Origin of the sequence: Oceanobacillus sp. J11TS1, from assembly GCF_018333215.1 — a bacterium.
Taxonomy (GTDB): Bacteria; Bacillota; Bacilli; order Bacillales; family Amphibacillaceae; genus Oceanobacillus.
Genome location: NZ_BORO01000001.1, coordinates 230,685 through 346,027, shown reverse-complemented (window position 1 = coordinate 346,027; position 115,343 = coordinate 230,685). Strand labels below are relative to the sequence as shown.

Here is a 115,343-nt window from a genome sequence, read left to right as displayed (position 1 = left end):
ATCTTAAATGCTAAATCTTTGCCTATAGAGGTTTCTGCTTGATCACGAACCATTTCAGCAAGCCGATTAAATTCAAGCGTTTTTAATACACGTTCGTTCATTTTAAAACCCTCTTTTATTTAAAATAATTTCTGTAATTAAGATAAACTTCATAGTGACTTTTTCAGAAAAACACTCTGCTTTCTCTCCGTTATCTCGTATTTTTCTTTCGCCACCTAACATCATTATCTTATTCATTCAATGCATCAACCAATGGCTATGAGGTTGACACGAAATAGAGCATATAATATTACTTATAATGTATCTTGTATCTATCTTGCCTGGCTAAAGAATTTGATTAGTTCTTCTTTTGGCCAAGTATTAATTACGGTAGATGGTTTGATCCATCCTTTGCGTGCAGTTGCTACGCCGTATTGCATATGTTTAAGCATTTGATAATTATGAGAGTCTGTATCAATAACGAGCTTTACTCCCGCTTCTTGTGCTTTTTTAGCCCATTCATGCGATAAATCCAATCGATTCGGATTGGCGTTAATCTCTAACACTGTATTAGTTTCTTTTGCTTTTTCAATTAACTGCTCTAAATTAACTTTATATCCATCTCTTCTACCAATAAGTCTCCCTGTCGGATGAGCAATGATAGAAACATATGGATTTTCTAATGCATTCATGAGCCTCTGCATAATCTTTTCTTCAGATTGCTGAAAGCTGGAATGAATAGCACCGATAACAAAATCCATTTCTTTTAGAAAATCATCATCAAAATCTAAACTGCCATCAGGAAGAATATCCATTTCTACTCCAGAAAAAATATGAAAATCTGGATACTTCTTATTTAAAGTATTAATTTCTTCCCTCTGTTTGCGAAGACGTTCTTCATTCAATCCATTTGCTACTCGTAAATATTTGGAGTGATCGGTAATTGCCATATAGGAATAGCCCATATCTTTCACTTTACTGACCATTTCATCCAATGACTGTGCACCATCGCTCCAGGTGGTATGCATATGCAGGTCCCCACGAATATCAGCAAGCTGGATTAATTCCTGTTCCTTTTTAAAGGCTTCTACTTCACCAGTATTTTCCCGAACTTCTGGAGGAATAAAATGCAAGCCAAAATGCTCAAAAAAGGACGTTTCTGTATCAAACTGTATTGTTTCCCCTGTTTCTTCCACCTCTACGCCATATTCACTAATTTTTTCACCACGTGACTTAGCTAACTGGCGCATTGCCACGTTATGATCTTTAGAGCCGGTAAAATGGTGTAAAGTCGAAGCAAATTCCTGATCAGAAACTAAGCGAAAGTCTACATTAATATCATAGACCTCTTCTAGCGTGATAGATACTTTTGTATCTCCTTTGGCAATAATGTTTTTAATAGAAGGGAATTTTATCAATGCTTCTGTTACTTGTCTTGCTTGATTAGTCGCAATGATAAAATCAAGGTCTTTTACCGTTTCACGCATACGTCTAATGCTGCCCGCCTGAGAATATCGGATAATACCTGGTACTTCATCTAAATAGGCTTCCACCTTTTCAACAATCGGAAGCATAATCGCTACCGGTATACGTTCTGGACGCTTTCCCGCTTCCTCTATTGCGGCAACAATTTTCTCTGCAGATTTCTTGCCAAACCCAGGTAGAGCTTCTACAGTTCCGGCTAGACAGGCCTCTTTCAATGTGTCAGCATCCACTACGTCCAATTCTTGATAAAGCTTTGATAACTTTTTTCCCCCAAGACCAGGCAAGTCCAATAATGGCACAAGTCCAGCGGGCACCTCTTTTTCCAATCCTTCTAAAGTTTCTGAGCGGCCCGCTTCCATAAACTCCGTAATAACTGCTGCAGTTCCTTTTCCAATACCTTTTATTTTTGTAAAATCGTCTATTTCACTTAAACTGCGGTCATCTGTTTCCATTGCTTGCGCAGCTTTTCGATAAGCACTTATTTTAAAAGGATTCTCCCCTTTCAATTCCATATAAACAGCTATCTTTTCTAATAGACGAATAATATCTTTTTTATTCATACTTACACCCTATTCTGTTACTATTTACGTAAAACGAAACTTCCTTCCATGGAGATTTTTCCTTTTCCATGAAAGGATAGTTATGTTAATCAGGAGATGTAGAGCCCGTTTTTCCCCATACGCAAAAAAAAATGATTATCTGTAGGAAATGGGGGAATTACGGGCACTCATGCTGTGATACAGTGAAACTAGATTTAGCGGGTGCTTTTTCCCGATAAATTATAGTTGAACCAATCAGGAGATGTAGAGCCCGTTTTTCCCCATACGCAAAAAAAATGATTATCTGTAGGAAATGGGGGGGAATTACGGGCACTCATGCTGTGACAAAACGGACTCAAGCTATTTCAGTCTGCGTCAGTAACACATTAGTTGTTAAGAGATTCTGTTAAGTTAAACCATAATTCAAAAATAAGTTCTGAAAAATATGGTGTGTGTTCCACCATCCGCATTGCAATGGATGAGCCCTGAATAGCTTCCTGCACACTCGCAATTGGTGCCAAAGCAAGAATGTATAATATAATAAAGCTAATCAGATATACTTCGACAAAACCGAGAACAGCTCCTAAAATTTTATTTATAAAACTAATAACCGGAATTGCTGCTACAAAATCCAACATCGAAGCGATAATCTGCAGAATAACCTTTACTGCAAAAAAGATAACCGCAAAAGAAATGGCATTATAAAACGCTGCTTCTACAGGCAGGTTTTGTAAAAACTCTGACCATGCTCCGTCACCAGTTAAATCCGGGTAAGGAATATACAAAGAAAGCTTCTCGGCAAAAGGTCTGTAGTACATTACTGCAACAAGAAAAGCAATAATAAATCCTGTTAAATGGAAAAGTTGAAGAATAAATCCTCTTTTTAACCCCATCATCACTCCAAATAACAGAAGGATAATTAAAATTAAGTTAATCATGGTTGTTAATCCTCTTTCTTTCTTAATGAACCTAAAAGTGTGGCATAGTCTTCTTTTAGTTTTAAGTAATCATTCATTGTATTAACGGCTGTCAACACTGCTAAACTTGCCGTATCTAATTGTTTATTTACATCATGGATTTCATTCATTTTTTGATCGACTAAATTTGCTACTAATTGAACATGACGTTCTTTTTCTGTTCCAATAATATGATAAGTTCGATTGTATATTTCAACAGTAACTCGTCGTTTTTCATTGTCTGTCATTTTTATGCTGCCTCCTGTGCAACGATGATTCTACTATATATTAACACGAAGTTTGTGTAAAAAGAAGCATTTAAAAAACCTGCTAATTTTGCTATAGTCTTAGGTATCTAACAGTTGGAGAAGGAAGGTTTGGTTCAGGTAGTTTTAACAATCGTATTATCTAACCGAATAAGCTTCCAGTCAAGGGAATGAAGCAGCTGTAAATGAGATATAAGTGCATGGAAAGAATCATCTTCTGATATGGTGCTTATACGAAAAAAACAAAGAAATATTTTCATAATGAGGTGAAACGATGAATATCCCTTTAAAGAACGACTGGGGACAAGTATTAGAGCAAGAGTTCCAAAAAGATTATTATAAACAATTAAGGCAATTCTTAAAAGCAGAATACGCTTCTCATACCATTTATCCCGATATGAACGATATTTTTAACGCTTTACATTTTACACCTTTTCAACATGTAAAAGTTGTTATCCTAGGACAGGACCCATATCATGGTCCAAATCAGGCACACGGACTAAGTTTTTCTGTGCAACCGGGTGTTCCGGTCCCACCATCTTTAAAAAATATCTACAAAGAACTGGCATCGGATGTCGGATTTGAGATTCCATCACATGGTTATCTTAAGAAGTGGGCAGAACAAGGCGTCCTTCTGCTTAATAATGTGCTTACTGTTCGAGCCCATCAAGCACATTCTCACAAAAACAAAGGTTGGGAACGATTCACAAATCAAGTTATTCAATCCTTAAACCAGAAGGAACATCCTGTTGTTTTTTTATTATGGGGAGCAGCAGCCCAAAAAAAAGTAGCGCTCATAGATACGAACAAACATTATGTTTTAAAAGCCCCTCATCCGAGCCCACTTTCAGCACATCGTGGATTTTTTGGGTCCCAGAATTTTTCAAAGACAAATGAAATCTTAGAAAAGGAAAATCTGTCACCAATTGATTGGCAGTTGCCTCTAACTGTTGACAAAAATAATTAAATAAAAGCCGCTGCAACAGTTAATATAAACTGTAACAGCGGCTTTCTATTTAACACGTTTAGGAACGGACATAGGATCCAAATTGGCTATTCACTTTTTCAATAATCTCGTGATAAGACGCATCTACTTCATCATCTTTTAGAGTATGGCTTGGATCTTGATAAAGAAGACGATAAGCAACCGATTTTTTACCATCTTCCATGTGTTCACCTTGATAGACATCGAATATGGAAACGTCTTTCACTAAAGGAGCACCTATTTCCTTAATAACGGTTTGAACATTGCCGGCAGGGACATCATTATCTAATATAAACGCAATATCTCTTGTAACAGATGGATAACGCGGAATATCTGTAAATGATGGTATCTGCTGATGTGCAGAGAATATTGCTTCTAAGTTTATTTCAAATACATATGTCTCTTTCACATCAAAATCTTTGGCCGCTAATGGGTGAACTTGTCCAACATAGCCAATTCCATTACCATTTAACTTGATTTCTGCACACCGGCCTGGGTGCATATCCTCCATTCTCGTTTGAACAAAGGTAACATCTAATTCTAGATGCGCAAACAACCCTTCAACAATTCCTTTAGCAACATAAAAATCAACTGACTTTTTCTCTTGCTGCCAAGGATGATTATGCCATAAACCTGTTAATGCACCGGCAACATGCAGATTTTCAATTGGCTGCTTCGTAACAGATTCTTCTCTAGATACAAATACTTTTCCAATTTCATAATAAGCTAAATCAGTTTGTGTTCTTGCTATATTGTGCTGCAAGACACGAAGCATTTCAGGAATAAGGCTTAAACGCAGATGGCTGTGCTCTTCGCTCATTGGCATTGCTAAACCAACCGAATAAGCAGGTTCTTTTTCTATATCAGGTGTTAAGAAACGCTTTGCATCCTTCTGGTTTGTCAAAGAGTATGTTAATGTTTCCATTAAACCAGCACTTGATAAATAATTTTTAATTTCTCGCTGCAATCGTTGAATATCTGTTAATCCCCCAGCTTGTACCCAGCCTTGTGGAATCGTATATGGTAAATGCTCATAGCCGTGAATACGGATCACTTCTTCTAAGATATCTTCAAAGATAGAAATATCCCGGCGGCGTGTCGGCACTTCCACTATCATTTCTTCTCCATTTTGAGTGAATTCAAATTGCAGACGAGTCAAGACAGAAATAATGTCTTTTTCATCTAATTCCATACCTAGTCGTTGATTTACTTTTGCTTTTGTAATGACGACAGACTTCTCTGATTTATCCAATTCATCTACTTCAACCACACCGCTTGCTACTTTCGCATTTGCATATTTTTGAAGTAACATGCACGCTCTTACTCCAGCACGTTTCACGCGGTTTGGATCAACGCCTTTTTCAAAACGAGTGCTTGATTCACTGCGTAGACCTGTTTGCTTTACAGTATGACGCACAGAAGCAGATTCGAAATATGCCGCCTCTAACAGGATATTCGTTGTTTCATCTGTTACCTCTGAATTAGCGCCTCCCATTACTCCAGCTAATGCAACGGGCACCTCGCCATTCGTAATAACAAGATTCTTTTCATTAAGTTGACGCTCTTGGTCATCTAAAGTTACTAGTGTCTCATTTTCATTTGCTTGACGAATAAGTACTTGTTTTGATCCAAACTGATCATAATCGAACGCATGCAGCGGCTGCCCGTATTCTAACAATACGAAATTAGTAATATCTACCACGTTATTAATCGGACGGATACCTGATGCCATTAAATAATTTCGCATCCATAACGGGGCAGGCTTAATTTCAACATCTCTTACAATAAAAGCGCCATAATATGGATTGTTTTCTATGGAATCAATTTTTACTTCAATATAGTCTTTTGCTTCGATGGACTGATCTACAGTCAAGCTTTCATCTGGTAGATGGATTGGCTGATCTAAGAGGGCTGCTACTTCATAAGCTACCCCCAGCATACTTAATGCATCCGGACGGTTCGCCAAAACATCTAAATCTAAAATAGCGTCATCTAAGTTTAATAACTCTTGTACTGGAGTACCAACCTCTGCATCTTCAGGGAAAACAAAAATACCTTCAGCCACATCTGCCGGAATATATTTTTCATCTAATCCAAGCTCTTGTAAAGAACAAATCATCCCATTAGATTCGATTCCACGCAGTTTTACTTTTTTTATTTTCATCCCGTTCGGCAATTTTGCTCCAGGCTTTGCAACTGCAACTTTTTGGCCCTGCCCAACGTTTGGCGCACCACAAATAATTTGGAGCGCTTCTTCGCCAACATCCACTTGGCAAAGATTTAATTTATCTGCATCTGGATGTTTTTCACAGGATTTCACATATCCAACAACAATATTTTCAGTCTTAGGAGCCAGGTATTCTATTCCTTCAACTTCAATACCAGATCGTGTTATTTTTTCTGCTAATTCTTCTGGTGTTATTTTATCTAAATTGACATAGTTTCGTAACCAATTATAGGAAACAAGCATGTACTCTCCTCCTTCTTCTCTTACGCCTGATGATATTGTGACAAGAAACGTACATCATTGGTATAGAAATGACGAATATCATTCACGCCATATTTCAACATAGCAATACGTTCTTGCCCCATTCCGAATGCAAATCCGCTGTAAATAGATGGATCATACCCACTCATTTCAAGCACGCGCGGGTGAACCATACCGCCGCCCAGAATTTCAATCCAGCCAGTTTGTTTACAAACAGAACACCCTTCTCCATCACATACTTTGCAAGATACATCCATCTCAACAGATGGTTCTGTAAACGGAAAGAATGATGGACGCAAGCGAATTTCACGGTCTTTCCCAAACATTTTTTTCGCAAAAACATCTAATGTACCTTTTAGGTCACTTAATGTAATATTTTTATCTACAACTAAACCTTCAATTTGTCTGAATTGATGAGAATGGGTAGCATCATCTGTATCCCGGCGGTAAACTTTTCCTGGACAAATCATTTTTATTGGACGTTCCCCTTGATAGGATTGCATCGTACGAGCTTGAACGGGTGACGTTTGCGTACGTAACAGCAATTCATTGGTGATAAAGAATGTATCCTGCATATCACGAGCTGGGTGGTTTTTAGGTAAATTTAATGCTTCAAAATTGTAGTAATCTGTTTCTACCTCTGGTCCTTCTTTTACTTCATAGCCCATGCCAATAAATAAATCCTCAATCTCTTCCATAATGTTCGTCAATAAATGTCTGCCGCCAACATGCACAGGATTTCCAGGCAGTGTCACATCAATCGTTTCATTCTCTAACTGTTCATTTAGTGCTTCTCTTTCTAATTTTTCTGTCTTAGTTTCTAATGCTTCCGTAATGGATTCACGAACATTATTTGCAAGTTCTCCAATAACCGGGCGTTCTTCCTTCGATAATTTCCCCATGCCTCGAAGAACGGATGTTAATGAACCTTTTTTTCCTAAGTATTTCACTTTCATCTCTTGTAATTCTTGACTGCTCTCTGCCTTTTGAATCGAAGCTAACGCCTCTGATTCAATTGCTTGCAATGCTTCTTTCATTGTCTTAAATACCTCCTTTTATTACTTCCTTATTGTTTAATGGACTTCCTAGAAACATAAAAAAACTCCGTCTCCAAAAAAGGGACGAAGCTATATGGTCGCGGTACCACCCTTGTTGACTGGACATAAAAATCCAACCCAACTCTTGCCTTATAACGGATGGCATCCGAATCACCTTTACATTACTATATGGTCCAAGTGTCCGCTCCAGAGTGAAATGTAATTAACATAAATGATAGAAATGCTTTCAGTCAAGGCATTCCCTCCCTATATCACTTTATCCTGTTAATTACTGGCTCCTTCATTGCATTTCTTATTTGTTCTCATTTAAATGTTATTGTAACACCAGGTCAATTCGCTAATATAACGGATCAACCGCTCACTTTGAAATAAATAATTATTTCATTGAATAAAGACATTATAGAAAAATTATCGCTTACTTGCAAGGTTAATTCTTTAAATAATATAATAAGACGCCTGCCGCAATGCTGACATTTAATGATTCTGCCTTTCCAAATATCGGAATTGTTACCCTTGTATCTGCCTTTTCTAACAATGATTCCTGGACACCTGCCCCTTCATTTCCAAAGATAATGGCTGTCTTTTGAGGGATTGGCAGCATCTTATAGTTGTCTGCAGCTTCTAACGCTGTCGCCCAAATGCTATATCCTGCATCCTTTAAATGGACAATTTTTTCTTCCAAATTCTCTTGGAGAATAGGTATATGAAAGATAGATCCTTGTGTTGCACGGATAACTTTATCATTAAATAAATCAACGCAGCCGCGACCAAGTATAATGCCATTTACTCCCGCCGCATCAGCTGTTCGGATAATCGTTCCTAAATTTCCCGGGTCTTGAATAGCATCTAACAGCACAAGCACTTGCCCGTCCGCAACATGTTCCGTTTTCATTTCTACCACAGCCATAATACCTTGAGGTGAAGCGGTAAAGGATAGTTCTTTAAACACCTGCTTTGTTACCTCTGTGATAGGCAGATCACTGGCTATTTCAGGAGTACGAACCTCTTCCGAAACAATGATTTCTTTTGTTTCCCAGCCGCTTAACAGCGCTTCTTCAATTAGGTGCTCTCCTTCAATTAAAAACGTATTTGTTTGTGCCCGGTATTTTCTTTGGTGTAATTTCTTTAATGCTTTTATTTTTTCATTTTTAACAGATGTAATCATTATGTTCATCCTATCCAATTTTTAAATTCTAAATACATCATACATAAATTAATAAGTTGTGGTCAAACTACGATTAATATCACAAAGAAGGAGTGAGTGGTGATGGATTTAAATATCCGCAAAGCGATTTATGCTAACATTTCAAATAATAACCAAGAGCAACTTGAAGCAACTATTGTTGATGCAATTAATAACGGAGAAGAAAAAATGCTCCCTGGTCTCGGTGTATTATTTGAGCTGATTTGGAAACACTCAAACGAAGAAGAAAAACAAGAAATGATTTCTTCTTTAGCATCAGGGGTTCAAAACGACCTATAATTTTTAGAGCATGAACTAAAATAAGGTATCTAATCACTCAAATAGAAATACACAGAGCTTCCCGTGGGTTATTAATCTCCCCTCAGAAATCTCTGTGTATTTTATGCGTTGGTTGTGCGTATAAATGATATGAGATTGTCGGTGAAGTTAAAAAACGCGGCAAATCTAGCAATCTTTGAAACCTTTTCTGACCCTCTTCCGTATTGGATAAGAGAATAAAAGAAAGCCATTCTTGTCCTAAAATCTGTTTTTGCTCCATCACAACTCGAGAAATAATATTCGGAGCAAAAGCACATTCTAAAAAAGGGTTTGACTACAAATACCCTTTAATGATATAACGGATTGAGGCAGTTTTTCATATTATAAATTTATGATTCTAATTCTCAGCTGACGAATATAATTTATAATATGGGAAAAAGGAATAGCAGCCTGGCAAGACTACATACGCTAATCTTTTATTCCTATTTAAAAATGTGCAAATTGCACGAATTTAAAAACAAGAAAGGAGCATGTAATTTGGTAGAAAATAATAATGATACGGAGCAACAGCCAAAGAAGAAAGGGTTATCAAAAGGGATTATTGCTATTATAGTCGCTGTAATCGTACTGGGTGTCGGGGGTGCAGCTGCATTCTTCCTGACAGCATCTACACCGAAAGCTACTTATTTCCAAGCTGAGAAAAACTCAATAGAACAAATGCAAAACTTTTTTGAAACAAAATATGAGGATGAAGTGAATTGGTATGAAAAATCAATGGAGAACCCTGTTTCTCAAACCGTGAATCTTGGTTTAAACCTTGAAGGGCTTGAAAATTCATATTATGCAGATCCTCAAATCATTGCTATGCTTTCTAACGCACAGCTTACAATGGATTCTGAAACAGATATGAAGAACAAACAGGCATACAGTGAGTTATCCGTAAATGTTGGAGGCATAGACTTCAGCGGTATAGCCGGCTATATTGAAGGTTCTGATGTGTACGCACAACTTCCATTTTTGGAAGAAATTCTTAAGATTTCTGATGAAGATCTCGGCAGTGTATTAGCTGAAATCGACCCTTATACTTTTACAGGTAATGAGCAATTAGGTATTGAAGAACTTGTATTTGAAAATGATGGTGCCCTATTAACGGATGAAGAAAAAAAATACATCCAAGATGAATACCTCATGTTCATCTATGAGGAGCTTCCAGACGAGGCGTTTGAAAGTGAAAAAGAAGATGTAAAAGTAAACGGTGATTCTATCAGTGCTGAAAAAATCACTATGAATCTTTCAGAAAAGGAACTTAAATCTGTCATCACTTCTGTATTAGAAAAGATGAAAGGTGACAATAAATTTAAAGAAATTCTTAAGGGACAGTTTGAACAAACTGCTTCTATGCCACTAGAAGACCCGGCAGTAATGGAAGAACAAATTGATCAAGTATTAAAAGAATTTGACAATGCCATCGACCAAGGCATTGAAGAAATTAAAAACTTCCAATTCCCTGATGGACTCCAGTCTACACTTTGGGTATCTGATAACAAAGTTGTGCAGCGTGACACTTCTATCAGTCTAGCTCCTGAGGGTGAAAAACTATTGAATATCAGTTTATCAGGCGGACAATTATTTGATGATAAGCAACTATATTTTGACCAAACATTAACAATGAACGGTGAGCACGAAGAAGTATCTATTGGGTTTGATGGTGACTTCCAAGGTGACGGAGACGCTGTCACAGATAGCGCAAACCTTACTTTTGCGGTTGACGATGGTTATGCTCCAGTTCAGTTCGCCGCATCTTACACTGGAGATGAATCCGTAGATGGTTCTACTCGCAATTTCGATCGCCAGCTGCAGTTCACAGTAGATAATGAAACACTTAACCTCAGCTGGACTGGTGATTCTACCTATGATGGAGACCAAATGAATTCAAACAATAATATTGCATTAGATTTCCCTGGATATATCGAAAATGTATCGATGGACTTAGATGTGGAAGGTTCTGTAATTGACGCTGTAGAAGGTGTCGATACGTCGAACGTCGTTGATCTTGGCGCGATGTCCGCTGCAGAACTTCAAGAATACTTTGAAGGTGACTTTAGTCGTCAACTTGAGCAATGGTTAGCACAATTTGGCCTCTAAGTACTCCATAAATGATTGAATTAGAAAGAAAAGAGTGTGCATAATCATGATTTTTATGAAGCAGACTGGGCTTTTTATCAAAAATCATATACGGCAACTTAAGAGGAAGTGGTACTCACTTCCTCTTCTTTTCATCTTTCCGTTTCTTTTAGCAGGACTTATGATGATTATTGTTGTCAGTTTTTTTACCCAGGATGAAAATGAACCCATTCAATTAGGTTTAGTTGATTTAGATAAATCAGCTGAAACGGAAATGATGGTTCAATTATTAGAACAATCCTCTGGTTTTATTGATTTTTTAGAAGTCAATGAATTATCCGAGGAAGAAGCTATCCAGCAGATTGAATTAAATAATCTAAGTACATATATCGCTTTTCCAAAAGGGTTTATCCAAGACCTATATCAAGGGCATTCTGTCGAAGTTCCTATTGTTGGAAACCGTAAGCAGCGGGTAGAAAGTTTTATGATTAACGAAACCCTCCAAAGTGTCGTTCGTCATATCCGTTCCTCACAAGCTAATATTCTAGCAATTAATTATTATGCGAAACAATTTCAAATGGATGATGAGGCAAGAAATGACTTTGTTTTTGAGCAATTCCAAGATTTTCTTCTTTATACAGTTGGCAGAGATCAGGTAATAAGGGAACAAACTTTAGCAAATGAAGCCAGCTCCTCCCCTGCCGCTTATTTTAGCTTAGGAGCTTGGTTTATTATTAGCAGTTTATGGCTGTTTTCGCTTTATTACTTTTTCACAAAAGAAAATCCACCATTGATTCGTCAACGTATGCAATTGTACGGAGCTACGCAATTTAGACAAATACTTGCTAAAATACTCGTCACAGGTGTGGTATCTTTGATTTTAGCTTGTCTTTCTTTCTTTTCATTGCTTTATTTCTTAGATATTCAGTTTGACCAGGAGAATATCATGCGTGCAACTTTGCTCATTTCCATTTATCAAATTGGATTGATCCTCTCATTGGCTATTTTGGAAGTGCTTATTTCGTCGTTAAAGTTCCGGTTATTCATACAAATACTTTTTGTGTTTATCTTAATCCTGTTTAGCGGCGCAATTATTCCGACGCTTTACTTACCAGTGGGGATCCAGGATTACCTCTCCTATTCTTACGCCTATAATAGTCTTTATTGGCTGCAGGAAATGGTGCTAAATCAAAGACATTATGCAGAATACACCGCTAGTCTTCTAGTCATTGGTGTTTTAGTCTTTGTTTTACTAGGATTATCAAGCTGGAGGGAGCGAAAAATATGATGGATATCATAACGACTCGCTGGTTACATTTGAAAAAGCATCTGCTTTCTATATTATTTTGGTTTGTTTTACCTATATTATTAACATGGATTTTTCTAACTGGCTCTGAGGCTATGCAAAATCAGAGTCAAATACCAGTCGGAATTATTCTGAAGGAAGATTCTGAAATAGCAATCCAGTTGAAAGAAAAATTAGATAAATCCGATTTAATTCGAGTAATCGAAATGGAAAATGAAACAGAAGCAAAACAAATGGTAACTAGACACGAGTTAGATAGTGCTTTTATCATTAAAGAGGGCTATGCGGATGCCATTCAATCCGGACAGCGCAATCGCTTAATAACAAGCTACCGAACTGATTTATCGATGGGATATACACCAGTTGTTGAAATGATTGCCTCGTTTGTTCAGGAAGATAGCGGAAAATCAAAAACAGCCTATACGATTATGGATTTAGGAGAGTCCCTTAAAAGTTCTTCTGTCCCAACTTATCAAGAAGTAATTGACAAGATTTATTCCATTGAAGAAAGCGAAAACTTACTCTTTACAAACTTTACTTTACTCGGTGAAGAGGCAAAAACAAGCGCAGATACGGGGTTTTCTCTCTTCCAAAATCCTTGGGGACTATGGTCTGTATTTACTCTTTTATCTACTTTCTTTCTATTTGACTGGCTGATAAAAGAAAGAAACGCAAGCACCCGTATTCGATTTATCTTTCATCGTTTTTCATTACGTCAATATTTGATATATAACTTTATCCTTTACAGCTTTGGATTATTTATTTTAGACATGTTTGCATGGATAGCTTTCTATTTTCTATATGATGAAAAATGGAGTTTACCACAATTTGGATATATACTTAGTTTTCGTTTGACGATTTGTATGCTTGTCTTTTTAGTAGGATTATCTTTTAAAAAGCTCCTCTCCTACTATATTACCGCTATTCTTATCGTTTTGGTAACAATCATCATAAGTGGAATTATTATACCAATGGATGGCGTCTACGCAAGTTACCCGTGGATTGCTTATCTCAATCCATTACGGCAGGTTGTTTATGAACAAGCATGGAGCGGATGGACAATTCTAGGTCCCATTTGTTTGATTGTTTGGTGTATGAAAGGAGTTTACAATAATGCAGCTAGAAATTGATAATATATCTAAATCCTTTGGAAAAAAGAAAGTCCTTGAAAATCTTTCTTTTCAAGTTAATTCAGGAGAAATTATCGGCTTAGTTGGTGAAAATGGTGCAGGAAAATCCTCCCTGCTGCGTATTTTAGCAACTATTTCAAAAGCAAATACCGGCAGTATTCGCTTAGGAGAATGGACGTATGAGAAAAATCGTAAACAGCTTCGTAAGCTGGTCGGATTTGTCCCGCAGGATATTGCTTTATGGGAAGACATGACAGTGGAAGAAAACATGATTTTTTTTGAAAAGCTCTCATGGGTAAATCGATCAAAAGACGAATTAAAACAGCTTTGTGAGGATATGGAATTATTAAAATGGAAAGAGCCAGTTCACATGCTCTCCGGCGGGATGAAGCGAAAATTAAATATGGCGATTAGCTTAATCCATAATCCTGAACTTTTATTATTAGATGAGCCGACTGTCGGCATTGATTTGCGATCAAAAAAAGAAATTGCCCAATATCTAAAACAGAAAGCACAAGATGACCATAAAATGATTATGTATACTTCACATGATATGGATGAGATTAAAAGTATTTGCCATGCCGTGATATGCATAGGGAACGATCCATTTTATGAAAATCTATTACGTGAAGCAAACATGAAAATTATCTCTATATAATATTGCCTTAACGTTTTAAAACAGATAGAATAATAGTGATATAGTTCGTTCAAAGAGCTGAGTAAAAATCATATCAAAGAAAAACGTTTCTGAGATAATCCCCTATCCATACAGGTTTGTTCCGTTACGAAGAAAGTTATACTGCTTTCGCTAACCTGTTGTTTTATTAGCTCTTTCAATATGAATGAGTAAACACAAAGAATTAATCTTTTAGTTAATTTGGACGGTGAAAATTAATGGAAATTAATACAAATCAACAAACGAATCCTTTGCAGATTTTATCTTCGATTCCAGCTGCTTCGCATAGTACAGAGAACACTGGTTTCGGCGCAAAATCTTTTCAACAACTGCTATTAGAGCGAATTCAAGAAGCAGAACAGCGTACAGCACAGGATTTTGGTTCTAATATCTCTAAGTCTACTTTTATAGCATCGCCGCTGGCTCAAACGGCTGCATTGGGGAACTCCCCCGTAAACCAAGCAACAAACGAGGGATCTAAATTTCAGGCAATCATTCAAAAAATGGCAAACAAGTATCATATAAGTGAAAATTTAATTCATGCTGTTATTAAGCAGGAATCAAATTACGACCCGAACGCAACAAGTTCCGTTGGCGCTCAAGGGCTCATGCAATTAATGCCAAAAACAGCGGCAGGATTAGGCGTTACGAATTCCTATGATCCTCAGCAAAATATTGAAGGCGGAGCAAAATATCTAAGTCAAATGTTAAAAAGATATGATGGTAATGTAGAATTAGCTTTAGCAGCTTATAATGCCGGTCCAGGAAATGTAGATAAACATCGTGGCGTACCACCGTTTAAAGAAACAACCGCTTATGTATCGAACGTAATGAATACATACCGTTCATTTGCATAGATTTTTGTTGATTATAATAGCGTATAGAATAAATGCTGCCCCTCCGCCTTAATAAATATTTATTTCAAACAGTAAGGAATCTATTTTACAGTTGATTCCTTACTGTTTATTCATATCTAAACGTTCAAGAAACGAACCAATAAGATTGCAAAATGTACTAACTCCCCTCTTCCCTCTTTTTCGTTTTAGGAAATTCAGATTTCGCTTAAGCAGCACTTCTGCAACCAAATTATTATAAACATTAGCGCTGTATTTATAAATGCTAGCTTAGTGACTAATTAATCGATTGGAGTTGACTTACATGCATAAGAAAAAAATCGTTATCGCACCCGATTCATTTAAAGAAAGTATGACAGCTAAACAAGCCGCAGAATCAATAGCTAGAGGATTCAGTACTGTTTTCCGAGATGAAGCTGCGTTTGAAATCATCCCAATGGCTGATGGCGGTGAGGGCACAACACAATCATTGGCTGATGCACTCGAGGGAAGGATTTATTATAAAACGGTTACCAATCCGATGGGTGATCCTGTTCGTGCAGCATATGCAATATCTGGAGACAAGTCGACAGCTATTCTGGAAGCAGCAGAAGCTTCAGGGCTGGAACTAGTCCCAATTGAAAAGAGAAATCCTTTGCTCGCAACCACCTATGGAACCGGCGAATTAATTATGGCTGCGCTGGACCACGGCGTTTCTAAAATTATTCTCGGAATTGGTGGAAGCGCTACAAATGATGGTGGTGCTGGTATGCTGGAAGCTTTAGGAGCTCATTTTTATCAACGTAATGGCGAGAAACTAGATTGTGGCGGCGGAAATTTAATTGATCTTGATCACATTGATATTTCTAAACTGGATGCCAGATTAAAAAATACAGAAATAGTTGTAGCCTGTGATGTTGATAATGTGCTTTTAGGGGCTGACGGTGCGAGCGCAGTTTATGGACCGCAAAAAGGTGCAAGTAAGGAAATGGTCCATCTGCTCGACCAAGCGTTAAGTCATTATCATGACGTGCAGGAACGTTTTACAGGAAAATCTGTAAAGGATATTCCTGGATCTGGAGCGGCTGGCGGTCTAGGTGCTGGTTTAATTGCATTTTTAGAAGCAACACTTAAACCAGGTGTAGAGATTGTTTTAAAAGAAACTGATTTTTATAATCGTATTGCCCAGTCCAGTCTTGTTATTACTGGAGAAGGTAAAATTGATGGGCAGACAATCTATGGAAAAACACCTATTGGAGTGGCAAAAGCAGCAAAACAAAACAACATCCCGGTGATTGCATTATGTGGGACGCTCGGACCAAACTATGAGAAAGTATATGAATACGGAATCGACGCTGCTTTTAGCATTATCCAATCTCCCTGTGAACAGAAGCATGCGTTAGAAAATGGCCCGGAATTTTTAGAGGGATTGGCTAGGAATATTGCCCGGATTCTTAAAGTAAAGAGCGCACTCTAAATCTTCATATTAAGTAAAAGGATTCGTGTATTACTAATTGATAACGAATCCTTTTTTATATGATAGCTTCTTAAAACCTATTCATATTCCTTTTCTATTTTTTTATTGCTGCGAACGGTATCCATTTCTCTTACCTGGCTTTCTATCTGTTCCCGTTGCGGTTCAAGAAAAGGAGGTAAAGACAATTTCTCTCCTAACGTTTCATAAGGTTCATCTTCCATAAATCCAGGCCCCGCCGTAGCTAACTCAAATAAAATCTGCGGTGCGACCGGAATATATAATGAACCAAAATAAAATCTTTCTACAAATCCAGAAGTCCGAAAACCAAATTGTTCCATTCTTTGTTTCCAGTTTTCTATATCTTCTCGTTCATCCACACATAATGCTGCATGGTGCACAGTTCCGTAACCTTGAATAGCAGGAGGTAATTCTTCGTTGTGCTCTACAATGATTCGCGCACCATTTCCTCCTTTTCCAATTTCAAAAAGATGAAGGGATTCTTCACTAGAAATCTCTTTATACAAAAATACTTGCTCTAATACTTGTTTAAAGAAATTAAAATCTGCAATGCGTATCACAACAGGGCCGAGTCCAGTAATTGCATATTCTAGTGGGATTGGTCCTTCTTTCCATGGTTTCCCTGATTCTCTTCCTGCATTATTCTCGTCTGAAACGAATTGATACTGTTGATCATCAAAATCAGAAAAGGACAACGTCTTCACATCAAACTGCTGTTTAATTCCAGTATGCCCAATCCCTAGGCGATCGAATCGTTTTACCCAGTATTCCAATGCTGCATCGTTTGGTACACGGAAGGATGTTTTATAGATTTCATTCGTTCCATGCGAACCTTTTGGGATTCCCGGAAAATCAAAAAATGTCATATCTGTTCCAGCGCTTCCCTCATCATCCGCGAAGAATAAATGGTAGGTTTGTATATCATCTTGGTTGACTGTTTTCTTTACCAAGCGCATGCCTAACACATACGTAAAAAATTCATAGTTTTTCTCTGCACTGCTTGTAATTGCTGTAACGTGGTGCATCCCACGGATTGGATTCATCAGAAAATCTCCTTTTATATTTAATTAAAAATGATTGAATTAAATGTAATTTACCATAACTGCTTCCTGCTGTCAAGAATTGCTTCTTTTACAAGCAGATTCTATCTCTGCTTTCCATAAATACTTTTTTGTCCATTAAAAAGCCGTACATTTTTAAGAAACTCTAAAAACATACGGCAAAGGATTATTATTAAGCTTTAATTAACGCGTCTACTGTCTGACGATCTAGTTTCTTAATAACCGCCACCAGTAATTTCACTGCATTCTCATAATCATCACGATGCAGAATTCCTGCATGTGAATGGATATAGCGTGTTGCTATTGTAACAGAAAGAGACGGAACACCATTGCCGGTCAAGTGGATGGAGCCTGAATCAGTCCCTCCGCCAGCCATAGAAGTGAATTGGTAAGGAATATTATTTTCATCAGCTGTCTCGACAACGAAGTCACGAAGTCCTTTATGAGAAATCATCGAAGCATCGTAAAGTACTATTTGAGGACCTTCTCCAAGTTTACTATCCGCATCTTGCTTGGCTATACCTGGTGTATCTCCTGCAATACCCACATCAACTCCAAAACCAATATCCGGCTGAATCGCATGCGTTGACGTTTTTGCACCACGCAGCCCCACTTCTTCTTGAATCGTACCTACACCGTAAACTGTATTAGGATGCTGCTCATTTTTTAATTCCTTTAATACGTCAATAGCAATGGCCAAGCCAATACGATTGTCCCAAGCTTTTGCCATGAGTAATTTTTCATTTTTTAATGGAGTAAATTCAAAATAAGGAACTACGGAATCTCCTGGTTTTACACCGAAGGATTCTGCTTCTTCTTTACTCGTTGCCCCGATATCAATAAACATATCTTTGATTTCATATGGTTTTTTTCTAGCTTCAGCAGTTAATACATGCGGCGGTTTAGAACCAATAACACCAGTTAAATCCCCTTTTGACCCCATGATTGTTACACGTTGGGCCAACATTACTTGGTTCCACCAGCCTCCAACTGTCTGAAAATATAAAAAGCCATTTTCATCAATGCGTGTTACCATCATGCCAATTTCGTCCAGATGTCCCGCAATCATAATCTTTGGCCCATTCTCGTCCCCAACCTTTTTAGCGATGGAGCTGCCTAAATTATCGATTGTTACGTCATCTGCATAAGGTTTAATATAGCGTTCAAATACTTCCCTTACTTCTTTTTCATTTCCTGATACCCCTTTTGCATCTGTTAAATCTTTAAGCATAGTTAAGGTGTTATCTAACTTTTCCATATTCAAATCTCTCCTTTATAAAGTGAAACTTCATCCCAACTAAGGTTGCATAACTTTCAACCAGATGGAATGTTAGTTGTACCAATCAGATTATACTTGCAGTTTACTGCGAAAATGATTTAATAGCCTTCATCTTGACGCTGATAATTGATTTGATTTTTCTCTAAATATGCTTGTTGAATATCCTTATCCGTAAACCCAAGCTGATTCCCCAATTGTAAGGTCCAGCTAAATAATTGCTGGTAATTTTCATTTGTAGGTATTTCCCGGTAAGCGATGGCCTTCGCATATACTTGATAAAAACATTCCGATTCTGTTATGTCATCCTCCAGGTCTAGCTTTCCCCCAGATTGATAATAAAAATCCTTTTCTATACCAATGGACATTAAAAAATGTAACACATCTACATACTCTGCTAAAATAACTTGCTGGTCATTCCTCGGCTTTGTACTCCAGAATTTAAAGCATCTTGTTTCATTTGCAAGTTCACCAAGCTCTACCAGCAAGGCTAGATGCTTTTCATGAAATAAATTCACTTCTGACAGATCATGATTGTTTTCAATATATGTATCTAATTCCTGCTGCATTTCAAATAGTTGATTCCAATCCAAAGTAACGCCTCCTCGTCCATGTTCTCTTCCATTTTATCACAGACTTTTTAGAAAAGCTTTTTATAGAAACAGTATCATTTCCTAATTATTAACCAAGTCCATGAAACGATTCTTTTATCAGAGCCATAAATTTCTACATTTTTATAATAAAATATATTTCTCTTGAAACTTTTTGTTGTCCCATTCGTATGAAGGGATAATAGGATGTGCTAAGGGAGTAGATAATTATGGTCATCATTATCTTTCGAGTATTATTAGTGATAGCAATTGCACTGTTAATTTATACATGGATTCAATATTTAAAAAATCCAGAGCGCAAACTGCGTCTTTCTCAAGAAAACAAAGAGTTCTATTTGTTTGATGAGCAAAATAACAATAAGAAAAATTTTCAACTAACTTATAAAGGTTGTCTCTTTATTGGTGAGAAATATTTAGGGACCACAGAAGATGCTTTTGAAGTAGTTGATATTCATGTAACGGTTAAAAACCCATTAGAGCTTCGCGGGTTAACCAGAGAAGATTTATATTTTTTAGAGCAGGAAATACTGATCCATTATCCCCATGCTTCCGTCACTTGGAAACATCCGATTAATGAACTTATTATAACGGAGATTACAAAAGAATAACCAGCTACGACAGGAATTGGTTATTCTTTACAATTCCAACAATGAAAAAGTTTCATCTTTATCCCTCCTGTTCAGTAGAATTTCATCTTACTGTTAACGTAAAACAACCAGCTCTTATAATCAAGAACTGGTTGTTTTTACGTGACACGATGTTTTTGTTAAGCCTCTGCGCTCGGGTTCGGTTGGTGAAGTTGCAAAAAATTCTTGCCACTGAATAATAATTTCTTTTCTCCTTAAAAAATATAAGGAAGGAAGCAATGCAATAATAAAAATACCGATATAGAGTGGAGAAAGTTGTGAAATCCAACCGCCAATACTTGTATAGATAATTGCTAGAGGGATATTGGATATAAGAGAAGATTTTACGTATCCTTTAAAAGATTGATTGGATTCAATGAGGCATAATGATAACAAGTGAAAATGAATAAATGGAACGAGACGTAATAACGTAATTTGCGCTGTGGTCATTTCTGTATTTTTACCAAGCAGCCGCTGTTTAATAATAATTAGCTTCTCAATCGATTTTGGCATCCAACCCGCCATAACATAAAAAATTAAGCTAGCCATTGTTATTCCAATAATAGAATAAACACTTCCTGCAATTGGACCAAATAAAATGCCGCCAGAAATACAGATAAAGACAACTGGTAAGAATAACATTGGCCGAACGAGATGGAGAATAATAAATAGCAGCGGGGAAAGCACACCGCCCATCTCAATAATCACCAGCAAATAATTCCCAACGTATTCCATGGCCACCCCTCCTTCTGAAGGAAGCTGGTTTTACTTCTATTTATTATATGTTTCAAGACGAGCAGTCTATGATAAAAGAGTTCTCCACCCCCCTCTTACTCATAAATTGAAGAAATAAAATGCAAAATCTCTTCTGAAAAGAAAGTAAAGCCTATAAAACTGATAAAATTAACGACTATAAAAATTGGAATCCCAATTGTAAAGCTTTTATGCTTTGTTTTATGACGAAATAATTGCATGCCAATATAAATCCCTATACTCGCTCCTAAAATAGCTAATAACCAAAAAGTTCGTTCAGGGATACGGTAAGCATGCTGCTTTGCTTTCTGTTTATCTTTAAACATGAAATAACATCCTATTACATTTGCAATAAACAAATAAATAAGTAATGATGATAAGTTCTCCATTTCTTCCTCCTGATTTAATTCTATGATTAAACGATTCCTCTTTATCATAAAGAAAAAGAGCACTTCCCGCAATATCGAACATTCTTTCTTTAAAGAGAATAAAAGCGCAGAGCGCCCGTTTAAAAACGTAGAGACTGGAGCGGCGTAACTGAGATAAAGGAATCACGGTGAGGTGACGAACCGATGATGACCGCCGCGAAGTCTCCTAGTTTTTGACGCTTGGAGCTGGACGGGGCTATTTTTCTATAAATACTTATCCACACGCAAACAATATTATAATTTCCTGGACAACAAAAAAAGATCGCTCCAAATTAGAAGCGATCTTTTTATCTATCTTATTTTAACGCATCTTTTGCTTGTGATACTAATTGACTAAATGCTTTTTCATCATTAATTGCTAAATCAGAAAGCATTTTACGATTAATATCAATACCAGCAAGTTTCAAACCGTGCATTAATTTGCTGTAAGAAATATCGTTTAAACGAGCAGCAGCGTTTATACGAGAAATCCAAAGTTTACGGAAATCACGTTTTTTCTGTCTGCGGTCACGATAAGCGTATTGACCTGATTTAATAACTTGTTGTTTTGCTGTTTTAAATAGAGTTCGTTTTGAACCGTAATAACCTTTTGCTAATTTTAAGACGCGTTTACGACGACGACGCGTAACTGTTCCACCTTTAACACGTGGCATAAGAAATCCCTCCTGATTCAATTACATATCTAAATTTATTATTTTGGCAACATTGATTTGATGCGTTTGTAGTCCCCAGAAGAAACAATAGCACTTTTACGTAGTTTACGTTTTTGCTTCTGAGATTTGTGTGCAAACATATGGCTAGTGAATGCATGAGATCTTTTTACTTTTCCAGATCCAGTTTTTTTGAAACGTTTTGCTGAACCGCTATGAGTTTTCATTTTAGGCATAATTTTTTCCTCCTAGTCATTGCAATAAAAGCTTATTTTTTTTCGTTTAATGGAACAACCATCATAAACATATTACGGCCTTCCATTTTTGGTTTTGTTTCTACTGTACCAATATCTTTCACTTCTTCAGCGAAACGATCAAGTACTTCCTTGCCTAGTTCTTTATGGGTAATCGCACGCCCACGGAAGCGAACCGCAGCTTTTACTTTATCCCCTTTTTCCAAGAACTTACGTGCATTTTTAAGCTTCGTTTCAAAGTCATGATCCCCAATACCAGGAGTAAAACGTACTTCTTTCACATTGATTATCTTTTGCTTTTTACGAGCTTCTTTCTCTTTCTTCTGCTGCTCAAAACGATACTTCCCATAGTCCATAATACGACATACTGGTGGTTTTGCGTTTGGAGCAACTAATACTAGATCAAGGTTTCGTTTCTGAGCAATATCTAATGCTTCATTACGTGATTTTACTCCAAGCTGATCTCCATTTGAATCAATGAGACGAACTTCTCTTGCACGAATTTTTTCGTTAACATTCATATCCTTGCTAATAGCCAGCCACCTCCGAAATTTTGTTACTGATCTATCTGGACAAGTCATTTCATTACATAAAAAAAGTGTCGGTACATACTTGCACCCACACATCTCCTCATTCGTATACATGAATCGTGATGAACCAGTTAACTACCTAAAAGGCGTCAATCAGGTGAGAAGCGGGTGCTTCTACTTGTCTTTAGATCATATCATTAACTTTTATAATATAGCATTTTATCGTTTTTTTGTCAAGGACTGTATCCTTTTGTTTTAAACAACTATTGAATCATAGCACGGTTTTTCGGGGATGTCAATGGTTTCATCAAAAAATACTTTCATAAAGAGCGTTCTTTCCTAAGCGGTTCTTTATTGGAAGTAGCTTTCCACAGGTCTAAACTTCTCCTTTTGGAGGAAAACGTTAAAATATAATATAGAACGCTTCACTTTAAAAGGCTATTTTCATATAAAACATGAAAATAGCCTTTTCCCGTTCTTATTTCTTCTGATCAATTTCTTTCTTGATAAAGTCCACAAATTGATCAAATGTTAGTGTTTCTGTATTTTGCTCCCCATAGCGACGGTAGTTGACGCTACCAGATTCCATTTCTTTATCCCCTAAAACGAGGGCGAATGGAATTTTTTGTGTTTGGGCTTCACGTATTTTATAGCCTAATTTTTCGTCGCGGCTGTCTAATTCTATACGGATACCTTCCCGACGTAATTTATCTTCCACTTCTTTTGCGTAATCAAGATGTGCCTGTAAGGATACAGGAATGATTTTCGCTTGTACGGGAGCGAGCCATGTTGGGAAAGCTCCTTTATATTCTTCAATAAGAAATGCAACAAAACGCTCCATGGTAGATACTACACCGCGGTGAATCACAACAGGACGATGTTCTTTCCCGTCTTCACCAATATAAGTTAAGTCAAAACGCTCTGGTAAATGGAAGTCTAATTGAACAGTTGATAGAGTTTCATCTTTTCCTAATGCTGTTTTCACTTGAACATCCAGTTTTGGACCATAGAAAGCAGCTTCTCCTTCTGCTTCTACGTATTCTAACTTCATGTCTTCCATGGTTTCTTTCAGCATAGCTTGTGCTTTATCCCACATTGCATCATTATCCACATATTTTTCTTTATCTTCAGGATCACGATAAGAAAGACGGAAATAGTAATCTTCAATTCCAAAGTCTTTATAAACGCGTTGGACAAGTTCCACAACACGAATAAATTCTTCTTTTAACTGATCTGGACGAGCAAAGATATGCGCATCGTTTAAAGTCATCGCCCGTACACGCTGCAGGCCGGCAAGTGCTCCGCTCATTTCATGACGATGCATCGTACCCAGCTCAGCAATACGGACAGGCAAGTTACGGTAGCTCCATAATTGATTTTTGAAAACCATCATATGATGCGGACAGTTCATTGGACGTAAAACAAGCTGCTCATTATCCATTTCCATCGGCGGGAACATATCCTCTTGATAGTGATCCCAATGGCCGCTAGTTTTGTATAGCTCCACATTACCGAGCACCGGCGTATACACATGGTCATAGCCTAAGCGTTCCTCTAAATCAACAATATAACGTTCGATATTGCGACGGATAGTTGCTCCTTTTGGCAGCCATAGCGGTAATCCTTGACCTACTTTTTGGGATACCGTAAAGATACCCAGCTCTTTACCTAGCTTACGGTGATCTCTTTCTTTACGCTCTTCCAAAATTTGCAGATACGCATCTAATTGTGATTTTTTCTCAAACTCTGTACCGTAAATACGTTGCAGCTGTTTGTTATTACTGTCACCGCGCCAATAAGCACCGGAAATACTTAATAATTTAAATGCCTTAATTTTACTCGTAGAAGGAACATGTACTCCCCGGCATAAATCAAAGAATTCTCCCTGCTCATAAATTGTCACTGTTTCATTTGCAGGAATAGCATCGAGCAGCTCTAATTTTAGTTCATCACCAATTTCTTCAAAACGGGCTTTTGCTTCATCCCGGGATACTTCCACACGTTTTATTTCTAAATTTTCGTCGATAATTCGTTTCATTTCCTTCTCAATTTTTGGAAGATCTTCAGGGGTTAATGAATCTTCCATATCTATATCATAATAGAATCCCTCTTCAATAACAGGACCTACTCCTAATTGCACCTTTGGGTACAAGCGTTTTATAGCTTGAGCTAATAAATGCGCAGTCGAGTGACGCGCAATTTCCACGCCTTCTTGATCACGGTAGGTAATAATTTCAATTTTTCCGCCTTTCGGAAGAGGTCTTCTTAAATCAACAGCTTCTCCATCTAATTTAATAGCAAGTGCCTGTTTTTTTAAGCCTGGAGAGATTGAAGCTGCAATATCTTCCCCTGTAGTTCCTTCAGGGAATTGCTTTTCCGCTCCATCTGGAAAAATAATTGTTAAATCAGCCATTCTTATCGAACTCCTTTATAAAATAATACTTTATCAGTGGGGTTTCTTATTCCCCACTGAAGGGACTGGGACTCCGATTACTCGTCCCATCAAAATCACTGTTAGTGGAATGAATCATGAGCCTAGCGTCCGTTAACTTCCCGCCTTAACAGAACATTCTTCTCCATGTTTTAAGGCAGAAGCTTACAAACGATTAGACCTGGTAAAAAATAAAAAACGCTCCATCTCTTTGCATTATGCAAAGGGACGAGCGTTTAATGTCGTGGTTCCACCCTAATTTCTAAAGATAAAATAATCCTTTCATCTTTAGCTTCATTCATCTTTAACGCAGATAAGACGTTACTGCTTACTTTATATCATTTCAGCAGCAATACTCCGAGGTGGTAATTATTTCATTACGAAAGGAAGCTTGCAGCCTTAGGACTTCCCTCTCTAAGTACGTAAACAAAAAATAATCTTGTCCTCATCCTAGCAATTTCATTTTCAAACTCTATCCGTATTATATTCCTTCTACGTTTGAAAAGCAAGTCCAATAAATTATTCTCCCCGAGATGGAATAAAGTTGCGCTTCATTTCAAATTCTACTCTTTCTTGAAAAATATTTGTTACCGTCATTGTTTTAGGATCATCCGGATCATCTCCGTATATTTTTATTCTTGCTGGCAACATAGCAATGAGGGGACTTAGATTAAATTCATTTTCATGTAAGCCTAACGCATACAAAGGAGCTTGGTACATCCACATTCGTAGCCTGTCCTTTGAAATTACTTCACCCTTTTCATTATAAAATATAAAATTATCTCCTTGTTCTATGTGCACCAAGTCAATACAAGGATCTTTTTTCTCAATATAATTACGTAACATATCAATAAAAGCTTGATGATCCTCTTCTCTCTTAAATTCTTCAATTGCTTTTCCGACACATTCATTTACAAACTCTACAAAGGAGGCTAATCGAAAATGTAATATTGCACTAAAATGAATACTCGTATGTTCCCTTAAATGCAGAAAAAAGACCTGTTCCAAAAGCTTTTTTGTATTCACATGCTGTCGTAAATGCTGATTATCAGAATCTGTTTCAAATAAAATCCACATGGAAAAATCATAAATACGATTTATTTCTTCAGGATCCGTAAAATAATAATTATCTGTAATCGTACGAATGATGATGTCAGAAAGATGTTCCTCTAAAAAGACACTTGCCATCACGGAGCTGATCACATCTATTAGTTCAATCCTTGTTAAGTCCCCATCTAACATTATTTTGTTTCCCCACATGGCAGTTCCTTGTTGATGTACTCTGATTTGCTCTCTGTATGGATTTATCTGATTATGAAAAGCTGCTACTTCCTTGTCTGATTCAAAATACACTTCCAACAATACATATCACCCTCATCCACTTACAAACTGTTACATTATATGGACAAGACCATATGAAAATGCTTAAACTAGTTAGACTAGCAATTTCAATTTAAGTAATAGAAAGAATAATATTTACTTATTAATTTTAATCATCTGATAGTTTTGTGCAAAGTCTCGTTTCTTGTGCAATGAAGTGAGCGTAAACAGTACCATATGTATTTAAAAAGTTGAGACAACGGATTAAAACATCAAAAAAAGGATTTTCGTAATAAAGGGTACGAAAATCCTTTTTTCTTGGAGGATCTAGGGAGCAAATACATATAATATTCTATCACTACGCATCTCTCCGATTTTCACCGGACATTTTCACTACTTTACTTACTTGCTTAATTCGTTCAATAATCCGCCCAGCTTTGACCTCCTCAACTCCATTCCTTGTACTTGCCAATTCCTTCTCTAATTGACTTAAATCAAAATTTGAGGAGAAAAAGACAGGTAATCCTTCCATCATGCGATACTGCAGAACCGAACCTAATACCTCGTCCCGGAACCAGGCTGATTGCAGCTCGGCTCCAATATCATCTAACATTAAAACATCTGCTTTCTTAAAGAAATCTATTTTGTCATTAAAAGAATCATCTTTAAAGGAACCTTTTATTTCCCTGACAAACTCCGGCATATAAATAAGTGTAGTTGAGTAATTTCTTTTTTTCAGCTCATTTGCTACAGCACCTAATAAATACGTTTTGCCAATTCCAAAGGAACCATGAAGGTACAATCCTTTTTTTGGCAGGCTTGTTTTAGCTTCTTCTAAAAAGTTGATGATTTCGCCAATGGCAGAGATTCTTGATTTATCACGAATCACCTCTGACATTTTCGCTTCCACAATCTCTTTAGGCATATAAAGACTTTGAAAAAGCTTTTGCTGTGCTTCTTGTTCTTCCATTTGTATACGGGAATGACATTTTTCATAACTGAGCCTAATTTCGTTTTTATCTATACTTAATAATGGAGAATAGCCTTTCATCAAATTCTGGCATCCCCCTAAAGAAGTACAGCGTTCGCATTGCTTTGATTGTGACTTATATTCATATAGCCGCATTAAATTCTTTTCAATATCCTGGTCGGTTAGCTCAGGATGTTCATGTAAGAATGCTTGAATAGAGGGATCACTTAGTATTTCTTTTTTTATTTTTGTGTAATTGGATTTGAAATTCTCATTCTTATCCATCCATGCTTTTAACTCTGACTGTATGGGTTTCATAAATCATCCCTCCTAGAAACAACTTCCCCTTAACTTTCACTCAAATATTTTTGTAGCTTGGCTTCGATTTCCTGTTGCTCTGTTTCACTTATATTCACGTCATTTGCATTTGCTGGTTGTTTGCTATTCCGAGCTTTAAACCAATCCGGAACAACCTCTTTTTTATACTTATTATTCGTGTAGTTCGTATTTTTCTTTTGTTTGTTCTTAGCAGCTTTATATCTTTCCTGCTCTTTTTTAGCAAAGGTCATTGCTTCTTTTGCAGTTTTAAGTCCAACTCTTGACCAATGGCTAGCAATTGTTTCCATATACGCTTTAGATAGTTTCATATTTGATTGGAGCAGCACATAGTGGATTAAAACATTCATGACAGGTGCTGGCAATCCTTGATTTGTCATGACTTCGCGAACAACTTTAATATCCTGTTCAGAAGCATGATTCCCATCTGAAAGATCCTCCAATAATTGCTTCGGCGAAATGCTTTCCAGCTCATTAATCAGCTGTTCTTCTTTGGTTGCAGGTTTATTTGCTGCTACTTTTGTTTCAGTGACTACTTTTTCTTTCAAACGAATAGACTGACCATTATTTCGGGAAACAAACATATCATGGCATGCTGATTTAAACTCTTCCTGAATCAATTGATTATCTTCATTAAGAGCCCATAATAATGCTTTTTCTAAATCGATACTATCTAAATCATACAATACCTTCATTTGATAAATAAGTTTTTTATTTACAGGATTTAAGATTCTTTCAGCAGGGATAAATCGCTGACGAAGCGATTGTTCTATCCAAGAAAAATCCATTAACTTTGATTCCGCGTCCTGCTTTTCGCTTGCTATATTTTTCACAGGTGTCAAAGTCGGTGTTATCGTATCAAAAACCTCATTAAAATCTGCAGTTACTTCTTCTCCATAGGGATAACTATCTTTTAAGTAGCGTGCATAAAGCTCATTATATTTCTGCTCTCCTATATGATGTAATAATAATTGAGACAACATCGCTTCCCTAAAAAATTGATTAGGAGAATAAGGACTTTGCACACTATACGTATAGTAGTCTCTGTCTTCCTCGGTTCGTTTATAAGTTTTTAATAAACCAATGGCTTCCAATTTTATACGTGCACGATATATATCATCTAATGTCAGATTTAAATACGTCATTAACGTGTGATGTGTTTGGGTTTTTTGTTCATAACCTGCTTCATAAAATAAAGTATAATACAAAGAAATTGCCTGGATTCCAATTAACGGCTGATAAAAATGCGTTAAAGAAGCATTAAAATCAATGGGCGGCTGCTCGTTCCTAACAACATTATACCCATCTATAGGAAGGATTTTTCCGATAGCATTCATTATAACCCGTCCTTTTTTTGTTATTCTTTCTGTGATCGTTTATCTGTATCTATGATTTCTTTTAGCTCGTCCAAGAAAACGGAGATATCTTTGAACTGGCGATATACAGAAGCAAATCTGACATAGGATACTTCATCGACCTCAGCCAGTCTTTCCATAACCATCTCACCAATTGAATGACTAGATACCTCTGAATTTCCAGTGTTTCGTAGAATTTTTTCTACTTCTAAAGCAATATTTTCAATAGTTTCTATAGCTACTGGACGCTTTTCACATGCCCTAATGATTCCTCTTGTAAGCTTTTCTCGTGAAAATTCCTGACGCATGCCATCTTTCTTAACGACAATGAGCGGTACTTCTTCAATCCGTTCAAAAGTGGTAAAACGAAATCCGCATTTCTCACATTCTCGACGTCTACGTATTGCTCCTCCATCTTCAATCGGGCGAGAGTCTAATACTTTAGTATTTTTGTTATTACAGTTGGAACAACGCATTTCGTTCACTCCTTCTTCATTTACCCTTCTATGTTAGGTAACTTTTCGTTTACATGCTGATATATTCTCTTTATTATTTTATTACTGTAACCAAAATCAATTTGAATCGGTGTTTCTGTTGTAACGGAAAAATCAAGTGCTGTATGATATGGTCGAACCATGATTACGGTAGCTATAATTAAAACTTTTTTACCGCGTATACTCTTTGCTCCAATTTCTCCATGCTGTTCCGAAATGGCATGAATTGAAAAATCTGGATTGGCATTAAAATACGCCTCGACTTCTTTAAGTACTGCGTTTTTACTTGCTTTATAGTATCTAGTTTTTAACGTTTGGTCTATATGATTATCACTAGTTTCCGCATGATTGTTAAATAACCGTTTTACTTTATATCCAATTGACATATACATACACATCCTAGTATTTTTCACCATATTTTTTATGTGTATATTATTTTAACATGATTTATACATTTAAACTACTTTCCTATGATAGAAGGAAATACTTAATTTGCATTAGAAAAATGACCCATTCACTTGTCTTTGTAGAATATCAGTTGCTTCTAATAGTGGATACGGTAAAATTAACCACTGGTTTTGATATTGCCCTTTCTTCTTATATAAAAGTTACTCCCGCATCCGGCAAAAACGTTCATTTAAACGCTGCTCCATGTGCATAAGAAAATCCACATGAAATTAATTTCCATGCGGATTTTCTCTCTTTAACATATAACTTCACTCGCAGGAAGTTATATGTTACGCCATACACGATAATAAATTTTTTAAGACGTTAAGCGTACCTTCTGTTCTAGTTTATAACCTACGTAAGTTGCTAAATCTAAAACTCGTTTAGAGTAGCCCCATTCATTATCATACCAAGCAATGATTTTTAATTTATTATTATCCATTACCATCGTTGACAATCCATCAATCGTGGCAGAGTAAGAACATGTTGTATAATCAATAGAAACTAACGGTTCATCAGAAAATTGAATGATGCCGCGCATATATCCTTGTGCTGCTTGCTTAAATAAAATATTTATATCCTCTGCAGTTACATCTTCTTCAATATCTATAACAAGATCCACTAATGAAACATTCGGTGTCGGTACACGTAAAGCCATCCCATGTAATTTCCCTTTAAGTTGTGGCATTACCTCTGCTAAAGCCTTAGCAGCGCCAGTTGTGGTTGGAATGATTGACTGCGTACAGCTTCTCGCACGACGCAAGTCTTTATGCGGATTATCAATATTTTTTTGGTCATTGGTAAATGCATGAACTGTTGTCATCAAACCATTCTTTATCGTAAAGTGATCATCGATAACTTTTACCACAGGAGCTAAACAATTGGTTGTACAAGACGCATTAGAGATCACATCATCTTGTTCCGGATCATAATCATCTTCATTAACCCCAATTACAATCGTTTTATCCACTTGTTTTCCTGGTGCAGTTATAATAACTTTCTTTGCGCCAGCTAATAAATGAAGCCCAGCTGCTTCCTTTGTTTTAAATTTACCCGTTGCTTCAATTACAATATCAATATTAAGATCTTTCCAAGGTAGTTTTTCAGGTTCTCTGGAATTAACTAAATGAATTTCTTTTCGATTAACAATTAGTTTGTTAGGCAGCGCTTTCACATCACCGTTAAAAGGACCATGAACGCTATCGTATTTAATTAGGTGAGCAAGCGTTTCTGATGGATAGCTTGCATTAATGGCAACAACTTCTAATTGTTCCTCTTCCATTGCCTGACGAAAAACCATTCGACCAATTCGACCAAAACCTGTAATTGCAATACGTGTTTTCTCCATAAGCACCTTATTCCTCCTGATTGTGTTATACTTTTTATCTTTTGTTATAATTAGTATAACACATATAGAAGAAAGTGTGTCATTAAATATAAAAAAATAAGCCAAATGATGGCTTATTTTTTTTGGTACAGCATATTAAAATGTTAGTGCCACTTCAATTTTTATCTTTTTTAATCAGCTACTCCCCACTTTTTCAACAGATCCAATAACTGTTCTTTACTTTCTTCGATAGAATGGTTATTATCAATTAATTCATCAGCGAGCTTAACCTTCTCTTCTAATGGCATTTGAGACTGAATTCGGTCCCACGCCTCTTGCTCACTGAGCTGATTTCTTTCCATGAGACGCTTTAATTGTGTTTCTTTAACCACAAACACAACTAATGTTTTCTCTACTAAGGAAGTTAACTTGCTTTCAAACAACAATGGAACGTCTAAGACAATACATTTTTCACCTTGTCGTATATAGTATTCTTTTTTTTCCAACACTCGCTTACGAACAGCTGGATGAACGATTTGATTCAATCGCTCTCTTTTTTCTGAATCTGAAAAAATAATGGAACCTAACTTAGGACGATTGATCGAACCATCTTCCTTTAAAATTTCTTCTCCAAAAACCTCCACTACCTTTTGATAAGACTCTTCACCAGGCTCCACGACTTCTCTTGCTATAATATCAGCATCGATAACTGGAATATCTAGAGCAGCAAACATTTTTGCTACAGTACTTTTGCCACTTGCTATCCCACCAGTTAATCCAATAACTAAACTCATAGAACACTCACCTATTTCAACGGCTGGCATCCAGGACATACGTGGGTTCCCCGTCCGCCAACTTTTATTTTTATAATTTCTTCCCCACAATTTCTGCAGGGCTTTTTATCTTGTCCGTAAACATAGAGATCTTGCTGAAACATCCCCATATTGCCTTGGCTATTTACATAGCTGCGAATCGTCGTTCCGCCAGCTTGTACTGCTTCTTTGAGCGTTTCAATCGCAGCGTAACGAATGGCTTCAACTTGTTTCTTTGTTAGTTCATTACACTTTGTTAAAGGATGGATTCCAGCCCGGAACAGTGTTTCATCCACATATATATTGCCAAGACCAGTAACAATACTTTGATCCAGGAGTGCTGTTTTTATAAATCTCGATGATTTTTTTAACCTTTGATAAAAATAATTTGTTGTAAATGCTTCATCAAATGGCTCTGGTCCTAATGCCATCAAAGGTGCTTGCAGGAATTCACTTCCTTTGGTCAGTAAGTGCATGGTCCCAAACTTGCGAACATCCTTATAGCGCAACTCCTCTCCACCCTGTAGATGAAATATAACATGTGTATGCTTTTCCATCTCATCCTCTTGATCATGCAAACGATATTTTCCTTCCATTCTTAAATGAGAGACGAGTACATAATCATCTAAATAAAAGAGTAAAAACTTTCCTTTTCTCTTTAGCTCTTGAAACGTTTGACCTTCTAAGAGATCCTTAAAAACCTCTACATCATCTGGTTGTTTTATAATATTTGGCCAAAGAACCTCTACTTTTTCAATGGTTTTTCCTTGGACAAGTAATTTTAATGTCTCTTTAACTGTTTCTACTTCTGGTAATTCCGGCATTAATATCCCCTACTTCGCGTCAAACCAGCTTTCACCATAAGAATAATCCACTTTTAATGGTACAGAGATTTCTACTGTATTTTCCATCATTTCTGGGACAATCTCTTTTAAGATTTCAATCTCTTCCTCTGGCGCTTCTAAAATTAATTCATCGTGCACTTGTAATAAAAGCTTGGCTTGCAGATTTTCTTGTTTAATACGATGGTCTAAATCAATCATTGCTTTTTTAATAATATCCGCAGCACTTCCTTGTATTGGCGTATTCATTGCTGTTCTTTCTGCAAAACTCCGCACGTTAAAGTTTCGGCTTGTAATGTCCGGCAAGTACCTGCGGCGATTCATTAAGGTAGACACATAGCCTTTATGCTTTGCTTCTGTAACAATGTCATCCATATATGCTTTTACGCTTGGATAACTATTAAAATATCTTTCAATAAATTGTTTTGCTTCTTTTCGTGTAATCCCTAAATTCTGAGACAGTCCATAATCGCTGATTCCATAAACAATACCAAAGTTAACTGCTTTTGCCTGACGGCGCATATTTGCTGTGACTTCATCCTTCTCTACATGGAATACATCCATTGCCGTCTGCGTATGGATATCTAAATTATCTTTAAAAGCAGCAATCAACTTTTCATCATTGGCAATGTGTGCGAGCACCCGTAATTCGATTTGCGAGTAGTCCGCGGCAAACATTTTCCATCCCTTTTGCGAAGGAACGAATGCTTGTCTTATTTTTCTTCCTTCTTCTAAACGGATAGGAATATTTTGCAGGTTAGGATCGACGGAGCTTAATCGGCCAGTTTGTGTTAAAGCTTGGTTAAAACGCGTATGAATTTTTTTCGTATCCTTACGAACAACCTTTTGCAATCCTTCAATATATGTCGATTGAAGCTTGCCTAACTGTCGATATAAAAGTAACTTAGGAATGATTTCATGCTGATCCGCAAGCTGCTCTAACACATCCGCTGCAGTAGAATAGCCTGTTTTCGTCTTCTTAACAACAGGAAGCCCTAAATCCTCAAATAAAACAGGACCGAGCTGCTTCGGCGAATTAAGATTAAATTCCTTGCCAGCTAATTCATATACTTCTTTTTCTAAATTGGCTAATCTTTCTTTTAAGCTATCGCCCATTTCTTTAAGACGGTCCACATCTACTAATACGCCTTGATGCTCCATTTCAGCAAGGATTAAAGCAAGCGGCATCTCCAATTCCTTTAATAATTTTTCTTGTTCATTTTCCTCTAACTCTTTTTCCATCCCTGGGTGCAGTTCGAACAAAGCATTTGCTTTGCGGACAACATGCTCACTAAGTACCGCTTCTTCCGGAACTTTTTGTTTTGCTCCTTTACCGTAAATTTCTTCATCAAAAGAAACATCATATTTTCCTTTTCTGCTTGCAATAGCTGGAATATCATGATTATTTTCAGCTGGATTTATTAAGTAAGATGCAAGCAAGCCGTCAAAAACGATTCCTTCTATATGAATATGATTACGTAATAAAGCAACTTTTGTCCGTTTTGCATCAAAAACAATTTTCTTTTGCTTTGGATTCTCTGCCCATTCTTTGAAAACAGGAGATTCGATTGCAGTGGCTGTTGGAATAAAACTCTTGTTATTTTGGTTTACAATTCCAATTCCTTCAATAGGTGCTGTATGATAATTTTCACCTAACATTTCAACAACCATCACGGTTTCATCTGTAAATAAACTTTCCGTTATCTCTTGAACCATATCGTATTTAATCTCTTGGTGTTCAACAACCTCTTCCACTGCTTCTTCTGCACCGGAAAGACGAGTTAACAACGATTGGAAACCTAAATCCATAAACATGTTCCGTACAGAAGACGTGGAATAACCTTCATAGGTCGTATCTTCTAAAGCCACTGTAATAGGAGAATTCCGATTAATCGTCGCTAGATCTTTACTCATTATTGCATCATCACGATAGTTCGTTAAATTTTCCTTTAACTTCTTGCCACTCACTTCATCTAAATGCTCATATACCTGCTCTAGGGTGGCAAATTGTTTTAATAGCTTTGTTGCTGTTTTTTCCCCTACGCCAGGCACGCCAGGAATATTATCTGAACTATCTCCCATCAATCCTTTTAAATCCGTTATCTGTTGAGGGGTTAGCTGCATTTTCTCAAGGAGATATGCTGGAGTATATTTTTCGATATCGCTAATGCCTTTTTTTGTTACACTCACTGTTACATGGTCAGAGACAAGTTGTAATAAATCTTTATCTCCAGAAATAACAGTTACTTCCCACCCTTTGTCATCGGCTAACTTGGATAAAGTTCCAATAATATCATCCGCTTCATACTGATCAAGCTGATAATGCTTAATATCAAAAGCATCAAGCAGTTCCTTTAGGACAGGAAATTGTTCGGAAAGCTCTGGAGGGGTCTTTTGACGACCTCCCTTATACTCCTTATAGGTTTGATGGCGAAATGTTGTTTTTCCTGCGTCAAAGGCAACAAGCATATGAGTAGGCTTCTCCTCTTCTAAGATTCGAAGCAGCATCGTTGTAAAACCGTAAACAGCATTGGTATATACGCCTTTTTCATTATTTAATAATGGTAATGCAAAGAACGCACGGTAAATAACGCTATTACCATCAATTAAAACAAGCTTTTTAGTCATAATCCCGTCTCCTTTATCATCTAAGTAGTTTTATTTTATCATGTTTATTCAGAACTGCCTAATACACACTTTCACCTATTTATAAGATTATCCCTTAAGTGGATGTTCCATAAACTTATAACCGGCTTTCCACTTTTTAGAATGTATTCTAAAGTAAAAAGCCATCGCTGTGATAGCAATGACTTAATCTTTTGGAATATACACGTGAACCGTTGTCCCTTTATTTATATCACTCTCTAGCGTAATTTCACCCTGATGGACTTCTACAATATGCTTGACAATAGCTAATCCTAAACCTGTTCCGCCGGTATTCCGGCTTCTATCCTTATCTACACGGTAAAATCGTTCAAATACTCTTGGTATTGCTTTCTTCTCCATGCCAATACCGGTATCCTTAACAGTAAAATGAACTCGATTACCATCCTCTATCATGGTTAGATTCACGCTCCCGCCTGATGGTGTATAGTTAATAGCATTGTCCACTAAATTTATAATAACCTGCTGCAGTTTTCCGGCATCTGCATATACGGTAACATCCGAAGGAATAGAGACAGTTAGATTTAAGTCTTTTTTCTCTGCTTTTTTCCTTAATGAGGGCACCACCGCGTCTACCATCTGTTTCACATCGAAATTTTGTCGTTCTAACTGAAACCCTTCCCTTTCTAAGCGGGATAGTTCTAACAAATCTTCAATTAGCAACTGTAATCGATGACTTTCCTTGTAAATAATTTCAATGAACTCTTCGGCGGCCTTTTCATCATGTTGTTTCTCTTTTAATGTTTCTGCAAATCCCCTTATTGATGTAATTGGTGTGCGTAATTCATGGGAGACATTCGCGACAAAGTCCTTTCGCATCTTTTCCAGTCGCTTCAATTCTGTAATATCATAAATAACGAGCACAGCACCTTTAACAAAATTTCTTTCATTAAAAATCGGTGCCGCAATAACTTCCATATAATTTTTGGCCAATCCACGTTTATTTTTGAACTGATTCTTGACAGGTTTTTCATATAAAAATGTGTTTTGAACAACTTCGTGCATTGCCTCATTTTCAAACACATCATAATATAAATGTCCGCGATATTGCTTTTCATTTCCGTGAAACATCTCAACGAATCCGCGATTCACTAAATGCACATACCCTTTTTCATCAATAAGAGCAAGCCCGTTCTTCATATTATCGATAATAGAAGTTAATTGTTCTGCATGCATCTGTTCTTGAATCGTAATTTCACTCATATTACGGGCAAGTTTATTAATGTTTTTGCTTAATTCTTCCATTTCTTCGCTATTTCCGTTGTAAAAACGCGCAGCATAGTTCCCCTTAATCATTTCATTTACTGCTTTAGAAGCTTTTCTTAGAGGCCTTGTGTATTTGTTATAGAACTGCATAAAAATAATAGAGATAACTAGAAATTCAACTAAAATAATGGCAAGAATAAATATCCAGTTTCCGTCTGCTTTCGTCATCAGCCAACCAGATAATAATAGGACAACGGTGATACCGAGTATATTTGGAAACAATGTTTTTGAAAATAATATATTCATTTAAACTGGCTCCTCTATTTTATAACCTAAACCACGAACTGTTTTGATGTAAACAGGCTTTTTGGAATTCGGCTCAATTTTATCGCGTAGATGACTAACATGGACATCAACAATCCTAGTGTCGCCTACAAAGTCATAATCCCATACACTGCTGAGTAATTGATCTCTGGAAATGACCTTCCCTTTATGTTTTGCCAAGTAAAACAGTAACTCAAACTCTTTTCGGGTAAAAGTAATTAATTCCCCATTCATTTCTGCTTCATATCGCTCTGGATAAATGGTCAAATCCTTAATCCGAAGAGCTTGGTAATGATCCTCTTGAGAACGCTGTGTTCTTCTGATAATTGCTTTAACTCGTGCGATTACTTCTTTAGGACTAAATGGTTTTGTTAAATAATCGTCAGCACCCAGCTCCAGCCCAAGAATTTTATCTACTTCCTCATCTTTTGCCGTCAACATTAATATAGGTGTATGAATATCGTTCTTTCTTAATTTCCTGCATACTTCCATGCCATCTAATTTTGGGAGCATTAAATCTAAGATGATTAAATCATACGTATTCGTAAAGGCTTTCTGATAAGCTTCTTCTCCATCGTAAGCTACATCCGTAGTGAATCCTGCATTATCAATATTGTATTTTAATAAAGTAACAATCGATTTTTCATCATCAACAATTAAAATTTGTTTTCCCACTCGAAAAATCCCCCTCTTTGCTATGCACGCGTTTCCCAAACATGCGTGAAAATAACATTCTTTAATATACTTTTTCATTATTGCTCAGTATTAATAGCTACTGTTCTATCGCTAATAACTGCCCCTGCGACTACTCGCCTCCCTGGAAAAAGTGTCACTGTGCGATAGACTTTTTGTTATTCTTTATTTTACCATTTTTCTTGTAGATAGCCTATTACATATGTAAATGTTAATAAAACTTAACACAATTATCGCCCTCTTTATCGTTGCTCTCATCATTCGGTTCATACCACAGCTTGTACCCAAACTGCTCCATAGTAAATCCATTTACTTTCACATTTTAATTGGTATTATTATTGCCGTAGTTGTGTTTCTTTCATTTTCATTCAAACCAAATAAAGAAGGGGAAAGAACAAAATTACAGATAACTAACTATGCAATAAAAATCTTCATTTTGAGAAAATGCTTTATTATATTGTACTGAAAATGAATTAATCATTGTGTAGAGCGTTCATAAATTGAATTTCTTTCCAAAGTTACCATCAATGAGGAAGGGGATTTTCATTTATAATTGCTATAAAAATCTTATTAAGTAATATTGGAATTATTTTTAAGTAACGAATAGATATTCGTATCGTAGGCTACACCATTTTGATACATATAATCCTTTAAGATTCCTTCTTTCTGGAAACCAACTTTTGTTAGAAGGTTATTAGACGCCTCATTTTCAAGAAATACAACAGCCCCTATACGCGTTAAATCCATATCATTAAAACCATATGAAATAACTTTCAATAGCGCTTCAGAAACGTATCCTTTTCTCCAGTGTCCAGGATGTATCTCGTATCCTATTTCAGCTCTTTTATGTTTAGGCGTCCAGGCATTAAAACCAATTGTTCCAATTAGCCCTTGAGTATCTTTTCTTTCAATTCCCCAACGTATGCCTCTTTTTTCCTTGTAGTTTTTTGCAAAGAATTCAACGACTCTCTCAGCTTGTTCAATATTACTTAGTGTTTCTTGTCCATAAAAGCGAGTTACATCGTCATTTGAAAAACAAGCGTAAATACCTTTCGCATCTTCTTTTACAATTTCTCTTAATATTAGCCTTTCAGTATCCAACACTGGAAACATTTAACGCGCTCCTTTTATAATCTCGTTAGAATTAAAAGAACTATCATCCTACCACAATTGGAAATTTTATCTAATTTCCAGAAAGTCATTTTTGAAAATAAAAATTTTCGTGAATATTAAATATTTTATCAGTAATGCCTAACCTTCGGGTCAATTGCTTTCTATCCCTTTTTAATCAGGCCGCAAAAGTTGTATTAGGTTACAGAAGGGTTAATGCATCTGGAACCTAAATTTGGTTAAAATGCGCATAAACATAACGCTTATTACCAACTACAGCAGTCAAACAGCCTTTCCAAAACTTATTTATCAAAGTTTGCTCCTCAAATCTGTATTTAGAATCTACCATAGTTGAAAAATAATTACAAATAATTTATAATATTACTTATATTTTAAGTTATAAAAATATATACGATTCATGTTGACGGTCCCAATGCTGCACTGTTATTCTAGGCGCCCCTTATGGGTTCTTATTTATCTTGTGTAAAGATTAAAATCTTTACAAGTTGTTCCTGCGTATTCGATCTTCCCTCCAACGTATAGCTATCTCCTTCTATTTTTAAATATAAGATGTTTTCGTTTCCTCCCGTACGGCCATATATTATGTAGTTTAACGAATTTGTTACACCATTTTATCAACAGCCGTTTGATAGGTGAAAGAGAGGGCGAAAAATGAATTTATACTATCGAATTTTATTAAAATTTCTTTTGACGTTTATCGGTATTATCTTAATTTCAGCTCTTCCAGCACTATTTGACGGAATGAAGTTAGATATCTCTTCTTACCTCTCCGAAGTAGGGTCTATTGGTTCGAGCTTGGTTCACCCAGAATCAATAACATACGGACACTTCCAAACAACATATTTCCTATTTCCAGGGATTTGGGCACGATGGAGATATTCTATGATTCTCCTTTTTGTCTCTTTTATAATCACATTTCTTTTAGCTCTAGGTTTAACCCTAATTACTATAATGGTTACAAAGAAAATACGTAAAACAATCAGAATAATACTTTTTATCGGAGCATCCATTCCGGATATATTTGTGATTGGCCTTTCGATTATAACTGCAATTTTCATCCACAAACACACAAATATTCCTTTTTTTAGTATTGCGTCTTTTGGCGACAATCAAATATTTATGTTGCCAATTATTGTCCTTACCATTTTACCGACAATATTTTTCTATCGTACTATGATTTATGATTTTGAAGAAGAAATATCTCGTCAGTATGTAGATGTTGCAAAATCCAAAGGATTATCAACCTATTCTATTTTGTTTTCTCATGTATTGCGTAATGCTGTTATCCATATTTTTCTGCATTCTAAATCGATTATCTGGTTTATGCTATCTAATCTACTTATGATTGAATATGCATTCAATATAGATGGTTTAATGCGGTTTATGCTTACGAATGATTCGTCGCAAATATTGGCAATAGGATTGTTAAGTTTGTTTATTCCTATTTATATTATGCAAGCATCCGTACAAATTGTTATTGAAAAGATAACTGGTAAACAAGTGGAGGTTTAAATTATGAACACGAAAGCTATGATAAACAATCTCTTCAAGCATCCGCTCTTTTTATCAGGTTTTATATTTATATTTTTATTACTAGCAGCGAGTTTTGTTCACACAGTATTTTTTCAAGGAAAGATACCTGTTACTGAATTTTTAAGAAATAATGAAGGGAACATAACATCATTTGCTCCTTTTAACCCTCTCGAAGTGCCTCCGCTTGGTACAGACGAGGTAGGAAGACATATTATTGTTTTATTAATACAAGGTGCAAAATATACAATTGGTATTTCTATACTTGTAGCGGGTTTGCGGGTAATAATTTCAACGATCATTGGTCTGTTTTTTGAAAATTACTTCTCAAAATTCAACCAGTACCTTAGCGGTTTAGTGAATGGATTTTATTATATTCCAGCTGCACTTATTTGCTATATTCTTTTATATGACGTGATTTTCACTCCACATGGCGAGGTAGACGGTTATAGTATTTTCCAAAAAATGATTTTCCAGTTTTTTGTATTAACCATCGTAGCGATCCCTACAATGTCCTTATTAATTGGAAACCAACTCAATCAGATTTATAAATCAGAATTTATTACATCAGCAAAAACACTCGGAGGAAGCCGTTTACATATACTTCATAAGCATGTGCTACCATTTATGGTTCCCCTCTTACTCATTCAGTTTATACAGGAAATAATCAAAGTATTAATTTTATTGATTCACCTTGGATTTTTTCACTTATTGTTCGGCGGGACAATGGAGCAACAACTTGACGATACTCAAAATGCATATATTTCTGTATCTAGCGAGTGGTCTGGTATGGTTGGTAATGGATTTAACCACTTAGGCGGTTGGTCTTGGATGTTTTTAAGCGTGGTTATTGCATTTACACTTGTCATTCTTGCATTAAACTTAGTGACCAAAGGAATAGAAGATGTTTTTCTCGAGGATAGATATACGACTGGAAAAAACATTAAAAAACACAAAAGAAAAAATTAAATGGGTCTTGTAAAACAGACATCTATAAAAGCCACCTAAAAATCCTGCAGCTATTATGGCTGCAGGATTTGGGGTGAGGGAATCTGAATTATTCTATAATTTTCCTACTAACGTTCTCGGCTGTTTATAAAACAAGAAAAATACGACAATGAGACTTAAAATAAAAGATGGAATCATATAAGATAAATTATAAATCAATGAATAAAGCCAAGTTGGTTGTCCATCTACAGCAGATTCAAAGAAAACAATTCCAGCGATAAAATGACATCCAAAGCGTGCAGCTGAACCAAGGAATACGCCAGCTAACATATAGAGAAAAGCTCTTTTGACTTGTTTATTTTTAATACTTTCAATCACTTGTTTGGCGAATAACCCTGCTAGACCAACAACAGTAAAAGCTAATCCATATTCAATAATCCCTTGAAGTGGGTGTAAGATGAAAGCACCTGTTGCCACCTGCAATACACCCCAAAGAAATCCTGATAACAGACCTCCTTTAAGTCCCCAACGAAAAGCAACAATAAAGATAGGAATCATCGCAAAAGAAACAGATCCGCCTTGTGGCCAAAGCTTAAATCCGATTGGCAGTATGTCCAGTAAGAAAGCAAGTGCAGTAAAGATTGCCACCTCTACTAAAAAAAGTGTTTTATTTTTCATTTTTTCTCCCCCGATTACACTAAAAATTATGTTTTTAAACAACAAAAAAGCAATGCCAAGGGAGTCTTCTTGATGGGTGCATTCTTAAAAAGCTTACCTCTCCAAAGAATGCCTTAAACTCCACTCACACATTACTTTTATATCCATCAAAAAGTCTACAATCCCTACGCCAGCGTTAACTAACAGGTTCAAAGGGTCAGAACAAAATAGCGTTCACTCTCAGCCTATGGCTCCCCTTGCAGGCTTTTTTATTCACTTTTTTGTTTAAATTCAGTATAGACCACCTTACCGCAAATCGCAATAGCTTCCATTAACTTGGGATTTTTTTGGCTATATCTAAAAATGCATGAACATCTTGTTTGCAAATATCAATGGCACTTTCCCAAAAATCAGCTTTTGTTAAATCAACTTGTAAATGTTTCATAGCAAGTTCTTCTACTGTCAAACGACCTGTGTCTCGTAACAATGCAATATATTTCGCTTCAAAATCCCCTTTATAATCTTGGGCATAAGCATATATTCCCTGACTGAACAAGTAACCAAATGTGTAAGGGAAGTTATAAAAAGGGACACCTGTAATATGAAAATGGAGTTTAGATGCCCAAAAGTAAGGGTCATACTCAGATAGACTGTTACAATAAGCTTCTTTTTGCGCTTCCACCATAAGCTCATTTAATCGATCTGTCCCTACCATACCTTGCTTGCGTTCTTCATAGAATTGCTTTTCAAATAAGAAGCGTGCATGAATGTTCATGAAGAAGGTAATACTGCGGGATATTTTATCTTCTAGCAAGGTTAGTTTTTCCTCGTCTGTTTTAGCAGCTTTTACTGATGCATCTGCTACAATCATTTCTGCAAAGGTAGAAGCTGTCTCTGCAACGTTCATCGCATAACCTTGATTCAATCCATTGACATCATTCATCACATATTGATGGTATCCATGTCCGAGTTCATGAGCTAACGTAGCCACATTAGAAGGTGTTCCTGAATACGTCATAAAAATACGCGTTTGTTCACTTACAGGAAAACTTGTACAAAAACCCCCTGGACGTTTACCAGCTCGATCTTCCGCTTCAATCCATCGCTTTTCAAACGCCATTTGAGCAAATTCTGCCATTTGCGGACTAAAACTGCGGAATTGCTCCATAATAAATGCCGCTCCTTCATCATAACTCTTTGTTTCGACTTTTGATTGGATAGGAGCATTTACATCAAAAATACTTAGTTTTTCTAAATTTAATAAAGATGCTTTTTGATTTAAGTATTCAATAAATAGAGGTTTATGTTTCTCAATTGCTCCCCACATTGCATTCAACGTTTCTTCTTTCATCCGATTTTTTTCTAGCGGCTCTTTTAAAACGTTGTCCCATCCATAATGTTTATAGGTTTGCAATCGAAAACCTGCTAAATGATTTAAAGTTTGTCCAAATAAACTCTCATTTTCTTTCCAGGCTTTGCTTATTTGCCTAAATACATATTCTCTTTGTTCCCGATCCGGTGTCGATAATTTATTAGAAGCTTGCCCAACAGAATAAGTTCGAACTTCGCCGTCTTCTACTATATCAATTTTCATATTTCCAACAACGGCTCCATACATTTGATTCCAAGCATGATATCCATCTACTGCTAAATTACTGATTAAAATTTCTTCCTTTTTAGAAAGTTGTTCTCGTGCCCGTTCTCTTCGTTCATTTAAGATAAATTGAAGAGGTTTGATCGCTTCTTGCGCTAGTAAGTTGTTCCAATTTTCTTCTGTTACTTCTCCAAGTTTTTGATCAACTATTTTTGACAAAGCAGTATTTGATGCTGAAATTTGAGCTGCTTTGGCAACGTATAAACTAGCTTGTTTATCTGTGACATCTTGAGCGCTTAGACAACTAATGTAAGCTCCCATTTCACGCGATTTCTTTATAACATTCTCTAAATTTACGAAAACTTCCTCCCATGCTTTGACTTCCCCATTTGCATCCAAATCATTTACTACTTCCATTATTGCTTCTATTTCATTTGTAACCTCATCCACAAATCGGCGAAATTCAGTTGAACTACTCTGTCCAGGGAAAATAACGTCTAAATCCCATGTCGGCTGTAATTTTTGCTTCATCAGCTTCTCTCCTTTATTTTTATTCTATTAGTTAATATTTAGTATACCGAATTGTTTGAATGAAGGCATAAAAAAAGCCTGTAAAAAAAGAATTTTTTATTTACAGGCTTAACTACTATAGAATTACGTTAGTTCTTATTATTTTTATTTTTTTTCGGGTTATCCGCCATTTTTTTCTTCCTTTTGAACCAAGCCACAATAATAGTGATGATAGTGAATATCGCGGATACAATCTGCTCTATAAGGGTACTATCGATAAGTATCGGTGACTTACCTAATAGCACAAGAACTTGGTTTGTTGTAGCGATAAGCACAGCAATTATACTAATCAAAGTACCTTTGTCCACTTTCCTCCCCTCCTCGTACAACCCTATATATTATTATTGCTAAATCAACGTTTTAGGAACGGCATGCATCTTTGGAACAAGTTATTTCCATATAAATATGGGGTATCATATATGCATTTAAGAAATTTTTAATTAAAGATACTTGACTTTTTCTATTTATCATTTTACACTAGGTAACATAAAGTAAGTAACTAATATTTAGGAGGAGTAATAATGGCAAAATTAAATTGGACAGTAGACAAAGCGCATAGTGAAGTGGGATTTTCTGTAAAGCATATGATGATTTCAAGAGCAAAGGGTACATTCGATAACTTTGATGCGAGGATTAAAGCAGATGTGGAAGATTTAACGGATGCGGAAATTGAAGTAACAATAGATGTAGCTAGTATCAATACACGTAATAGTGACCGCGATAATCATCTTCGTTCTGAGGATTTCTTTGATGCAGAAAGCCACCCAAATATTACATTTATCGCAACAGATATCAAAAAATCTGGCGGCAATAACTACAAGGTGAATGGCGATTTAACATTGAAAGGAACTACCAAACCAGCTACTTTAGACGTAACCTTCGAAGGCGAAAGTAAAGATCCAATGAGTGGAGACCTTGTTGCAGGATTTAGCGGTTCTACAAGCATCAATCGTAAAGAATTCGGTTTAACTTGGAATGCTTCTCTGGAAACTGGCGGCGTCCTTGTTGGTGAAGATGTAAAAATTCAGTTTGAATTAGAATTGCACAAAGCAGAATAATGTAAATGCGTGTTCAAAGCAGCTAACAGTTTTGGGTGGGTCGAGTAATCCCAATCCCGGCCCCATTTCTGATCCAAACCACAGGGTCACAGTGATGTGCTTTTATGAACAGGGCAAACGCTTCATGCGATATAGAAATTTGAAGCTTGATATTTGAGGACTTTTGAACATCTCAATTTAATATAGACATCTATGTAAAAAACCTGATCTTGCTCGCAGAAGCAAAATCAGGTTTTTATATTTTAATTATAAGCTTATCAATGTGGGTCTTTTATGTTTCTTTAAAAAGAGCTGCATCTTTACTAGAATAAATCGTAACCGTCATTTCTCCGTATTTTGAAGTAGCTTGGATGAGGAGTGGATGATTATATTTATTCCGAAATGAAAAATCTGGTCCCCACCAACTTACGGTTGCATCCCTTCCCTTTGGAACATAAGGTACTTCTCTGCTATGCGCGTAACGTTCTATAATTTCAATCCCTTGGAGATCTACAGCATTAAATAATGTGGAAGATACTTGGCAAATTCCGCCGCCAATATCTTCACTAAATTCTCCTTTTACAATGACCGGGGCCGGAAGATAACCTCTTTCTTTCGTTCTCTCCCCAACTACTTCGTTAAAAGAGAAACGTTCTCCAGGAAAGATAACCGTATTATTAATCGCTTCTGCAGCTAACTCAATGTTATGGGTCCTTTCTACATTTTCTTTCCTAAAATACGTTGTAAAACGATTCAGCTGTTTTTCCGTTATTTCTTTTAGCAACGCTTCATCTACACGTGCCGGAATCGTTTGTTTTGGTATACGGAACCGTTTGTCCTCTTCTCCATAATAGACCTCGTTGATAAGTGAATGAAACTGGATGACATCGAGCATAGAACCATGTTTTTCTTTTACGATTTTGCCTTCGTGATCAATGTATGCATTCATAGGCTTTTCTAAAACAATATTCTGCATATGCTTTGTCAAACGTTGGATTTCATTCCAATTCAGCAGAGCTGTATCCATTTCAAAAATATAAGGTTTTAAATCGATTAACCAAGACTCTTGGTCATCATATAATTCCATAACTTTCGCATAAGAAGGATTAGGAATAAAAACAAATAAAAAAGTGAATAAAAGAATAAACCTTCGCATTATTGCACACTCCTTAATTGTATTATGGTTAAAGGAGCAATTCTTATTCACTAAAAGGCTTCTCTACAGCTTCCGCTTCATTTCTTAAAAACCAAAAAAATTACCAGGAGAAAACTCCTGGTAATTTTTTTATTATCTAAAGTCCCTATTATCTTCTAAATAATCATTTGCAACTCGATAGCCAACTAGTGCTGTCAGAGCAAGCAAAACATAACAAAATACTTTCTTCATATTTCTTACCTCCTGTGGAGTAGTTTATCAAATCCAATAATATACTGTCACTCTGTTATTAGAAAGGACGGAATTTACCTTTTTTAAGTAATGTCTTCGTACCGCCAACTAAGAATAGAGAGCGGTCATCAACAACTTTTTTCATTGCTGCTGCAGATTTACCGCTTAGTTTTTTCCCGTCAAGTACATTCCCGATACCATCAGATAAACCAAGGGATGCAACTGTACCTTTATCGGAATAAACAAAATCAGTAATAACTTCATTACGGATTAACGCAACGATGTTCTCAGCAACTTTCGCACCTTCTTGAACAGCTAACTGACCAGTTGGAGGATAAGGTTTACCAGTTTTAGGGTCTAATGTCCAAGAGCAGTCTCCAAGGATAAAGATATCTTCTTCCCCTTCCGGACGTAGATCTGGCCCAACGTTTACTTTACCTTTAAATAATTCAAAACCTGATTCAGCTAATACTGGGTTACCAGTTACTCCACCAGTCCATACTACCGTACCAGCTTTAATTAATTCATTATCATCACCAACAACGAATCCTTCTTCTGTACATTCTTTAATTGGTGTACCAATACGGAATTCCACGCCGCGGTTTTCTAAGGATTGTTTACCATAAGCAACAAGATCTTTATCAAACATAGGTAAAATAGATGGAGCTGCTTCTACGTTAATGATTCGTGCTTTACTGCGGTCAATGTCATATTTTTTACATAGCTCTGGTACTTTATCTGCAAGTTCACCAACAAACTCAATGCCAGTGAAACCACCGCCGCCGACCACGATAGCAAGTTGCTCATCACGTTTTTCTTCGCTTGAAGAATATTGAGCAAATTGATATTCAATATGTTCAGCAATTAAACGACTTGAATCAATATCAGTAATTGCATAAGCATGTTCTTCCATGCCAGGGATGCCAAATGTATTTGAAACAAATCCTAATGCAAATACAAGATAGTCATAAGCTACTTCACTGTTTTCTAGAACCACACGCTTGTCCTCACGCTTCACTTCCGTAACTGTATCATAAATTAAACGAACACGTTTTGGATTTACGACATCAGTTAGCATAAAACGCGCTTGGTTCGGGTTAATAGTACCCGCAGCTACTTCATGTAGCCATGTACTTTCATAATGGTAATTATGTTTGTTAATTAAAACAATTTCAGCTTCTTCAGCAGAGAGCTGTTGAGTTAAACGTCTTGTTGCTACTAATCCAGCATAGCCTGCACCAAGTACAACTATTTTTGGTTTACTCATCATTCATCTTCCTTTCTATCTTCCATAAATATAAAATCTAATGTGTTCTTAAACTATTCTTATATTAGAGGATGTTCAAATAGCCGAATAAAATGACAGATTAGGTATAGAAACTTCTACCAATAACGACGACGCCATGTAACAGGCGCAGGAATCATCACAGCGGGCAAGATGCTCGTCGACTAGCTAATCCGGCGTACCGCTGCTTATGTAATTAAAAGCATACCTTTTACCGGAAGCAGCGCTGCCTTCCATTTCTGTCCTGCAGCTTTTTTCGGCGAGGCGAGTCCTCACAGCACCAAAATCGGAACCTGAAACCTTAGCCGACTGTTCCTTCTCCTCGACATTTTTGAACACGCACTATAAATAGTCACTGCAATTAATATAATATCAAACTTTGCAAGAATAGGCTAATATTCATTATTATTTCTTTAAAAAAATCGCTATTATCTTTTTTGGTCTAGAGAAACAAGCGTATATTTTATCCTTTACTCAATAATAACAGGTGTTTTCTCCGTGCTATTATTTATATGTTCCCCCTCCTTTTCGGGCTTAGGATTGGAATCATTCCCTTTGTTCTCACCGTTTTCTGTTTCGTTGTCTTTATCTGATACCTCTTTTTCTTTCTCAGCTTCTTCTTTCGCTGTATCTTCCTTATTGTCGTTATCTACGCTCTTATTTTCATCCTTCTCATCTGAGGGATGATCTGTTTCTACTTTTTCTTCTTTTTTCGTTTCTTCATTTGTATTTTCCATTGCGTCATTTGAATTAGAATCATTTAATTTTCGAGAATCCTTATCTGCATGAGTCTCCGTGTCTCCCCTGGCATTTACAATACTTTGGTTAGGAAGTGAGACTTCTCTTTCCTCTGCTTGCGCTTCACTCTTACTGGCAGTATAGCCCTGGTTAGAATGGTTGCTTTGTTCTATCTCTTCCGTTTGCGTTCGGTCACTTTCATTTTTTGTTATTTGCGTAGGGGCTTCTTCCTCAAAATCTGAATAGGTTTTACCTTTTATTTCTGATTCTTGGGTTATACGAACATCATCCAATAATTCCGTTTCGTCCTTTTCATGCAGCGTGTTGGGGTAATCTAAATCGACCGGCCGATAAATTTGTTCATTATCCATTAATAATTTATTCTGCCAAGTAGTAGTGAAAAGTTCTACGCTTTCTTCCGTTTGCCCCTCTCTACTTTCTATAATTCGTCGTTCCGAATCCACAGACTGTTGAGCCGAACGGTTATCTTTATAAATACCCGTACCAACAATAATTATACAGCCTGCCAACATGCAAATGTTAACGATTAATAGCTTTCTTTTATGCATATATCGTCTTCCTTTTTTAAAGATATTCTGCTCTTATCCTTCTTCCAGGTTCGCCCTTCATCTATTTAGACTTCTTTTCTTCTTTTTTAAATACAACTAATTAGTTCAATATCATCACTCTTATTGTAATCTTCATCAAAACGCTTTTCAAACTATTATTAGGGTTTTCATTAAAATATTGTTTTCGCCATTTATAAGAAACATGTACATCGCGGAGGCTTAAAATGAAGATCCCCTCTAAACATAGACTAATCTAAAATTTTAAATAAAACTTGATTTTTTTTCCGCTCTCTTGTAAAGTAAAAATAATTATAATTGAATAAATTCAAATTCTTATCAAGAGAGACGGAGGGACTGGCCCTAAGATGTCTCAGCAACCAGCTCACAAAAGCAAGGTGCTAATTCCAGGAGGATTTCATTCCTTTAAAGATAAGAAGTGTATGATTTTGTAGTTATACCCTTCTTATTCTTATGAGTAAGAAGGGTTTTATTTATGAGGAGGCAGAAAAGGATGAAAAAATTAGAAACAGCATTAGTACAGCTTGGTAACAAAACCGATGAACGAACAGGGGCAATCAATCCGCCTATATACATGTCTACAGCATACCAACATCAGGGAATTGGCCATTCCACAGGATTTGATTATACACGTACCAAAAATCCGACAAGATCCGTTTTAGAAGAAGGTTTCGCAAAATTAGAGCAAGGAGATGCTGCTTTTGCCTGTAGTTCGGGGATGGCTGCTATTCAATTAATACTCTCCTCTTTATTTCGTTCAGGTGATCATATTATTGCTACAAAAGATATTTATGGAGGAACCTATCGCATCTTTGACCATTTTGAAAAAGCATATGATATTTCGGTAACCTATGATGTGTGCCAAGATATTACGCAAACAGAACGATGTATTCACGAAAATACAAAAGCTATCTTTTTGGAAACGCCTACGAATCCATTGCTGCAAGAAGTAGATATTAAGACATATTCAGATTTAGCAAAAAAACACGACTTACTGTTGATTGTGGATAATACATTTTTAACACCTTATCTACAGCAGCCTCTTAGCCTTGGTGCAGATATTGTTGTTCATAGTGCAACCAAATATATCGGCGGTCATAACGATGTACTGGCAGGAATTGTGGTTACAAAGGATGCTGCTTTATCCGAAAAACTATTTAATATGCATAATGCTTCTGGAGCGACTTTATCTGCGTTAGACAGCTGGTTACTTGTACGTGGTTTAAAAACACTTGCATTACGTATGCAACGACATGAATCGAACGCTAAGCAAATTGCCACTTACTTAAAGGAGCACCCAGCAATTCGCAAAGTATATTATCCAAATAAAGGCGGCATGCTTTCCTTTTGCTTAGAAAATGCAAAACAAGTTAAGTCTTTTTTATCTCAATTAAACTTAATTGTATTTGCAGAAAGCTTAGGCGGCGTAGAGAGCTTTATCACCTATCCTACTACTCAAACGCATGCTGATATGCCAGCTGAGGAAAGAGATAATCGAGGAATCGGCGATGATCTCCTCCGTTTCTCTGTCGGAATTGAAGATGCAGAGGATTTAATAGAAGATATTGAACAAGCATTAACAGGCGCTTAAATTTTTATATTTTCCTAGATAACGAATAAAACGAGACGACTATAAAGAGAGCCGTCTCGTCTAATTCGTTATAAAGAAATGCGTATTCTATTAGCTATTGGACAACCATACACGTCCGAGCCAAATATTATATTTACACCAAATAAAATTATTCAGCCTTTCATCAAACCTAAATCTACCTTCCATTGTAACCATTGAAGTTGCCTCGTCTTTCTTGGTAAAAATTGACGAATATCTTCCTCATGATAACCAACTTGAAATCTTTTTTCATCAACTAAAATAGGGCTTTTTAGTAATCTTGGATATTTGTGAATTAGTTTTAACAAGGTTTGTAAAGAAAGTTCCTCTACATTTAGATTAAGTTCTTTGTAAATTTTAGAACGGGTTGAAAGTATTTCGTCCGTTCCTTCCACAGTCATTTGTAAAATATTTTTAAGTTCTTCAATTGTCAACGGTTGATGTAAGATATTACGTTCCTTATAAGCAATTCCATGTTTGCGAAACCACTGTCTCGCTTTTCTTGTAGATGAGCAAGATACTCCGTAAATATGCACTGTCATATTCATTCTCCTTATTGTTTGACATTCATTACAAGAATCAAAACGATAGCTGTCGAAATGAAATCCTTTTGAATATAATCTCTAACTATTGATGGATTTATTAAACTATCTTAATTTAACTTTAGCATTTAAATGTGGTAAAACTGTGGTAAGCCCATGAAAAAAACATAAAATGAAGCTTAATTCTGTGAAATAAACGTGCTTTAACAACTTAAAAGTACTGCGTAAACAGCTCTATTCCATGCTAGAATCCTGCCATAATTAACTACTGCTTCCATCTGTACTCCAGTTCGTTATTTCCGCTAATAATGCGATCAGTTCATCTTCTAAATCCTTGCCTTTATCTTCATCTAATAAATGATTAAATAAGATTGAAAAAATAAGTTGATTCCCGTTCAAGTTTGTTAAATAACCAGAGAGCGTGCTGACGCCTTCAATCGTCCCTGTTTTAGCCCGAACATCTAACCCTTTCATCCGATGACGTAATGTACCGCCAACCATTCTGTCCTCTTCTCCAGCTTTTGGCAGGCTATTTAAAAAGTCGGGGAACCACTTTTCCTTTTGTATTTCAAAAAGTAAGCGTGTCAGCTCTTCTGCAGGAATAAAATTCGCAGCTGAAATTCCCGAACCATCCCTTAATTGTAACGTATCTAAACGAATACAATAAGGAACTAACGCTTCTTTTAATGCGGCGATTCCCGCTTCCCATGTCCCATCTCCAAAGGTAATACGTCCTAATTCTTTAGTGAGCATTTCACCAATCCCATTATTGCTCTGTTTCATAAACGGAACTACAATCTTGGATAATGGCGGCGATGCTTGTTGATAAATACACTCCGCATCGACAGGTGTCTTCCCCCTTTTTATTTTTCCTTTTAAAACAATTCCCACTTTTTCAAGCATACGCTTCACTGTTTTCGCAATATAAATTTCAATATCCTTTATTGCCATGTAGACTTCTTGCTTTCCTTCCTTTATTCCAATTTTACCTGATATAATAAATTGATTCTTATCATGATGACGATGTATAATAAGTTCTTCCTCATCTGCCTCTGCTGTCGTAATTGCTTTATTTGTTATCGTTATTCCTTCTGCGTGAGGAATGATTTCCACGGTTGGACTTGCACCAATTTGTTCTGGCTTCACAATGAATTTAATCGAATTCGTATCATAATCTGTATCTGGAGCAAGGCTTAGCGCAGATACCTCCGAGCCATATGCATATTGCTGATCCTTCCATATCAAATCCTGAGACCAACGAATATCATCATACCAGCTATCATCTAAAATAAAGTCACCTGAAATCCGTCTAATCCCCTTTTCTTTTAAAGAAGTTACAAAACGCATGTAATCTTTTAATTGTAAAGTCGGGTCGCCCTTACCAACTAAATATATATTCCCCTGATAACCTCCTCTTACCATTTCTCCATCCATATAAACAGCTGTTTGAAAAGTATAATCAGGACCTAATTTACTCAACGCAGCTACAGCAGTTACTATCTTCAAATTAGAAGCTGGCTGAAGACGGGTGGTTGCAAAATGATCATACATAATCTTTCCACTTATACTGCAGCGGATACTTAATCCTAAAATACTTCCATTTTGTCTACACTTATTATCCAGAAAATTATTCAGCTTCTTCATATGTTCCACCTCAGATTATGTACACGTTATTTGTATATTTAATTCGATATCGATAAGTTCAAATCCTTTTTTTCTAGACAAATACCCTCTCAAATAAAAAATCTTTTCATATATTGACAATACAGGGGGGTGTAAATAATGAGTGGAAAACATGAGTTCAGTGGAGGATTTGCATTACTAGTAGTCTTGTTTATATTATTAATTATTGTAGGTGCATCTTACTGGGGATATTAATGAAAACCATATTTAAAGACCTGACATCTGCAAAATCTTAAGCGGATTGCTTCGCTGAGGCCGGGGACTCCGATTACTCGTCCCACCAAAGAGCGTTGCGGTTACTCGACCTATTGAACCGTCGCTCTTTCCAGTAAGAAAAGAGTTAATTTTTTAACTGCTAAATAATCTTTCCTCCTCTTGATTACAAATAGTGAGCTTTTCCTGTACGATTAGCTTCTATAATACAGATCGTGATACTAAACGCTTGTAAAGATTCTATTTAAAACTCTTTACAAGCAATTTTTATGTTTATTTTTCCGTTTATAAAAAGGAAGGACTGCAGGATAACAATTGCTCAATAAAAACAAGGCTCATCTGCCAACTAGATAGATGAGCCTTGTTCTGCTTATTTTACGGTATCGTTCTTAGATTGATCATTTTCTTCTTTTACTTCATTCTTTTTGTCGTCTTCAGACATTATATTATTTGCGGAATTTTTGAATTCCCGTAAAGTTTGCCCAGCTGCTTTTCCGATTTCAGGGAGTTTTTTAGGCCCAAAAATAATTAAAGCAAGTATGACAATAAGTATTAAGCCTGGCAGTCCAATATTTGCAAAGTTCATGGAATAACACCTCCATCCTGCTTCTATTATAAATCATTTCATCGCTTTTTTTAATGGTTAACCCTTAAAAGTTTGTCTAATTGTCTCTTTTTTGTGAAATATGCAGGATGAGTTTTCGAATTAAATAAGGAAACTGCTCGAAAGCACTGGCAATATGAAGCCTTTCTGTCCTTTTATGAGCATCATGGCCAAAAGGGCCAACATTTAGAACAGGAGCTTTTAGCTCACGCATGAAGGAAAAAGGTAATTCATAAGAATCTCCCCAGACTGGAGTATTTTTTTCATATATTTGTAAGTCAGTACTGCCTTGATAATTGACATAACTTAAATCGCATATTCCATTCAAGAAATGGCTTCGTTTAATCTCTAAATGAAATTGTCTTTTTGCTTCTTTTTCGACATACTGTACACAGGATTCTATAAATGGATCTCCGCTCGAGTTTACAGCCGGATAATAAGGCGGTGCAAATAAAATAACAATCGCTGGTGCAAGTTCTTGGCAATGAATCATTAAACTATCTGTAATACGTAAAGATTTTTCCCTGTCGTCATAGTCATCATTAAAATGGATGTCTTTTATCAGATCTTCAATAAGCTCCTTCCCCAATTTTTTGGTGGCATATTCCAATAATTCTTCGTAAGGAATAACTTTTACAGTCCCAATTGGTCTCACTTGATTATCTTGACATATCTTTTTATAGCGTTCATTGCATTGCGATGCCGCTTTTTTTGCAACCTGCTCAAATAAAGTAAATGCTTCTTCAGCGGTTCTTTCTAAAAGAAAAATATTATACAACGCAGATGAACGATAAGGTGTTTGTGTAGAATAGTGCAATCGTAAATCAGTTTGTTGCAAGGTTACTGGTAATGGCGCGGCCTCACCCAGCACTTCTTCCCTAAAAATAGGATTCCATTCCATCTCTCGTGTCAAAAAAGTAGATATAAATGGTGAAGTCATTCCACTTAAAGGCTCGCCTGCATGCGTTTCTTTCCCATAGAACAAAGCACCTGCCAGTACCTTGCCAATTGTTCCACTGTAAATATAATGCGTATTATCTCGTGGATCGTGCCGGAATGTCGGTTCACTATTTAAAAATAAAGTATAGGTTAAGTCATGTTGCTTTTTTAAATCAATAAGTGCAGGTATTGCATAACGCATTCCAGCGGAATTTACTTCTTCGTCGGGAACTGTAAGTAATAGTAGATTGATGGGCCATTCCTCTATGCTCGCCTGTTCAATTAGACTCATATGCATCACCAGCCCCATTTTCATATCCATCGTGCCACGCCCAAATAAGAATTCTCCAGACTCAATATCCGCACAAATATCTTTGGAGAAGGTATCTTTTTGCTCCAGATACACTTTTGTAAGCTCCTCGGGCTGTGTTGCCAAAGGTTCTAGGGAACCATATTCTTCTGTATTTACCGTATCAAAATGACTTAATAAGCAAATCGTTTGCTTGGCATCAGGATGTTTATATAAAGCGGTTAAAAGCTTGCGGCGCATATCCGCTTCGTGTAATTTTAAATGAGAAGGATTTTTATGAAAATAATCTAAATCTTGAAGCTTAGCATATAGTTTCCTAGGAAACTGCTTTTCTCCCTCTGAGAGACTAATGCTTTTCCAGCTGACAAGCTCATTTAATAACTGCCGTAATTGGCTAGCACTGTTCCATTGAAATTGATTCACCAAAATCCCCGCCTTTCTATTAGTTGTGTTCAAAAAGTAGCCAACGATTTTCGATGGGACGAGTGATCGCAGCAATGTTGTCAGGTTAATGCAACCGCTACGGAAAAATACTACGCTTTCCCGCAGGAGTCTACGTGTTTTTCCTTCGCTAGCTAGTTTCACTTCTATTCGTATTGAGTTTAATATTTAATGATTTTTATTAACCTGACAACATTGGTAATTGCAGGCTCAGGCCCAACCCCATCGAAAAGACACGTCAACGCAGAAATTCACCGCTTATTATTGGGTGACTTTTTGAACATCCTCTATTAATATTATTATCTATTATACCAGTACATGAACGCGTTTACATTATTTACAGTTATTCTATTCTTTAAGAAATAGCCTCTTAAAGCGAGATATCAGTATAGCCTTTCAAAGAAAATATGTTATGATTTAGAAAATTGATAGGTATCAGGAGGTTATTATGGGAAAAAGAGTTCTTTTCTTTGTCTTAACAAACATTTTAGTTATGACGACGATTGTTATTGTTTGGTCCATTATTACAAGTATATTTGATATTGGTCCAAGCTATCGTGCGGATGGTGGAATTAATTATCCTTCGCTCATGGCATTTAGTATTATTGTAGGTTTTACCGGTTCATTCATTTCTTTAGCTATATCCCGATGGATGGCTAAAATGATGATGAAGGTAAAAATAATCCATCCAAACAACTTTACTAGTGAGCAGGAACGTGCTGTTTATGAAAAAGTAGAGCGATTGTCCCGTGCGGCAGGATTAAGACATACACCCGAGGTAGGTATTTACCCATCTTATGAAGTAAATGCTTTCGCAACCGGACCGAGTAAGAAGCGATCATTAGTCGCTGTCTCTCAAGGATTACTGGATAGCATGGACGATGATGCTGTTGAAGGAGTTATCGCCCACGAGGTAGCTCACGTAGCTAATGGCGATATGGTAACAATGACTTTATTACAAGGAATTATTAATACATTTGTCGTATTCTTATCCCGAATTGCTGCAACGATTGTTTCCAGGTTTGTGCGTTCTGAATTGCAGTGGATTGTTCAATTTGCCTGCATTATTATTTTCCAAATCTTATTTTCTATCTTAGGAAGTCTTGTGGTCAACGCTTATTCTAGACATCGAGAATATCACGCTGATCGAGGCGGTGCTGATTTAGCTGGAAGAGATAAGATGGCACATGCTTTACGGTCTTTAAAAGCCTATATTAACCGTTCAGAAGCAGATGATCATACAAATGATGCAGCTATTCAGACGATGAAAATTAGTAATAAATCTAGTTTCCTAAATGCCTTTTCATCTCACCCTCCACTAGAGGAACGAATTGCTAAATTAGAACAGCGTTAATGAATTGACATCTGTCAAGCCTTTACAGGAGCAGGAAAGTGCAAGAATAAAACTTCATTCTTCGGAGCGTTTTCAACTTCTCCAAAGAATGAAGTTTTTTAGTGTAACTATTTCGAAAGAACCTTCACACACACTACTTCTGGAACCTCTATCATTTGATTTGTTTGCGTCAGTTTACCTGTATCTGTGTCCCTTTTAAACAGCACAACGTTACCAGTATGCTGATTGGATGCAAGTAAAAACTTTTCTGTTGGGTCAAGCACAAAATCTCTTGGCCACTCTCCACCAGAAGGCGTAAAACCTATTAAGGCAAGTTCTCCGCTTGTACTGTCTATTTGGAAGGAAGTGATGCTATTATGGCCACGGTTTCCAGTATATAGATACTTTCCGTCTGATGTTATATGAATGGCACTTGCATCATTTGTTTCTGTAAAATCAGCTGGTTTAGCAAGCATTGTCTGCTTCTCTTTAAACTCTCCTGTCTCCGAATTATAATCCAATACAATAACCTCTGAAGATAACTCTGTGAGCAAATAAGCTACCGGTTTACTTGGATGAAAAACAATATGCCTTGGCCCGCTTCCTGGCTTTGCATGAAATGTACTTACTTCTTTCAACGATGAATCTTCCACTTTATAAGTTACAAGTCGATCTGTTCCTAAATCGGCAACCACAATAAATTTTTTATCTGGTGTAAATCCAGTAAAATGTACATGGGGTTTTTCTTGTCGTTCATGCGGTCCATCACCATGATGCTTTGTAAAATGTCCTTGTTCTACTTCTCCATTTTCATGTACAAAATGTAGACCAATCTCTCCCTTATGATAATTCCCTGTTACGACAATATTTTCTGTTGCTTCTAAATGGCATGGCGGGTTTCCCTCTACTAGCTGGCCATTTATAGGTATAAGCTGACCATTTTCTTTATCAACTCGGAAAGCATTCACGCCTCCCATCTCATCTTCCTGTGCAACAGCATATAAATAATCTTGATTTTCATTAAAATTAATATACGTTGGGTTTCCAAGCTCTGCTGCTACTTCAGAAGCAGATAGCTGTTCTGTCTCTGTATCCAAGGTAAACCGATAAATCCCTTGGCTTGTCTTTCTTGTATATGTCCCTGCATATCCAAAGTATTTGCTCATTTCTAATGCATCCTTTCTTCAAATAATCCTTCTATCTGTCTATTGTATCATCTTATGCAGAGAGGTTACATATAAAAGTATTTTCAATTCTATATCTCTTTCAATGAGGTTTTATACTATTAAGATAATTCCTCTTTGTTTTAGATATAATCAAATAAGGCTAAGGTCTCCCCTAGCCCTGTTCACACATTTATTTTTTATTCGTTTTTAGTCTGCTTATGGTCTCATCAAATTCTGCTTCAATTTCTTTATTTGGTTTATAAGTTAATAGACTAACAACAATAATAACAATCATACTTAGAATAAATCCAGGAACAATTTCGTATAGGTATTCTGCCAATGGAGAATAGCCCCACGCGAAGACAACCACAGCTCCGACAATCATCCCCCAAAGCGCCCCTGTTCCTGTTGTTTTTCTCCAGAATAGAGAAAGTAGCACCACTGGGCCAAATGCAGCTCCAAATCCTGCCCAGGCAAAAGACACAAGACCTAAAATCGTATCATTCTGTTGCCAAGCAAAAATTATAGCAATCAAGGAAACAGCTAAAACAGCAATTCTTCCTAATTGAACGTAGATTTTATCCTTTGCCTTTGCATGAAATACAGCTTTAAAAATATCTTCCACTAACGCAGAGGATGTTACAAGAAGCTGTGAAGATACTGTACTCATGATGGCAGCAAGCACAGCTGCTAATAGAATCCCAGCAACAAAAGGATGAAATAATATCTGACCTAAAACAATAAATACTGCCTCCGGATCAGCAAGGGTTAAATCAGGATTCGCATAGAAAAAGGCAAATCCGGATAATGCTGTTGCGGCAGCACCAAGTAATGAAATCACCATCCAGCTGATACCAATACGGCGAGCAGAAGTGGTTTCTTTCACAGATTTAATTGCCATGAAACGAACGATAATATGCGGCTGGCCAAAATAACCTAGTCCCCATGCTAAAGATGATATAATTCCAGTTGCCGATGCAGCAGCAAAAAAGCTTAGCAAATCAGGATTAACCTCTTGTATGATTGTTACCGTTTCACCAATTCCACCAAGTGATATAATAGCCATTGTCGGTACGAGAATAAGTGCTAAAAACATCATCGTCCCTTGCACCACATCCGTAAAGCTAACTGCTAAAAATCCGCCCAAAAGTGTATATAAAATCGTTACGGCAGCGACTATAATTAAACCTGTATGATAGTTTACTCCAAAAGCACTTTGAAAGAACACCCCTCCCGCAACCATGCCGGAAGAAACATAAAAGGTGAAATAAAGTAAAATAACAATACCCGATGCGATACGTAGTATACGGGTTTTGTTTTTAAAGCGATTATCTAAGTAACTTGGAATGGTTATAGAATTATTAGAAACCTCTGTATAGGTTCGGAGTCTCGGCGCTATAATCAGCCAGTTCATCCAAGCCCCGATTGCGAGGCCAATTGCCATCCAGCCTTCTGTTAAACCAAACACATAAATAGCGCCCGGAAGCCCCATCAGCAGCCATTGTGACATGTCTGACGCCCCGGCACTGAGCGCAGATGTAATAGGTCCTAGACTTCTCCCTCCGAGCATATAATCATCTAAATTTGATGTCTTTCGATAAGAATAAACGCCTATGGTTATCATTACTAAAAAGTATAAGATAATCGCTATAATTTGATAGGTTGTTTCCGACATCCGTTCCCCTCCCTTGATCAACTATATAATTTATATGGATAAGATTTCACCGTGTTATATATTGTTATACCTCTAATGATGGAAGTTGAGAAAGGGCTGTATAAGAAACGATCCATGACTTCTACAGCCAAAATATTTTTCCTATGCTCCTCTATCATTCTATGCTTTCTTTTTCCGCTTACCCAAACATAAGAGGAGAGTAAGCGCTGCTGTTCCAATAATAAACGGTTGCTTCTTGATCTTATTGTCCTCTGTATAAAGGGCATCCTTTACAAGTAGATTAAGGTTTTGCGGTCTTTCTGCCAGACGGCGCATAAAATAACCGAACCAATCCTCTCCAAATGGAATATATGTGCAGAATTGATAGCCTTCTTTTACGAGCTGGCGTTGCATATCAACACGAAAGCCATACAACATTTGAAACTCAAAATTATTTTTTGAAATATTATGATCTGCTACAAATTTCTTTATTTCATCAATAATACGATGGTCATGTGTGGCGATAGAGGTAAAAGCTTTCCCAAGCAACCTTTTCTTAACTATCTTCAAGAAATTCCTATCTATTTCTTCTTTAGAGGAATAGGCTACAGAACTATCTTCTTTATAAGCTCCTTTTACGATTCGCAGCCTTACATCCTCCAGCGCATTCACGTCTTTTTCAGCATCATAGAGATAGGTTTGTATAACCGTACCAATATTAGGATAATTTTCACGGAGAAGTTTGAGAATCTCTAATGTTCTACGATAATGAATAAACTTCTCCATGTCAATGTTGATAAAAATATTATATTCTCTCGCCACTTCCAAAATTTGCTTCACATTTTGAATACAGAAAGATTCTTCAATATCTAACCCTAGTTGGGTTAATTTGATAGAAACATGGCAATCTAAATTCTCTTTCTCTATTTGATGAAGCATGTGGATAATATTCTCTTTTGCCTGTTCTGCTTCTTCTCTATCTGTCACAAACTCGCCAAGGTGGTCCATTGTGCAAGTCGTCTGTTTTTGATTCAACTCTTTTATAGTAGGAATAACGGCATCAAAAGCAGTTCCAGCTACGAAGCGCTCTGCTCCAAAGCGTGTTCCAAATTTTTTTGCGCTTTTATTTAAAAGGTCGCTATTTGAAAGTCCTATAAAGAAATCCCTTGCTATGTTTACCATAATACATTTCCCCCAATCTACAAATACCAAAACAAAATCTTAATTTTTAGTGGTATTACCGTTTCCTTCATATCTTCTTATCGTGTAAAAAAGGCTTCCTGTGAGCAGAGAATGGTGCTTTGCTTCTTCTGCTCACTGGTAAGCCACAATCCATTAAAACTGCTCTGATACAATTTTGGCTTCTAAGAAATGCTGAAGGTAATCAGGCCCTCCTGCTTTTGAATCTGTACCGGACATTTTAAATCCGCCGAATGGCTGATAGCCGACAATTGCCGCTGTACAACCACGGTTAAAATAGAGATTACCTACATGAAAATCTTCGCGCGCACGTTCTAAATGATCACGATTTGTAGAGATGACGGCTCCGGTTAAACCGTATTCTGTATTGTTAGCAATTTCTAATAGCTCATCGAAATCCTTTGCCTTTGAAAAAGCAACAACTGGTCCAAAGATTTCCTCTTGCATAATCCGCGCATTCGGATCTACATCTTTGAAAATAGTTGGATGTACAAAGAACCCTTTAGAATCATCCGCTTCTCCTCCAAAAACAAGTTCCCCTTCTTCCTTACCAATTTCAATATAGTTTTTAATTTTATCAAATTGTGTCTGGTTAACTACGGACGCCATATACACATTTTCTTCCGATGGATTTCCAATCGTTAACGTCTTAGCTATTTCAATAGACTTCTCTAAGACTTCATCATATACATCCTCATGAATAACGGCACGAGAGCATGCAGAACATTTTTGCCCTGAGAAGCCAAATGCGGAATGGACGATAGACTCTGCTGCTAAATCTAAATCAGCAGTTTCATCTACAATAATGGTGTCTTTGCCCCCCATTTCGGCAATAACTCGTTTAAGATGCTGCTGGCCTTCTTGAATTTTTGCTGCGCGTTCAAAAATGCGTACTCCAGTCGCTCTTGAACCTGTAAAGTTAATAAAATGCGTATCCTTATGATCTACAAGATAGTCTCCAATTTCTTTTGGATCTCCTGGTACAAAATTTAGCACGCCTTTTGGTAAACCAGCTTCTTCTAAGACTTCCACTAGTTTATAAGCAATAACTGGCGTGTTTTCGGAAGGCTTTAACAAAACAGGATTTCCTGCGACAATCGGTGCAGCAGCTGTCCCACAAACGATCGCGAAAGCAAAATTCCACGGCGGAATAACTACTCCAGGACCCATCGCTTTATAAAAGTACTTGTTATTCTCGTTCGCACGGTCAACCACAGGTTTTCCTTTCTCAAGTTCCAGCATCTGACGGCCATAATATTCTAAGAAATCAATACCTTCCGCCGTATCTCCATCTGCTTGATCCCATGGTTTACCAGCATCATGAACAAGCCATGCAGAAAATTCATGTTTACGACGGCGCACAATAGCTGCTGCGCGGAATAAAATGTGTGCCCGATCCTCTACAGGAACCTTCCTCCATTTTTCATAAGCTTCCACCGCAGACGCAAAAGCCTGTTCAACATGTTCCTTTGTTGCCTTGGATACTTTTCCGATCACTTCGTCCTTATTAGATGGATTAATCGATACTAACTTATCGTCTGTATATATTTTCTCACCATTAATAACAATAGGATACTCTTTTCCTAATTCAGTACGAACAGCGCTTAAAGCTGCCTCAAATTGTTTTCTATTTTCTTCCACCTTAAAATCTGTAAACGGTTCATGCTTAAATGGCAATACCATAAAAAAACCTCCTAGTAAATAAATAATATGATTCTATCTCTACGTATATTACATGCAAAAAACATGCCAATTTTAGAATTATAAAAAATAAAACGCTGCAACCCCCGCAAATCTTGACAGCGTTTTCAATAATTTTATTTTTCTATTGATTTTCTTAGCGATTTTATTAACAATAGTGTAAAGTATATTTACACATACTGTTTAGCATATTTACAAATATCTTTACATTCTTGAGGTGAAAATATGAATGAAATTTTATATTTTGAAGAATTATTACGTTCAGAAGATGATGCAATTACCATTGTGGATGCAAAAAGAAACGTAGTCTATTGGAATAATGCCGCAGAAGAAACCTATCAAATTACGAAAGAACAAATTATCCATCAACCGATTACAAACTTTTTCTCTCATGATGACTTAATGATTATAAAAGTTTTGCAGACGATGCAACCAGTCAAAAATGTCTATCATCAACCAAGAAAAGACAAGCATGTTGTTATTAATACATCTCCTGTCTTCAATCGAGAAAATATATTAGTTGGCGTCATTTCTATCGAACGCGACATTACGGATATTGTAAAATTAAATGATAATCTTGAAAGTACCTCTCAAGAATTACAGGAGTTGAAGCAGCAAATGGAGCCTTCTTCTTCTACTTCTCCTTTTTCTAAATTAAAGGGAGAAAGCCAAGCGCTAAAGCAAATGATTCGACTTGCCAGTAAAACAGCTAATACGGATGCGACCACTTTAATACTTGGGGAAAGCGGTACAGGAAAAGAAGTATGTGCTCGTGCCATTCATGACGCTAGTAAAAGAAAGAATGCTGCCTTTATTCCCGTCAATTGTGGTGCAATTCCGCAAGCACTATTTGAAAGTGAATTATTTGGTTATGAAAGCGGCTCCTTCACCGGTGCAGAAAAAGGAGGAAAAGCTGGTAAAATAGAAATGGCTGATGGCGGGACAATTTTTTTAGATGAAGTTGGTGAACTTCCACTTGACATGCAAGTAAAGCTTCTCCGTGTTCTTCAAGAGAATCGCATTTATCGTATTGGCGACTCACGAGGAAAGCAAGTTGATGTACGTTTTATTGCTGCAACAAATCAAAACTTGGAGAAATTAATGCAAGAAAACAAATTTAGATCTGACTTATTTTACCGATTAAATGTCATCCAATTAACCATGCCGCCTCTAAGAGAGAGGAAAAAGGATATTGAAATACTTGCCAAAAACTTTTTAAAACAATTTGCCTTCAAGTATCAAGTTCCCGTTCCCGAAATGCCCGCTGAAACAATGGAGGTATTACGACAATATCATTGGCCTGGTAATATTAGAGAAATTCGCAACCTTATGGAACGGATCGTCATCTTGCATGAAGGAGCTACATTAACAAGACAAGATGTTTTAAGCTTTCTGCCGGCTTCGTTTTCCAATCAACCGTTAGCCAATGTGGAAACTTTGCCAATGGAGAAAGAAAACATGGAGAAATTATCGATTGAACAAGCCTTGGAGTTTTTTAATGGAAATAAATCAAAAGCTGCCAAACAGTTAGGCATTTCTCGTGTTACACTCTATCAAAAAATTAAAAAATACAATCTATCGAATTAACTGCTCATAAATAATCTATTAGAGAGGCTCGCCCCTCTCTGAGATACTTTTTTTAATAAAGCCGCTATACTTTTTCTCTAGTCCCACGTCTTTACAATATGTTAGCCTGACTAGAGAAAATGCAGTTAAGGTATGTACAACTGATTTTAGTTTGTTTTTGTATCAACAGTAGTATCAATGTAACCTTATTCGGATAGAAGATTCACGCAGCGCATGCTAATTCGTTATGTTTCGGCTTAAAATGATCAACTTTTTTAGGATTCTCTATTTATGATCCATTAGAAATAGAATCTCGTTAAGTAAATTTAATATCATTAGTTTTATCAGTTAAGTTTTTACCACCTTCATACGGCACTATACGCTTCTCGTGATCTTGCCATACGCAACCATCTCTTCTGTTTTTTCATTGTTGCCCTCCCTTCGTATTATTATATTTCTGACATAACAAAAGACACCTCAATGAGATGTCTATTCCTACTTAACTTTATTAATTATTCAAATCAACTTTTATAACCACTGGAATTCCATTACTGTCCCATTCAATCTTAATTGCTGATAAGGGAACTTGAATTTCAAAAGGCCATTTCTCATCACGAGCTAATTTACCAATACAAACTCCAGATGTATCCAACTGTTCTAGACCGCCCCAGCCAGTGTACAAAGTAATGTATGCCGTTTTCATATGACTCTCCTCCTCTCCACTATACATATATTCTACACAGCAGGAATATTATCCTGCATAAAAAACAATAAAATCTAAATATAACATTCTTTCGAGGCATGACAAAAGACACCCCCGTGGAGATGTCTTTTATCATTTCACCAAACTCCCTTTATCAACTGTCAATTCAGATAGTTTCTCATTTATATAGTGAATTGCACGCTTTACAACAAAAAGAAGAAAGAAATAACACTAGTTTTGTCGAAAGCATTCCATTTTATTTTACTTTTTGCGATAATGCTTTTGGTGATACGATAATAAAACAATTATTACGCTATTTGTTGTAACCAATATAGCTAAAGAAAGGTGCAGAGTATAAATCATGAATTCTGAGGAAAATCTGAATGAGTATAATAGAGAAGAAATTGTACTTTCTATTGTCCAAAAGAGGTGTGAAATGTTACAGCAGGCCAAAAAAAATGGTCTAGCTGCCCAAGCAACTGTTAACTGCAGCCAAGAATTAGATGAACTAATGAATCAATTAGTTCATTTACAAAATTAATAAATGAGATAAGGGGGCCTTTTCTTAAAAGGTCCTCTGTTTTATTATGTTATTATGCATAAAACAGAAGGAAGCTCTATAAATTAAAAAAATTGAAACCAAATGAAAGTTTAAAACGTATATATTAATAAGAGCAGGAGAAAGGAGGGTTATACATAATGACTTTATTTGGTTACGCAATGCAAGATTTATATTTATGGGTACTTATTATCGCAGCAATATTGACAGTAGTTGTTTTATTATTTGGAGATCTATTGGATGGTATTTTCGAAGCATTTCCCTTCTTACATCCTGTCCTTATACTTTCCTTTTTCATTTTTTTATCTGCTATCGGGTATGTTCTCGAATGGTTCATGAACTGGCCGAGTATCGTGATTCTAATTACAGCTTCCATCCTAAGCATAATTTTTGTTACACTTTTACATTTATTTGTTCTTGTTCCTATCCGATCCGCCGAGCAATCATGGGGATATTCCGAAGAAGATTTAGTTGGCGGGATTGGAACTGCAATTGTATCTATTCCAATTGATGGATACGGTGAAGTAATGATAAAAAGGAAAAGCGGCGTTATTTCAAAACCAGCTGTCAGCTATGATAATGAAGAAATTCCTCAAGGGGAACGGGTCTTGATTATCGAAATAAAAGATGGTGTTTTCTATGTTAGTCCTTATCAATCGTTGGATTAGCTAATTGCATAGATTAGCTTTTCACATATAATGAAACTTCATTCTTCATGAAAGGAATGTTAGTGGATGATATCAGATTGCCAGTATCTGCTTACTTAAAAATAATTAAAGAGCTTAGATTGTTGCAGTCTGATAAATAAAATTTAGAGGAGGAAAAATATGTCGGAACTTTGGATTGTCATTATTGTAGCAGCCGCGCTTCTTTTAGCACTACTTGGACTGTTTGTGACAAAATATCGTACAGCAGGTCCGGATGAAGCGTTAATCGTTACAGGGAGTTATCTTGGGGGAAAGAATGTCCATATCGACGAAGCCGGAAATAAAATTAAAATTATTCGTGGCGGCGGTACCTTCGTGGTTCCTGTTTTTCAACAAGCAGAACCACTTAGTCTATTATCTAGTAAACTGGAGGTAACTACTCCCGAGGTTTACACAGAGCAAGGTGTTCCTGTTTTAGCAGATGGTACAGCAATTATAAAAATAGGTGGATCTATCAGTGAAATTGCTACAGCAGCAGAACAATTCCTTGGAAAATCCAAACAAGACCGGGAAATGGAAGCAAAAGAAGTGCTGGAAGGACATCTCCGTTCTATTCTCGGCTCTATGACGGTGGAGGAAATTTATAAAAACCGAGATAAATTTTCTCAGGAAGTTCAGCGTGTTGCATCTCATGATCTGGCAAAAATGGGGTTAGTTATTGTTTCTTTCACCATTAAGGATGTAAGAGATACAAACGGATACTTAGAATCCCTTGGTAAGCCCCGTATTGCTCAAGTAAAGCGTGATGCTGACATCGCAACAGCTGAAGCAGAGAAAGAAACACGAATTAAACGCGCGGAAGCTGCAAAAGATGCTAAACGTGCTGAATTACTACGAGCAACAGAGATTGCCGAATCAGAAAAAGAAAATCAATTAAAAACTTCTGAATATCGCCGTGAACAAGATAGTGCAAAAGCACGTGCAGACCAAGCTTATGACTATGAAACAGCTCGTGCTAAGCAAGAAGTTACCGAGCAAGAAATGCAAATCAAGATTATTGAGCGTCAAAAACAAATTGAACTAGAAGAAAAAGAAATTCTTCGTCGTGAGAAACAATATGACTCAGAAGTGAAGAAAAAAGCGGATGCAGACAGATATTCTGTTGAGCAGGCGGCAATTGCTGATAAAGCAAAAGAAATGGCTACAGCAGATGCCAATCAATATCGTATTGAAACAGCAGCTCGTGCGGAAGCTGAGAAAATCCGTGTGGATGGTTTGGCAAAAGCGGATGCAGAACGCGCGCAAGGGGAATCAGAAGCAGAGGTTATCCGCTTGAAAGGTCTTGCAGAAGCAGAAGCAAAAGAAAAAGTTGCTCAGGCCTTTGAAAAATACGGTGAAGCAGCGATTCTTGATATGGTTATCAAAATGCTTCCAGATTATGCAAAACAAGTTGCAAGCCCGCTATCCAATATTGATAAGATTACGGTTGTTGATACAGGCAGCAACGGTCCAAATGGCGGCGCGAATAAAGTCTCCAGTTATGCAACGAACTTAATCAGTACATTGCAGGAAAACCTAAAAGAAACCTCTGGAATCGATATTAAAGAATTACTGGCAGGTGCATCGAAAGGGAATGCTTATCCGCAAACGAAGGAAACACCTGCAGCTCCGGCAGCATCAGAGGTTGCTGCCGCGAAAACAAATGATGAGAATTAAGGTATAAAGCAATAAACAGCACGAAATTCCTATCTTCTTCAAATAGATATGTTATAAAAGCCTTTCACTCCTAGACCATGGTGTGAAAGGCTTTTTACTATACTTATATAGCAGAAAATTTTTGTTGGTATTTACAAAACAGCTAATATAGTGAACATGAAACCGCAATAAGCATATGCCCTACATGCAAACGAGTCTCAGCAGTTTCTCTCACCCGCCTTTAAAGCTCAAACCCGATCGATAAAACATGTCAGCACCTTTGCTTCCTGCTCATCCACCGGAAGAAATAAATGCGGTTTGGAGCCGGCAAAATAAGCACTGTCCCCTGTTTGAAGCAGCTGCTTTTTTCCATCGTATAATAATTCAATTTCCCCTTCTAGTATATAAATAAATTCATCCTGTGAATGCGTATACGTTTTTTCATCACGCAGATTCTGAGACTTAGGTGTAACATGTACAATAGTCGGTTCAATTCCGCTATATTGGGAGCGATTAGCTAAAATCTCATAGGAATAGCCCATGCTCTCATCCCCTACTTTTTGCGGCCGGTTTCTTTTCTTTTGAATAACAATATCCTGTTCTTCTTTATCATCCAATACCCATGACAGCTGTATATGCAGGGCATCACAGATTCGGGATAAGGTTGCTATCGCTGAGGCAGTCTGCCCATTCTCAATTTTGGACAGAAGACTCTTAGAAATATTGGAAGCGTCCGCAATTTCTTGCTGTGTCTTATTTTCCCGTCTTCTTGCATACTTAATTTTTTCACCGATTTTATGTAATTCGATATCACTCATTCCTTCCTTCACGATCTTGTTTCATACTTTGATAGTATATTTAATCATAAGCTAGACAAACCGATGTAGTCAATCTATACTCTGATGCTATTCTAATAGAAAATTACATCGTATAATTACTCCACATCACTTACATAAAAAATAGATAAATTTTCCGTTTTATGCAACCTCTTGATCAGAAAAAGCATCTACATAGTGAAAGGAGCGATAATTCATTGGAACTTGCAGATCGTATCAAACAACAGGAAGAGGCTGCATTTACCGAAACCATGCAATTATATGGCGATTATTTAACTCGAACTGCTTTTCTTCTATTAAAGGATTATCAGCTTTCTCAAGAAATTGTCCAAGATACTTTTTTTATAGCTTTTCAAAAAATAGATCAGCTTGAAAATCCAAATCGGTTAAAATCCTGGTTAACAACCATTGTATGGAATCAGTGTCGAAGCACCATGCGAACACTGACATTTAAAAATGTATTTGCATCGCGTCATGAGAAACTTGAGAATTCTGTAGATAACGGGCTAACTCCAGAGGATAATATTTTAGGCATAGAGAGAAACATGGAGTTGGCTAATGCTATTCAAAAACTTTCTTATAAATATCGTGAAGTAATTATCTTATACTATTATAACGATTTAACTATTACAGAGATTTCTCGCCTCACCCAGACAAAAGAAAGTACGATTAAATCCAGGTTAAAGCGAGGAAGGACTTCTTTAAAAGATGTATTATCCACGATGGAGGTGGCATCCCATGCCCGAGAATAACGAAATGAAGAAAAAGCTCGAATCAGAGTTACAGACCATTCGCTTTACAAAACAGCGTGATGTTTTGCAAAGCCTGAAATGCGCAGAACAAAAGTCGAAATGGTATCGCTTTTGGAATAAAGAAATATCTATTCCTGTCATCCCTATCAGTACAATCTGTGTTTCGGTATTTGTTGCATTTTCCTTCATTGGTTTTAACGCAGAAAATAAGCGAGATGATGATACTTTATTCATCGAGTTTGGCGGAAGCACTTATTTATCTCAGCAATTTAAGAAGGAGATTGGAAATGAAAATTAAGTTAAAAGTTAAGCATATCGCATGGATACTTGTTATTTTTCTTATACTTTTGCCAGCATGTATGATTTTTCTTTTCCCCCAAGCAGAATTATGGTTAGCAAAACAAAAACTCGAAAATGGTGAAGCCAGCGGTAAAGCAAAATTACTAGACGTTTTAGATAAGCGAATAACATACAACCAACGATATGACGCAATTCAAACATATATGATTGATGTAAGTGACAGTAGTTTATATGATATAACTATTTCTCCTACAGGTACTGGATCCACCTCCACGAATGGAATGAATTCAAAGTTTTCCTGGGATGAAAAAGCCCCTCACCTTCAGGATTATATAGAAAATGGGCCTTTACAATCAGAATATCCTTCTGCTGTGAAAAATCTTGCTTTCTATTATCAGCAGCATCATGAGCCAGAGCTGGCAAAAGAAGTCTATACGCAGGGTCTAAAACGATTGAAAAAAGGCAATGATACCTTTTTACTGCATGAGCTGCAGATTTTTTCAATAGAAGCAAGTGTCCAGATGCATGATTTTCAAGCAGCTGCAGAAACACTGCAGGAAGTAAAAGAATATGCAGATTCATATAATATGGATTTACAAATGCAAATAGCAAGAGCAGAAGCTGAAATGCACATTCAACAAGGTGAACTCGAGCTTGCTGCAAACACAGTAGAACAGCTACTTACCGCCATTGAAAAAAGTAAGGGAGATATCCTACTGACAGATTCGGTTTTTTATGAGGAACTGCAAACATTGGATAACCATCTTCAGCGTGCTCTATTAACAGATGCTTCCCTAAGAGAAGTAACTGGAAGGGTCACCTATACAGATGGAACACCAATAGCTGATGTGGGCATATTTCTTCGAGACATAGGGCTTTCTAATTATTCCATATTGTCAAATGAAGCAAATCATACAGAGACAAATGAGAATGGCGAATTTACATTTCATCATGTTTTACCCGGAAACTATCAAATTACTGCCGGCTTCAGCACGGATATGATAGATGGCTATATGGTTCCATTTGAACATGGAGATATTCTTTCTATAGATGGAAGCGAGGATAAGGTATATGATATCACTTTAGAACCAGTCATTGACCTAATCCAGCCAGTAAATGAAACAGTGATCCAAGAAAATCAATTTGATTTAGAATGGGAGCCTGTAGAAGGAGCGAGTTACTATATGCTCGAATTTACTGTAGAAGGAGACGGAGCTAGCTATAGTTTAAATTTAGATAATAAAATAACCACCAATAAAACTACCATTGAACTAGAAGATTTATACTTTCTTCCAACTTCGATTATTGTGGATGAACAGGATACAAAAGAAGACTTTTTTGAACCATCTGCTTCACTCGGTTTTACAAATCCAAATGGAACATATTCTTGGGGAGTTTCTGCCTACGATAGCCAAGATCAGCTAATTAGTTCGAGCGGAGGTTACCGATTAAGCGAGGAGAATATAAATAACATTCCTATAATTCATTTACAAAATAGAGAACTGACCAATGCAGACGAACTGCTCCTTGATGGCAAGCTGAAGGAAGCTTTACAAGAATACAAAGAAAATGCGGAAAAAGATGAAGCTGATTTGCATAGTTTACGCATGATTACGGTGTTGATTGGTATAGAAAGTGACGGAACCTGGGAAAATCGTACAGAACTTGCCCTTCCCTACTATATCATGCTGGCAGATCAAACGGAAAATGCTGATTACGCATGGGAGGTTCTAGATTATTATCAGCGCCAGCGCGACTGGGAAAATTATAATTATTGGTTCCAGAAATATATCCATTGGAATGACACCGAATTAGATAGCTATACAGAATCTTCTCATGCGACTGCTCTCTTATTCCAAGGAAAGATAGAACAGGCACGCAAATATTTCCAAGCTGCTGCTGAAAATGATTTGAACCATGCAGATTTAGAAAACTGGTTCGCTCTTGAGCTGTTTGATGGGCAAAGTATTAGAGATGTGATGAATTTGGCCTTACAATATCCGAGCTATGATACAGATCTTTCTTATACTGATTGGAGTCTTATTCTACATGATATGTATGAAGAATCAGGGCGCGTGGAAAACTACCAAGAGGAAATAAAGCATGTTCTATCATTATATATTTTAGGAGATGAATCTGGATTAAATACATGGATAGATTCGACTGAATTAGAAGCACTAAAGAAATTTATGCAGCAATTAAAAGAAATAACTTACTGATAAAAATGAAAAGTCTTGTCAACAGTTGATTGACAAGACTTTTATGTTTTCCTTCATTTCAAGCATTTTTCAAATAAGCTACTGACCTGCTAGGCAATGGTTTCCCAAGTTTGTTTTGGATAAATATACTCGCCTCTTGAATATGTTTTTCATTAATTCCTGTTTCAATTCCCAGTCCGTTTAATAAATATAAAACATCATTTGTAGCAACATTTCCTGCTGCTCCTGGAGCATAAGGACAACCACCTAAACCGCCGACTGTACTATCAAAGCGGGTAATTCCCATATGAAGTGCAGTCATAATATTTGCTATCGCCATTCCTCTCGTATCATGAAAATGCAGTATGAACTTATCTTTTGGAAAATAAGGAAAGAGACCCTCAAGCAACTTCTCTACTTGGGTGGGTACAGCCGTTCCGATTGTATCTCCGAGTGAAATATAATCTACTCCGCTTTCAATTAATTGATCACATACACGTAATACATCCCCCACCGCAATACGTCCTTCGTATGGACAGTCAAACACAGTAGAAACATAACCTGTTACAATCTTCTGCGCATTTTTAGCTTCTTTAATTACTTCTTGTAATACTGGATACGTCTCCGAAATGCTTTTATTAATGTTTTTTTGGTTATGCGTCTCACTTACAGACATAAATACAGAAGCCCCATCAATCCCCGCTTCTAACGCATATTCTAATCCTCTCCTATTCGGGACTAAAGCAGAATAAATAACTCCTTCTTCACGATGGATTCGCTTTCCTACCTCTCTTGCATCTTTCAACGCAGGAATCATTTTGGGATGAACAAAGGATGAATATTCAATTTCCGAGACACCTGTTTTCGAAAGCATATTAATCCAAGCAACCTTATCATCTGTAGATATCCACTGCTTCTCATTTTGCAACCCATCTCTTGGCCCTACTTCCTTCAAATATACCTCGTCCGGCAACCCGCGCATCGATATCCCTCCAATGTATCCGTTTTCATTTTAATGTATGAACATATCACATCAAATGTTATTTACTTGATAGTAAAAAATATTGGTGTTACCTTGTTGACCCTAAATCGCCTTTACTTTTAATTTATTGAGAGAAAATCAACTGTGTTTCATTATATTCAACTTTGTTGAACCAAGTATATAATAAAATTTCTGAAAATGTCAACCTTCTCCGCTGTCAAAACCAGATAATTTTGATAAAATATAATAATACAATAAAAAGTCAATTTGCGAGGATATTGTTTCTTCAATGGATTTAAAATGGAAATCCACCATTACTTTAAAAAATACGCAGGTGAAAGTTATCCAAAGAATTATTTCTAGTGTTTTCATTCTTAGAAATCCGATAGATAGCTTCATGAGACAAGGAGATTTTCAATGATAAAGATATATACCAATGGCGTCATTCATACATTTCAATCATTTCAACCAGTTGTTGAAGCTGTCGTTGTTAAAGACGGGCGTTTTATAGATATAGGGTCAAGTTCTCAAATACTAGCTTTTTGGGGCGCAAAAAGTGATGCAATCATTGATCTTGAAGGAAAAACAGTTACCCCGGGGTTAACAGATACGCATCTTCACCTTTCCTTGCAGGCAATGAAGTTTATTGATTTAGATATTACTGGTGTCACCAAGAAAGAGGTGTTTTTAAATAAAGTTAGACAACATGCAACTACATTAGATAAAGGAGAATGGTTGATTGGTGCTGGTTGGGATGAAAATCTATTTACCGATGGCGGCCTGCCGACAAAGGACGAACTGGATGCTGCTGTCCCAAATCACCCCCTTTATCTTACAAGAATATGCGAGCATGCGGCTGTGGTTAACTCCAAAGCTCTTGAACGAATTAATTATTCCAGTACAACACCTATTCCAGAAGGCGGCGAGATTGTAACTGATAGAAATGGCGAGCCTACCGGCCTAATTCTTGAATCGGCATCTGCATTATTTAAAGCGAAAATTCCTGATAAATCGTTTCAAACATGGAAAAAGGCACTTCGAAAAACCATGAATAGAGTAATGCAATACGGGATTACTAGTGTCCATTCCAACGATCCTGCATATTTAGGCGGTTTACAGCAGACGTATCAGCTCTATGAAGAATTATTAAATCAAGAAAAATTGGGATTGCGAACCAATCTATTAATTGATTATGATTTTTTAGAAGACCTTCATCAGAAAGGCATGTATACAGGTTATGGAAATAGCAACTTACAAATTGGCGCTGTTAAAATATTTGCGGACGGTGCCTTGGGAAGAAGAACAGCTTTATTAAAGGAAGAATACACCGATCAACCTGGACAAATTGGTGAAGCAATGCTTACACAAGATAATCTGTACAATATTGTAAAACGTGCCCGGCAGTTAGCAATGCCAGTCGCTGTCCATACCATTGGTGACCAAGCCTTAGAGAATGTACTCGATATTCTTGACCAATTTCCAGCTGCAGCATACAGAGATCGACTTATTCATGCACAAGTTATTAACCCAAATTTAGTAAAACGCCTTGCCAATCCAAATCGTATCGTTGACATTCAGCCCCGTTTTCTTGCCAGTGATTATCCGTGGGTAAAAGATCGTCTCGGGGAAGCTCGTATGCCTTACGCCTATGCATGGAAAACATTATTGGATAATGGCGTTATTTGCGGCGGCGGATCAGATGCCCCTGTTGAACCAATAAACCCTTTACTGGGAATCCATGCTGCTGTTACCAGAAAAGCACCGGGTGAGACACATCATGGCTGGTATCCCGAGCAAAAATTAACCATACAGCAAGCTTTTTATTTATTTACAAAGTACGCAGCATTCACGACGAATGAAGAAAATCTGAAGGGTACCATTTCTCGTGGCAAGCTTGCAGATATGACGGTTTATTCCGCTGATCCATTTAAGATAAGGGATGCTGATGAATTATTGGATATATCTATTGAAATGACAATTATTGGTGGAGATAAGAAGTATATCAAGAGATGAATATAATATAAATAAACATAAGTAAGAGGTCGGGACTATTAAATTCATATCTCCCGACCTCTTGCTTCAGTTAACAGTTCTCGGCTTGTTTACCGCTACCGCATCACAGCCCCGCCTGAAATTTTTACGGACTCCCCTACGATATTACGTGCTGCATCTGTAAGCAGGAAAGCGATTGTATTGGCCACCTCATCGGCTGTGGTAATTCTTTTGGAAGGTAAGGATTCTTCCGCTGACTTTCTCACCTGTTCATAGGATTGATTTGTATTTTTCGCTTTCTCTTCAAACAAATCTTGTACCATCTCCGTATCGACAAAACCGGGACACACAGCGTTTACACGAATATTATAAGCAATTGCCTCCACTGCCATTGACTGCGTCCAGCCTATCATCGCAAATTTAGAAGAAGCATAGGCTGTATTTCCATATGTACCACGCAAGCCAGACAAAGATGCAACATTAACAATATTTCCCTGCTGCTTTTCCCGCATTTCCTTATAAATTTCTTTTGTAAGATTAAAAGCAGATAAATAATTAACACGCATCATCGCTTCAATATCTGCTTCCTCTAGCTGATCCACTGTCTTATTTCCTGCAACACCTGCTGCATTTACTAAATCAGAAATAAACCCTAAAGCTGTTTGCGCATTGCTAACCAATCGCTCTCTTTCTTCTTTATTTGTTATGTCAGCCTTCTGAACAAATACGCTTGATACATCCGTTAGGCTTTCGAGCTCATGCTTCAACTTAGCAAGCTTATCTGTATTCCGTCCCGTAATGGTAACTTTCGCACCCATCTCTGCAACAATTTTCGCGGTCTTCATTCCTATTCCACCAGTCGCCCCTGTAATAAATACATGCCTATCCTTTAATGCTTCATTGGAAAATATAGTCATAGCCCTTCTCCTTTCATTTACTTATACGATATGTTTTTTTATTATATCACTGAATTTAAAAATACAGGTTAAATTAGAGCGGTTATCTCCTAAGATGTGAAAAAGAGGAATCTCCAACTTATATAACTATTTTTCAAATTAGCTATACTAAAACGTAAAACATTGACAAAACAATCTTATTAGGTTAAATTACAAAAGACGGACGTTTTTAATATTAACACCAAATTTCATTCGTGTTTAGGAGTGTTTTACATGGAAAATGTTTTTGATTACGAAGATATCCAATTAGTTCCCGCAAAATGTATTGTAGATAGCCGTTCAGAATGTGATACATCCATTGAATTCGGAGGAAGATTTTTTAAATTACCAGTTGTACCTGCAAACATGCAAACGATAATAGATGAAAATATTGCAACTTATTTAGCTAAAAATAATTATTTCTATATTATGCACCGATTCCAGCCAGAAAAGCGTGCTGACTTTATTAAAACAATGCAAGAGCAAGATTTATACGCTTCTATCAGTGTTGGAGTAAAAGAAGAAGAATACGGATTTGTCGAAGAGCTTGCGAGCAATAATCTCGTACCTGAATATATCACTATTGATATAGCACATGGACACGCTGATTCTGTTATTGGCATGATTAAACATATTAAGAAGCATCTACCAGACAGCTTTTTAATCGCTGGGAATGTTGGCACTCCCGAAGCTGTTCGCGAACTTGAACATGCTGGCGCTGATGCGACAAAGGTTGGTATTGGACCTGGAAAAGTATGTATTACTAAAATCAAAACAGGGTTCGGAACTGGCGGCTGGCAGCTGGCGGCTTTACGCTGGTGTGCAAAAGCTGCAAGCAAACCGATTATTGCAGACGGCGGTATCCGTACGCATGGAGATATAGCAAAATCCGTCCGTTTTGGCGCTTCTATGGTCATGATTGGCTCTTTATTTGCCGGTCATGAAGAATCTCCTGGAGATACCATTGAAAAAGATGGTAAGAAGTTGAAAGAATATTTTGGTTCTGCATCCGAGTTTCAAAAAGGGGAAAAGAAAAACGTTGAAGGTAAGAAAATGTATGTGGAACATAAAGGTGCCTTGCAAGACACTTTGACAGAAATGGAACAGGATCTTCAATCTTCTATTTCTTATGCTGGCGGCAAACATTTAGATGCTATACGAAATGTAGATTATGTGGTGGTTAAAAACTCCATCTTTAATGGGGATAAAGTATTTTAAAGAACAAAAGCGCAGAGCGCCCGGGTAGCGACGTACGGACTGGACTGACCCGTAGGAGATAAAGGAAATATGCCCCTTTAGGGGTATGCCGACGTTAGGCTTTAGCCTGGTTTTAGTCGGCCTTCCATTATCTAGAGTCGATGTTGACTTTCACCACGGGCATAAGTGCGACTATGGCTCTGCCTACGCCTGTCGGCTTGTCAGTCGCCAAGTCTTCTTTTCACCACGGGCATAAGTGCGACTTTAGCTCTGTCTGCGCCTCACGGCTTGCCAATCGCTAAGTCTTCTTTTCACCACGGGCATAAGTGCGACTATGGCTCTGCCTACGCCTGTCGGCTTGTCAGTCGCCAAGTCTTCTTTATCGTACGGAGGTGAGGGAAGTCTCGCTAGTCGCTGGGCGCTTGGAGCTGGACGTGGCTATTTTTCTATAAATAGTTATCCACACGCAAACAATTTTATAATTTCCTAACCAGTAAAACGATAAGAAAAAAGCTTATGTCTAAAGGATTCCCCCAATCGACATAAGCTTTTTCTTCTTCAAAACCTTCCTGACCTAAAAATCGAAAAGATCAGCCAAATAAACATTAGAACAGCGACAACGAAGCCAATTTCAATGACAGGCAAATTCCAGAAATAGGATGCCTTCCCTACAATTGCTGAACCGATAATTAAACCAACCATTATGATACTAAAGGAAAGCAGCACAATGCTGAAAGATATACGATTGCTGATTCTGTCAAACTTCCTAAGAATCATATCAACTCTTGCAACGGATATTTCCAATGGAAACTTTCCTTTGCGTATAAGTTTGTACAGCGCATTTATATGCTCTGGTAAATCTAAGATAATGTCCTTATAGTCATCGACCTGTCCGTAAACTTCTTCTGCTATTTTTTTCGGACGGTATTTTTCTTTAATCAACCTCTTCCCAAAAGGCTGTGCAATTTTAACAATACTAATATCCGGATCTAATCGCTCCACTGTCCCTTCTAATGTTAAGAGCGTTTTTCCAACGAGAGATAGATCAGCAGGAATACGAATTCGATGTTTGGAAGCAACACTGAACAAGTCATTCACTGCTTCACCTAAGCTAACCTGACTAAAAGGAATGTCATAATATTTGTCACGAAGCTCTTCTATATCTGCACGCATCACGTCGTCATGGACATCATCAGGAACAACGCCCATTTTGTAAATAGTCTTCACAATGGCATGTGTATTTTGGCGAGCAAGCGCAATAATCATATCTGTCAAATGCTCCTTCAACATAGGGGTAAGGCGTCCTACCATCCCAAAATCAATAAACAATAATTGGTGGTTTGGAAGAATCATCACGTTACCCGGATGCGGATCTGCGTGGAAAAATCCATCCATTAAAATCTGTTCAAATAAATTCTGAATTAATTTCTCCGCAATAACTTTCGGCTGGTACCCCTCTCGAACCAGCAGTTCATTCTCATCCAATTTAATACCTTTAACAAACTCCATTGTCAGAACACGCTCTGTCGTATACTCCCAATAAACATGAGGGACTTTAACATCTTTATCATTCTTGAAATTCATTGCAATTTTATGTGCATTCCGTCCTTCTAGCGTATAATCTAACTCAGCCAAAATGGATGCTTTAAATTCCTCAATGATTTCTGTGATTTTATATTGTTGCGCCCATTCTAAACGCGTTTCCGCAAGTGTTGCAAAATTCATTAAGATCTCTAAATCCGTATGAATCTTCTTTTCAATATTCGGACGCTGTACCTTTACAGCCACTTCTTCTCCAGTCTGGAGAACAGCCTGATGAACTTGTCCAATGGAAGCAGCTGCTAACGGATCTTGATTAAAATCCTTAAATATTTCTTCAATAGGGGCTCCTAATTCTCTTTCCACAATCTCTTTTATCTCGTTATAAGGAATTTTACCAACTTGATCTTGCAGCTTCTCCAGTTCTTTAATAATATTTTGAGGAATCAAGTCATTCCTTGTACTCGCAATTTGCCCAAGTTTAACAAAGGTTGGACCTAATTCTTCTAGAAAAAGGCGGATTCGCTCACCGGTTGTTTTGCTATGTATTTCTTTTTTCCCCTTCAGCAACCTCTCGGGTAAAGAAACAACTTTTTGTAAACCCAATTCTTTAACAATATAACCAAAACCATTCCGGGAAAAAGCTACTAATATTTCTCGATAACGTTGCATATGACGAATACGTTTTTTCAAAATGGTATGTCCCCTCCCTTCCGATTCGTTTATATTCATAGTATACCCATTCTCAATCCATGTTTAACAAGAAATCCGAGAGCTGAACATATGCCACAAAGAGGAACTGTTCTACGCTTGCAGTTCCTCTTTGTTCTTATATATTTATCATTTTTTAAAGTTTGTAATTAATATTTTTACATATAAACCAATTAACATACAAATTGATGGCAAGATGATCGCTAAATAAATTAATTGTCCATTCATAATCCCTAAATAGATATATGGTAAAGAATAAAACATAAGCAGTTGAGGTATTGCCAAAGGCAGTACCGTATATAATATCAGATTAATCACCATAATCATTGAAACAGATTGAACGTTTTTCCATACCGTTCCTTGATTTTTCAAAAATAATCCAAATACCACATACATGATTAAAATACTGAAGAATATACCTTTTGCCTGACCTGTGATCAGTACCGCCAAAACAGCAAGGACGGAAAGGAAAAAATGAAAAATCAGTGATGGCAAATTATTTATTAAATAGGCTTTGACACGGTTTTCTTCTGTTTTGTTGCTAGACATTCAATCATCCTTTTTACTACGTTAATTTTGAATGGAGCTTTTTAATTGCTGATTGCTTTGATAACGCTCAATCGCTAGTTCAATTAATCTCTCGATAAGTTCGCGATAGGATATTCCGCTTTCCTCCCAGAGTTTTGGATACATACTAATTTTAGTAAAGCCAGGCAATGTATTAATCTCATTAATAATGATTGTATTATCGTCTTTTAAAAATACATCTACCCTTGCCAAACCTTCACAATTTAAGGCCTCAAAAGCCCGAATGGCTGTTGTTTGAATTTTTGCTTCCACACTTTTTTCTAATTTCGCCGGAATTTCTAAATTTGCTCCAGATTCATCAATATACTTCGCTTCATAAGAGTAAAATTCAACAGTTGGAAGAATTTCTCCTGGAACAGAAGCGATTGGCTCCTCATTTCCTAAAATAGAACATTCAATTTCTCTTCCCTGTATCGCTTCTTCCACTAAAACTTTATGGTCATATAAGAATGCATCCTGAATAGCATGATTAAATTCTTCCTCTGTTTCTACTTTGTGTACACCAACAGAAGACCCTTGGTTAGCTGGCTTAATAAATAGCGGCGTGCCTAATTCTGCAACAATAGTTTGATATGAAATGTGGTCTTGTTGTGCTTTACGGAAAGTATAGCCTTTCGCAACATCTAAACCTGCATCGCGCAACAAACGTTTTGCGATATCTTTGTCCATACTAATAGCCGAACCTAATACACTAGATCCGACGAATGGGATATTCGCCATTCTTAGCATTCCTTGTAAACTTCCGTCTTCTCCCAATGTTCCATGCACGATTGGAAAGACAACGTCTAATTGATCCATGCTTATATCTGAATCAGTCTGAATAATTTGATTCTCTTCTGCTCCAGGAACAATCGCAATACCTTTTCCAGTTTTATTTAATGCAATTAGGCTTGGATCCTCTTCATTTAGTAAATAATGTGAACGGTCATTCACATGCCAATTCCCTTGTTTATCAATTCCTAAAAGATATACTTCATATTTATCTAAATCAATCGCATCCACAATATTTTTAGCTGATTGTAAAGAAACCTCATGCTCTGAAGATTTCCCTCCAAATACAATACCAACTTTTTTCTTCATTTAAATCCTCTCCTCGTTAACTCTGATGACATATTTATTATACTCATCCCATAATATGTACTTATATCATAATTTGTTTGACCTGTATCGCTATTTTATCATAGAGTTCATTTTGAAGGGGGAATTTAATGCGAAATTGAAGAAATTTACTTAGAAAGACATCGTATATTTTCAGCTCCTAGTTTTGGAGTTCGAGCTAAACGACCAGATTTCTGGTCTGATTGTAAATTCATGAAAAGAGGTCTCCTTTCTTGACTGGCTAAAAATACGAAAGAGATAATTGCGATGAAAAGAATTATATCCCCAGAAATCAAAAGAAGGCCGAGACAAACGTGTTTTTTATCCAGTAACTCCGGAACATCATATGTACGAAATACTCGCTATATGTTCGGCTTCTAGACGATACACTTTCTTCTGTCCCAACCTCTAAGATAAATAGACTTTATTCATTTAATAGCTTTGATATATTCTCTGCATTTCTATTCTCAAACTTTTTGACGCTCTCTAATTTTCTGCTTCCTTTTTAACAAAAGAACTGCAATTACAAATAGGGTGAGGACCGTCACAATAAAACCGATAAACAACCAATTTATCCCTTTATCCTCTTCTAGAATATATACTTCTACGGATTCCCTTGGGATGCCTATTCGATAGTTACCTTCCTTATTTTCACGGACAAGATTATCTTCCAAAATACCTTTCAGTTGTAAGCCGGATTCTAAATTATCCACATCAATATATGCAGATTCGCTTCCATTATTAATCGCCACATACATTATCTCGTCTTGATAACTGCGCCGATACACCAACATAGAAGCTTCGGATCCAACGTATTCAAAATCACCAATTCTAAGAGCAGGAAATTCATTGTGTAGTGAAGCAATTCTTTTATGGAACTCCTTTAAATCATCATCCCCACTATTGAAAGGAACAAGCCGCTGTGATTCTTCTGCATCCATTCCATACATTGGAAGCTCTGTTCCTTGCGTTATCATGGTTGCACCTGGCGTGGTATACATATATGTTAATGCAAGCCTCCAAGCTGTTAATGCGTTACGCTGGTTTTCAGAAAAAACATTCGTAAAACGCTCCTCTTGAAAACTGTCTATTTGTTTATAAAAATCAGTTAGCTGCAATTCATCCCATTTATCATATATTGAAGAAACAGTATTATCACTTTCTGCAAATGTTTCGCTTAAGTTTTGATTAAGCTCTGGATAATTGATTAAGTCAAGCGCCGTATTTTCTAACAAATGGATACCTTTATCCATGTTTGCACTTGTTACATCGCCAATAACATAAAATTCAGGTTGAATCTCTTTTAACTTCGCGGTTAGATTTTCGATAAACGCCGGTGGAGCTGTGTCAACACCGGGCAGCTTAAAACCATCCACCTCTGTTTCCGTTGCCCAATATATCGCAGCATCTAACATATAATCTGCTGCTTCCGGATTGTTTAAATCAATTTGAACGGTTTCCGACAGCCGCTCATCCTCTGACTCGGGCGTTCCTAACCACCAATCTTCCTTATCAGGATCCTCTGTTAAAGGGTTTGTATCCGCCACATAAGTAACTACAAAATCAATGATTATCTTCATATCACGCTGATGAGCTTCTGAAATCAGTCGTTCGAAATCTTCCATTGTACCAAACTGCGGGTTAACCTGATAAAAATTAGTAATCCTATAACCATGATATCCTTTGGGTTTATTTTCCATAATAGGCGATAGCGAGATTGCAGTAATTCCAAGGTCTTGTAAATCATCTAATTTATTTATAATGCCTTGAAAGTCACCGCCATGGTAGTTATAGGGATCTTCAATATCTATTTCTTCATCAATCTCTGAATCACCGTTATTAAAGCGGTCGATTAATATCTGATAGAATATTTCATTATGTATATTCTCTTCCTGCGCATGCACCGGTACTTGTATCATAAATATGCTTAAAAAAGCAACAAGTCCAATACCTATTTTTTTGATCATGTATTTTCCTCCAGTGTATAATTTCTAATCCTACTCCATTATCGCTTATTTCCTTAAAAATTCCTACCTTCATATAGTTCTTGTAAAAAAGCGTTCACAAATTTAAATAAAAAAGGGCTATTTCATGAACGCTTGCAGTGGCTATTTTTAAATTGAAGTACACTTCACCAAAACCTATTATTATTGAATAGCCAATTGCGGTTTTTCGTGTTAAGCACGCATAAGCGGGTCAACTTATAAGTAATAATCATTTCTGATAAACCATAGAAACATTATTATAAGCTCTGGATTGTATTAACTAAACAAAAAGCAGTTCGTTAAAAGTACACAATGACGTGTGTATTGTAACAAACTGCTTCTAAAAACAATCTATATTCAGTTATTTATACATAATGAAGTTATGCTAAACGCTAACTTTCTTTAAATCTGATACAATACACATTGCATCTCTTTCCATTTCCTCATTTGGTTCTATTAAGTCAGGAACAATAATACATCGGATATTAGCTCTCGTCGCAGCTCGCAGGCCATGCAGGGAATCTTCTAAAACTAAAGCAGATTCCGGACCCACCCGTGCCCTTCGACAGGCTTCTAGGAAAATATCAGGACTCGGTTTTCCCTTTTTGACTTCTTCCCCACTAAGATAAAATTCAAATTGTTCCGTTAAACCTGTAATTGCTAAATAATTATGGATAGTTTCTCTACTACTTGAAGAAGCAATACATTTTTGTATACCCTTTTTATCTAATACAGCTAATAGTTCCTCGACTCCAGGCTTAACTTGAATTCCTTCATTAGTTAGGATTTCTTTAAATACAATATCGTAGTCACTAAATATAAGATCAGCTGGAAAATCTTTACCATTAATGTCCTTTAGAATTTGTTCGCACCCATGGTCACTAATGCCTATCATCCTTTTATAAGTTTCTAACTGAAAATCAAATCCATTCTTCTCCATCACTATTTTCATAGCTTGGTAGGAAGGCCGTTCCGTATCAAACAACAAACCGTCCATGTCAAAAATTACTAATTGTAGGTCTTCCATTTTAAGCTCCTTCAACAGTTAGATTTAATGAAATCTATTATCTGTCCATACTTTTAATAATCAAACTGACGATAATAGCGACGGATGTCCAAATCGTGACCTGTATATTTTTCGTAATGAAAGGCAAGTCTGTCTACTAATAAAGCTGTCGAAATGGTTGGAGCTAAAATCCAGCGAAACGCATCATCAATTCCTTCTAATTCATAGTCCTTTGTGTCAAACACTACTAATTTATCTGTATACTGTTTGCAAAAATTTTCTACACGTTCATCAATTGCCCGGCGTACGCCCTCCCCCTTTACAAGGAACACGGGCACACCGTTTTCTACTAATTCGAGTGTTCCATGAAAGAACTCGGATGAAGAAACGGTTTTAGTACGAATCCACTGCATTTCTTCCAATACACACATTGCAAAGAGATAAACCTCTCCCCACATTTCCCCATCACCAATCCAAATATTGTACGGCTCATTATAGTACTTTTTAGCAATCTCATCTGCAAGTGGTTCAAATTTTTGCTTCGCCTTCACGAGATTTTCTGGAAGCCTTTCCAATTGATCTGCAAAATCTTGGTATCTCGGAAACTCGCCTCGATTAGCAAGTAGTCTAAACATAAGCATAAATAGAGCCATGTATTCAAATTCAACACCATCTTTTGCCTTATTCGGAATTACCCAATGACTTAAAGTTTCTAAAGGGGAATCAGGAGTGCCAACAAGCGAGACCACTCGATAACCATTTTCCTTACACCATTCCGCAGCACGGACGGTTTCTTTCGTATCACCAGATTTAGATGACATAATAATTAGTGACTCTTTTGATAACTGCTTATGTCCTGTAAGTACAACTTCGGCCGCATGTTCAGCATATACAGGAATAGTAGTCATTTGTTTTAACATTTCTTGAACTGGCCACATGATAGAAATAGATCCACCAACGGAGATAAAGAAAATATTGTTAAATCCTTCTTCGGAAATCTCATCTGCAATTTGTTCAATCAAACCACGAGTTTGATACGTAGCTTTCCCATCTTCTAAATATAATTTTTCGTTAAACTTTAACATAATCATTCCTCCTAATTTTTACTATCTTTTTAACTGCTTTTGATAACTTTTTTTTATATTTTGCTTTTCAATACCTGGTCAAAATCTTCAAATATATCCTTGTTAATATCAATGCCTCTGCCTAATGTAATTCGATAAGCTAATACCTGAAACGGAATAACCATCAAAAGCGGGCTTTTGTATTCATCAATATTTATCCCGATAGACATTGTTTTTTCGTTGTCTTCATTTTCCGTTGTTATGGAAAAGCAATGTTCCGTATACGTTGAGAAATAGTTTTTCAGTTTATTTGACCGTTCTGCGTGAATACTGTTCGTTTGAATCGTAATAAGGCCATATGAATCATCTACCTCTAAATATGGTCCATGCATAAATGCCTCTAATTCGAAACCTTGTGTAGGAACACGGACGGTTTCTGTAAATTTTGTTTCACACTCCTTTGCGGTTCCAAAGGTTGGTCCATAACCCACTGCCGCAAAACGGGGAATATTAATTAATTCTTCAGCATGCTGTTTATAAAATCTCTCTGATCGCTCGATAATACTTGGAATTTGTTCAAGCGCATTTTCGATCTCATTTATTTCCTGTAATTTATTTTCACCAGTCAAATTCCCATTTATATTTCCAGCTACAACACCCATCAACATTAAAGTTAAGACGGTGGAAGTAAACCCCTTTGTTACATACCCCACCTTCTCTATACCACACCCGATGTCTACGGTCATATCTGCATACCTTGTTATCGAACTATTCATATTCCCTGTCAGTGCTACCTTAGGGATACCTTCCATTTCTTGAACCTTCTTCAAGGCTTCAATTGTTGAATAACTTTGACCACTTTGTGAAATAACTAGAATCAAATCTGTTGTTTGTTTCAACTTTTCGTAATAAACAAACGTGAATGGCTCCACTACCTCGATAGATACCCCTGTCATTTTCTCCATATAATATTTTGCACTTAGAGTTGCATTTAAACTAGAACCTGTTGCGATTATTAACCAGTTTTTAGGGTTTTTATTTTGGATAACTTGTCCAAATGAATGAAGGGTTTCTTCATAATTACTTGCTATGCTTTTACAGGTTTGCTTTTGTTCCTTAATATAATCCATCATCGTGACTACCAACTTATACACCTTCCTTTTAATCAGCCAAAAATACCTGTCCAAGTTCCAAGGATGCTCACCAAGGCTATTCCAATTAATAATGTTGTTGCTTTAACTTCTTTACCAAGTAACCAGTAAATAATTCCAAATGCAGCTAAAGGTAAAAGCCCCGGTAATATACCATCTAAAATTTCTTGAACAGGGGTTGCAGTATCACCGCTGCCAATAGTTAATGGGACATTCAGAATAATCATATCCGCACTCATTCCGCCAATGACAATTAATCCTAGAATAGAAGCACCTAATGTTAAATTTCCCATTGTTCCTTTTTCTTGTAACTTTCTCAGAAACCCTGTTCCCATTTTATATCCAAGTCCTGTAAGAATATAACGCAAGACAATATGGGGTACATTAAATACTAATAAAAATAATATTGGACCAAGAATATTCCCTTGTAGGGCAAGCGATGTTCCGATACCTGTTGCAATCAGACGAAGTGTTCCCCAAAAGAATGAATCTCCTATACCTGCCAATGGCCCCATTAAAGATGCTTTAACTGTGTTAATAGACGATTCATCAAATTTCGGGTCTTCCGCGTTCTGTTTCTCCATTGCTGCCGAAATACCTAATATCATCGTAACGATATGTGGAGTCGTATTGAAAAATTCTAAATGCCGCTTCAACGCCCTTGATAGATCTTCTTTATTCTTATATAGCTTCTTTAAAATCGGCAACATGGCATATACATAAGCCAAGCTGGCTTGTCGTTCATAGTTCCACGAAAATTCCATTTGAAATGAACGCCAAAATAGACTATTTAAATCTTTTTTACTTAGTTCAGGGACCATTTCTACTTGGTTATTTTCCTCAGAAGTCTTCGTCGTCATCTTCAACTCCTCCTTCATTTGTAGCCAGTGTTTGCTTTTGTGTTATACCTACTATGACAACAGCTATAATGGCACCAAGTAGAGCTATTCCTGTTATAGGTATTTCTAAATAAGCTACAATCAAAAACCCTAAGAAAAAATATGGTACAACTTGTTTATTGATTAATAATCTGGCCAACATTGCAAAACCAAGCGCTGGGATTAAACCGGTCGCAACTTCAAGTCCTGTTTGTACAGGTCCCGGGATTGCTTCTAATACTTTACTAACTGCATCCCCTCCAACATAATACGAAATAGCTACAATCGAACCAATCATAAGGGACATTCCAAAACCACCCAATAAATGCATAAAGGTAATGCCCCGTGTATTTGCCTCTTCCGCATACCGGTCAGCTTTATGCAAAAAGATAGGAAGTGCAAGACCTAAGTATAGATTTTCAAAAACGAGTGCTAATGTAGCAATTGGTAATCCCAATAACAATGCGGTTTCGGTACCGGCGCCTGAAGATATCGCAAAAGCGACACCCAAAATACCACCAACTACAACATTAGGGGGGATTGAGGCACCGACTGAAAATACTCCGATAAACGCGAGTTCCAATGTCGCGCCCATTACAAGACCAGTCTTTATATCCCCCATTACTATTCCGGTAAGCAAACCTGTTACAATAGGACGGGAAATTAAACTTGTACCTAAGGCATACTCACTTTGTGCGATAAAAGCTACCAAGCCTAACACTAAAGCAGTAATCATCGTACCATCTCCCAACTATCCATTTGTTTGAATAACCGTTCCAGCATTAACTTTTTTGTCACTTGGAACTTGTCTAATCTCAACTTCTACATTCTGATCAATCATTTTCTTCACTAATTTTTCTTCTTCAGGCAATAGATTTACTGCTTTGGAAATATTTCTGGCTCCATCTTTCGCCTTTACGCCGCCTAAATTAACATGCTTAATTTCTGGGTACGCTTCTGTTAACTTTTGGGCATCCGCAACAGATTCTACTACAATGAATAGCTTATATTTATCGGTCACACCGTCTTTTAGTGCTTGAATAGCATCCTCCATATTTTTTATGACTAACTTTATCCCCTGTGGTTTCGCTAATTTGATTGTAGTTTTACGCAATTCATTTACTGGCACATCGTCGTTTGCGATTAAAATACAATCCGCTCCTAGACTCTGCGTCCATGAAAAGGCAACTTGTCCGTGCAATAACCTATGGTCTACCCGTAATAATTTAATCATGCTTCGTCATCCTTTCTTAAAACTCTTCATCAGCTACTCCAATACGTAGTAAGTGATTACAGTATTTTATTGTTTCCTTCGTATTTTTTAATGCATTTTCAATTAACTGCGATGTGCTCGCTTTAGAACCATTCATAATGGCTAACTCAATTGCCAAAGGCAGGTTCAATCCTGCAATTAAATGTATTCTCGGATCAGTCAGTAACTTCATGCACTCATTGTTAACGCTTCCTCCAAAAATATCTGTAACAATAATTAACTCGTCGTTTTCTGCTAATTGATTTATAACAGTTGTTAGTTGTTCACTTAAGTTATCCCTTTCATTTTTATAAGCACTGATTGTGAAAATATTATTATGCTTACCAGTAACCATTTCTACTGAATCTAGCATTCCCTCAGCAAGCCCTCCGTGTGATGCAAATAATAAATACCTCATCTCTACCCTCCTTTATCGATTTCCTTTCATGAATATAATGCAAAAAGCGCGCCAACTTAGTGGCACGCTCAAGCTGTAGGTTAATAGGATCTATTTGATGCAGTCTCGGCAACGATATAATCATAGATATAGCCAATTTCAGCAATATTGATTTTGACATTATATGTTTCTTCAATGACACTAAAGCTCTCTTTTATAATATCTATCATATTACTTTGACACTTTATAAAATTGTCTATATCAGGATATCTTTCTATTGGTGCATGACGGATTAGACGCTCCACTAAACAGCTAATATGAACAAACAAAGCTACTTTTTTATCATTTGTAAGTCGTTTATTCATAAGAATTTCCAGACGATTATGAAACTCCTCCACATATGTTAGTATTTTGTCCGTATCCAAAATAGTAATCGATTCAATCACTTGTTCGAGAGAAAAGTTGCGGACTAAATTATTATTAATTTCTTCAATTTGCATCACATTTGTAACCGAGTTAAATATCTTACGAAGCTTACCTTCTCCTTGTCCTGAAATGAGATCCTCTAATGAAATATATCTAACATTCTCAATACCTGGATCAGTTGTTCCCACAATCCCTATCACATCATAAATCTGGAATAACGCATCCGAATAGCTATTTTGCTTAAGTTGTCCGTAATCATGAGCAATAACTTTAATATCCAACCCCTCGGGTATACTTTTCTGAAGTAGCTTTTGGATTTGGTGGGCTGTTCCCATTCCAGTAAAACATGTTGTGATAATAACCTTTTCCTTCTCCTTTTCCGGATAGATAATGCTATATTGCGTTTGTATATCGCTATTTAATTTTAGTTTTTCAATCATTTCTTCTAAAAAAACATCTTTTCCTATCATTTCTCCTATAAATAATGCCATTTGTGTAGAAACATTATTAATAATTGCAATTGGACCGTTTATATGTTGTGTGAACCGTGAATAAACTTCCTTTAACGATCCCATGTCAACTAAAATGACAAGTCCTTTCGAAACGTCCGTATATTCCACATAATGTAAGACGCGTTTAACAATATCATCCACAGATATATCAAGCGGCATGTCAAATGCTTCGAAAATATTTTTATGCAGCAGTCGGTTAGCAACATTTGCTATACTACTAGCTGTAGCATAACCATGCGCTAAAATTATCGCTTTCATTTGTTGTTCACCAAGAGATTCAATTGACAGCCCTTTCATATAAAAGGTTAGTATTATTTCATCCATTTTATCCATATAAACATCGAGCTTGTTATTTAGCAGTTCAATAAACTGCCTTACTAGCTGTTGTTCGGTACGATAATTTTCTTCTACAAAATGCTTTAGATCAAGAATAAGTTTTTTCTGCTTTTGTGACCAATCAACTACATTATTTCCTTTATAGTAAAGAAAGTGGGCAATCACATACACACTATTCCCGTTGAACCTGACATTGTTTGTATGTTCTAAATACCGGATGATTTCCTGCATATTTACCGTTATAACTTCCATTAATACGCTGGTGCTTTTTTCTGTGTTAAAAATAAATTTATCAAATAATGTCTGAAGTTCATTAAAAATATTTTGTTCAAGAAACCCTTTATCCCAACCCGTTTTTTGATTGTCTTGGTAGAGCTTTAAAATACGTTCATATGCCTTTTTAATATTATCAATTTGTGATAGGTTCACCTCAACTAACTCGCTTAATGTAGATGTTGGATAAATAATAAGCTCGCTATTTTGTTTAAATTTATAATTTATTGGCTGAGTCGTCTCTTGTAAAACTTTATCAGTTAATTCATGTAATGATATGATAACCTGATCTGATTCTCTATTTTTAGCAAATGATGAGGCAACCAAATATTTAATCGTATTTTTCAAATCACCTAAATTACCGTTATAATTATGTTTGGTTAGCGCATCTAAAGCACTATTTGTTATTTTTATTGGCATATTTAATTTACGTGCCTCGTTAATTAGGAACATATATATAAATTGTGTCTTTTCCTTGTCACCACGCTCTTCAAGACTCGGTATCATAATTTGTATCGGAATACGGCGAAGGAATGTCTTTAAAAAATTCTCTTCAAGGCTTAGCGTCGTAGCAAATATAATTCTTACATTTACTTTGTGCCACCCCTCTGTCTCCCCCATCCTCCTGTAAACTCCTTGGTCAAGGAAGGTAAATAATTTCTCCTGCCCCTCTTCGTTTAATCGGTGTACCTCGTCTAAAAATAATATCCCCCCATCTGCAGCTTCCAACATCCCCTTTGTTGTATGATCGGCACCTGTGAAAGCGCCTTTAATATACCCAAATAAGTTACTAGAGAGAAGCTCTGGGTTATTCGCATATTGCGCACAGTTGAAGCTGATAAATGGAGCGTCCTTCGATAGGATTTCCTTTTCCATACTATATTGATGGATAAGATTCGCTGTATAACTTTTGCCAACTCCTGTTGGGCCGCATAATATTAGCGGCAACCCTCCGTCCGGATAAAATATGGATGACTTAATTTGTTCTATCGCTTTTTTTAAACTTCCATCCGAACCAATTATTCTATCAAATATATCTAAATGATTTTCTGTTTTACACTTTTGCTCTTCTAGTAATTTAAAACTTTCAAAACTACAGAATGATACCTTAAAAAAATGCTGTTCAAACACATGCCGACTCAGGAAATAAACCGGACGTGTATTTATTTTAATTACCTTTTCTTCCTCAACCATCTGATTAAGGTAATGACTTACCGTATTGCGTTTAACTTCAAATAAACTAGCTATACTATTGGCAGTAAACGCTTCAGAAGGGTCCTCTATATTAAAAGTTGGAGTTTTTTCATTCAAATATAGTAGTAAATCGTCTTTTAGCATTTATATCCCTCCCGCATTAAATTAAAGGTGAACCATGTATTCTTGAAAATGAGCGTCATCGCCCGTTTTTTCAAGTATTTTTAAAATATTAAATTTATCATACTATGTTGTTCTGAGGGCATCAATCTTGTAATAACTAAAAATACAATACAAGGTTTCCTTTTAGAATCCTATATAGCGGTAAAATACGGTGAGAATTCGCTCTAAGATGTAGCATAACCTCTTTTGTAGCGCTTTTTGAGACGAGTCAACCTAAATGAACTTTCACAGGATATGATCACCTCTACGTTTATATTTTTCTATCTTTTCTAGTTTATTGTTCTCCACGAAGGGAATAGTCGACTAGGAATCTTTATAAAGGAGGATAATAATGAAAAAGAATGAACAAAATAAAAAAAATCAACAATTAAATAAATACCGTGTAAATGATAGAAATAAAGCACTTACGACGAATCAAGGGCTGAAAATGAACGAAGATGAGTTTTCCCTTAAAGCTGGTGACCGTGGTCCAACGTTATTAGAAGATTTCCATATGCGAGAAAAAATTACCCACTTCGACCACGAACGCATTCCTGAACGTGTCGTACACGCGAGAGGTTTCGCTGCACATGGGGAATTTGAAACCTATGTATCGCTTAAGCCATATACCAAGGCAGACTTTCTTAGTGAAGCAGGAAAGAAAACACCTGTATTCGTCCGTTTTTCCACAGTCGCTGGATCCCGAGGTTCTGGTGATTTAGCACGTGATGTGCGGGGATTTTCAACGAAATTCTACACCGAAGAGGGAAACTATGACTTAGTCGCAAATAACATTCCAGTATTCTTTATTCAAGACGGCATCAAGTTCCCCGACCTGATTCATGCAGTAAAACCAGAGCCCCACAACGAAATCCCACAGGCACAATCAGCGCATGACACCTTCTGGGACTTTGTTGCGAACAACCAAGAAACAGCACATATGATTATGTGGCACATGTCTGATCGTTCTATACCGCGAAGTTTCCGTATGATGGAAGGTTTCGGCGTGCATACATTTCGTTTGATAAACGAGGAAGGACAGGCTTTCTTCGTAAAGTTCCATTGGAAACCAGTACTAGGCGTTCATTCTGTTATCTGGGATGAAGCCCAGCGCATTAATGGGGCTGACCCGGACTTCCATCGCCGTGACCTCTATGATTCAATTGAAAATGGCCAATATCCGGAATACGAGCTAGGCTTACAGATTATCAAAGAAGAGGACGAATTTAAATTTGATTTTGATATTCTAGACCCAACAAAAATTTGGCCAGAAGAAGATGTTCCTGTACAAATTGTAGGAAAAATGACACTGAACCAAAATGTAGATAATTACTTTGCTGAAACAGAGCAAGTCGCATTTCATCCAGGACATGTGGTACCAGGAATTGACTTTACAAATGATCCGTTACTTCAAGCTCGCCTTTTCTCTTATACGGATACGCAACTTATCCGTCTGGGTGGACCGAATTTTCATGAGCTGCCAATTAACCAGCCTGTCTGCCCATTCCATAATAATCAACGGGACGGATATGGACGGCAAACCATCAACCGTGGCCAAGTCAGTTATTACAGAAACTCACTAGCTGATAATACACCGAATCCAGTCCCTGAAGAGGAGGGCGGCTATAAGCATTATCAAGAAAAAGTGGAAGGAAAAAAAGTACGTATGCGTAGTATCAGCTTTGAAGATCACTTTACCCAAGCCGCTTTATTTTGGAATAGTATGAGTGATATAGAGAAACAGCATATCATTGATGCATTTAGCTTCGAACTTGGAAAATGCCAAGAAGAAACAATCCGTGAACAAGTGATAGATATGTTTTCCAATGTAAGCCATGAATTAGTAACCAGAATAGCAGATAATCTTGGCCTGGCCATACCGAAGAAAAAAGAAATAGACTATGCAAAATCTTCACCTGCTCTAAGCCAAGCAAATACGAAAAAGAAAGCTGATACAAGAAAGGTAGGAATCATCGCTGCAGACGGATTTGATCCAGAGGTATATTCCTTGATCAAATACTTGCAAGAAGCGGATATTAACCCTGAAATAATTAGTGATCACCAAGGTTCGATTTCTAGTAAAGATGGCTCAAAAATCCCTGTGCATCACACATTGAAAACAGCTGATTCGGTACTATTTGATGCGATTCTAATCGCCAGTAAAGAAGGGAAAAAACCGTTATATACAAAAGAAGCGCCGACCTTCGTAAAAGAAGCTTTTATGCACTATAAGCCAATTGGCGCTATTCAAGATGGTGCTTCCGTTCTCGAAGACTTAGGCCTCACTGGTGAAAAGGGAGTCATCACAAACGATACTTATCAATTCATAGAAGCCGTAGCTGAAGCAAGATTCTGGGATCGCGTTGGAAAGTAAGATGAGGCGCCCATTCGAAGATTCTTAAAGTGGTACTCCACTCATTTAGAAGCAGCCATCACACTTTAGATGGCTGCTTTTTCTTGAAAAAATACAAGGACATGACTAGCCTATTGGGAAACTATTATCCAGTAAGAAAGGATAATAACTATACTGGAAAATGAATGTGGCACCTACCAGGATGCTGCCAAGGATTTTCCCACTATGAACAACTCTATTTTGAACACAAAGCCAGCCCATCACACCCATTTAATCCGAAACTTCTGGTTCCCTCTAATCCAGGGAAGCAGTGGTAAATCCTCTTTAATCACTCTGCCCAGCACATTAACTCTTTCATCTGCCGGCAAATCTGTTAATGTGATTTGAATTTCTCCTTGATAACGCAAATATTTTTCATTATCTATTGTCACAGATCCCATGAGGCGTTCTATACAATTACTGGGTTTAATAACTGTTTTCCCAAACTGTGCATAACTTCTTGATTCCACTGCACGGATGCAGTCCCTAGCATTATCTGCCCGATTAGTAAACGTGTTCATCGATTTGTTAATCACATCCGAATCAGCCAGCTCACTCGGCGTAGCTCGTACCACTATTTCACTCTGCTCATAGGCATGAAATTGGTTCAGTGAAGCATCACTAATTTCAACATCACCTACTACGACTTTATCTACCCCAGCCAGTTTGTCTAATTCCAAAAAAGCCGCAAATGGAGAGAACTTGCGATGCTTTTCCAAAGTTGGTAATCTCTCATAAAGTGGCCCCCTTAATTTCTTATCTCCTGGGATAAAGGCCATCACGGTTAACCCAGCATCCTTTAACGCAACGTTTTTTTGGTTAAAATCAGTTAAGTCAAGCCCTGTTTCTGGTCTCGGGTAATAATTATGCCATGCTTCTACCGCGGCAACGTGGAGACCTTTTGCTTTCATACGTTCTAACGACTCCGTTGTAATCGTACTGGCGTTTAATGCAATTCTCATTTTATGTGACAAATCAATAATAATCTTCTCATTCACGCCATAATCAATTCTTAGGCCGGAAAGTCCCCAGTTTAGCAGCTGATCTGCGTTTCCCCAATGATAGCCGAGCGCTTCCAAAGAATTAGGGGAAATATCTGCCATTAGCTCCATCTCTAATTCAGTAGCAATTTCTCCAAGTTCCTGAAGCTGTTTCTTATAAATCGAGTGATCCTCCTCTGGAATATGGAGTGATGTGAAAATTGATTGAAATCCGCGTTCCTTCATTTTACGTATATAGGGAATTTGCTGAGCGATCGGTTCATTCCCCAAATATATTGAAATTCCTAACACTTTTTTACCTCCAGCTTTATGTAATAGAGATAGGAAATTCTTCATCTCCTATCTCGGATGTTTATTAAATTCCATCTGCCATGCTTTCCTTAAAGCCAAATGCGTACGTAAACATGAAACCAAATGCATACGATATAACCAACCCCAGGAAATACGTGAAATATTGGCCGTGTGTAATGAGCGGAATGAGTGATAAACCAGATACCCCAATTCCTGAAGATGCTGTACTCATGACTGCCTGGAAGGCTCCGCCAACCGAAGCACCTAAACAAGCGGTTAAAAATGGTCTTCCTAATGGCAAGGTTACCCCATACATAAGAGGTTCACCAATTCCCAAGAAACCAACTGGAGCACTTCCTTTAATGATATTCCGTAAGCGTTCGTTCTTTGTTTTTACATAAATAGCAATTGCCGCCCCCACTTGTCCGGCGCCACCCATCGCTAATATGGTTAATAAAGCGGTTTCATTATATGCATTAATTAATTCTAAGTGTATTGGGGTTAACCCATGGTGTAAACCTACCATAACTAAAGGCAGGAAAAATCCTGCTAAAACTGCACCCGCTATTGCACCGCCGGCATCGATTAAAGCAGTGAGTCCTATTGTAATCCCATCTGACAACAAGCCTGCAACTGGTATAACTGCATATAACGAAGCAAATCCGACAACGAGTACTGTGATTAATGGTGTAAAGATGATATCTACCGCATTCCACATAACTTTCCGAACATTTTTCTCCACAACCGTCATTAACCAGGCGGCAAAGATAACACCAAATAACCCACCCCGGCCTGGAGTTAATTCTTCCCCATAAATGGTAATATCCGCGAGTAATGGACTGAATAAGAACATTCCTGCAATAGCACCTAACACGGGTGTCCCGCCAAATTCTTTCGCTGTATTCCAGCCGACAAGGATTCCTAACGAAGCAAAGACAACGCTTCCAAGAAGGAGTAAAATTTGCATCCATGTCTGTTCACGATCTACCCCTGCATTAACAGCAAAGTTCGCCGCTCCATTAATAATACCAGACGCGACAAGTCCAGGAATTAATGGAATAAAGATGTTCCCAATCTTCCGCAAAAAATTTTTAAATGGCGTTCGATTCTTTTCTTTAAGCTTTTGTTTATCAAGGGCTGCCTTTTCTTCAAATGTTAAATCATCCGCGTTTGCTTCTTCCCCAATTTCAAACCCAGTAATTTGGCTCATCTCAGCTGCAACCTTATTTACTGTTCCTGGTCCAATAACAATTTGCAGCGTTTCGTCTTCAACAATGCCCACCACGCCATCCACTTGCTTTAGACCTGTCATGTTTATTTTGGAATCGTCTTTTAATGATAAGCGTAATCGTGTCATACAATGGGCGATACGTTGAATATTTCCCTTTCCGCCAACATGCTCTAAAATATCCGCAGCCATTTTTTGTTCTTTTTTCATTATGTTCCCCTCCCTTTTTTACTTTGCTAACGCTCGGCGAACAAATCCATCAGACTCGTCTATTTTACGCACAGCATCTTCATAGGAGCATTGTAATAGAATCATCACGATGGCAACCTTCACCTGATGATTTGATCTATCAAAATACGTGGCGGCCGTTTCATAATCGACCCCAGTGATCTCCATAATATTCCGTTTTGATCTTTCTTCTAATTTCTCATTCGTTGGTTTTAAATCGACCATAAAGTTTTCATATACTTTACCTATTCCCACCATCGCTGCAGTTGAGATCATATTTAATACAATCTTTTGCGAAGTTCCTGCCTTTAATCTGGTGGAACCGGTTAATACCTCGGATCCTGTCTGAAGCTCGATCGCAACCGAACCATATTGACTCATTGCTGCATCTTTATTACAGGATATACTTACTGTATTCGCTTTTATTGAATTAGCATATTGTAATGCTCTGATAACATAAGGTGTACGTCCACTAGCAGCAATCCCAATTACCGTATCGTTTTCTGATAGCTGAATGCTTTTCAAGTCATCCACCCCAAGCTCAGTGTTATCCTCAGCTCCTTCCGCTGCACTATAAAGCGCTTTCGTTCCTCCTGCTATAATTCCTTGTACCATCTCTGGTGACGTACCGAATGTCGGAACGCATTCCACAGCATCTAATACCCCTAAACGGCCGCTTGTACCAGCACCAACATAAATAAGCCTGCCATTATTCTTAAATGATTCAATTGCATATCGGACAGCTTTCTCTATATTGGGTAGTTCCTCTTTGATTGCTTTTAATACATATTCATCTTCTTTATTCATTATGCGTAAGATATCACGTGTAGACATTTCGTCTAGATGCATCGTATATTGATTCCGCGCTTCGGTTGTTAATTTATCTAGCATTCTATCAGCCTCCTCTGCTTCTTCCACCTTCATTTTACCCATTTGCGAAATTAAAAGTCAATATTATCTTTGAAATAAGTGAAATTAAATTTCATTTTAGTGAAAAAAGAAGCTACCTTCTTAATTTAACAACATGCCCCCTTGCTTCTTGATATTCATCTAGTACATTCTCTCCAATGATATTAAAAATACTAATGTACAGGCTGTCTACAATTGTCAGCTGCGTCATCCTTGATGTAATGCTCCCAATACGGAAGTCTTGCTCTACATGGGGAGTCGCTAACCGAATATCTGCCTCTCTATAAAGTGGTGATTTATTTATATTCGTAATGGCTATAACCCTAGCACCCTTTTCCTGAGACAACCGCGCTAAGTCTAAGACATCATTTGTCCGCCCTGACATGCTGATAGCAACAAAAACATCCTCGCTATTTAAATGCGGAATTTTTGACAGCATGTAATGGAAATCTAAATTAAACTCCACTTGAAATCCGAGCTTTGTAAATTTATATAGTGCATCCATAGCTGCAATGGATGATCCGCCAACTCCATAAAATATAATTTTCCGCGCATTTTTCAACGCCATGACTGCATCGTCCAATTGTTTTTTATCTAAGGATTCCATTATTAGCTCAATCGCATTTTTATTTACATGAACTACCTTTTGTAACATTTCATACGGCGAGTCCTTCTTTTGTAAAATCGAAAAGTCCGTAATATACGCTTCCTGAACAGCCAACTCTTGGGCTAAGGCAATTTTAAATGTTTTAAAGCTCCCTATTCCAATCGTCTTGGAAAACCGGATCACACTTGCTTCACTTACATCTGCCTTATTTGCCAGCTCTTTTGTTGTCATATTTGGGATTAACTCTGCATGTTTCAATATGTAGGCAGAGATTTTTTGTTCTGTTTTTGAAAATTGAGGAAGTCTTTCGCTAATTCTAGTTAATAAGGTGGTTGCCATGTCCATGTCTCCTGTTCTCTTGCCAAGTTTGCTTATATTTTTTATCAGTATAGCAAAAACCAGGAAGGTGTTCCAATTAAATGACATAGCATATGGGCTGCAGAATACTTGAATGGTAAGGCATGTGATTAGTTTTTGTTACTTCACAATGAATGGCAGAGCATTTCGGGCATTATTGCATTTTTTGGATTAAAAAAGTGCCCCAGTCAAATGACCGAGACACTTTTTCTCCCGTATGTATTGGGAAACCATCGTTTTAATGGCATAGGTTATCTTAAAACATTAGAGCCTTTAAGAAATGCCGTTTCACCAATTAGAACAAAAATCCCATCGGCAGGCGGAAAAAGCCTAAGATGATTACAATGATAAGCGCAATGAAAAATTGAATCCATTTTCCTTTAGCCGGCTTTCCTTTTTTCGAGGAAACTAAAATTCCCTCCATTGAAACAACAATCCAAAGACCAGCAAGTGCTTTTACAATCGCTTCACCAAGAGTTGGCATCGAATAACCTTGAATATAATTCCAGGTTAATAAACCGCCGGTAATGATGATAAATAAATATACAAGTCGTAAAATCATGTGGACAATTGTTGCGGGCTTCTCGCTTCCTTTTTTGTATAAAATGAAAGTAACCACAAAAAGAACAAGCCCTAGTACCCAAGATGTAATATGCATATGTGTTTCTCCCATTTACATTCCCTCCTTCTCTTTTCAAATAGATTCACCATAATCATTTTCCTCAATTAACAAAAAATGACTGATATTTTCGTTTACTACCGTATCATAACATTTTCTTTTCCAAGATTACATTATAATGCCCATTCGTCAACAAATTGCCATGATTAGTGTTTGATTGGCTGCATTTTCTTGTAGGTAATCGATCTCCATAACCACTCAACTGGGCCAAACCGAAAATACTGAAGCCAAATTTTGCTTCCGATAATTTGCAGACAGAATATAATAAAAGCAATCCCAATTTGCATGATCGGACGAATTTCTCCGTATAGCCCGAGGCCAACTCCATAAAAGACCCAGAAAGAAATAATGGATTGCAATAAATAATTGGTTAGTGCCATTTTTCCAATTGGTGTCAGCAGGCGAAGTATTTTTTGAAAGAAACCCTTTTGCCACAACAATGTAATAGACGTTAAATAAAATAATGCGGATGCGGTTCCTCCAATATTATCCTGTGCTAGACTGAACCAGAGCGGATTGCCAAATGCATAAGGTCCGATCTTAAACAGAATAAATACAACCAGTGTAATAGCCCACATCTTTTTCAATATTGGCTTATAAGAAAGGGGATCATGAAACCACCGCTTTCTTGCCAGGTACATCCCAAACAAAAACAAGGGGAGAAAAATAAAAGGGTATATAAAGAAGCTTATAATACCACTTGATAACTGCCAATCTTGATAGTTTTGCGATAGAATTGCGGATAAATCATTGGAACGATAGCTCTGAAAAGCTTGCTCTATTTCCGCTGAATAACTAAAAGCGATAAAGTCCCGCGCTAGATACTGCAGACTTGTGAAAACAAGCGTTGAAATCCCCAATAAACCAGCTGCCCATCCGATCAAGACCTTATCTTCTCTATACAAGAATAACAGCAGTAAAAATCCCATCGTTCCATAGGTTAACAGAATATCTCCATACCAAATTGCAAAAGCGTGAATCATTCCAAAAATAATCAGTGTACCTAATCTGCGCCCGAAAAAAGCATATGGTGATATATCCTTTTTATCTAAGCTATCTTTTTGAATTTGGATTCCAAATCCAAAAAGTATTGAAAATAAAGTATAAAAGCTGGCCTGGAAGAAAATATCAACAACGATTAAACTAAACTGATTGATTGTAGATGTCCAAGCCTCTTCGGCTCCACCGTAGAGAAAATAAGGAGCAGAAAATGCTCCGATATTCACCATAAATATCCCTAAAATTGCAAAGCCCCTTGCTGCATCAATCCATTCTAATCGTTTATTTACTTGATATGGCTGCACTATTATTCTCCTTTGATAAGAAGCCTTTTAGAAAAGAAGTAAAGATACGTTTCCGTAACAGGCTGCTTCCAGATTTCTTCAATCGCATATCGATAAAGATCAAGCTGTGTCTTATATCGTTTCTTTAGTTTTTCTTCTAATTTATCTGTGATTTCTTCTGTTATCCTATCTGTTTTGTAGTCAAGGATAATCCAGCCTTCTTGGGAAGGAATAATACAATCAATAACACCTTGGATTAATACCTTTTCTTTTGCAGGATCTTGCCAATTTGCATATACTTTTTCTGCTGGCAGCATCAGACTGAACGGCACCTCTTTAAATACTTTTTTCTCTTTAAAAATCAGCTGTGCAATGGACGATTCTAAAAATGCCACAATCGCCGAAACAGAGACACTTTCAGCTTCTGGTGCTGTTATTTTTTCCTCTTGCACCAGCTTTTCAATAAATTCTTCCACTTCCTCTTTGGATAATGATTTTTTCAAAGGAAGATGCTGCATGACTGTATGAAGTGCAGTCCCCTTTTCTGCAGGCGTTAATTTCTTTTCAACTTGCATAAATCTCGGCCGTGTTGCAATTGGGCGTGTTGCAGATTTGGGAATCATCATTTCATCACTGTATGCATCTTTTTGTTCTTGCTGACGTTTTAACTCTGTTACGGACTGTTTCGCACGTGATTGGACGGCTTGTTTAAATGGATATTGGTAGGAGAAGCGCTTCTCAACCCAGGTATCCAAATCTTTATCCGTTTGCTCTACCTGCTCCCAATTCCTAATCTGTTCATTTAAGGTATCTTGTTTAAGCTGCCTTGCATTTTCTTGCATCGCAATATCGTGCGCCAAATGAATCTGTACGTCCCAGCTTGATGGATCCTTCCTAATTTCTGGGGACACCATGCTGCCGAGTTCTTCTTCTCGCAAGACTTCTACTTGATGATGGCGGAGAAGTGCAGGACCGATCCAATCTAAATAATTCTTTGCCCCGATCCGAAAATATCCTGGTAACACCCAATCAGCATGATTAGAAAGCCATGACCATGCTGCTTTTCGTTTATCCATGGAATTGACTGTTCCTACCATCAGCAGTTTTTCTTCCGCACGTGTTAATGCGACGTATAATAAACGAATTTCCTCGGATAACTGTTCTCGCCTAATTCTCTCTCTCATTGCATTATAAAATAAAGTGGAATATTGAATTCGCTTCTCCGGATCAATAAATTTACTAGCAAATCCTAAATCTTTATGAAGTAGATATTTTTCATTCAGGCTTCTTAAATTAAACTCTTTATCGATACCACCGAGGATAACTACTGGGAATTCAAGACCTTTACTTTTATGAATTGTCATTATTCGAACGACATCTTCTTGTTCACTTAAAGCACGTGCGGCACCTAAATCCTTTTGTTCCTCTTCCATTCGTTCGATAAATCGTAAGAATCGGTATAAACCGCGAAAAGAAGTTTCCTCATAGCTCCTTGCGCGATCATATAGCGCTCGTAAGTTCGCTTGGCGCTGCTTACCACCAGGAATCCCGCCAACAAAATCATAATATCCTGTTTCACGGTAGATTTGCCATATCAATTCTGATAGCGCCCCTTGCTGAGCAGATACCCTTAATTTATCTAAAAGTGTTTTAAATTCCTTTAAATGCTCTGTGACCTGATTTTTTTCTTTTTGCATATATGCTACGAGAGCATCATAAAAGTTCCCGTGCCGATTAGCTAAGCGAATTGTTGCTAAGTCATTTTCCTTTAATCCTACAATAGGAGACCGTAACACAGCCGCTAATGGAATGTCTTGTCGCGGATTGTCAATTACCTTTAATAAACTAATCATTATCCTGATTTCAATTGCTTCAAAGTATCCTGAGGTTAGTTCTGCATAGACAGGGATACCTTGCTTCTTCAGTTCGTCCATAATGGCGGGAGCCCATGTCATGGAACGCATCAGGATAACAATATCACGGTACATAAGATTTCTCTCCTGCCCTGTACCTTTATCTACCACTTGCATCGGCTTCTCTTTTCCTGCTCCGCCTATCCATTGCTGTATTTTTTTCGCATACGCCCTTGCTTCAATTTGTGCTTTTTCTAAATCTTCTTCCGTCTCTTCTGCATCTTCGGACTTCTGCTGTTGCGGTAAATCAATCAGCAATAGTTCCGGATTTGATTCTAGCGGAAAATCATCATACATTCGATTCCCATAAATAAGTTCTGCATCCTGATCATATTCAATATCGCCAACCTTTTCATCAAAAAGCTGACGGAATAAATAGTTCGCACCTATCAGTACTTCTTTTCTGCTTCGGAAGTTACGATTTAAATCGATTCGTTCTGCCGGATAATCGATTGCAGCAAACTGTTTATACTTTTGAATAAATAAGGATGGCTCTGCATGGCGAAATCCATAAATACTTTGCTTGACATCACCAACCATGAACATGTTCCCATTATTCTCAGAATTACGAACGAATTGTAAGATGCTCTCTTGCACAAGGTTCGTATCCTGATACTCATCGACAAGCACTTCTTTAAATTGCTTTTGAAGCTGTAAAGCAATAGATGATGCTTGTACGGTATCTTCCTCTTGGTTGGTTTCTGATAAAATTTGCAGGCAATAATGCTCTAAATCATTAAAATCAACGATAGCCTGCTCCTTTTTTCGATTTTGAAACTTATTCATATAGTCTTCCACCATGGAGACTAACTGCTTTAGAACGGGAGCCATTTGTTGCATATCCTGGATATGAGCAGCTAAACTGCGGACAAACCATTTTTCTTTCATTTTGTCCCATCTGTCTTTCACCTTTTTCCGAAAGGCTTTCACTTGTTCACGTTTTTCTGGATTGTCCTCTACTTTTTTCCTGGATAATGCTGCAAATTTAGAATCATGTACAAATTGTTGTAATTCATCCCAATGCTTTATTTTGTCTACAGCAGTTTCAAGTATTTCTGTATCTTTTTGCAAAGCATCTAGATAATGATAAGGCCCATCAGGCTCCCTCGCCAAAGCAATAGCTAAAGCATTATCTTGTTTCATTGCCTCCAATTGGTTGGTAATCTCCTCTTTCACTTCCGTTAACCAAGGGATTGTTTCTTCCTTCCAATCTTCCTCTATTTCATAATTGGTGATTAGTTGATGCAGCCATTCGTGAGGCATCGGATGTTGAACTGCAAAATTGGCTACTTTTAATATAAGTTCTTCTACATCTCTATCACTTCTATCATTTGAAAATCGATTAACTACTTCAAAGAACTGTTCTTGTTCCTCATTCGAATCGTCGTACCAGCCTTCCAGCAGTTCGTCTAATACCTCTCGCTTTATCATATCCATTTCTACTTCATCCGCAATGCGAAAGGAAGGATCTAAATCTATCATATACGCATTTTTTCGGACAATGTCTAGACAAAAAGAGTGCAATGTAGATATTGATGCTCTTTGTAGTAGAGATAACTGTTTTTTCAAATGGAGAGATCCAGGTTTTTCTGCTAATGCTTTTTCTAATGCTGCTCCAACCCTCGCACGCATTTCTTGAGCTGCGGCATTCGTAAATGTAACAACCAACAATTCGTCAATATTAATAGCATCCTCCTCTTTTAGCAGCTTCTGGATTATTCGCTCCACGAGGACTGCTGTTTTTCCAGAACCTGCTGCAGCAGCTACAAGGATATCTGTACCGCTTTGATAAATTGCTTGCTCTTGCTCTTTTGTCCATTTAACCACGGATTTCCCCTCCTTTTAGCTTTTCAATAATTTCTTCTTCCTTCATATTAGATATTTTTCTATAATGATTTCCTTCTAATGCCGGATCAAACTGACAAACTGCATGAAAAGGACAATACGTACATGCTTCAGTATCTCTTTTCAGATATGGATTAATCGCTACGCCGCCTGAGGTCATATCAAGTCCCGCTTTTTGCAATAATACATGGATATGATTTTTGAGCTGTTCAAATGTTTTTTCGTCAGCTATTTTGGAATTCGACCTAAATGTGCCGTCCTTCTTTAAACCTGCCGGGATAATATTACTTGAGCCCATGTCTAAAGATGCATCCATCATTTTTGCAATCTCTTCATCTGATAAGAGCAACCCTCTCATTTTATAAGATTTAAAGATTTTCTCCTCAATATCGCTGCCTATTTTCTCATTGTCCAGGTTAATCATCGGATTATGCACGTGGAAATAAAGGACACCTGCCGGGTTAGCTTGCTGACCTAGCCATTGTTCTGAATGTGTCAGTACGACATCTAAATAAGTTAACATTTGTAAGGCGAGACCATAATAGACTTCTAACAAATCTAAAGCACGTGAGCTTGATTTATAGTCAATAATTCGTAAATACAAGTCCTGATGAAGTTCTGCTTTATCAACACGGTCAATCCTTCCGCGCAGCAGTAGTTCATACCCGTTTTCAAGCGGTAAAACAAGCGGTGGCAATGGGCTATCTTTTTCTCCAAAGCTAAGTTCTAGACCAACTGGACTAAAATCTGTTTGTCTGGCTTGCTCACTTAATATAAAGGCAGCTCTGGCAATTATTTCCTCCAATTTCTGCTGTATATACGTGTATCGATTCGAGCTGTGTAAGATTTGATGCTGTAATACAGGTGATAACTTATTAATAGCCCGGTGCGCATAATTCGCTGACGACTCCTTCGTAAGCTCTTTAAAATCTGTTTTTTCGTTCTGAACCCACTCCGTAATTAAACGCAATGCTTCATGGAACAATTGCCCAATATCCGGAGCATCCAATTTATAAGTCTGTCTTTCTTTTAGGTTTAAGCTATAACGAGCAAAATGCTGATAGGAACAACGATAATATGATTCTAAACGGCTGACACTTGCTTTAATTTGTTTTGGGTAGAGCTCTTTAGCAGTTTCCTTTTTTAATTGTTCTGGCTGATTTTTGTAAAATAGGCCTTGTAAAATACGGTGAGTCATACCATATGGAGGCTGGTTCTTTACATACCAGTTATAGACCGCGAACCACGAATTATCTATTTCATACCCGCGCTGCATCCGGGCAAATTGTGTTGTCAGCGCTGCTCGGCTTTTGGTTTTTGTTGTAATAAATCTTGTTGTGTCAGCAGCATCTTCTACATCTTGAAATAAAAGATGCTCTCTGCAAACTGGAAACAAGTCTTCTATTCTGCCGATAACTTGAGAGGGAACTTTTGCCTTTCCTTCCTCATCACTAATCGGATAACTAATCATTAATCTATCTGTTGCCACAGTTAATGATAAATAGATATAAAACCAATCATCCAGCAACTGACGCTTCCCGTTATCAGCAAGTTTCAAGCCATTTTGCTCCAGTAAATCCCGTTCCTCATCATCAATCATTCCATCTATTTGCGGCTTCATTGGCCATATACCTTCATTAACTCCAAGTAAAAAAGCACAGCGAACCCCAGACATCCGTGAACGATCAATTGTTCCAACTAAAACATGATCCATTGTTGGCGGAACATGCGAAAATTCCAGCGCTTCAAATCCAGCATTGATAGACGCAATAAATGTGGACAGATCTAATTCTTCATCACCGGCAATCTCAACCATTTCATCCATTAATTGCACAATTGCATCCCATACTTGCTGTTGCTCTCGTCCTTTTTCGGGCAAGCCTTGTTCATCAAAAGAAGCTCGCATTGCTTCTAATTTTTCCGGAATACCAAGTGCTTCCAACCACAGAAAAATAGCCTCACAACGTTCTTTAACGCTGTTTGCAGCACGAAATTTCTCATCAAATGGATGTAATGCTTGAGTTACTTGATCTCGATATCGATTGATTTCTTCTTGCATTTCCCTTTCAAAATTCGTCTGTGCAGCTTGGTCAAACCCGCGAAAACGCTGGAATTTCCAAGGTTTAGCATCTAGCCATTGTTTACGGTAACGAACCCCGTACTCAATGGTATAATTCTCTAATTGATCAATTGCATCCCTCGTTAGCGGAAATTTCTCATCACCAGCTGGAATAAAGCCTGTTTTTAAAACACGGAAGATTGCATCAGAACGCCAGCCATTTTCGACTGCTTCTAACATAGAACGAATTAATTCGATTAACGGATGGTGTAACATAGAACGTTTCTGATCAATAAAGACGGGAATATCATGGTCTTCAAAGATTGTCTCAATTAAATCGTCGTATACATCCGATTGTCTTACCAAAATAGAAATATCACGGTAACGATAACCTTCATCCCGAACAAGTGTAAGAATCTCCTGTGCTACACCTTCCACTTCTGCACGTGGGTGAACCGCTTCAGCAATCTGAATTGGCGCCTTCTCTGGATACTCTGGTAAGGGCCGGACATCAAAATTTTGCTCCAAATGTGCAAAATAAGCTCTATTCTTAAATTGATCTTTTGATGGGTCTAAATAAACGGCTGGGTCTAATGACACACCGATTTCCTCTGCAGTTGCTATTAATTGCTGATAAGTTTGATTCGTTTGATAAAAGATGTCTAATTCTTGAAGGCTCTCTGTATTCCTTGGATCCACTGTCAAACCAATATGAACAGCTGCACATTTTTTCATTAGCTCAGTAATCACTGATATTTCTTGTGGTGTAAAACGATGGAATCCATCAATATAGATATGGGCCCCTTCTAAAATGTTGGCTTGCGGAATTTTTTCTTTTAATAGCTGTAATCTGTCTTCATTATCCATATAAGAATGCTGCAATTGCCGAAGCAGCTGCTCATAAATATAGATAAAATCATCCAGTTTTCGAACTAATCCTCTTTCAGATGGAGACTGATGCACAAATTTATTAAATTGATCTTGCTGCATACGGAGTGCATCTGGTGTAATTTCATATCTTTTAAATTCTTGAATAACAGATTCTAACTGATCAAGGAAACCCTGTTTTTTAATTGCTTTTTCAAATGCCATCCAATCCCCATTTTTTTCAGAGATAATTTTCCGAAGCATCATCTGTGTACCTACAGAACTGATAAAGGGTTTTAAGCCGCCCCCTGTTTCTTGTAAAATGCGCCATGCAAGTCGTGAAAAACTAGCTACTTGAGCTCGAATACTTCCACTTAAATGCTCTCGGCTAAACAAAGCTGTTTCTAATTGAAATGTCATTTGATCAGGAACAATATAAAAAATAGCTGGTCCTATAGGTGTTTCTCGCAAGCGATTCTCAATATCATTCATCATCCACTCACTTTTGTTTGTACCTGATCTACCGAGAATAAATCGTACAGTCAATCGCACACACTCCTTTTTTAGTGACATATGTATATAGTTGTTGGTTATCATGTCATCATTTATATTTTAATTGAAAAATTGTCTATTCTAGAAAGTACCACGTAGCTTATCTATTAATCAAACTCGATTTAACAGGAACTAAAATCACTGATTTTACTATTGCCCTCATAGGATATAAAAAGGGCTCCTATCTTTATTTTATCAAAGATGGGGGCCCGTTCCTATTAAAAGTATTTAAACTTGGTAGAACTATTTTAATGTATTCCACTGTATTTAATATAGTAATAATAAACAGGTAGACAGATACTGTAGATTGCTTATCTGCCTACCTGTATTTACCCGTATTTATTCATTAGATACTACGAAGCTTTAAACGTATTACTGTGGTTGCTTAAATAATTGCGTTAACGGCCAGTAAGTAATATCCACCTTCCCGACTACTTCATCAAAAGGAACAAAGCCAATAGCTCTACTGTCTAAACTGTCTCCCCGATTATCACCTAAAACGAAAAGATGATTTTCTGGCACAATTTTTTCACCAGTCACCTCAAGCATCGTAAAGTCTTCTGTTAATGGCGTCGTATCCGCATTTTCTTTTTCCTCTTGTAAAAAGTCCTCAGAAATATACTCTCCATCTACGTATAGCCGATCGTTCTTGTATGCTATTGTTTCTCCTGGTAAACCAATTACGCGTTTTACATAGTCATTTTCTTCTGATGCATGGAATACAATAACATCAAAACGGTGAATACTTGAGATATTATTTGTAAACGTGTTGACCATCATTAAATTTCCGTCGTAAAGCGTTGGTTCCATAGACTTTCCATTGACAACATAGTTTTCAAATAAAGATGATCGAACAATAAAGAACATAGAGCATAACAGAACAACTACAACTAAAACTCTCCAATAGTTATATTTTTTCACTGTTACTCTTCCTTCACTTTTGATATGTTATTAATCATCATACCCGAAAGCGAAGTATTTTAATCTTTCGTCCATTGATTTTAGTATTAGCCCCATCCATATCACCATCATTTCACAGAAACAGAACTGCTTTATCTTTCCTCGGATTGTGAATTTTAGCAAAGGGGAGATATTATTTTTTAGGAGAACCAGCATTTTGCTTATCCATTTTGTGATGCAGTCTTTTCTCTAAGTACTTACCAAAAATCCAAAAAATCACAATACCTATACCTACTAGAATTGTTCGCACTGGTTTTTGTGCAAATTCCATTATACTAGAACCTATATAAGAAATAGAGAAAATCATCACTGTCTTTCCTAATAGTACCGCTAATAAAAATGGATAGATGCTTATTTTTGATAAACCAGCCACTACATTAATAATAGAGGACGGAGAAAAAGGGAAACATAACAGCAAAAACAGAGGTCCGAATCCATGTTTTTCTACCCAATTTGTAATCTTATTAACTTGCCTGTTATGACGTACTCGTTTTAATAACTTGGTATTACCTAAACGACGAATAACTAGAAACACGATTACAGCACCCGCACTTGCACCAAGCCATGAGTAAAGAAACCCTTGAAATAGTCCGTAAGCTGCTGCATTCCCAAGAACAAATACGATTAACGGAAGAAATGGTAAAAAAGCTTCCAAAAAGGGTAATGCAATACCAGGCAAAGGTCCAAGCCCTTCATACTGTTCCAGTAATTGACGAATAAATTCTTCCCAGCCTTCTTCTTTTAAAAATGCTTGCCAGTTTGAAAAAGTTATATTCATTACGTACATGCAGTTAATCTCCCTCAATATTTCAACAATCTTAAGATGATTATATGCTACAGCGGTTTTTTTGAAAAGTAATAACTTCTCTATAAATTCAAACTCAACCTATATCACTAGGGGTTACTTTCTATTCTTTTTAGTATTTAGGAAACAAAAGAGAAGTATCAATAATGATATTCTTTGAAAATAACATTATTTTATGCAGTTCGCTGTAAATAAGCGCTTTTCTAGGTAGTGGTGTTTATATATTCGTGGTGTTCTTTTGAAGGAGTTAAACGAAGAATATACTATCTTCCTTTTTATTATAGAATTCATTTAATCTTGGTATTCAAATGCATTACTGCGTTCATCAATAAGATAGCGAATTTGAGCTGTCCGGTGTATCTGGTTAATGAGGATACCATGGGAAACATCTACATTGATTGTTCGGCCATTCTTAAATAGAATCTCTGTAGATTTACTATCCAATTTTCTCACTTTTTCAATATGGGAATGTGAAATCCAAGAACAGTTTGCATGTGACGGGGACTTCGTCGGGAAGAAATACATCCTATTCCTCGGGTCAACCGGGATTGGAGTCTTATGCGTAATTCCTGAAATACTTTTAATGCCATTCTGCCTGCCCTTTAAATCGGAACCAAAGTAAGCGCACGCATATTCAATCACTTTGGTAGGTTTCCCTTCCATGACATATTCTACTTCATCTTCTAAAACACGGGAAACATACTTTCCATTAGTATCCTTATCCGAAAGTACAGCCATTGTATAAGGGGTTATTTCTCTCACTTTCATTTTACAATTCCTCCTCATCCGCTAGTGATGAGGTTGAGTTTAAAATTATTATAGCATCGAAATAAATAAAAAGATAGGTTTATTTTAAATATTTTGCTTATTACATAAAAAATGCATAGAAAATTGATTTCTTTTTACAATTTTGTCCATGATACAAAGAAGTCCGCTATCAGAGTTGCTCCTACTCCCATCCAAGCAAATATCACCCTATTAGTAAAAAACTTCATTCCGTCTAGGGCGTCCCCTCACAGAATGAAGTCTTATTTTCTACACGGTATCAATAAATTTTACCGCACATTTTCTAATACAAATATAAACCTAGTAAAGCAACCCTAAGAACTCTTCTTTGGATATCTTTCCAAGATAATGTGAAACGTCAATTTGATCTAGTGCATCTTTGATGGCCTCGCGATCATGACGCACACCTTTTAACGCATCCTCTAATTCTTTCACATCACCTAAGCCAAAGAAATCGCCAAAAATGATGCAATTTTCAATGATACCTTTTTTCACGTCTAAACGAACATCTACCAGTCCTCCCGGGAATTTCTTAGACTCCTGATAGTTGAATGAAGGTGATTTTCCGTAGTTCCAATCCCATTGCTGATAACGTTTTTCGGAAATCTCATAAATTTTCGCCCAATCTTCGTCTGTTAACACATATTGAGGAACATCTTTGACATCTTCTACGTCAAAGATATAGCGTAAAATTAATTCTTTAAATTCCTCCATAGAGATCGGCTTATCTAAGTATTCAGAGATATTGGCAACACGGCTGCGAATCGATTTGATACCTTTTGATTCAATTTTGATTTTCTTCACCTTTAATGCTTTTGTTAATTCTTCTAATTGGGAACCCAGCATTAATGTTCCGTGGCTGAACATGCGGCCGCGTGTAGAAAACATTGCATTACCAGAAATTTTTCTTCCCTCTACTGCTAAATCATTTCTTCCTTGTAATTCCGCTGGCACGCCGATATTATTCAAAGCATCCACAACAGGTTGCGTAAATTTAGCGAAATTTTGGAAACTATTTCCGTCATCTTTTGTAATAAAACTAAAATTCAAATTCTGTTCATCATGATAAACAGCCCCGCCACCAGAAAGGCGTCGAACAACTTTAATTCCTTTTTCGTCTACATAATCCGTATTAATTTCTTCTATTGTATTTTGATTTCGGCCAATAATTATGGAAGGGCCATTCACATAAAACAATAGATATGTATCTTTCTCCCCAAAATTTTCAAGAATATATTCCTCAATAGCCAGATTAATTTGAGGATCTGTAATTCCTTTATTATCAATAAATTTCAACTTAATTCCTCCCTTTGTTCCACTAGTCCTATTCTAACGCATAAGTCCCTCCAAATCAAAACTTCTACCTACAAGTGCGTGTTCAAAAAGGAGGATAAACAGGACCGAGAAGTTCGAGGCGGCGTAGCTTTGAGCAACGGTTTTAATAGGCCAAGTAATCGCAGCAATGTTGTCAGGTTAATGCAACCGCTACGGAAAAACACTACGCTTTCCGCGGGCTTGTCCTCAGCCTCCTTTAAAGAAGACTTGCTGACTGGCAAGCCGACAGGCGCAGACAGAAGCAAAGTCGCACTTATGCCTGTGGTAGAAAAAGAAAACCACTTTTTCTGCGGGGGTCTTCACACTGGGACTGCGATTACTCGCCCCACCGAAGATCATTGCGCTTTCCCGCAGGAGTCTACGTGTTTTTCCTTCGCTAGCTAGTTTCACTTCTATTCGTATTGAGTTTAATATTTAATGATTTTTATTAACCTGACAACATTGGTAATCGCAGTCCCAGCGGAAAAGCAAGCCAACGAGCTTCCTCAGGATGAGGTGATTTCTACGTTGCCCACACGACGTGGGCGGTTTTAGTAGAAGTTCCTTTTCCCGAAGTGTCATTTTTACCGGACTTTTTGAACATCCTCTACAAGCTATTCCCAAACAAATCCTTCTTCCGCTAATACAATTTCCCCTGTGTAAATCTGTTTTGCTTCTTCTTTCAACTGTTCTAGAACACCAAACTGCGGCAGATGACTGAGTACTAATTGCTTCACATTAGCAGCCTGTGCGATACTGGCAGCTTCCACACTATTCATATGACCAGCACCCGAACCATCTTGTCCTTTAAAATAATTACAATCGGTAATGAGTAAATCTGCATTGTTTGCGAACGGAATCCAATCTTCTGTATAGCTGCTATCCGCAGTATAAACAATTGTTTTCTCTCCATCTGTAATACACATTCCAAAGCATGGAACAGGATGTTTGGTTCTTAAAAAAGATATTTCAAAAGGTCCTATTTTTAATAATTCATCCGGGTCATAAGCTACGCCCTCTGTATATTGATGCGACAAAGATGCATACCCTTCCTTATCTTCTGTATGACCATATATTTTTAATTGCTTTTCGTTGTTATGAACATAATAATCAATCAGTTTAGCATACTGTAACACCCCAATATCCGCGACATGATCATGATGATAATGCGATAAAACAACCGCATCTAATTCAGATATGGATATAAATTTTTGCAGCTTTGACAATGCCCCGCTCCCCATATCTAATAGAAGTTTAAAATTATCCTTTTCCAATAAATAACTTGATGTAGCACCATCCTTATTCGGATAGCCTCCCCAAAAACCAATGATCGTTAATTTCATTTTAGCAGCTCCTTATTTTTTAAAATTTGTATCAATACAGTGTTGACATCAATATACTGTTATAGTACAATGATTTTAAATCAAATAAATCCTTAGGAGGGAACGAAATGATTGGAATTGTCGAATTTTTTAAAAACCTACCGAAGAAGAAATGTGCAAAATGTGGAAATGCAATGGTAATCGAAAAAGCAGATTGTTACCACAATGTTTGTGATGAGTGCGATTATCCAGGGCGTTAATGGTTCAGTTAATTTAATTTCAACAAGTATTCACTTCTGTAGTTATCGTCCTGGTTAATAAATAGTAATCCCCATAAGTTATAAACCTTCTTCTGGATAGCCTGATACTTGGCTATTCTTTTTTTTGCGCGTTAGAAAAAGGTCGAAGCATTGATTCCGCCTAACTTTTCACTCTGCTGGATACACTTCTATCTATTTACCCTTTTAACAAGAAATTAGTATTATTTAAACTAAGCCACATTTTCAAGAAGCTTTCTCTATTTAACAATCTCCCTCCTGAATTCTTTAAAGTGAACTTGACGAACCAAGCTTTTTCGGGCGCAGAAGTTGCCCTGGTTATATACTTCACTCCTTAAATTCTCCATATACTAAAATGTTAAAAATCTTATAATTTTTTCCCTCCCTGTACTATAATTAATTAGGTAGTCGAATTAATTGACCATGCATGACTACGTTTTTATTTTCAGTTATACGTAGTAATATTTCAAGTCTTAAGGGGAGGAATGAATATGTCGCAAGGAAACAGACAATACCGTAAAGATGTTCCAGTCGAACAAACGTGGGATTTAACAGATCTTTTTCCCGATGTAGAAAGCTGGGAAAAAGCATTAGAAGAAATCGTTCCAGAAGCAGATCAAATAACAGCTTTTAAAGGAAAGCTTTCTGATAGTGCGAAAACTTTATTAGAGGCATTAAAAACAACAGAGGCCTACCAGGAGAAGGTTATTCACGTTGCTGTTTATGCCAATTTACTTATCAGTGCAGATGGAAGTGATTCTTCTAATCAGAGCGCAGCAGCTAAAAGCGGAGCTGCACTTGCTGCGATTAGTTCCAAGCTCTCCTTCTTTGAAACAGAGCTGCTTCAGTTAACTTCATCTAAGCTAGAGCAGTTTATCAAGGATGAACCTGAGCTTGAGACGTACCGTAAATATTTATTTGATATTCTTGAACAAAAAGATCATATTCTTTCACCAGAATTAGAGGAAGCTATTTCTGCGTTAAGTGAAGTTTTAGAAGCTCCTTATACAATCTTTTCACGCAGCAAACAGTCCGATATGCAGTTTGAATCCATTATTGACGGCGATGGAAATGCACAGCCGATGAGCGAACCTTTATACGAAGAAAATTACGAGTATTCAGAGGATACTATACTACGAAGAAATGCATATGATTCTTTTGTAAACACCTTGGAACAATACAAAAATACGTATGCGGCAACTTATGCAACGGAAGTTACAAAACAAGTACAGCTTTCCAAATTAAGAAAATACGATTCAGTTACAGATATGCTGTTAGCGCCACAGCAAGTAACAACCGAAATGTATCATAATCAATTAGATGTACTCCAAGAAAAATTAGCGCCGCATATGCGAAAATATGCAAAGCTATTAAAAGAAAAACTAGGTTTAGAAGTTTTACGTTTCTGTGATTTAAAAGCACCGTTGGATTCTTCCTTTAATCCGAGTACATCCTATGAGGAAGCTTCAGAAACAATTTTGGATGCTTTAGACATTATGGGTCCAGAATATATCGAAGGAATGAATAAAGCATTATCCAATCGCTGGATAGACCGTGCGGAGAATGTGGGTAAAGCAAGCGGCGCCTTCTGTTCCAGCCCATATGGTGCTCATCCATACATTTTGGTCACATGGGCGGACAAAATGCGTAATGCCTTTATTTTAGCGCATGAGTTAGGACAT

98 protein-coding genes, 2 riboswitches and 3 other annotated features (2 of these 103 cut by a window edge) are annotated in these 115,343 nt (G+C 37.0%); of the genes, 27 read left to right on the top strand and 71 right to left on the bottom strand.

Translation table 11 applies throughout. The annotated features are described in order from the left end of the window. The 4 genes from KI343_RS01600 to zapA form a co-directional block, all read right to left on the bottom strand. A protein-coding gene (locus KI343_RS01600; protein ID WP_212924676.1) for an endonuclease MutS2 crosses the window boundary here: on the bottom strand, positions 1-101 show its 5' end (the start). It extends 2,245 nt beyond the left edge of the window; only the first 101 of its 2,346 coding nucleotides appear in the window; its start codon is at positions 99-101; its stop codon lies beyond the left edge, outside the window. Positions 102-311: 210 nt separating this feature from the next. Continuing rightward, positions 312-2,024 (bottom strand): DNA polymerase/3'-5' exonuclease PolX, encoded by a 1,713-nt coding sequence (polX, locus tag KI343_RS01595; RefSeq protein WP_212924675.1) that lies wholly within the window; start codon positions 2,022-2,024, stop codon positions 312-314. A 365-nt stretch (positions 2,025-2,389) separates the two neighbouring features. Continuing rightward, entirely contained in the window at positions 2,390-2,941 is a 552-nt protein-coding gene (locus tag KI343_RS01590) for a CvpA family protein (RefSeq protein ID WP_212924674.1), read from the bottom strand. Between the two features lie 5 nt (positions 2,942-2,946). Further along, positions 2,947-3,207 carry a cell division protein ZapA gene (zapA, locus tag KI343_RS01585; RefSeq protein WP_212924673.1) on the bottom strand — a complete coding sequence of 87 codons (261 nt, stop codon included), beginning with the start codon at positions 3,205-3,207 and terminating at the stop codon, positions 2,947-2,949. Positions 3,208-3,499: 292 nt separating this feature from the next. Here zapA and ung point away from each other — a divergent pair, with 292 nt between their 5' ends. After that, on the top strand, positions 3,500-4,192 hold the full coding sequence (gene ung, locus KI343_RS01580; RefSeq protein ID WP_212924672.1) for a uracil-DNA glycosylase: 693 nt from the start codon (positions 3,500-3,502) through the stop codon (positions 4,190-4,192). Positions 4,193-4,250: 58 nt separating this feature from the next. Here the strand turns inward: ung and pheT are convergent, their stop codons facing one another. From pheT to KI343_RS01565, 3 genes are all read right to left on the bottom strand, one after another. Continuing rightward, complete coding sequence (gene pheT / locus KI343_RS01575; protein WP_212924671.1) at positions 4,251-6,680, bottom strand: phenylalanine--tRNA ligase subunit beta; 2,430 nt, start codon at positions 6,678-6,680, stop codon at positions 4,251-4,253. A gap of 20 nt (positions 6,681-6,700) precedes the next feature. Next, complete coding sequence (pheS, locus tag KI343_RS01570) at positions 6,701-7,735, bottom strand: phenylalanine--tRNA ligase subunit alpha (protein ID WP_212924670.1); 1,035 nt, start codon at positions 7,733-7,735, stop codon at positions 6,701-6,703. A gap of 77 nt (positions 7,736-7,812) precedes the next feature. Beyond that, positions 7,813-8,049, bottom strand: a binding site (T-box leader). A gap of 134 nt (positions 8,050-8,183) precedes the next feature. After that, complete coding sequence (locus KI343_RS01565) at positions 8,184-8,921, bottom strand: TrmH family RNA methyltransferase (protein ID WP_212924669.1); 738 nt, start codon at positions 8,919-8,921, stop codon at positions 8,184-8,186. A 102-nt stretch (positions 8,922-9,023) separates the two neighbouring features. Here KI343_RS01565 and sspI point away from each other — a divergent pair, with 102 nt between their 5' ends. From sspI to KI343_RS01530, 7 genes are all read left to right on the top strand, one after another. Then, the gene (gene sspI / locus KI343_RS01560; RefSeq protein WP_212924668.1) at positions 9,024-9,239 is read left to right on the top strand and encodes a small acid-soluble spore protein SspI; all 216 of its coding nucleotides are present in this window, start codon (positions 9,024-9,026) and stop codon (positions 9,237-9,239) included. Positions 9,240-9,755: 516 nt separating this feature from the next. Then, a complete protein-coding gene (locus KI343_RS01555; protein WP_212924667.1) occupies positions 9,756-11,363 on the top strand; it encodes a DUF6583 family protein in 1,608 nt (535 codons plus the stop codon). A gap of 46 nt (positions 11,364-11,409) precedes the next feature. Next, positions 11,410-12,630 (top strand): ABC transporter permease, encoded by a 1,221-nt coding sequence (locus tag KI343_RS01550; RefSeq protein ID WP_212924666.1) that lies wholly within the window; start codon positions 11,410-11,412, stop codon positions 12,628-12,630. Beyond that, positions 12,627-13,778: an ABC transporter permease gene (locus tag KI343_RS01545; RefSeq protein ID WP_212924665.1), complete on the top strand. Its 1,152-nt coding sequence runs from the start codon at positions 12,627-12,629 to the stop codon at positions 13,776-13,778. Before KI343_RS01550 ends, KI343_RS01545 begins: the two co-directional genes overlap by 4 nt. After that, positions 13,762-14,436, top strand: coding sequence for an ABC transporter ATP-binding protein (locus KI343_RS01540; protein ID WP_212924664.1), 675 nt, complete (start codon positions 13,762-13,764; stop codon positions 14,434-14,436). The genes KI343_RS01545 and KI343_RS01540 overlap by 17 nt, the downstream gene beginning before the upstream one ends. Before the next feature lie 236 nt (positions 14,437-14,672). After that, positions 14,673-15,311, top strand: coding sequence for a lytic transglycosylase domain-containing protein (locus KI343_RS20300; protein WP_212924663.1), 639 nt, complete (start codon positions 14,673-14,675; stop codon positions 15,309-15,311). Positions 15,312-15,612: 301 nt separating this feature from the next. Then, on the top strand, positions 15,613-16,764 hold the full coding sequence (locus KI343_RS01530; RefSeq protein WP_212924662.1) for a glycerate kinase family protein: 1,152 nt from the start codon (positions 15,613-15,615) through the stop codon (positions 16,762-16,764). 77 nt (positions 16,765-16,841) lie between these two features. Here the strand turns inward: KI343_RS01530 and KI343_RS01525 are convergent, their stop codons facing one another. The 3 genes from KI343_RS01525 to KI343_RS01515 form a co-directional block, all read right to left on the bottom strand. Continuing rightward, entirely contained in the window at positions 16,842-17,825 is a 984-nt protein-coding gene (locus tag KI343_RS01525; RefSeq protein WP_212924661.1) for a ring-cleaving dioxygenase, read from the bottom strand. Between the two features lie 190 nt (positions 17,826-18,015). Then, complete coding sequence (locus tag KI343_RS01520; protein ID WP_212924660.1) at positions 18,016-19,101, bottom strand: M42 family metallopeptidase; 1,086 nt, start codon at positions 19,099-19,101, stop codon at positions 18,016-18,018. A gap of 119 nt (positions 19,102-19,220) precedes the next feature. Continuing rightward, positions 19,221-19,712, bottom strand: a complete 492-nt coding sequence (locus KI343_RS01515) for a dUTP diphosphatase (RefSeq protein ID WP_212924659.1) — start codon at positions 19,710-19,712, stop codon at positions 19,221-19,223. A gap of 227 nt (positions 19,713-19,939) precedes the next feature. Here KI343_RS01515 and KI343_RS01510 point away from each other — a divergent pair, with 227 nt between their 5' ends. Next, positions 19,940-20,338: a sigma-w pathway protein ysdB gene (locus tag KI343_RS01510; RefSeq protein WP_212924658.1), complete on the top strand. Its 399-nt coding sequence runs from the start codon at positions 19,940-19,942 to the stop codon at positions 20,336-20,338. 120 nt (positions 20,339-20,458) lie between these two features. Here the strand turns inward: KI343_RS01510 and KI343_RS01505 are convergent, their stop codons facing one another. The 18 genes from KI343_RS01505 to KI343_RS01420 all read right to left on the bottom strand — a co-directional run bounded on the left by KI343_RS01505 (position 20,459) and on the right by KI343_RS01420 (position 39,305). Then, positions 20,459-21,091, bottom strand: a complete 633-nt coding sequence (locus tag KI343_RS01505) for a TVP38/TMEM64 family protein (protein WP_212924657.1) — start codon at positions 21,089-21,091, stop codon at positions 20,459-20,461. A 95-nt stretch (positions 21,092-21,186) separates the two neighbouring features. Further along, on the bottom strand, positions 21,187-21,498 hold the full coding sequence (locus KI343_RS01500; protein WP_212924656.1) for a DUF1294 domain-containing protein: 312 nt from the start codon (positions 21,496-21,498) through the stop codon (positions 21,187-21,189). A 335-nt stretch (positions 21,499-21,833) separates the two neighbouring features. Further along, complete coding sequence (gene rplT / locus KI343_RS01495) at positions 21,834-22,190, bottom strand: 50S ribosomal protein L20 (RefSeq protein WP_212924655.1); 357 nt, start codon at positions 22,188-22,190, stop codon at positions 21,834-21,836. Positions 22,191-22,228: 38 nt separating this feature from the next. Beyond that, a complete protein-coding gene (gene rpmI / locus KI343_RS01490) occupies positions 22,229-22,423 on the bottom strand; it encodes a 50S ribosomal protein L35 (RefSeq protein ID WP_212924654.1) in 195 nt (64 codons plus the stop codon). A gap of 32 nt (positions 22,424-22,455) precedes the next feature. Further along, positions 22,456-22,962 (bottom strand): translation initiation factor IF-3, encoded by a 507-nt coding sequence (gene infC / locus KI343_RS01485; protein WP_212924808.1) that lies wholly within the window; start codon positions 22,960-22,962, stop codon positions 22,456-22,458. A 65-nt stretch (positions 22,963-23,027) separates the two neighbouring features. Further along, positions 23,028-23,157 (bottom strand) — a sequence feature (ribosomal protein L20 leader region). Between the two features lie 292 nt (positions 23,158-23,449). After that, the gene (gene thrS / locus KI343_RS01480) at positions 23,450-25,384 is read right to left on the bottom strand and encodes a threonine--tRNA ligase (protein ID WP_212924653.1); all 1,935 of its coding nucleotides are present in this window, start codon (positions 25,382-25,384) and stop codon (positions 23,450-23,452) included. 239 nt (positions 25,385-25,623) lie between these two features. Next, positions 25,624-25,863: a binding site (T-box leader), on the bottom strand. Between the two features lie 58 nt (positions 25,864-25,921). Further along, positions 25,922-26,755 carry a sporulation protein YtxC gene (gene ytxC, locus KI343_RS01475; RefSeq protein ID WP_244856660.1) on the bottom strand — a complete coding sequence of 278 codons (834 nt, stop codon included), beginning with the start codon at positions 26,753-26,755 and terminating at the stop codon, positions 25,922-25,924. Positions 26,756-27,080: 325 nt separating this feature from the next. Continuing rightward, entirely contained in the window at positions 27,081-28,010 is a 930-nt protein-coding gene (gene dnaI, locus KI343_RS01470; protein ID WP_212924651.1) for a primosomal protein DnaI, read from the bottom strand. A 29-nt stretch (positions 28,011-28,039) separates the two neighbouring features. Next, positions 28,040-29,365: a replication initiation and membrane attachment family protein gene (locus KI343_RS01465; protein ID WP_212924650.1), complete on the bottom strand. Its 1,326-nt coding sequence runs from the start codon at positions 29,363-29,365 to the stop codon at positions 28,040-28,042. A 20-nt stretch (positions 29,366-29,385) separates the two neighbouring features. Beyond that, positions 29,386-29,859: a transcriptional regulator NrdR gene (gene nrdR / locus KI343_RS01460; protein WP_212924649.1), complete on the bottom strand. Its 474-nt coding sequence runs from the start codon at positions 29,857-29,859 to the stop codon at positions 29,386-29,388. A gap of 20 nt (positions 29,860-29,879) precedes the next feature. Beyond that, entirely contained in the window at positions 29,880-30,263 is a 384-nt protein-coding gene (locus KI343_RS01455) for a cytosolic protein (protein WP_212924648.1), read from the bottom strand. A gap of 377 nt (positions 30,264-30,640) precedes the next feature. Continuing rightward, a complete protein-coding gene (locus tag KI343_RS01450) occupies positions 30,641-31,672 on the bottom strand; it encodes a glyceraldehyde-3-phosphate dehydrogenase (protein WP_212924647.1) in 1,032 nt (343 codons plus the stop codon). 170 nt (positions 31,673-31,842) lie between these two features. Beyond that, positions 31,843-32,445 carry a dephospho-CoA kinase gene (coaE, locus tag KI343_RS01445; protein WP_212924646.1) on the bottom strand — a complete coding sequence of 201 codons (603 nt, stop codon included), beginning with the start codon at positions 32,443-32,445 and terminating at the stop codon, positions 31,843-31,845. Between the two features lie 11 nt (positions 32,446-32,456). Continuing rightward, the gene (mutM, locus tag KI343_RS01440) at positions 32,457-33,287 is read right to left on the bottom strand and encodes a DNA-formamidopyrimidine glycosylase (protein ID WP_212924645.1); all 831 of its coding nucleotides are present in this window, start codon (positions 33,285-33,287) and stop codon (positions 32,457-32,459) included. A 9-nt stretch (positions 33,288-33,296) separates the two neighbouring features. After that, positions 33,297-35,933 (bottom strand): DNA polymerase I, encoded by a 2,637-nt coding sequence (gene polA, locus KI343_RS01435; RefSeq protein ID WP_212924644.1) that lies wholly within the window; start codon positions 35,931-35,933, stop codon positions 33,297-33,299. A gap of 183 nt (positions 35,934-36,116) precedes the next feature. Beyond that, on the bottom strand, positions 36,117-37,481 hold the full coding sequence (pnpS, locus tag KI343_RS01430; RefSeq protein WP_212924643.1) for a two-component system histidine kinase PnpS: 1,365 nt from the start codon (positions 37,479-37,481) through the stop codon (positions 36,117-36,119). Further along, on the bottom strand, positions 37,482-38,174 hold the full coding sequence (locus KI343_RS01425) for a response regulator transcription factor (protein WP_212924642.1): 693 nt from the start codon (positions 38,172-38,174) through the stop codon (positions 37,482-37,484). Positions 38,175-38,762: 588 nt separating this feature from the next. Further along, positions 38,763-39,305 (bottom strand): GNAT family N-acetyltransferase, encoded by a 543-nt coding sequence (locus KI343_RS01420; protein WP_212924641.1) that lies wholly within the window; start codon positions 39,303-39,305, stop codon positions 38,763-38,765. Positions 39,306-39,974: 669 nt separating this feature from the next. On the opposite strand from KI343_RS01420, the gene KI343_RS01415 reads away from it, so the two are divergent. Then, positions 39,975-40,835, top strand: coding sequence for an ABC transporter permease subunit (locus KI343_RS01415; RefSeq protein ID WP_212924640.1), 861 nt, complete (start codon positions 39,975-39,977; stop codon positions 40,833-40,835). 3 nt (positions 40,836-40,838) lie between these two features. Next, on the top strand, positions 40,839-41,822 hold the full coding sequence (locus KI343_RS01410) for an ABC transporter permease (protein WP_212924639.1): 984 nt from the start codon (positions 40,839-40,841) through the stop codon (positions 41,820-41,822). 93 nt (positions 41,823-41,915) lie between these two features. Here the strand turns inward: KI343_RS01410 and thiT are convergent, their stop codons facing one another. From thiT to KI343_RS01395, 3 genes are all read right to left on the bottom strand, one after another. Next, a complete protein-coding gene (gene thiT, locus KI343_RS01405) occupies positions 41,916-42,479 on the bottom strand; it encodes an energy-coupled thiamine transporter ThiT (protein WP_212924638.1) in 564 nt (187 codons plus the stop codon). Between the two features lie 143 nt (positions 42,480-42,622). Next, a riboswitch (TPP riboswitch) is annotated at positions 42,623-42,726 on the bottom strand. Positions 42,727-42,789: 63 nt separating this feature from the next. Continuing rightward, entirely contained in the window at positions 42,790-44,583 is a 1,794-nt protein-coding gene (locus tag KI343_RS01400) for a M3 family oligoendopeptidase (protein ID WP_212924637.1), read from the bottom strand. Between the two features lie 128 nt (positions 44,584-44,711). Then, entirely contained in the window at positions 44,712-44,930 is a 219-nt protein-coding gene (locus KI343_RS01395) for a phage holin (protein ID WP_212924636.1), read from the bottom strand. Between the two features lie 213 nt (positions 44,931-45,143). Between KI343_RS01395 and KI343_RS01390 the strand changes: the two genes are divergently transcribed. After that, positions 45,144-45,680: a YceI family protein gene (locus tag KI343_RS01390; protein ID WP_212924635.1), complete on the top strand. Its 537-nt coding sequence runs from the start codon at positions 45,144-45,146 to the stop codon at positions 45,678-45,680. Between the two features lie 271 nt (positions 45,681-45,951). Here the strand turns inward: KI343_RS01390 and KI343_RS01385 are convergent, their stop codons facing one another. From KI343_RS01385 to KI343_RS01375, 3 genes are all read right to left on the bottom strand, one after another. Further along, positions 45,952-46,815: a VanW family protein gene (locus KI343_RS01385; protein WP_212924634.1), complete on the bottom strand. Its 864-nt coding sequence runs from the start codon at positions 46,813-46,815 to the stop codon at positions 45,952-45,954. Between the two features lie 289 nt (positions 46,816-47,104). Then, positions 47,105-48,313, bottom strand: coding sequence for an NAD(P)/FAD-dependent oxidoreductase (locus KI343_RS01380; RefSeq protein WP_212924633.1), 1,209 nt, complete (start codon positions 48,311-48,313; stop codon positions 47,105-47,107). Positions 48,314-48,801: 488 nt separating this feature from the next. Further along, positions 48,802-49,638, bottom strand: a complete 837-nt coding sequence (locus KI343_RS01375) for a hypothetical protein (RefSeq protein ID WP_212924632.1) — start codon at positions 49,636-49,638, stop codon at positions 48,802-48,804. Between the two features lie 330 nt (positions 49,639-49,968). After that, a riboswitch (SAM riboswitch) is annotated at positions 49,969-50,074 on the top strand. Between the two features lie 75 nt (positions 50,075-50,149). On the opposite strand from KI343_RS01375, the gene KI343_RS01370 reads away from it, so the two are divergent. Further along, a complete protein-coding gene (locus KI343_RS01370) occupies positions 50,150-51,247 on the top strand; it encodes a methionine biosynthesis PLP-dependent protein (protein WP_212924631.1) in 1,098 nt (365 codons plus the stop codon). A gap of 152 nt (positions 51,248-51,399) precedes the next feature. Here the strand turns inward: KI343_RS01370 and spx are convergent, their stop codons facing one another. Both spx and dacB read right to left on the bottom strand, forming a co-directional pair. After that, a complete protein-coding gene (gene spx, locus KI343_RS01365; protein WP_212924630.1) occupies positions 51,400-51,807 on the bottom strand; it encodes a transcriptional regulator Spx in 408 nt (135 codons plus the stop codon). Positions 51,808-52,068: 261 nt separating this feature from the next. Continuing rightward, a complete protein-coding gene (gene dacB, locus KI343_RS01360; protein WP_212924629.1) occupies positions 52,069-53,451 on the bottom strand; it encodes a D-alanyl-D-alanine carboxypeptidase/D-alanyl-D-alanine endopeptidase in 1,383 nt (460 codons plus the stop codon). A 138-nt stretch (positions 53,452-53,589) separates the two neighbouring features. Between dacB and KI343_RS01355 the strand changes: the two genes are divergently transcribed. Further along, on the top strand, positions 53,590-53,685 hold the full coding sequence (locus KI343_RS01355) for a YjcZ family sporulation protein (protein ID WP_212924628.1): 96 nt from the start codon (positions 53,590-53,592) through the stop codon (positions 53,683-53,685). 388 nt (positions 53,686-54,073) lie between these two features. Here the strand turns inward: KI343_RS01355 and tatA are convergent, their stop codons facing one another. Then, positions 54,074-54,289 carry a twin-arginine translocase TatA/TatE family subunit gene (gene tatA, locus KI343_RS01350; protein WP_212924627.1) on the bottom strand — a complete coding sequence of 72 codons (216 nt, stop codon included), beginning with the start codon at positions 54,287-54,289 and terminating at the stop codon, positions 54,074-54,076. A gap of 76 nt (positions 54,290-54,365) precedes the next feature. Continuing rightward, positions 54,366-55,979 carry a M20/M25/M40 family metallo-hydrolase gene (locus KI343_RS01345; RefSeq protein WP_212924626.1) on the bottom strand — a complete coding sequence of 538 codons (1,614 nt, stop codon included), beginning with the start codon at positions 55,977-55,979 and terminating at the stop codon, positions 54,366-54,368. A gap of 466 nt (positions 55,980-56,445) precedes the next feature. Between KI343_RS01345 and htpX the strand changes: the two genes are divergently transcribed. Further along, positions 56,446-57,351 (top strand): protease HtpX, encoded by a 906-nt coding sequence (gene htpX / locus KI343_RS01340; protein WP_212924625.1) that lies wholly within the window; start codon positions 56,446-56,448, stop codon positions 57,349-57,351. Positions 57,352-57,458: 107 nt separating this feature from the next. On the opposite strand, the gene KI343_RS01335 is transcribed toward htpX, so the two are convergent. From KI343_RS01335 to pruA, 4 genes are all read right to left on the bottom strand, one after another. Beyond that, on the bottom strand, positions 57,459-58,496 hold the full coding sequence (locus KI343_RS01335) for a lactonase family protein (protein WP_212924624.1): 1,038 nt from the start codon (positions 58,494-58,496) through the stop codon (positions 57,459-57,461). Positions 58,497-58,686: 190 nt separating this feature from the next. Next, positions 58,687-60,171, bottom strand: coding sequence for a sodium/proline symporter PutP (gene putP / locus KI343_RS01330; RefSeq protein ID WP_212924623.1), 1,485 nt, complete (start codon positions 60,169-60,171; stop codon positions 58,687-58,689). Between the two features lie 159 nt (positions 60,172-60,330). Then, the gene (locus KI343_RS01325) at positions 60,331-61,332 is read right to left on the bottom strand and encodes a proline dehydrogenase family protein (protein WP_212924622.1); all 1,002 of its coding nucleotides are present in this window, start codon (positions 61,330-61,332) and stop codon (positions 60,331-60,333) included. A gap of 153 nt (positions 61,333-61,485) precedes the next feature. Continuing rightward, the gene (pruA, locus tag KI343_RS01320; RefSeq protein WP_212924621.1) at positions 61,486-63,033 is read right to left on the bottom strand and encodes an L-glutamate gamma-semialdehyde dehydrogenase; all 1,548 of its coding nucleotides are present in this window, start codon (positions 63,031-63,033) and stop codon (positions 61,486-61,488) included. Positions 63,034-63,276: 243 nt separating this feature from the next. Here pruA and KI343_RS01315 point away from each other — a divergent pair, with 243 nt between their 5' ends. After that, positions 63,277-64,638, top strand: a complete 1,362-nt coding sequence (locus KI343_RS01315) for a sigma-54 interaction domain-containing protein (protein WP_212924620.1) — start codon at positions 63,277-63,279, stop codon at positions 64,636-64,638. Between the two features lie 487 nt (positions 64,639-65,125). Here KI343_RS01315 and KI343_RS01310 read toward each other — a convergent pair whose 3' ends face one another. Beyond that, on the bottom strand, positions 65,126-65,320 hold the full coding sequence (locus KI343_RS01310) for a hypothetical protein (RefSeq protein ID WP_212924619.1): 195 nt from the start codon (positions 65,318-65,320) through the stop codon (positions 65,126-65,128). A gap of 361 nt (positions 65,321-65,681) precedes the next feature. Between KI343_RS01310 and KI343_RS20295 the strand changes: the two genes are divergently transcribed. The 3 genes from KI343_RS20295 (at position 65,682) to KI343_RS01295 (ending at position 68,242) form a co-directional block, all read left to right on the top strand. Beyond that, a complete protein-coding gene (locus KI343_RS20295) occupies positions 65,682-65,861 on the top strand; it encodes an aspartyl-phosphate phosphatase Spo0E family protein (RefSeq protein WP_212924618.1) in 180 nt (59 codons plus the stop codon). Between the two features lie 158 nt (positions 65,862-66,019). Beyond that, a complete protein-coding gene (locus KI343_RS01300; protein ID WP_212924617.1) occupies positions 66,020-66,547 on the top strand; it encodes an NfeD family protein in 528 nt (175 codons plus the stop codon). 159 nt (positions 66,548-66,706) lie between these two features. Further along, positions 66,707-68,242 (top strand): flotillin lipid rafts scaffold protein FloT, encoded by a 1,536-nt coding sequence (locus tag KI343_RS01295; RefSeq protein ID WP_212924616.1) that lies wholly within the window; start codon positions 66,707-66,709, stop codon positions 68,240-68,242. Between the two features lie 227 nt (positions 68,243-68,469). Here KI343_RS01295 and KI343_RS01290 read toward each other — a convergent pair whose 3' ends face one another. Further along, a complete protein-coding gene (locus KI343_RS01290) occupies positions 68,470-69,039 on the bottom strand; it encodes a helix-turn-helix domain-containing protein (protein WP_212924615.1) in 570 nt (189 codons plus the stop codon). 215 nt (positions 69,040-69,254) lie between these two features. Between KI343_RS01290 and KI343_RS01285 the strand changes: the two genes are divergently transcribed. From KI343_RS01285 to KI343_RS01275, 3 genes are read left to right on the top strand one after another with little or no spacing between them, the layout of a single operon-like run. Next, positions 69,255-69,809, top strand: coding sequence for an RNA polymerase sigma factor (locus KI343_RS01285; RefSeq protein ID WP_212924614.1), 555 nt, complete (start codon positions 69,255-69,257; stop codon positions 69,807-69,809). Then, positions 69,796-70,107, top strand: a complete 312-nt coding sequence (locus KI343_RS01280) for a hypothetical protein (RefSeq protein ID WP_212924613.1) — start codon at positions 69,796-69,798, stop codon at positions 70,105-70,107. Before KI343_RS01285 ends, KI343_RS01280 begins: the two co-directional genes overlap by 14 nt. Further along, positions 70,097-72,328: a carboxypeptidase-like regulatory domain-containing protein gene (locus KI343_RS01275; protein WP_212924612.1), complete on the top strand. Its 2,232-nt coding sequence runs from the start codon at positions 70,097-70,099 to the stop codon at positions 72,326-72,328. Before KI343_RS01280 ends, KI343_RS01275 begins: the two co-directional genes overlap by 11 nt. Before the next feature lie 58 nt (positions 72,329-72,386). Here KI343_RS01275 and KI343_RS01270 read toward each other — a convergent pair whose 3' ends face one another. Further along, positions 72,387-73,289, bottom strand: coding sequence for a hydroxymethylglutaryl-CoA lyase (locus KI343_RS01270; protein ID WP_212924611.1), 903 nt, complete (start codon positions 73,287-73,289; stop codon positions 72,387-72,389). A 417-nt stretch (positions 73,290-73,706) separates the two neighbouring features. On the opposite strand from KI343_RS01270, the gene KI343_RS01265 reads away from it, so the two are divergent. After that, a complete protein-coding gene (locus tag KI343_RS01265; RefSeq protein WP_212924610.1) occupies positions 73,707-75,302 on the top strand; it encodes an amidohydrolase in 1,596 nt (531 codons plus the stop codon). Between the two features lie 95 nt (positions 75,303-75,397). Here the strand turns inward: KI343_RS01265 and KI343_RS01260 are convergent, their stop codons facing one another. Next, a complete protein-coding gene (locus tag KI343_RS01260; protein ID WP_212924609.1) occupies positions 75,398-76,198 on the bottom strand; it encodes an SDR family NAD(P)-dependent oxidoreductase in 801 nt (266 codons plus the stop codon). A gap of 252 nt (positions 76,199-76,450) precedes the next feature. On the opposite strand from KI343_RS01260, the gene guaC reads away from it, so the two are divergent. After that, a complete protein-coding gene (gene guaC / locus KI343_RS01255) occupies positions 76,451-77,434 on the top strand; it encodes a GMP reductase (protein ID WP_212924608.1) in 984 nt (327 codons plus the stop codon). Positions 77,435-77,971: 537 nt separating this feature from the next. Here the strand turns inward: guaC and KI343_RS01250 are convergent. The 12 genes from KI343_RS01250 to KI343_RS01195 form a co-directional block, all read right to left on the bottom strand. Continuing rightward, positions 77,972-79,624, bottom strand: a complete 1,653-nt coding sequence (locus KI343_RS01250; protein ID WP_212924807.1) for an ABC1 kinase family protein — start codon at positions 79,622-79,624, stop codon at positions 77,972-77,974. A gap of 168 nt (positions 79,625-79,792) precedes the next feature. Next, a complete protein-coding gene (locus tag KI343_RS01245) occupies positions 79,793-80,212 on the bottom strand; it encodes a hypothetical protein (protein WP_212924607.1) in 420 nt (139 codons plus the stop codon). A 21-nt stretch (positions 80,213-80,233) separates the two neighbouring features. Further along, positions 80,234-81,331, bottom strand: a complete 1,098-nt coding sequence (ddlA, locus tag KI343_RS01240; protein ID WP_212924606.1) for a D-alanine--D-alanine ligase — start codon at positions 81,329-81,331, stop codon at positions 80,234-80,236. Between the two features lie 485 nt (positions 81,332-81,816). Continuing rightward, positions 81,817-83,316: an alpha-amylase family glycosyl hydrolase gene (locus KI343_RS01235; RefSeq protein WP_212924605.1), complete on the bottom strand. Its 1,500-nt coding sequence runs from the start codon at positions 83,314-83,316 to the stop codon at positions 81,817-81,819. A 403-nt stretch (positions 83,317-83,719) separates the two neighbouring features. Then, a complete protein-coding gene (locus KI343_RS01230) occupies positions 83,720-84,361 on the bottom strand; it encodes an HAD family hydrolase (RefSeq protein WP_212924604.1) in 642 nt (213 codons plus the stop codon). A gap of 53 nt (positions 84,362-84,414) precedes the next feature. Beyond that, the gene (locus KI343_RS01225) at positions 84,415-85,425 is read right to left on the bottom strand and encodes an SIS domain-containing protein (protein ID WP_212924603.1); all 1,011 of its coding nucleotides are present in this window, start codon (positions 85,423-85,425) and stop codon (positions 84,415-84,417) included. A 53-nt stretch (positions 85,426-85,478) separates the two neighbouring features. Next, positions 85,479-86,549, bottom strand: a complete 1,071-nt coding sequence (locus KI343_RS01220) for an SIS domain-containing protein (protein ID WP_212924602.1) — start codon at positions 86,547-86,549, stop codon at positions 85,479-85,481. Between the two features lie 20 nt (positions 86,550-86,569). Further along, complete coding sequence (locus KI343_RS01215; RefSeq protein WP_244856638.1) at positions 86,570-87,415, bottom strand: PTS system mannose/fructose/sorbose family transporter subunit IID; 846 nt, start codon at positions 87,413-87,415, stop codon at positions 86,570-86,572. Continuing rightward, positions 87,396-88,169, bottom strand: coding sequence for a PTS mannose/fructose/sorbose/N-acetylgalactosamine transporter subunit IIC (locus KI343_RS01210; RefSeq protein WP_212924601.1), 774 nt, complete (start codon positions 88,167-88,169; stop codon positions 87,396-87,398). The genes KI343_RS01215 and KI343_RS01210 overlap by 20 nt, the downstream gene beginning before the upstream one ends. A 15-nt stretch (positions 88,170-88,184) precedes the next feature. Next, positions 88,185-88,667, bottom strand: coding sequence for a PTS sugar transporter subunit IIB (locus tag KI343_RS01205; protein WP_212924600.1), 483 nt, complete (start codon positions 88,665-88,667; stop codon positions 88,185-88,187). Positions 88,668-88,683: 16 nt separating this feature from the next. Then, complete coding sequence (locus KI343_RS01200; RefSeq protein WP_212924599.1) at positions 88,684-89,103, bottom strand: PTS sugar transporter subunit IIA; 420 nt, start codon at positions 89,101-89,103, stop codon at positions 88,684-88,686. An 80-nt stretch (positions 89,104-89,183) separates the two neighbouring features. Then, positions 89,184-91,967 carry a sigma-54-dependent transcriptional regulator gene (locus tag KI343_RS01195; RefSeq protein ID WP_212924598.1) on the bottom strand — a complete coding sequence of 928 codons (2,784 nt, stop codon included), beginning with the start codon at positions 91,965-91,967 and terminating at the stop codon, positions 89,184-89,186. Between the two features lie 370 nt (positions 91,968-92,337). Between KI343_RS01195 and KI343_RS01190 the strand changes: the two genes are divergently transcribed. Then, positions 92,338-94,359 (top strand): catalase, encoded by a 2,022-nt coding sequence (locus KI343_RS01190; protein WP_212924597.1) that lies wholly within the window; start codon positions 92,338-92,340, stop codon positions 94,357-94,359. A gap of 239 nt (positions 94,360-94,598) precedes the next feature. Here KI343_RS01190 and KI343_RS01185 read toward each other — a convergent pair whose 3' ends face one another. From KI343_RS01185 to KI343_RS01125, 13 genes are all read right to left on the bottom strand, one after another. Continuing rightward, positions 94,599-95,669, bottom strand: a complete 1,071-nt coding sequence (locus KI343_RS01185) for a DUF871 domain-containing protein (protein WP_212924596.1) — start codon at positions 95,667-95,669, stop codon at positions 94,599-94,601. A 64-nt stretch (positions 95,670-95,733) separates the two neighbouring features. Then, on the bottom strand, positions 95,734-97,107 hold the full coding sequence (locus KI343_RS01180) for a PTS transporter subunit EIIC (RefSeq protein ID WP_212924595.1): 1,374 nt from the start codon (positions 97,105-97,107) through the stop codon (positions 95,734-95,736). Between the two features lie 18 nt (positions 97,108-97,125). Then, positions 97,126-98,016: an N-acetylmuramic acid 6-phosphate etherase gene (murQ, locus tag KI343_RS01175; RefSeq protein WP_212924594.1), complete on the bottom strand. Its 891-nt coding sequence runs from the start codon at positions 98,014-98,016 to the stop codon at positions 97,126-97,128. A 112-nt stretch (positions 98,017-98,128) separates the two neighbouring features. Continuing rightward, positions 98,129-98,980: a MurR/RpiR family transcriptional regulator gene (locus KI343_RS01170; RefSeq protein WP_212924593.1), complete on the bottom strand. Its 852-nt coding sequence runs from the start codon at positions 98,978-98,980 to the stop codon at positions 98,129-98,131. 313 nt (positions 98,981-99,293) lie between these two features. Continuing rightward, complete coding sequence (locus KI343_RS01165; RefSeq protein WP_212924592.1) at positions 99,294-99,671, bottom strand: YisL family protein; 378 nt, start codon at positions 99,669-99,671, stop codon at positions 99,294-99,296. Between the two features lie 152 nt (positions 99,672-99,823). Then, positions 99,824-100,981: a DUF418 domain-containing protein gene (locus KI343_RS01160; protein WP_306432530.1), complete on the bottom strand. Its 1,158-nt coding sequence runs from the start codon at positions 100,979-100,981 to the stop codon at positions 99,824-99,826. 2 nt (positions 100,982-100,983) lie between these two features. Further along, a complete protein-coding gene (addA, locus tag KI343_RS01155) occupies positions 100,984-104,700 on the bottom strand; it encodes a helicase-exonuclease AddAB subunit AddA (RefSeq protein WP_212924591.1) in 3,717 nt (1,238 codons plus the stop codon). Continuing rightward, complete coding sequence (addB, locus tag KI343_RS01150) at positions 104,693-108,190, bottom strand: helicase-exonuclease AddAB subunit AddB (RefSeq protein WP_212924590.1); 3,498 nt, start codon at positions 108,188-108,190, stop codon at positions 104,693-104,695. The genes addA and addB overlap by 8 nt, the downstream gene beginning before the upstream one ends. 378 nt (positions 108,191-108,568) lie before the next feature. Further along, a complete protein-coding gene (gene lepB / locus KI343_RS01145) occupies positions 108,569-109,117 on the bottom strand; it encodes a signal peptidase I (protein WP_212924589.1) in 549 nt (182 codons plus the stop codon). A 172-nt stretch (positions 109,118-109,289) separates the two neighbouring features. Continuing rightward, positions 109,290-109,943, bottom strand: coding sequence for a TVP38/TMEM64 family protein (locus KI343_RS01140; RefSeq protein WP_212924588.1), 654 nt, complete (start codon positions 109,941-109,943; stop codon positions 109,290-109,292). Positions 109,944-110,252: 309 nt separating this feature from the next. Next, entirely contained in the window at positions 110,253-110,729 is a 477-nt protein-coding gene (locus KI343_RS01135) for a competence protein ComK (RefSeq protein ID WP_212924587.1), read from the bottom strand. A 318-nt stretch (positions 110,730-111,047) separates the two neighbouring features. Beyond that, the gene (lplA, locus tag KI343_RS01130; RefSeq protein WP_212924586.1) at positions 111,048-112,043 is read right to left on the bottom strand and encodes a lipoate--protein ligase; all 996 of its coding nucleotides are present in this window, start codon (positions 112,041-112,043) and stop codon (positions 111,048-111,050) included. Positions 112,044-112,675: 632 nt separating this feature from the next. Next, a complete protein-coding gene (locus tag KI343_RS01125; protein ID WP_212924585.1) occupies positions 112,676-113,404 on the bottom strand; it encodes an MBL fold metallo-hydrolase in 729 nt (242 codons plus the stop codon). A 107-nt stretch (positions 113,405-113,511) separates the two neighbouring features. Here KI343_RS01125 and yhfH point away from each other — a divergent pair, with 107 nt between their 5' ends. Together yhfH and pepF are read left to right on the top strand one after the other, a co-directional pair. Beyond that, on the top strand, positions 113,512-113,643 hold the full coding sequence (gene yhfH, locus KI343_RS01120; protein ID WP_212924584.1) for a protein YhfH: 132 nt from the start codon (positions 113,512-113,514) through the stop codon (positions 113,641-113,643). A 503-nt stretch (positions 113,644-114,146) separates the two neighbouring features. Continuing rightward, positions 114,147-115,343, top strand: the 5' portion of a protein-coding gene (pepF, locus tag KI343_RS01115) for an oligoendopeptidase F (protein ID WP_212924583.1). It continues 624 nt past the right edge of the window; 1,197 of the gene's 1,821 nt are visible here — the first part of the coding sequence; it begins with the start codon at positions 114,147-114,149; the stop codon falls past the right edge of the window.

What these genes read in the sequence shown, in the direction of transcription:
- polX (WP_212924675.1), bottom strand. Translation starts at nt 2,024, where the DNA reads ATGAATAAAAAAGATATTATTCGTCTATTAGAAAAGATAGCTGTTTAT.
- KI343_RS01590 (WP_212924674.1), bottom strand. Translation starts at nt 2,941, where the DNA reads ATGATTAACTTAATTTTAATTATCCTTCTGTTATTTGGAGTGATGATG.
- zapA (WP_212924673.1), bottom strand. Translation starts at nt 3,207, where the DNA reads ATGACAGACAATGAAAAACGACGAGTTACTGTTGAAATATACAATCGA.
- ung (WP_212924672.1), top strand. Translation starts at nt 3,500, where the DNA reads ATGAATATCCCTTTAAAGAACGACTGGGGACAAGTATTAGAGCAAGAG.
- pheT (WP_212924671.1), bottom strand. Translation starts at nt 6,680, where the DNA reads ATGCTTGTTTCCTATAATTGGTTACGAAACTATGTCAATTTAGATAAA.
- pheS (WP_212924670.1), bottom strand. Translation starts at nt 7,735, where the DNA reads ATGAAAGAAGCATTGCAAGCAATTGAATCAGAGGCGTTAGCTTCGATT.
- KI343_RS01565 (WP_212924669.1), bottom strand. Translation starts at nt 8,921, where the DNA reads ATGATTACATCTGTTAAAAATGAAAAAATAAAAGCATTAAAGAAATTA.
- sspI (WP_212924668.1), top strand. Translation starts at nt 9,024, where the DNA reads ATGGATTTAAATATCCGCAAAGCGATTTATGCTAACATTTCAAATAAT.
- KI343_RS01550 (WP_212924666.1), top strand. Translation starts at nt 11,410, where the DNA reads ATGATTTTTATGAAGCAGACTGGGCTTTTTATCAAAAATCATATACGG.
- KI343_RS01545 (WP_212924665.1), top strand. Translation starts at nt 12,627, where the DNA reads ATGATGGATATCATAACGACTCGCTGGTTACATTTGAAAAAGCATCTG.
- KI343_RS01540 (WP_212924664.1), top strand. Translation starts at nt 13,762, where the DNA reads ATGCAGCTAGAAATTGATAATATATCTAAATCCTTTGGAAAAAAGAAA.
- KI343_RS20300 (WP_212924663.1), top strand. Translation starts at nt 14,673, where the DNA reads ATGGAAATTAATACAAATCAACAAACGAATCCTTTGCAGATTTTATCT.
- KI343_RS01530 (WP_212924662.1), top strand. Translation starts at nt 15,613, where the DNA reads ATGCATAAGAAAAAAATCGTTATCGCACCCGATTCATTTAAAGAAAGT.
- KI343_RS01525 (WP_212924661.1), bottom strand. Translation starts at nt 17,825, where the DNA reads ATGAATCCAATCCGTGGGATGCACCACGTTACAGCAATTACAAGCAGT.
- KI343_RS01520 (WP_212924660.1), bottom strand. Translation starts at nt 19,101, where the DNA reads ATGGAAAAGTTAGATAACACCTTAACTATGCTTAAAGATTTAACAGAT.
- KI343_RS01510 (WP_212924658.1), top strand. Translation starts at nt 19,940, where the DNA reads ATGGTCATCATTATCTTTCGAGTATTATTAGTGATAGCAATTGCACTG.
- KI343_RS01505 (WP_212924657.1), bottom strand. Translation starts at nt 21,091, where the DNA reads ATGGAATACGTTGGGAATTATTTGCTGGTGATTATTGAGATGGGCGGT.
- KI343_RS01500 (WP_212924656.1), bottom strand. Translation starts at nt 21,498, where the DNA reads ATGGAGAACTTATCATCATTACTTATTTATTTGTTTATTGCAAATGTA.
- rplT (WP_212924655.1), bottom strand. Translation starts at nt 22,190, where the DNA reads ATGCCACGTGTTAAAGGTGGAACAGTTACGCGTCGTCGTCGTAAACGC.
- rpmI (WP_212924654.1), bottom strand. Translation starts at nt 22,423, where the DNA reads ATGCCTAAAATGAAAACTCATAGCGGTTCAGCAAAACGTTTCAAAAAA.
- infC (WP_212924808.1), bottom strand. Translation starts at nt 22,962, where the DNA reads ATGAATGTTAACGAAAAAATTCGTGCAAGAGAAGTTCGTCTCATTGAT.
- thrS (WP_212924653.1), bottom strand. Translation starts at nt 25,384, where the DNA reads ATGGCTGATTTAACAATTATTTTTCCAGATGGAGCGGAAAAGCAATTC.
- dnaI (WP_212924651.1), bottom strand. Translation starts at nt 28,010, where the DNA reads ATGAAACCCATACAGTCAGAGTTAAAAGCATGGATGGATAAGAATGAG.
- KI343_RS01465 (WP_212924650.1), bottom strand. Translation starts at nt 29,365, where the DNA reads ATGAATGCTATCGGAAAAATCCTTCCTATAGATGGGTATAATGTTGTT.
- nrdR (WP_212924649.1), bottom strand. Translation starts at nt 29,859, where the DNA reads ATGCGTTGTTCCAACTGTAATAACAAAAATACTAAAGTATTAGACTCT.
- KI343_RS01455 (WP_212924648.1), bottom strand. Translation starts at nt 30,263, where the DNA reads ATGTCAATTGGATATAAAGTAAAACGGTTATTTAACAATCATGCGGAA.
- KI343_RS01450 (WP_212924647.1), bottom strand. Translation starts at nt 31,672, where the DNA reads ATGGAGAAAACACGTATTGCAATTACAGGTTTTGGTCGAATTGGTCGA.
- coaE (WP_212924646.1), bottom strand. Translation starts at nt 32,445, where the DNA reads ATGAGTTTAGTTATTGGATTAACTGGTGGGATAGCAAGTGGCAAAAGT.
- mutM (WP_212924645.1), bottom strand. Translation starts at nt 33,287, where the DNA reads ATGCCGGAATTACCAGAAGTAGAAACAGTTAAAGAGACATTAAAATTA.
- polA (WP_212924644.1), bottom strand. Translation starts at nt 35,933, where the DNA reads ATGACTAAAAAGCTTGTTTTAATTGATGGTAATAGCGTTATTTACCGT.
- pnpS (WP_212924643.1), bottom strand. Translation starts at nt 37,481, where the DNA reads ATGAATATATTATTTTCAAAAACATTGTTTCCAAATATACTCGGTATC.
- KI343_RS01420 (WP_212924641.1), bottom strand. Translation starts at nt 39,305, where the DNA reads ATGTTTCCAGTGTTGGATACTGAAAGGCTAATATTAAGAGAAATTGTA.
- KI343_RS01415 (WP_212924640.1), top strand. Translation starts at nt 39,975, where the DNA reads ATGAATTTATACTATCGAATTTTATTAAAATTTCTTTTGACGTTTATC.
- KI343_RS01410 (WP_212924639.1), top strand. Translation starts at nt 40,839, where the DNA reads ATGAACACGAAAGCTATGATAAACAATCTCTTCAAGCATCCGCTCTTT.
- thiT (WP_212924638.1), bottom strand. Translation starts at nt 42,479, where the DNA reads ATGAAAAATAAAACACTTTTTTTAGTAGAGGTGGCAATCTTTACTGCA.
- KI343_RS01400 (WP_212924637.1), bottom strand. Translation starts at nt 44,583, where the DNA reads ATGAAGCAAAAATTACAGCCGACATGGGATTTAGACGTTATTTTCCCT.
- KI343_RS01390 (WP_212924635.1), top strand. Translation starts at nt 45,144, where the DNA reads ATGGCAAAATTAAATTGGACAGTAGACAAAGCGCATAGTGAAGTGGGA.
- KI343_RS01385 (WP_212924634.1), bottom strand. Translation starts at nt 46,815, where the DNA reads ATGCGAAGGTTTATTCTTTTATTCACTTTTTTATTTGTTTTTATTCCT.
- KI343_RS01380 (WP_212924633.1), bottom strand. Translation starts at nt 48,313, where the DNA reads ATGAGTAAACCAAAAATAGTTGTACTTGGTGCAGGCTATGCTGGATTA.
- KI343_RS01375 (WP_212924632.1), bottom strand. Translation starts at nt 49,638, where the DNA reads ATGCATAAAAGAAAGCTATTAATCGTTAACATTTGCATGTTGGCAGGC.
- KI343_RS01370 (WP_212924631.1), top strand. Translation starts at nt 50,150, where the DNA reads ATGAAAAAATTAGAAACAGCATTAGTACAGCTTGGTAACAAAACCGAT.
- spx (WP_212924630.1), bottom strand. Translation starts at nt 51,807, where the DNA reads ATGACAGTGCATATTTACGGAGTATCTTGCTCATCTACAAGAAAAGCG.
- dacB (WP_212924629.1), bottom strand. Translation starts at nt 53,451, where the DNA reads ATGAAGAAGCTGAATAATTTTCTGGATAATAAGTGTAGACAAAATGGA.
- KI343_RS01355 (WP_212924628.1), top strand. Translation starts at nt 53,590, where the DNA reads ATGAGTGGAAAACATGAGTTCAGTGGAGGATTTGCATTACTAGTAGTC.
- tatA (WP_212924627.1), bottom strand. Translation starts at nt 54,289, where the DNA reads ATGAACTTTGCAAATATTGGACTGCCAGGCTTAATACTTATTGTCATA.
- htpX (WP_212924625.1), top strand. Translation starts at nt 56,446, where the DNA reads ATGGGAAAAAGAGTTCTTTTCTTTGTCTTAACAAACATTTTAGTTATG.
- KI343_RS01335 (WP_212924624.1), bottom strand. Translation starts at nt 58,496, where the DNA reads ATGAGCAAATACTTTGGATATGCAGGGACATATACAAGAAAGACAAGC.
- putP (WP_212924623.1), bottom strand. Translation starts at nt 60,171, where the DNA reads ATGTCGGAAACAACCTATCAAATTATAGCGATTATCTTATACTTTTTA.
- KI343_RS01325 (WP_212924622.1), bottom strand. Translation starts at nt 61,332, where the DNA reads ATGGTAAACATAGCAAGGGATTTCTTTATAGGACTTTCAAATAGCGAC.
- pruA (WP_212924621.1), bottom strand. Translation starts at nt 63,033, where the DNA reads ATGGTATTGCCATTTAAGCATGAACCGTTTACAGATTTTAAGGTGGAA.
- KI343_RS01315 (WP_212924620.1), top strand. Translation starts at nt 63,277, where the DNA reads ATGAATGAAATTTTATATTTTGAAGAATTATTACGTTCAGAAGATGAT.
- KI343_RS01310 (WP_212924619.1), bottom strand. Translation starts at nt 65,320, where the DNA reads ATGAAAACGGCATACATTACTTTGTACACTGGCTGGGGCGGTCTAGAA.
- KI343_RS20295 (WP_212924618.1), top strand. Translation starts at nt 65,682, where the DNA reads ATGAATTCTGAGGAAAATCTGAATGAGTATAATAGAGAAGAAATTGTA.
- KI343_RS01300 (WP_212924617.1), top strand. Translation starts at nt 66,020, where the DNA reads ATGACTTTATTTGGTTACGCAATGCAAGATTTATATTTATGGGTACTT.
- KI343_RS01295 (WP_212924616.1), top strand. Translation starts at nt 66,707, where the DNA reads ATGTCGGAACTTTGGATTGTCATTATTGTAGCAGCCGCGCTTCTTTTA.
- KI343_RS01290 (WP_212924615.1), bottom strand. Translation starts at nt 69,039, where the DNA reads ATGAGTGATATCGAATTACATAAAATCGGTGAAAAAATTAAGTATGCA.
- KI343_RS01280 (WP_212924613.1), top strand. Translation starts at nt 69,796, where the DNA reads ATGCCCGAGAATAACGAAATGAAGAAAAAGCTCGAATCAGAGTTACAG.
- KI343_RS01275 (WP_212924612.1), top strand. Translation starts at nt 70,097, where the DNA reads ATGAAAATTAAGTTAAAAGTTAAGCATATCGCATGGATACTTGTTATT.
- KI343_RS01270 (WP_212924611.1), bottom strand. Translation starts at nt 73,289, where the DNA reads ATGCGCGGGTTGCCGGACGAGGTATATTTGAAGGAAGTAGGGCCAAGA.
- KI343_RS01265 (WP_212924610.1), top strand. Translation starts at nt 73,707, where the DNA reads ATGATAAAGATATATACCAATGGCGTCATTCATACATTTCAATCATTT.
- KI343_RS01260 (WP_212924609.1), bottom strand. Translation starts at nt 76,198, where the DNA reads ATGACTATATTTTCCAATGAAGCATTAAAGGATAGGCATGTATTTATT.
- guaC (WP_212924608.1), top strand. Translation starts at nt 76,451, where the DNA reads ATGGAAAATGTTTTTGATTACGAAGATATCCAATTAGTTCCCGCAAAA.
- KI343_RS01250 (WP_212924807.1), bottom strand. Translation starts at nt 79,624, where the DNA reads ATGCAACGTTATCGAGAAATATTAGTAGCTTTTTCCCGGAATGGTTTT.
- KI343_RS01245 (WP_212924607.1), bottom strand. Translation starts at nt 80,212, where the DNA reads ATGTCTAGCAACAAAACAGAAGAAAACCGTGTCAAAGCCTATTTAATA.
- ddlA (WP_212924606.1), bottom strand. Translation starts at nt 81,331, where the DNA reads ATGAAGAAAAAAGTTGGTATTGTATTTGGAGGGAAATCTTCAGAGCAT.
- KI343_RS01235 (WP_212924605.1), bottom strand. Translation starts at nt 83,316, where the DNA reads ATGATCAAAAAAATAGGTATTGGACTTGTTGCTTTTTTAAGCATATTT.
- KI343_RS01230 (WP_212924604.1), bottom strand. Translation starts at nt 84,361, where the DNA reads ATGGAAGACCTACAATTAGTAATTTTTGACATGGACGGTTTGTTGTTT.
- KI343_RS01225 (WP_212924603.1), bottom strand. Translation starts at nt 85,425, where the DNA reads ATGTTAAAGTTTAACGAAAAATTATATTTAGAAGATGGGAAAGCTACG.
- KI343_RS01215 (WP_244856638.1), bottom strand. Translation starts at nt 87,415, where the DNA reads ATGACGACGAAGACTTCTGAGGAAAATAACCAAGTAGAAATGGTCCCT.
- KI343_RS01210 (WP_212924601.1), bottom strand. Translation starts at nt 88,169, where the DNA reads ATGATTACTGCTTTAGTGTTAGGCTTGGTAGCTTTTATCGCACAAAGT.
- KI343_RS01205 (WP_212924600.1), bottom strand. Translation starts at nt 88,667, where the DNA reads ATGATTAAATTATTACGGGTAGACCATAGGTTATTGCACGGACAAGTT.
- KI343_RS01200 (WP_212924599.1), bottom strand. Translation starts at nt 89,103, where the DNA reads ATGAGGTATTTATTATTTGCATCACACGGAGGGCTTGCTGAGGGAATG.
- KI343_RS01195 (WP_212924598.1), bottom strand. Translation starts at nt 91,967, where the DNA reads ATGCTAAAAGACGATTTACTACTATATTTGAATGAAAAAACTCCAACT.
- KI343_RS01190 (WP_212924597.1), top strand. Translation starts at nt 92,338, where the DNA reads ATGAAAAAGAATGAACAAAATAAAAAAAATCAACAATTAAATAAATAC.
- KI343_RS01180 (WP_212924595.1), bottom strand. Translation starts at nt 97,107, where the DNA reads ATGAAAAAAGAACAAAAAATGGCTGCGGATATTTTAGAGCATGTTGGC.
- murQ (WP_212924594.1), bottom strand. Translation starts at nt 98,016, where the DNA reads ATGCTAGATAAATTAACAACCGAAGCGCGGAATCAATATACGATGCAT.
- KI343_RS01170 (WP_212924593.1), bottom strand. Translation starts at nt 98,980, where the DNA reads ATGGCAACCACCTTATTAACTAGAATTAGCGAAAGACTTCCTCAATTT.
- KI343_RS01165 (WP_212924592.1), bottom strand. Translation starts at nt 99,671, where the DNA reads ATGGGAGAAACACATATGCATATTACATCTTGGGTACTAGGGCTTGTT.
- KI343_RS01140 (WP_212924588.1), bottom strand. Translation starts at nt 109,943, where the DNA reads ATGTACGTAATGAATATAACTTTTTCAAACTGGCAAGCATTTTTAAAA.
- KI343_RS01135 (WP_212924587.1), bottom strand. Translation starts at nt 110,729, where the DNA reads ATGAAAGTGAGAGAAATAACCCCTTATACAATGGCTGTACTTTCGGAT.
- KI343_RS01125 (WP_212924585.1), bottom strand. Translation starts at nt 113,404, where the DNA reads ATGAAATTAACGATCATTGGTTTTTGGGGAGGCTATCCGAATAAGGAT.
- yhfH (WP_212924584.1), top strand. Translation starts at nt 113,512, where the DNA reads ATGATTGGAATTGTCGAATTTTTTAAAAACCTACCGAAGAAGAAATGT.